This is a genomic window from Pseudoxanthomonas sp. CCNWLW251, from assembly GCF_037402255.1.
Classification (GTDB): Bacteria; Pseudomonadota; Gammaproteobacteria; order Xanthomonadales; family Xanthomonadaceae; genus Pseudoxanthomonas_A.
In genome coordinates, this window is the sequence record NZ_JBBEGA010000001.1 from 284794 (window position 1) to 400136 (window position 115343).

Annotated in this window: 104 protein-coding genes and 3 tRNA genes (2 of these 107 only partly in view); 45 read left to right on the forward strand and 62 right to left on the reverse strand. The window is 66.0% G+C overall.

What is annotated here, in order from left to right:
* Together WBN46_RS01285 and yeiP are read left to right on the forward strand one after the other, a co-directional pair.
* Positions 1-314, forward strand: the 3' portion of a protein-coding gene (locus tag WBN46_RS01285; protein WP_337729990.1) for an SDR family NAD(P)-dependent oxidoreductase. It extends 457 nt beyond the left edge of the window; only the last 314 of its 771 coding nucleotides appear in the window; its start codon lies off the left edge, out of view; the stop codon is at positions 312-314.
* Between the two features lie 102 nt (positions 315-416).
* A complete protein-coding gene (gene yeiP / locus WBN46_RS01290; RefSeq protein WP_337729991.1) occupies positions 417-983 on the forward strand; it encodes an elongation factor P-like protein YeiP in 567 nt (188 codons plus the stop codon).
* A gap of 9 nt (positions 984-992) precedes the next feature.
* Here yeiP and WBN46_RS01295 read toward each other — a convergent pair whose 3' ends face one another.
* From WBN46_RS01295 to WBN46_RS01305, 3 genes are all read right to left on the reverse strand, one after another.
* Positions 993-2816, reverse strand: coding sequence for a DUF4105 domain-containing protein (locus WBN46_RS01295; RefSeq protein ID WP_337729992.1), 1824 nt, complete (start codon positions 2814-2816; stop codon positions 993-995).
* Entirely contained in the window at positions 2816-3115 is a 300-nt protein-coding gene (locus WBN46_RS01300; protein WP_337729993.1) for a DUF2388 domain-containing protein, read from the reverse strand. Before WBN46_RS01300 ends, WBN46_RS01295 begins: the two co-directional genes overlap by 1 nt.
* 86 nt (positions 3116-3201) lie before the next feature.
* Positions 3202-4590, reverse strand: coding sequence for an FAD-binding oxidoreductase (locus tag WBN46_RS01305; protein ID WP_337729994.1), 1389 nt, complete (start codon positions 4588-4590; stop codon positions 3202-3204).
* Positions 4591-4783: 193 nt separating this feature from the next.
* Here WBN46_RS01305 and serA point away from each other — a divergent pair, with 193 nt between their 5' ends.
* A complete protein-coding gene (gene serA / locus WBN46_RS01310; protein WP_192200946.1) occupies positions 4784-6025 on the forward strand; it encodes a phosphoglycerate dehydrogenase in 1242 nt (413 codons plus the stop codon).
* Between the two features lie 30 nt (positions 6026-6055).
* Here the strand turns inward: serA and WBN46_RS01315 are convergent, their stop codons facing one another.
* Complete coding sequence (locus WBN46_RS01315) at positions 6056-6571, reverse strand: NUDIX hydrolase (RefSeq protein ID WP_337730854.1); 516 nt, start codon at positions 6569-6571, stop codon at positions 6056-6058.
* A 221-nt stretch (positions 6572-6792) separates the two neighbouring features.
* On the opposite strand from WBN46_RS01315, the gene WBN46_RS01320 reads away from it, so the two are divergent.
* From WBN46_RS01320 to WBN46_RS01345, 6 genes are all read left to right on the forward strand, one after another.
* Positions 6793-8283: an amino acid permease gene (locus WBN46_RS01320; RefSeq protein WP_337729995.1), complete on the forward strand. Its 1491-nt coding sequence runs from the start codon at positions 6793-6795 to the stop codon at positions 8281-8283.
* A 75-nt stretch (positions 8284-8358) separates the two neighbouring features.
* Entirely contained in the window at positions 8359-9789 is a 1431-nt protein-coding gene (locus tag WBN46_RS01325) for an amino acid permease (RefSeq protein ID WP_192200943.1), read from the forward strand.
* A gap of 33 nt (positions 9790-9822) precedes the next feature.
* Positions 9823-10470 (forward strand): methylthioribulose 1-phosphate dehydratase, encoded by a 648-nt coding sequence (locus WBN46_RS01330; RefSeq protein WP_337729996.1) that lies wholly within the window; start codon positions 9823-9825, stop codon positions 10468-10470.
* 97 nt (positions 10471-10567) lie between these two features.
* Complete coding sequence (locus WBN46_RS01335; RefSeq protein ID WP_192200941.1) at positions 10568-11125, forward strand: acireductone dioxygenase; 558 nt, start codon at positions 10568-10570, stop codon at positions 11123-11125.
* Positions 11126-11282: 157 nt separating this feature from the next.
* Positions 11283-11987, forward strand: a complete 705-nt coding sequence (mtnC, locus tag WBN46_RS01340) for an acireductone synthase (protein WP_337729997.1) — start codon at positions 11283-11285, stop codon at positions 11985-11987.
* Positions 11984-12865, forward strand: coding sequence for an EamA family transporter (locus WBN46_RS01345; protein ID WP_337729998.1), 882 nt, complete (start codon positions 11984-11986; stop codon positions 12863-12865). Before mtnC ends, WBN46_RS01345 begins: the two co-directional genes overlap by 4 nt.
* 162 nt (positions 12866-13027) lie before the next feature.
* Here WBN46_RS01345 and WBN46_RS01350 read toward each other — a convergent pair whose 3' ends face one another.
* The 11 genes from WBN46_RS01350 to WBN46_RS01400 form a co-directional block, all read right to left on the reverse strand.
* Positions 13028-13597 (reverse strand): YdeI/OmpD-associated family protein, encoded by a 570-nt coding sequence (locus tag WBN46_RS01350; protein ID WP_337729999.1) that lies wholly within the window; start codon positions 13595-13597, stop codon positions 13028-13030.
* A gap of 8 nt (positions 13598-13605) precedes the next feature.
* Complete coding sequence (locus WBN46_RS01355; protein ID WP_337730000.1) at positions 13606-15189, reverse strand: calcineurin-like phosphoesterase family protein; 1584 nt, start codon at positions 15187-15189, stop codon at positions 13606-13608.
* A gap of 186 nt (positions 15190-15375) precedes the next feature.
* Positions 15376-15987 (reverse strand): bifunctional phosphoribosyl-AMP cyclohydrolase/phosphoribosyl-ATP diphosphatase HisIE, encoded by a 612-nt coding sequence (gene hisIE / locus WBN46_RS01360; protein ID WP_337730001.1) that lies wholly within the window; start codon positions 15985-15987, stop codon positions 15376-15378.
* A gap of 4 nt (positions 15988-15991) precedes the next feature.
* A complete protein-coding gene (gene hisF / locus WBN46_RS01365) occupies positions 15992-16768 on the reverse strand; it encodes an imidazole glycerol phosphate synthase subunit HisF (protein ID WP_337730002.1) in 777 nt (258 codons plus the stop codon).
* Positions 16762-17499, reverse strand: coding sequence for a 1-(5-phosphoribosyl)-5-[(5-phosphoribosylamino)methylideneamino]imidazole-4-carboxamide isomerase (gene hisA / locus WBN46_RS01370; RefSeq protein ID WP_337730003.1), 738 nt, complete (start codon positions 17497-17499; stop codon positions 16762-16764). The genes hisF and hisA overlap by 7 nt, the downstream gene beginning before the upstream one ends.
* Positions 17496-18098 (reverse strand): imidazole glycerol phosphate synthase subunit HisH, encoded by a 603-nt coding sequence (gene hisH / locus WBN46_RS01375; RefSeq protein WP_337730004.1) that lies wholly within the window; start codon positions 18096-18098, stop codon positions 17496-17498. The genes hisA and hisH overlap by 4 nt, the downstream gene beginning before the upstream one ends.
* Positions 18095-19168 (reverse strand): bifunctional histidinol-phosphatase/imidazoleglycerol-phosphate dehydratase HisB, encoded by a 1074-nt coding sequence (gene hisB / locus WBN46_RS01380; RefSeq protein ID WP_337730005.1) that lies wholly within the window; start codon positions 19166-19168, stop codon positions 18095-18097. The genes hisH and hisB overlap by 4 nt, the downstream gene beginning before the upstream one ends.
* 187 nt (positions 19169-19355) lie before the next feature.
* Positions 19356-20438: a histidinol-phosphate transaminase gene (gene hisC, locus WBN46_RS01385; RefSeq protein WP_337730006.1), complete on the reverse strand. Its 1083-nt coding sequence runs from the start codon at positions 20436-20438 to the stop codon at positions 19356-19358.
* Positions 20435-21748, reverse strand: coding sequence for a histidinol dehydrogenase (gene hisD, locus WBN46_RS01390; RefSeq protein ID WP_337730007.1), 1314 nt, complete (start codon positions 21746-21748; stop codon positions 20435-20437). Before hisD ends, hisC begins: the two co-directional genes overlap by 4 nt.
* Positions 21745-22659 (reverse strand): ATP phosphoribosyltransferase, encoded by a 915-nt coding sequence (gene hisG / locus WBN46_RS01395; protein WP_337730008.1) that lies wholly within the window; start codon positions 22657-22659, stop codon positions 21745-21747. Before hisG ends, hisD begins: the two co-directional genes overlap by 4 nt.
* 9 nt (positions 22660-22668) lie before the next feature.
* Positions 22669-22995, reverse strand: a complete 327-nt coding sequence (locus tag WBN46_RS01400) for a YerC/YecD family TrpR-related protein (protein ID WP_337730009.1) — start codon at positions 22993-22995, stop codon at positions 22669-22671.
* 258 nt (positions 22996-23253) lie between these two features.
* On the opposite strand from WBN46_RS01400, the gene WBN46_RS01405 reads away from it, so the two are divergent.
* The gene (locus tag WBN46_RS01405; protein ID WP_337730010.1) at positions 23254-25080 is read left to right on the forward strand and encodes a diguanylate cyclase; all 1827 of its coding nucleotides are present in this window, start codon (positions 23254-23256) and stop codon (positions 25078-25080) included.
* A 174-nt stretch (positions 25081-25254) separates the two neighbouring features.
* On the opposite strand, the gene WBN46_RS01410 is transcribed toward WBN46_RS01405, so the two are convergent.
* Entirely contained in the window at positions 25255-27144 is a 1890-nt protein-coding gene (locus WBN46_RS01410) for an aromatic amino acid ammonia-lyase (RefSeq protein ID WP_337730011.1), read from the reverse strand.
* A gap of 1 nt (position 27145) precedes the next feature.
* Positions 27146-28528 (reverse strand): histidine--tRNA ligase, encoded by a 1383-nt coding sequence (gene hisS / locus WBN46_RS01415; RefSeq protein WP_337730012.1) that lies wholly within the window; start codon positions 28526-28528, stop codon positions 27146-27148.
* 149 nt (positions 28529-28677) lie between these two features.
* Between hisS and WBN46_RS01420 the strand changes: the two genes are divergently transcribed.
* From WBN46_RS01420 to WBN46_RS01450, 7 genes are all read left to right on the forward strand, one after another.
* Positions 28678-28754, forward strand: a tRNA-Pro gene (locus tag WBN46_RS01420).
* 664 nt (positions 28755-29418) lie between these two features.
* Positions 29419-31158 (forward strand): ATP-binding cassette domain-containing protein, encoded by a 1740-nt coding sequence (locus WBN46_RS01425; protein ID WP_337730013.1) that lies wholly within the window; start codon positions 29419-29421, stop codon positions 31156-31158.
* Entirely contained in the window at positions 31133-32533 is a 1401-nt protein-coding gene (locus tag WBN46_RS01430) for a DUF87 domain-containing protein (RefSeq protein WP_337730014.1), read from the forward strand. Before WBN46_RS01425 ends, WBN46_RS01430 begins: the two co-directional genes overlap by 26 nt.
* Entirely contained in the window at positions 32511-33698 is a 1188-nt protein-coding gene (locus WBN46_RS01435; protein WP_337730015.1) for a hypothetical protein, read from the forward strand. Before WBN46_RS01430 ends, WBN46_RS01435 begins: the two co-directional genes overlap by 23 nt.
* Positions 33699-33701: 3 nt before the next feature.
* On the forward strand, positions 33702-34583 hold the full coding sequence (locus WBN46_RS01440) for a hypothetical protein (protein ID WP_337730016.1): 882 nt from the start codon (positions 33702-33704) through the stop codon (positions 34581-34583).
* Between the two features lie 3 nt (positions 34584-34586).
* Positions 34587-35738: a hypothetical protein gene (locus tag WBN46_RS01445; protein ID WP_337730017.1), complete on the forward strand. Its 1152-nt coding sequence runs from the start codon at positions 34587-34589 to the stop codon at positions 35736-35738.
* Positions 35739-35891: 153 nt separating this feature from the next.
* Positions 35892-37382 carry a hypothetical protein gene (locus tag WBN46_RS01450; protein ID WP_337730018.1) on the forward strand — a complete coding sequence of 497 codons (1491 nt, stop codon included), beginning with the start codon at positions 35892-35894 and terminating at the stop codon, positions 37380-37382.
* A 351-nt stretch (positions 37383-37733) separates the two neighbouring features.
* On the opposite strand, the gene WBN46_RS01455 is transcribed toward WBN46_RS01450, so the two are convergent.
* The 14 genes from WBN46_RS01455 to WBN46_RS01520 all read right to left on the reverse strand — a co-directional run bounded on the left by WBN46_RS01455 (position 37734) and on the right by WBN46_RS01520 (position 51773).
* Complete coding sequence (locus WBN46_RS01455; protein ID WP_337730019.1) at positions 37734-38660, reverse strand: hypothetical protein; 927 nt, start codon at positions 38658-38660, stop codon at positions 37734-37736.
* Positions 38660-40006, reverse strand: coding sequence for a glycosyltransferase (locus tag WBN46_RS01460; protein ID WP_337730020.1), 1347 nt, complete (start codon positions 40004-40006; stop codon positions 38660-38662). Before WBN46_RS01460 ends, WBN46_RS01455 begins: the two co-directional genes overlap by 1 nt.
* 193 nt (positions 40007-40199) lie before the next feature.
* Positions 40200-41480, reverse strand: coding sequence for a glutamate-5-semialdehyde dehydrogenase (locus tag WBN46_RS01465; protein WP_337730021.1), 1281 nt, complete (start codon positions 41478-41480; stop codon positions 40200-40202).
* A gap of 34 nt (positions 41481-41514) precedes the next feature.
* Positions 41515-42663, reverse strand: a complete 1149-nt coding sequence (gene proB / locus WBN46_RS01470; RefSeq protein WP_337730022.1) for a glutamate 5-kinase — start codon at positions 42661-42663, stop codon at positions 41515-41517.
* Between the two features lie 9 nt (positions 42664-42672).
* Complete coding sequence (locus WBN46_RS01475; RefSeq protein WP_192201287.1) at positions 42673-42912, reverse strand: YciI family protein; 240 nt, start codon at positions 42910-42912, stop codon at positions 42673-42675.
* Positions 42913-42926: 14 nt separating this feature from the next.
* The gene (argH, locus tag WBN46_RS01480; RefSeq protein ID WP_337730023.1) at positions 42927-44219 is read right to left on the reverse strand and encodes an argininosuccinate lyase; all 1293 of its coding nucleotides are present in this window, start codon (positions 44217-44219) and stop codon (positions 42927-42929) included.
* Entirely contained in the window at positions 44216-45178 is a 963-nt protein-coding gene (gene argC / locus WBN46_RS01485; protein WP_337730024.1) for an N-acetyl-gamma-glutamyl-phosphate reductase, read from the reverse strand. The genes argH and argC overlap by 4 nt, the downstream gene beginning before the upstream one ends.
* Entirely contained in the window at positions 45175-45798 is a 624-nt protein-coding gene (locus tag WBN46_RS01490) for a GNAT family N-acetyltransferase (RefSeq protein ID WP_337730025.1), read from the reverse strand. The genes argC and WBN46_RS01490 overlap by 4 nt, the downstream gene beginning before the upstream one ends.
* Before the next feature lies 1 nt (position 45799).
* On the reverse strand, positions 45800-47119 hold the full coding sequence (locus WBN46_RS01495) for an acetylglutamate kinase (RefSeq protein WP_337730026.1): 1320 nt from the start codon (positions 47117-47119) through the stop codon (positions 45800-45802).
* Positions 47120-47195: 76 nt separating this feature from the next.
* Positions 47196-48284 (reverse strand): acetylornithine deacetylase, encoded by a 1089-nt coding sequence (locus WBN46_RS01500; protein WP_337730027.1) that lies wholly within the window; start codon positions 48282-48284, stop codon positions 47196-47198.
* On the reverse strand, positions 48281-48721 hold the full coding sequence (locus tag WBN46_RS01505) for a GNAT family N-acetyltransferase (RefSeq protein WP_337730028.1): 441 nt from the start codon (positions 48719-48721) through the stop codon (positions 48281-48283). The genes WBN46_RS01500 and WBN46_RS01505 overlap by 4 nt, the downstream gene beginning before the upstream one ends.
* Before the next feature lie 13 nt (positions 48722-48734).
* Positions 48735-49940, reverse strand: coding sequence for an argininosuccinate synthase (locus WBN46_RS01510; protein ID WP_337730029.1), 1206 nt, complete (start codon positions 49938-49940; stop codon positions 48735-48737).
* Positions 49941-50014: 74 nt separating this feature from the next.
* The gene (locus WBN46_RS01515; RefSeq protein WP_337730030.1) at positions 50015-51016 is read right to left on the reverse strand and encodes an N-acetylornithine carbamoyltransferase; all 1002 of its coding nucleotides are present in this window, start codon (positions 51014-51016) and stop codon (positions 50015-50017) included.
* Between the two features lie 259 nt (positions 51017-51275).
* A complete protein-coding gene (locus WBN46_RS01520) occupies positions 51276-51773 on the reverse strand; it encodes a hypothetical protein (RefSeq protein WP_337730031.1) in 498 nt (165 codons plus the stop codon).
* Positions 51774-51914: 141 nt separating this feature from the next.
* On the opposite strand from WBN46_RS01520, the gene cysS reads away from it, so the two are divergent.
* The 3 genes from cysS to WBN46_RS01535 all read left to right on the forward strand — a co-directional run bounded on the left by cysS (position 51915) and on the right by WBN46_RS01535 (position 55328).
* Positions 51915-53495 (forward strand): cysteine--tRNA ligase, encoded by a 1581-nt coding sequence (cysS, locus tag WBN46_RS01525; RefSeq protein WP_337730032.1) that lies wholly within the window; start codon positions 51915-51917, stop codon positions 53493-53495.
* 157 nt (positions 53496-53652) lie between these two features.
* Positions 53653-54090 (forward strand): SufE family protein, encoded by a 438-nt coding sequence (locus WBN46_RS01530; RefSeq protein WP_192200909.1) that lies wholly within the window; start codon positions 53653-53655, stop codon positions 54088-54090.
* Positions 54087-55328, forward strand: a complete 1242-nt coding sequence (locus WBN46_RS01535) for an MFS transporter (RefSeq protein WP_337730033.1) — start codon at positions 54087-54089, stop codon at positions 55326-55328. The genes WBN46_RS01530 and WBN46_RS01535 overlap by 4 nt, the downstream gene beginning before the upstream one ends.
* Positions 55329-55398: 70 nt before the next feature.
* Here the strand turns inward: WBN46_RS01535 and dksA are convergent, their stop codons facing one another.
* On the reverse strand, positions 55399-56505 hold the full coding sequence (dksA, locus tag WBN46_RS01540) for an RNA polymerase-binding protein DksA (protein WP_337730855.1): 1107 nt from the start codon (positions 56503-56505) through the stop codon (positions 55399-55401).
* 95 nt (positions 56506-56600) lie between these two features.
* Here dksA and yidD point away from each other — a divergent pair, with 95 nt between their 5' ends.
* From yidD to WBN46_RS01555, 3 genes are read left to right on the forward strand one after another with little or no spacing between them, the layout of a single operon-like run.
* Complete coding sequence (gene yidD / locus WBN46_RS01545; protein WP_337730034.1) at positions 56601-56858, forward strand: membrane protein insertion efficiency factor YidD; 258 nt, start codon at positions 56601-56603, stop codon at positions 56856-56858.
* Complete coding sequence (locus WBN46_RS01550; RefSeq protein WP_337730035.1) at positions 56858-58204, forward strand: dihydroorotase; 1347 nt, start codon at positions 56858-56860, stop codon at positions 58202-58204. The genes yidD and WBN46_RS01550 overlap by 1 nt, the downstream gene beginning before the upstream one ends.
* Positions 58205-58248: 44 nt before the next feature.
* Positions 58249-59055: a M23 family metallopeptidase gene (locus WBN46_RS01555; protein WP_337730856.1), complete on the forward strand. Its 807-nt coding sequence runs from the start codon at positions 58249-58251 to the stop codon at positions 59053-59055.
* A gap of 240 nt (positions 59056-59295) precedes the next feature.
* Here WBN46_RS01555 and WBN46_RS01560 read toward each other — a convergent pair whose 3' ends face one another.
* From WBN46_RS01560 to efp, 9 genes are all read right to left on the reverse strand, one after another.
* Complete coding sequence (locus WBN46_RS01560; RefSeq protein WP_337730036.1) at positions 59296-60210, reverse strand: hypothetical protein; 915 nt, start codon at positions 60208-60210, stop codon at positions 59296-59298.
* Entirely contained in the window at positions 60211-61887 is a 1677-nt protein-coding gene (locus WBN46_RS01565) for a diguanylate cyclase (RefSeq protein WP_337730037.1), read from the reverse strand.
* 81 nt (positions 61888-61968) lie between these two features.
* Positions 61969-62907: a GTP cyclohydrolase FolE2 gene (gene folE2 / locus WBN46_RS01570; protein WP_337730038.1), complete on the reverse strand. Its 939-nt coding sequence runs from the start codon at positions 62905-62907 to the stop codon at positions 61969-61971.
* Positions 62908-63014: 107 nt separating this feature from the next.
* Positions 63015-63722, reverse strand: a complete 708-nt coding sequence (locus WBN46_RS01575; RefSeq protein WP_337730039.1) for a phytoene/squalene synthase family protein — start codon at positions 63720-63722, stop codon at positions 63015-63017.
* Positions 63723-63820: 98 nt separating this feature from the next.
* Positions 63821-64516 (reverse strand): phosphoglycolate phosphatase, encoded by a 696-nt coding sequence (locus WBN46_RS01580; protein ID WP_337730040.1) that lies wholly within the window; start codon positions 64514-64516, stop codon positions 63821-63823.
* Positions 64513-65232, reverse strand: coding sequence for a bifunctional 2-polyprenyl-6-hydroxyphenol methylase/3-demethylubiquinol 3-O-methyltransferase UbiG (gene ubiG, locus WBN46_RS01585; protein WP_337730041.1), 720 nt, complete (start codon positions 65230-65232; stop codon positions 64513-64515). The genes WBN46_RS01580 and ubiG overlap by 4 nt, the downstream gene beginning before the upstream one ends.
* A 149-nt stretch (positions 65233-65381) precedes the next feature.
* Positions 65382-66722: a TRZ/ATZ family hydrolase gene (locus WBN46_RS01590; protein WP_337730042.1), complete on the reverse strand. Its 1341-nt coding sequence runs from the start codon at positions 66720-66722 to the stop codon at positions 65382-65384.
* Positions 66723-66733: 11 nt separating this feature from the next.
* Positions 66734-66943: a hypothetical protein gene (locus WBN46_RS01595; protein WP_142125174.1), complete on the reverse strand. Its 210-nt coding sequence runs from the start codon at positions 66941-66943 to the stop codon at positions 66734-66736.
* Complete coding sequence (gene efp / locus WBN46_RS01600; protein WP_192200898.1) at positions 66943-67509, reverse strand: elongation factor P; 567 nt, start codon at positions 67507-67509, stop codon at positions 66943-66945. The genes WBN46_RS01595 and efp overlap by 1 nt, the downstream gene beginning before the upstream one ends.
* Positions 67510-67610: 101 nt before the next feature.
* Here efp and epmB point away from each other — a divergent pair, with 101 nt between their 5' ends.
* Positions 67611-68630, forward strand: coding sequence for an EF-P beta-lysylation protein EpmB (gene epmB / locus WBN46_RS01605; RefSeq protein ID WP_337730043.1), 1020 nt, complete (start codon positions 67611-67613; stop codon positions 68628-68630).
* A gap of 97 nt (positions 68631-68727) precedes the next feature.
* On the forward strand, positions 68728-70803 hold the full coding sequence (locus tag WBN46_RS01610; protein ID WP_337730044.1) for an EAL domain-containing protein: 2076 nt from the start codon (positions 68728-68730) through the stop codon (positions 70801-70803).
* Positions 70804-71122: 319 nt separating this feature from the next.
* Here the strand turns inward: WBN46_RS01610 and htpX are convergent, their stop codons facing one another.
* A complete protein-coding gene (gene htpX / locus WBN46_RS01615) occupies positions 71123-72004 on the reverse strand; it encodes a protease HtpX (RefSeq protein ID WP_337730045.1) in 882 nt (293 codons plus the stop codon).
* 121 nt (positions 72005-72125) lie between these two features.
* Between htpX and gluQRS the strand changes: the two genes are divergently transcribed.
* From gluQRS to WBN46_RS01645, 6 genes are all read left to right on the forward strand, one after another.
* The gene (gene gluQRS / locus WBN46_RS01620) at positions 72126-73046 is read left to right on the forward strand and encodes a tRNA glutamyl-Q(34) synthetase GluQRS (protein ID WP_337730046.1); all 921 of its coding nucleotides are present in this window, start codon (positions 72126-72128) and stop codon (positions 73044-73046) included.
* 45 nt (positions 73047-73091) lie between these two features.
* Complete coding sequence (phbB, locus tag WBN46_RS01625; protein ID WP_192200893.1) at positions 73092-73832, forward strand: acetoacetyl-CoA reductase; 741 nt, start codon at positions 73092-73094, stop codon at positions 73830-73832.
* A gap of 183 nt (positions 73833-74015) precedes the next feature.
* Positions 74016-74519: a polyhydroxyalkanoate synthesis repressor PhaR gene (gene phaR, locus WBN46_RS01630; RefSeq protein ID WP_142125167.1), complete on the forward strand. Its 504-nt coding sequence runs from the start codon at positions 74016-74018 to the stop codon at positions 74517-74519.
* Positions 74520-74594: 75 nt separating this feature from the next.
* Positions 74595-75335: an acetoacetyl-CoA reductase gene (phbB, locus tag WBN46_RS01635; RefSeq protein ID WP_192200892.1), complete on the forward strand. Its 741-nt coding sequence runs from the start codon at positions 74595-74597 to the stop codon at positions 75333-75335.
* Between the two features lie 68 nt (positions 75336-75403).
* Positions 75404-75574: a hypothetical protein gene (locus WBN46_RS01640; RefSeq protein WP_337730047.1), complete on the forward strand. Its 171-nt coding sequence runs from the start codon at positions 75404-75406 to the stop codon at positions 75572-75574.
* A gap of 43 nt (positions 75575-75617) precedes the next feature.
* Positions 75618-75833, forward strand: a complete 216-nt coding sequence (locus WBN46_RS01645; protein WP_337730048.1) for a hypothetical protein — start codon at positions 75618-75620, stop codon at positions 75831-75833.
* Between the two features lie 3 nt (positions 75834-75836).
* Here the strand turns inward: WBN46_RS01645 and WBN46_RS01650 are convergent, their stop codons facing one another.
* From WBN46_RS01650 to WBN46_RS01675, 6 genes are all read right to left on the reverse strand, one after another.
* Positions 75837-76280 (reverse strand): phage tail protein, encoded by a 444-nt coding sequence (locus WBN46_RS01650; RefSeq protein ID WP_337730049.1) that lies wholly within the window; start codon positions 76278-76280, stop codon positions 75837-75839.
* A gap of 269 nt (positions 76281-76549) precedes the next feature.
* The gene (locus WBN46_RS01655) at positions 76550-76921 is read right to left on the reverse strand and encodes a VOC family protein (RefSeq protein ID WP_337730050.1); all 372 of its coding nucleotides are present in this window, start codon (positions 76919-76921) and stop codon (positions 76550-76552) included.
* A 139-nt stretch (positions 76922-77060) separates the two neighbouring features.
* Positions 77061-77309, reverse strand: coding sequence for a hypothetical protein (locus WBN46_RS01660; protein WP_337730051.1), 249 nt, complete (start codon positions 77307-77309; stop codon positions 77061-77063).
* Between the two features lie 34 nt (positions 77310-77343).
* On the reverse strand, positions 77344-77886 hold the full coding sequence (locus WBN46_RS01665; protein WP_337730052.1) for an SRPBCC domain-containing protein: 543 nt from the start codon (positions 77884-77886) through the stop codon (positions 77344-77346).
* Positions 77883-78794, reverse strand: coding sequence for a M48 family metallopeptidase (locus WBN46_RS01670; RefSeq protein WP_192200883.1), 912 nt, complete (start codon positions 78792-78794; stop codon positions 77883-77885). The genes WBN46_RS01665 and WBN46_RS01670 overlap by 4 nt, the downstream gene beginning before the upstream one ends.
* 17 nt (positions 78795-78811) lie before the next feature.
* Positions 78812-80542, reverse strand: coding sequence for a formylglycine-generating enzyme family protein (locus tag WBN46_RS01675; protein ID WP_337730857.1), 1731 nt, complete (start codon positions 80540-80542; stop codon positions 78812-78814).
* A gap of 243 nt (positions 80543-80785) precedes the next feature.
* Between WBN46_RS01675 and rnd the strand changes: the two genes are divergently transcribed.
* The 3 genes from rnd (at position 80786) to WBN46_RS01690 (ending at position 83390) form a co-directional block, all read left to right on the forward strand.
* Positions 80786-81895 carry a ribonuclease D gene (rnd, locus tag WBN46_RS01680; protein WP_337730053.1) on the forward strand — a complete coding sequence of 370 codons (1110 nt, stop codon included), beginning with the start codon at positions 80786-80788 and terminating at the stop codon, positions 81893-81895.
* 17 nt (positions 81896-81912) lie between these two features.
* A tRNA-Ala gene (locus WBN46_RS01685) sits at positions 81913-81988 on the forward strand.
* 340 nt (positions 81989-82328) lie between these two features.
* On the forward strand, positions 82329-83390 hold the full coding sequence (locus tag WBN46_RS01690; protein WP_337730054.1) for a DUF4238 domain-containing protein: 1062 nt from the start codon (positions 82329-82331) through the stop codon (positions 83388-83390).
* 423 nt (positions 83391-83813) lie between these two features.
* Here WBN46_RS01690 and WBN46_RS01695 read toward each other — a convergent pair whose 3' ends face one another.
* The 3 genes from WBN46_RS01695 to WBN46_RS01705 all read right to left on the reverse strand — a co-directional run bounded on the left by WBN46_RS01695 (position 83814) and on the right by WBN46_RS01705 (position 89461).
* Entirely contained in the window at positions 83814-86582 is a 2769-nt protein-coding gene (locus tag WBN46_RS01695; RefSeq protein WP_337730055.1) for a TonB-dependent receptor, read from the reverse strand.
* Positions 86583-86900: 318 nt separating this feature from the next.
* A complete protein-coding gene (locus WBN46_RS01700; protein WP_337730056.1) occupies positions 86901-87827 on the reverse strand; it encodes an alpha/beta hydrolase-fold protein in 927 nt (308 codons plus the stop codon).
* A gap of 17 nt (positions 87828-87844) precedes the next feature.
* Entirely contained in the window at positions 87845-89461 is a 1617-nt protein-coding gene (locus tag WBN46_RS01705) for an alpha-glucosidase family protein (protein WP_337730057.1), read from the reverse strand.
* 374 nt (positions 89462-89835) lie between these two features.
* Here WBN46_RS01705 and WBN46_RS01710 point away from each other — a divergent pair, with 374 nt between their 5' ends.
* Positions 89836-91221, forward strand: coding sequence for an MFS transporter (locus WBN46_RS01710; protein ID WP_337730058.1), 1386 nt, complete (start codon positions 89836-89838; stop codon positions 91219-91221).
* The gene (locus WBN46_RS01715; protein WP_337730059.1) at positions 91221-92897 is read left to right on the forward strand and encodes an alpha-amylase family glycosyl hydrolase; all 1677 of its coding nucleotides are present in this window, start codon (positions 91221-91223) and stop codon (positions 92895-92897) included. The genes WBN46_RS01710 and WBN46_RS01715 overlap by 1 nt, the downstream gene beginning before the upstream one ends.
* 171 nt (positions 92898-93068) lie before the next feature.
* Here the strand turns inward: WBN46_RS01715 and WBN46_RS01720 are convergent, their stop codons facing one another.
* From WBN46_RS01720 to WBN46_RS01735, 4 genes are all read right to left on the reverse strand, one after another.
* A complete protein-coding gene (locus WBN46_RS01720) occupies positions 93069-94103 on the reverse strand; it encodes a LacI family DNA-binding transcriptional regulator (protein WP_337730858.1) in 1035 nt (344 codons plus the stop codon).
* Between the two features lie 142 nt (positions 94104-94245).
* Positions 94246-94728 (reverse strand): OsmC family protein, encoded by a 483-nt coding sequence (locus WBN46_RS01725; protein ID WP_337730060.1) that lies wholly within the window; start codon positions 94726-94728, stop codon positions 94246-94248.
* 40 nt (positions 94729-94768) lie between these two features.
* Positions 94769-95290: a rhodanese family protein gene (locus tag WBN46_RS01730; RefSeq protein WP_337730061.1), complete on the reverse strand. Its 522-nt coding sequence runs from the start codon at positions 95288-95290 to the stop codon at positions 94769-94771.
* A gap of 10 nt (positions 95291-95300) precedes the next feature.
* Positions 95301-95612, reverse strand: a complete 312-nt coding sequence (locus WBN46_RS01735; RefSeq protein WP_337730062.1) for a metalloregulator ArsR/SmtB family transcription factor — start codon at positions 95610-95612, stop codon at positions 95301-95303.
* 75 nt (positions 95613-95687) lie between these two features.
* On the opposite strand from WBN46_RS01735, the gene WBN46_RS01740 reads away from it, so the two are divergent.
* Positions 95688-96548 carry an MBL fold metallo-hydrolase gene (locus WBN46_RS01740; RefSeq protein WP_337730063.1) on the forward strand — a complete coding sequence of 287 codons (861 nt, stop codon included), beginning with the start codon at positions 95688-95690 and terminating at the stop codon, positions 96546-96548.
* A 6-nt stretch (positions 96549-96554) separates the two neighbouring features.
* Here WBN46_RS01740 and WBN46_RS01745 read toward each other — a convergent pair whose 3' ends face one another.
* The 5 genes from WBN46_RS01745 to thrA form a co-directional block, all read right to left on the reverse strand.
* On the reverse strand, positions 96555-97292 hold the full coding sequence (locus WBN46_RS01745; RefSeq protein WP_337730064.1) for a murein L,D-transpeptidase catalytic domain family protein: 738 nt from the start codon (positions 97290-97292) through the stop codon (positions 96555-96557).
* Between the two features lie 55 nt (positions 97293-97347).
* Positions 97348-98388 (reverse strand): L,D-transpeptidase, encoded by a 1041-nt coding sequence (locus tag WBN46_RS01750; protein WP_337730065.1) that lies wholly within the window; start codon positions 98386-98388, stop codon positions 97348-97350.
* A 168-nt stretch (positions 98389-98556) separates the two neighbouring features.
* Positions 98557-99846 (reverse strand): threonine synthase, encoded by a 1290-nt coding sequence (thrC, locus tag WBN46_RS01755; RefSeq protein ID WP_337730066.1) that lies wholly within the window; start codon positions 99844-99846, stop codon positions 98557-98559.
* Between the two features lie 61 nt (positions 99847-99907).
* Positions 99908-100837 carry a homoserine kinase gene (locus WBN46_RS01760; RefSeq protein ID WP_337730067.1) on the reverse strand — a complete coding sequence of 310 codons (930 nt, stop codon included), beginning with the start codon at positions 100835-100837 and terminating at the stop codon, positions 99908-99910.
* Between the two features lie 37 nt (positions 100838-100874).
* Positions 100875-103367, reverse strand: coding sequence for a bifunctional aspartate kinase/homoserine dehydrogenase I (thrA, locus tag WBN46_RS01765; protein WP_337730068.1), 2493 nt, complete (start codon positions 103365-103367; stop codon positions 100875-100877).
* A 520-nt stretch (positions 103368-103887) separates the two neighbouring features.
* On the opposite strand from thrA, the gene WBN46_RS01770 reads away from it, so the two are divergent.
* The 6 genes from WBN46_RS01770 to WBN46_RS01795 all read left to right on the forward strand — a co-directional run bounded on the left by WBN46_RS01770 (position 103888) and on the right by WBN46_RS01795 (position 109589).
* A tRNA-Arg gene (locus WBN46_RS01770) sits at positions 103888-103964 on the forward strand.
* 256 nt (positions 103965-104220) lie between these two features.
* Positions 104221-105753 carry an aldehyde dehydrogenase family protein gene (locus WBN46_RS01775; RefSeq protein WP_337730069.1) on the forward strand — a complete coding sequence of 511 codons (1533 nt, stop codon included), beginning with the start codon at positions 104221-104223 and terminating at the stop codon, positions 105751-105753.
* A 310-nt stretch (positions 105754-106063) separates the two neighbouring features.
* Positions 106064-106342, forward strand: a complete 279-nt coding sequence (locus tag WBN46_RS01780; protein ID WP_337730070.1) for a DUF4190 domain-containing protein — start codon at positions 106064-106066, stop codon at positions 106340-106342.
* Positions 106343-106356: 14 nt separating this feature from the next.
* A complete protein-coding gene (locus WBN46_RS01785; protein ID WP_337730071.1) occupies positions 106357-107412 on the forward strand; it encodes a quinone-dependent dihydroorotate dehydrogenase in 1056 nt (351 codons plus the stop codon).
* Complete coding sequence (gene murB / locus WBN46_RS01790) at positions 107409-108449, forward strand: UDP-N-acetylmuramate dehydrogenase (RefSeq protein WP_337730072.1); 1041 nt, start codon at positions 107409-107411, stop codon at positions 108447-108449. Before WBN46_RS01785 ends, murB begins: the two co-directional genes overlap by 4 nt.
* Before the next feature lie 231 nt (positions 108450-108680).
* Positions 108681-109589: a DMT family transporter gene (locus WBN46_RS01795; protein ID WP_192200864.1), complete on the forward strand. Its 909-nt coding sequence runs from the start codon at positions 108681-108683 to the stop codon at positions 109587-109589.
* A gap of 12 nt (positions 109590-109601) precedes the next feature.
* Here WBN46_RS01795 and WBN46_RS01800 read toward each other — a convergent pair whose 3' ends face one another.
* Complete coding sequence (locus WBN46_RS01800; RefSeq protein WP_337730073.1) at positions 109602-112322, reverse strand: serine/threonine-protein kinase; 2721 nt, start codon at positions 112320-112322, stop codon at positions 109602-109604.
* A 95-nt stretch (positions 112323-112417) separates the two neighbouring features.
* Here WBN46_RS01800 and WBN46_RS01805 point away from each other — a divergent pair, with 95 nt between their 5' ends.
* The gene (locus tag WBN46_RS01805) at positions 112418-113314 is read left to right on the forward strand and encodes a GGDEF domain-containing protein (RefSeq protein ID WP_192200862.1); all 897 of its coding nucleotides are present in this window, start codon (positions 112418-112420) and stop codon (positions 113312-113314) included.
* 10 nt (positions 113315-113324) lie between these two features.
* Here WBN46_RS01805 and WBN46_RS01810 read toward each other — a convergent pair whose 3' ends face one another.
* Complete coding sequence (locus WBN46_RS01810; RefSeq protein ID WP_337730859.1) at positions 113325-114266, reverse strand: DedA family protein/thiosulfate sulfurtransferase GlpE; 942 nt, start codon at positions 114264-114266, stop codon at positions 113325-113327.
* Between the two features lie 379 nt (positions 114267-114645).
* Between WBN46_RS01810 and WBN46_RS01815 the strand changes: the two genes are divergently transcribed.
* A protein-coding gene (locus WBN46_RS01815; RefSeq protein WP_192200861.1) for a pectin acetylesterase-family hydrolase crosses the window boundary here: on the forward strand, positions 114646-115343 show its 5' end (the start). The gene runs 718 nt beyond the window's last position; only the first 698 of its 1416 coding nucleotides appear in the window; the start codon lies at positions 114646-114648; the stop codon falls past the right edge of the window.

Genomic DNA, 115343 nt, shown 5'->3' on the forward strand with positions numbered 1-115343 from the left:
ACGAAGGCCAGATCGGCCAGGCGGCGTACTCGGCATCGAAGGGCGGCGTGGTCGCCATGACGCTGCCGATGGCGCGCGAACTGTCCCGCTTCGGCATCCGCGTGATGACCGTGGCGCCCGGCATCTTCTGGACGCCGATGGTCGATGGCATGCCCGAAGCCGTGCAGCAGTCGCTCAGCGCCTCTATCCCCTTCCCGTCCCGCCTCGGCAAGCCCGGGGAGTTCGCCGACCTGGTCGCCTATATCCTGGGCAATACGTATCTCAACGGCGAGACCATCCGGCTGGATGGCGCCGTGCGCCTCGCACCGAAATAGGGCCGTGATTCGTCATTCGCGAGTGGTGATCCGCAAGAGCCGCCTTCCCGGATGATCACGCCGCCCCACCCCATCACCCATCACCAATTACAAATCACCACCATGAAAGCTTTCGACATCAAGAAGGGCAACGTCGTCGAACACAACGGCGGCGTATACCAGATCCGCGACATCGAGCGCAGCTCGCCGCAAGGGCGCGGCGGCAACGTGCGCTTCCGTTTCATCATGTACAGCGTGCCGGGCGGCAACAAGCTGGATGCCAGCTTCGACGCCGACGACAACCTGCCGGAAGTCGAACTGCTGCGCCGGCAGGCGACATTCTCGTACATGGATGGCGATGCGTTCGTCTTCCTCGACGATGAGGACTACACGCCCTACACGCTGGACGCCAGCGTCATCGGCGATGACGCCGGCTACATCACCGAAGGCCTCGCCGGCTGCTACGTGCAGGTCATCGACGAACTGCCGGTCGCGCTGCAGCTGCCGCAGCACGTGACGCTGGAAGTGGTGGAAACGCCGCCGGAACTGAAGGGCGGCACCGCGACCAAGCGCCCCAAGCCGGCCAAGCTCAACACCGGCATCGAGATCATGGTGCCGGAGTACATCACCAACGGCGAGCGCATCCTCGTCAACACGACGACGGGCGAGTTCGGCGGTCGCGCCGACTGAGGTCTTCTGTCACGACGCGCCTGCCGCATCCAGTGCGCGCAGGCGCGCGCCGATCGTTTCCAGGTTTGCTTCGATGCCCTGCAGGACCTCGCGCCGGTCGGCAGGCAGCCAGCGCTCCAGTTCGCCACGAAGCACACCATCCTGCTCACGCAAGCGCGCCACGCGGGCTCCTGCTTCCTCCACAACGCGCGCGCGCTCATCGGCCTGCGGAAGTCCGTAGCCCTCCGGCAGCAGTTCCGAGGGGCGACTGGCGAAACCGGTATCGCCCAGCCACGTGCGCAAGGCCTGCAGCGCCCGCGCGACATCGGCGGGCGCATTGCGGCCCAGGTAGCGTCGCTTCAGTTCGTCGCGCAACAGCAGTTGCTGGCGACGGAGCGCCGCATTCTCCAGCACCAGCAGCGCCGCGCTCGCACGCAGGTCGGCCCGTGGCAGCCAGATGGCGCGCTCCGCAGGCGACAGCGCCAGCCAGGCGTGCAGGTCCTGCTGCGGCAGCGCGAGCGCCTCGCGCGCCACGGCGAACAGCGCGTCGTAGCGCGCGCTCATCGGCTCGAAGTAGTAACCGAGTCGTCGCGCCTGCCCTGCGTCGTCGAGCACGCGGGCATCGGCGATGCCACGACGCTCCAGCTTCTTCAGCAGTCCGGTGGGCGTGATGCTGGCGAGCGGCTCCCCGGCCAGTCGTGGCACACCGTCGTGCAGCAGCTTCCAGGTCTCCACCGCGCAGTTGTTGCTGATGAAGTAGTAGCGTCCGTCATAGCTCCAGTGAAGCTGCGCGGCCCGCTCGACCATGGACGCGATTTCACCCTGCTCCAGTTGCAGGGGAATGGACTGCAGGCCGCGTAGTTCCACCCGGGTGTACTCCTCGATCACCTGGTCCAGCGGCAACAGGAACAGGCGCGACGGGTACGAGCCGGTCAGGCCGCGCCACCCTGAGATCTGCACGTCGCCCACGAACGCGCGGAACGACAGCACGCGGTGATGGGCCAGGTCGAAGCGGCAGTCGGGCCCCGGTGCGCGACTGGGCGCGCAGACCACCAGCCGCAGCATGCTGTGGCCCCAGCGACTCATCGCCTGCGTGTTGCCTTCCGCCAGCAGATAGTCGACCGCGTAGATGCGCGCCGGGTCCAGCGCGAGCAGCGAGGCAGCGCCCGCTTCGGCATCCACGTCCAGGAAAGGCAACCCGGGCGCGCACGCCTCCGGCTTCGCCAGCACCTGGAAGTGCGCCGCGAAATGGCGGTGCAACGCCGGGCGCCGGCAGCCGTAGGCCGGGTCGAGTACGAAATGCTCGAGGTTCACCGCCACGAATTCGGAAGGACGCTCCCGCTCGTACGGATCGGGCGTCCGCGCGACGAAATCGTTGCGCGAACGGCGCCCCGCGATGGCAAACACGCTGCGCTGCCATCCCGCGAGATCGCGCAGGCCCGGATCGCGCGACAGCACATCGCGTCGTGCACGATCGTAACTGTGCGCAAGTTCGTGCACCAGCGCATGACGGACGGCGCGCAACGAAGCATCGTCCGCAGGCACGCCATCGCGCGCCTGCCATGCCTGCAGCAGATGGCGCGGCAGCAGGATGCGATCACCAACCCGTCGGCCGGCGACATGCGCCGGAAGATCGTCGCGCCATTGCAGGACGAGATCGGGCGGCAGCCCATCGCGCCATGCCTGCGGCAGGCGCGGCAGGACATCGTCGAGCAGCGCCTGCGTCGCGACGATGTCATCCGAGCCGAGGCCCGTCGGATCGATGTCGAGCGCGGCCGCCGTGACGGCCGGCCCCAGCCATGCCCATGCGAGCAGCGCGACGAAGCGCCGGCCGCGGGGCCGACGCGGTGGCATCAGCGGGCCAGGATGGCCTGCGCCAGCTGCATGTCGCTGGCCTTGCGAGCGGCTTCATCCTTCTCGCGCAGGTGACGCAGCGCGGCTTCCAGTTGGGCGCCACGGATACGGCCGTCGCTGGCGACAAAGCTGGCGGCGTCCTCGCGCGCCTGCACGACGATCTTGTCGTCGCCGGATGAGCTGTCGGACGAGGCGGACGAGCCGGCGGACGACGCACCGGCCGAACTGCCGGCGAAGCTGCCGGCCAGTGCCGGGATAGAGAACGCCAGCAGGACGCCAGCCAGGAGAATTCGGGACATGGACACTTCCAGGGAATGAACGGATACCGCGCGCATCGCGGCGCGCCAAGACTACCTGCAATCAGCGATGGCTGGATGAATCCGCGTCACGCGTCGAACAGCTTGCCCGGGTTCATCAGGCCATTCGGATCCAGCACGCGCTTGATGCCGCGCATCACCGCGATCTCGTCGGCGCTGCGCGTGCTTTCCAGATAGCCCTTCTTCACCAGGCCGATGCCGTGTTCGGCGGAAATGCTGCCGTGGTGGTGGCGCAGCGAGTCGGCCAGCAGCTTGGTGACCTGCTCGCACTGGGTGACGAACTCCGCGTTCTCCATACCGTCGGGCTTCAGCACGTTGATATGCAGGTTGCCGTCACCGATATGGCCGAACCACACCACTTCGAAGTGCGGGTACGCCTCGCCCAGCAACGCCTGCGTCTCGGCAAGGAACGCCGGCATGGCGGAAATGCGCACGGACACGTCGTTCTTGTACGGCACATAGCGCGCCAGCGCCTCGGTGATGCCCTCGCGCAGGCGCCACAGCTGCGCGGCCTGGGCATCGGACTGGCTGATCACGCCATCGCTGACCCAGCCCTGCTCCATACAGGCCTCGAAGGCCGCCATTGCCGCAGCTTCCCTCGCCTCGTCGCCGATCGCGAACTCGGTGACCACGTAGTACGGATGGATTTCCTCGAACGGCTTCTGTGCGCCATGCGCCAGCACATGGTGCAGCGCGCGGTCGGTGAAGAATTCGAAGGCCTCCAGCTGCAGGCGCTCGCGGAACGCGGCGAACACCTGCATCAGCACATCGAACGACGGCAGTGCCAGCAGCATGACATTGGTCGGCGGCGGCGGATCGGTCAGCCTCACGGTGGCTTCCACCACGATGCCCAACGTCCCTTCCGAGCCGATCCAGAGATGGCGCAGGTCGTAGCCGCTGGAGTTCTTGATCAGCGCCTTGTTGAGCTCCAGCACGTCGCCGGCACCGGTGACGACTTTCAGACCGGCGATCCATTCGCGCGTGTTGCCGTAGCGGATCACCCGGATGCCGCCGGCGTTGGTGGCGATGTTGCCGCCGATGGCGCAGGAACCGCGTGCTGCGAAATCGACCGGATAGACCAGTCCGTGCTCACGCGCCGCGTTATGTACTGCCTCCAGCGGCATACCGGCCTGCACGGTCAGCGTGCGGTCCACGGCATTGAAGTCGAGCGTCTGGTTCATGCGCTCAAGGCTGAGCACCAGTTCGCCATTCGCGGCCACGGCGCCACCGGACAGGCCGGTGCGCCCGCCCGAGGGCACCACGGCCACGTGATGCTCGTTCGCCCAACGCACGACGGCCTGCACTTCCTCGACCGTGGCCGGCAATGCGATCGCCAGCGGTGCCGGTGTCCAGCGCCGGGTCCAGTCGCGGCCGTAGTGCTCGAGATCGGCAGGATCGGTCTTCAGGCGCAGCGCCGGGACGGCGTGCAGCAGGGCTTCCAGGCGCGGATCGCTCATTGCGGAGGGCAGGCTTTCGGGGACGCCCAGCGTGCCAGCGATGCTGCGCTGCGTCCAGCGAGCGATGCGCTTGGTTGCAAGGGCAACAAAGCCTGGAAAACGGCAACCGAGCTTTTCATTCCGCGCCGCACCATCGACGGCGTGCATCTGGCATAGTGACGCCCCTTCCCCCTCCGCTGCGACCTTTCCGGCAATGTCGATCAAGAAGACCTCGTACCCGAAGCAGGACATCCGCGTGCTGTTGCTGGAAGGGGTCAGCCAGACCGCCGTGGAGACGTTCCGCGCGGCGGGCTATACGCAGATCGAATACCACGAGAAGTCGCTGCCGGAAGACGAGCTGAAGCGCCGCATCGCCGAGGCGCACATCGTCGGCATCCGCTCGCGCAGCCACCTGACCGACGATGTGCTGTCGCAGGCACGCCGGCTGATCGCGGTGGGCTGCTTCTGCATCGGCACCAACCAGGTGGACCTGGACGCGGCCGAACTGGCCGGCATTCCGGTCTTCAACGCCCCGTATTCCAATACCCGCAGCGTGGCGGAACTGGTGGTCGCCCAGGCCATCCTGCTGATGCGTGGCATCCCCCAGAAGAACGCCGAGTGCCACCGGGGCGGCTGGAGCAAGTCCGCTGCCGGCAGTCATGAGGTGCGTGGCAAGACCCTGGGCATCATCGGCTACGGCCATATCGGCACCCAGGTGGGCGTGCTGGCCGAGTCGCTGGGCATGCAGGTGCTCTTCCACGACATCGAGACCAAGCTGTCGCTGGGCAACGCTCGCGCCGCCGTCAGCCTGGACGACCTGCTGGAACTCAGCGACGTGGTCACGCTGCACGTGCCGGAGACGGCCGCGACGAAAGACATGTTCGGCGCGGCGCAGATCGCCCGGATGAAGCCCGGCGCACACCTGATCAACGCCTCGCGCGGCACCGTGGTGGACATCGATGCACTGGCGGAAGCACTGAAGTCCGGCAAGGTCGGCGGTGCCGCGGTGGACGTGTTCCCGGTGGAACCCAAGGGCAATGCGGATGCCTTCGAGTCGCCGTTGCGCGGGTTGGACAACGTGATCCTGACCCCGCATGTCGGTGGCAGCACGCTGGAGGCGCAGGACAACATCGGCGTGGAAGTGGCGGCCAAGCTGGTGCGCTACAGCGACAACGGCAGCACGCTGTCGGCGGTGAACTTCCCCGAAGTCACCCTGCCCGGCCACGAAGGCAGCCGACGCATCCTGCATATCCATCGCAACGTGCCGGGCGTGCTGTCGCAGATCAACGACATCTTCCGCGACCGCGGCATCAACATCGACGGCCAGTTCCTGCGTACCGACCCGAAAGTCGGCTACGTGGTCATCGATGTGACTGCCGATGAAGAACAGACGGCCAGCCTGCGCGACGCGATGGCGGCGATCGACGGCACGCTGCGGGTGCGCGTCCTGTATTGATATCCGCAGTGCGGTGGGCCAAGGCCCACCCTACGCCGTGTTGCGCGCCAGCCACTTGCGGGCCATGCGGCTGAGGGATTCATCCGGCTCGGCGGCGATCGGTCCGATATCGCGCCAGGCCAGGTCGAGCGACTCCTCGCTGACCACGTAGTCCTCGCCGCCGTTGGCACGCACCACATAGCGTATGTCGTAGTGCCAGTGGCCCGGCACGTCCTTGCGTTCGGGTATCCAGTGGCGATCCAGATCGAAGATGCCGCCTTCCACGGACAGATCGGACAGGCCGGATTCCTCCTCGGCTTCCTTCAGTGCCACGCGCGCCATGTCCTCGTCACCATCGGCATGGCCTCCCAGCTGCAGCCACCGGCCCAGCTTGCGGTGGTGGGTCAGCAACGTGCGCCGGCCATCGGCACTGACCAGCCAGGCGCCACCCGTGAGATGCCCTTCCAGCCGCTCGCGGAGCAGCGGGTTGGCCGGATCGTCCAGCAGCTCGAGAAACTGCGCGACCACCGCCTGTTCGTCGGGCCAGCGGTGTCCGTAATCGGCCAGATGTGCGCGAAGGGCAGTGTAAGCGGCTGACACGGCGTGGTTTTTCCTTGCGGGCAGGTCGGTGGTGTCGTGATTATCGCCCGGCATGCTGCAACCGCGCTTGTGATCCCCCGCCCGCTTTGGCAAGGTACGGCCTTCCGTGGGGGCGCCTTCCCCATGACAGTTGCCACCGCCTGGCGGATCTTTCCGCCGGCATCCAGTCTTGCAAGGGGACGCTGCGAATGCTCAAAGCTCTGTTCAGGGTCAAGCCGGTTGCACCGGCGGGACATATCGATGCCGGTGAACCTTTCGAAGGCAGCCTGGACGGCGAAAGCAGTCTGAAGCGAACCCTGACCGCCAAACACCTCGTGCTGCTGGGCGTGGGCGCGGTCATCGGTGCGGGCATCTTCGTGCTGACCGGCCAGGCCGCGGCCAACCACGCCGGCCCCGCGATCATGTTGAGCTTCGTGATTGCCGGCTTCGCCTGCGCCATGGCCGGCCTCTGCTACGCCGAGTTCGCCTCGATGATGCCGGTGTCCGGCAGCGCGTATTCGTACTCCTACGCCACCTTGGGCGAGGCCGTGGCCTGGTTCATCGGCTGGTGCCTGGTGCTGGAATACCTGTTCGCATCGTCCACCGTCGCGGTGGGCTGGTCTGGCTACCTGGTGAGCTTCCTCACCGGCACGCTGGGCGTGCCCTTCCCCGAGCAGTTGGCGACAGCGCCGATCACATGGGCCGATGGCGGATTCGTCGCCACCGCGGGCATCATCAACCTACCTGCGGTGCTGATCGTCGCTGCGGTCAGCGGCCTGTGCTATGTCGGCATCACCCAGTCGGCCTTCGTCAACTCGATCATCGTCGCGATCAAGGTAGTCGTGATCGCGGCCTTCCTCGGCTTTGGCATCCAGTACGTCGATCCGGCGAACTGGACTCCCTTCATTCCCGAGAACACCGGCCCCGGCCAGTTCGGCATGGATGGCGTGTTCCGCGCGGCGACCATCGTGTTCTTCGCTTACATCGGCTTCGACGCGGTCTCCACCGCCGCAGGCGAGGCCAAGAACCCGCAGCGCGACATGCCCAAGGGCATCCTCGGCTCGCTGGCCATCTGCACCGTCATCTACATCGCCGTCTGTGCGGTGCTGACCGGCATGACCCACTACACGCTGCTGGGCACCGCCAAGCCGGTGGCCACGGCGCTGGAAGAGGTCCTCAAGGCCGATCCCGGCGCCAGCGTGGGCTGGCTCAAGACCGCGGTGGAAATCGGCGCCATTGCGGGCCTGTCGTCGGTGATCCTGGTCATGCTGATGGCACAGCCACGCATTTTCTACAGCATGGCCAAGGACGGGCTGATGCCGAAGATCTTCGGCAAGGTGCATCCGAAGTTCCATACGCCCTATGTCGGCACGATCATCGTCGGCGTGCTGGCCTGCCTGCTCGCCGGCTTCATGCCGCTCAGCGTGCTAGGCGAACTGGTTTCGATGGGGACGCTGCTGGCCTTCGCCACGGTGTGCCTCGGCGTGCTGGTGCTGCGCTTCACCCGTCCTGACCTCAACCGGCCGTTCCGCGTGCCGATGTTCTGGCTGATCTGCCCGGTGGGCGTGCTCGCCTGCCTGTTCCTGTTCCTGCAGTCGTTCATGGAGCACTGGCAGATCTTCGTGGCCTGGACCGTGCTGGGCCAGCTGATCTACTTCGCGTACGGCTTCCGGAACAGCAAACTCAGGCAGAAGGCCTGATCCTCTTCAAGGCCGGCGGGCGCACCGCCGGCCTTTTTGGTTGCCCTCATCGAACCCGTTCCAGGAACACGCACGATGCTCCGACAGCTCCTCGCCACCAAGCACCCCCATGCCGCCCATGAAGAGGCCGAAGGGCTCAGCCTGCGCCGCACGCTCGGCCCCTGGGGGCTGACCGCACTCGGCATCGGTGCGGTGATCGGTGGCGGCATCTTCGTGATCACCGGCCAGGCGGCGGCCAACCATGCCGGTCCGGCCATCATGCTGTCGTTCGTGCTGGCGGCGATCTGCTGCACGTTCTGTGCGCTGGCGTACGCGGAATTCGCCGCGATGGTGCCGGTGTCCGGCAGCGCCTACACCTATACCTACGCCACGCTGGGCGAACTCACCGCGTGGTTCATCGGCTGGATGCTTGTGCTGGAATACGGCGTATCGGCGTCCGCGGTCGCAGTCAGCTGGACCGGCTATTTCCTGAGCCTGCTCGAGCACTTCGACATCTTCCTGCCCAAGGCGCTCGTCAGCGCGCCACTGGATGCGCAGCTTCGACCGACCGGCGCCATCGCCAACGTCCCGGCCGCCGTCATCGTGCTGCTGCTGACCTGGTTGTGCTACGTGGGCATCCGCAAGTCGTCGGCCATGAACATGGCGATGGTCGTGCTGAAGACCGGCCTGATCGTGCTGGTCATCATCGCTGGCTGGCAGTACGTCGACCCCTCCAACTGGCAGCCCTTCATTCCTGCCAACGAAGGCCCCGGCAAGTTCGGCTGGGATGGCGTGTTGCGCGGCGCGGCGATGGTGTTCTTCGCCTACATCGGTTTCGAGGCGGTCTCGGTGGCGGCGCAGGAATCGCATCGCCCGCAGAAGGATCTCCCCGTGGGCATGCTGGCCTCGCTGGCGATCTGCACCGTGTTGTACATCGCCATGGCGGCGGTGATGACGGGCCTGGTGCCGTACACCGCCTTGGGCACGGCCGAACCGGTCGTGACCGCGGTAGCGGCTCATCCCGAACTGGGTTGGCTGCGGGTCACGGTGGAGATCGGCGCGCTGATCGGCCTGTCCTCGGTGGTGCTGGTGATGATCATCGGCCAACCGCGCATTTTCATGATCATGGCCCGCGACGGCCTGCTGCCGCCGGTGTTCACCCGGATCCATCCGGAGTACCGCACGCCGCACATCAATACCGTGATCACGGGTATCGGCATCGCCCTGCTGGCGGCGCTGTTCCCGCTTGATGTCCTGGGCGAACTGACCTCGATGGGGACCCTGATCGCCTTCGCCTCGGTCTGCGTTGGCGTGCTGGTCCTGCGCCGCACCCAGCCCGACCTGCCGCGTCCGTTCCGCATCCCCGCCGCGTGGCTGATCTGCACCCTGGGCGTGCTGAGCTGCCTGGCGCTGCTGTCGGCGATGACCGCCCACAACTGGATGCTGATGGCCGTGTGGACGGCCGTGGGTTTCCTCATCTATTTCCTGTACGGATATCGCCACAGCCGCATGCGCGCGCAGCGCTGAGCTCCACCTCCGGGCAGGCGGTAGAATGGCGGCATGAACGCCACGCCCCTGCCCTATCACGCCGACCAGCTGCGCGACCGCGCGCAGTCCATCATCTCCAACGTGCGCGAGCTGTCGCAGCTGGGCTGGACACCGGCCACCAGCAGCAATTTCTCGCAGCGACTGGATGACCGGCACGCGGCCATCACGGTCTCCGGCCGCGACAAGGGCCGGCTGGTGGAGGCGGACATCATGGTGGTGGACTTCGACGGCAAGGCCGTCGGCAGCGACCATCGCCCGTCCGCCGAAACGCTGCTGCATACCCAGCTGTATCGGCGCTATCCCGAGATCGGGTGCGTACTGCACACCCATTCGCTGGTGCAGACGGTGGCATCGCGGCTGTTCGCCGGTGCCGGCCATGTGCGCCTGGAAGGCTTCGAATTGCTGAAGGCATTCCACGGCAACAGCACGCACGAGATGGCGATCGACGTGCCCGTGTTCGCCAACACCCAGGACATGCCCACGCTCGCCGCGCAGGTGGACGCGCTGCTCGACAACCAGCCGCTGTGGGGCTACCTGATCGACGGCCACGGCCTGTACGCGTGGGGCCGCACGATGGCCGAGGCCCGCCGCCACCTGGAGGCCTTCGAGTTCCTGTTCGCGGCCGAACTGGAGCTGCGCAAGCTGGGCTGCCGCCGCTGATAACCGGCGGTTATCCGGGCGTTCCGTTTCCCCACCAGGCCGCGCGGACCGGTCTGGTACCCTAACGGCCCCCTCTGTCGCCTCACGCCATACCGCCATGAGCCGCCTGCGCATCTTCAGCGAATCCGACCCGGCCACGCCGGAGTTCGCCAGTTACGATCCCGACTTCATCGCCACCGAGCTGAAGAAGCTCGGCGTGACCTTCGAGCGCTGGAAGGCGACCAAGGCCATCGAGCCCGGCGCGCCGCCGGAGGATGTGATCGACGCCTATCGCGCCGACATCGACCGTCTGGTCGCCGAACGCGGCTTCAAGACCGTCGATGTGGTCAGCATCGCGCCCGACAACCCGCAGCGCGAGGCCATGCGCGCGAAGTTCCTCGATGAGCATTACCACAAGGAAGACGAAGTGCGTTTCTTCGTCGCCGGCTCCGGCCTGTTCACGCTGCACGTGGGCGACAAGGTCTATGAGGTGGAGTGCGTGCAGGACGACCTGATCGGCGTGCCAGACAGCACCTTGCACTGGTTCGACATGGGGCCGGAACCGAGCTTCGTCGCCATCCGCTTCTTCACCGAGCCGGACGGCTGGGTGGGCCACTTCACGGGTACCACGCTGGCGCAGCAGTTCCCGCGCTACGAAGGCCTGACCGAACGCTGACGCCCCTCTCCCGTCGGGAGAGGGGTTGGGGTGAGGGTCCGGCGAAACGAGGGGGATGAACCGTCGCGCCAAGGATCGGCTCCTGCTGCCCTCCCTTTGCTCCCCATGAAAAGCGTAGCGGAGCAAGCTCCGCTCTACCGCGAACCAGAAGAACCACATGCCCGTTTCCGCCATCCTCACCGACATCGAAGGCACCACCAGCAGCATTTCATTCGTGAAGGACGTGCTGTTCCCGTACGCGCGCCGCGCCCTGCCCTTCTTCGTCCGCGAGCATGGGCAGGAACCCGAGGTGCGGCGCTGGCTCGACGTGGTCGCCACGGAGCACGGCAGTATCTGCAGCGATGACGTCATCGTGGAGACGCTGCAGGGCTGGATCGACCAGGACCGCAAGCACACCGCACTGAAAGCGCTGCAAGGCCTGATATGGGAAGCCGGCTACCGCGATGCGGATTTCACCGCGCACATCTATCCCGACGCCGCGCCGGCATTGCGCAAGTGGTACGCGCAGGGCTATCCGCTGTATGTGTATTCCTCCGGTTCCGTACCGGCGCAGAAACTGTTCTTCGGCCACAGTGACGCCGGCGACCTGTCGCCGATGTTCTCGGGCTGGTTCGATACCGAAGTCGGCGGCAAGCGCGAAGCAGCCAGTTACCGGACGATCGCCGACCGCATCGGTGTGGACCCGGGGGACATCCTGTTCCTGTCCGACGTGGTGGAAGAACTGGATGCCGCGCGCGACGCAGGCCTGCAGACGCGCCTGATCGACCGGCTGGACGACTACCCTGCGCCGCGCGAAGGCGACGCGGCGCATGGCCACGTGCGCGTCGACTCCTTCGCTGACATCGCGCTGCCCACCGCGTGAGCGATGCCATTTCGCAGCGCCGTGCCACCCTGGTGGGGCTGGTCGCGATCCTGCTGTGGGCGTCGCTGGCGCTGCTGACGACGGCGACGGGCGACCTGCCGCCCTTCCAGGTGCTGGCGATCGGTTTCGGCATCGCGGCGGCACTGGGGCTTTTGCGCGCAGGAGTGCGCGGCCGCGCCGGCTGGGGCGAACTGCGCCAGCCGCTGCCCGCGTTCGCCCTGTCGACGCTGGCGCTGTTCGGCTACCACGCGCTGTACTTCATCGCGCTGAAGCGTGCACCGGCCGTGGAAGCCAACTTGCTCAACTACCTGTGGCCACTGTTGATCGTGGTGTTCGCGGGCATCTTCGGCGGCGTCTCCGTGCGCCCCGGGCAGTGGCTGGGCACCGGACTGGGCCTGGTCGCGGCGATACTGCTGGTGACGCGCGGCCGCAGCTTGCAGGTCGAGCCATCGCATGTACCCGGCTATCTCGCCGCGCTGGGCGCGGCCCTGATCTGGTCCATGTATTCGGTGCTCAACCGACGCCATGCCGACGTGCCCAGCGCGGCGATCACCGTGGCCTGCGCGGGCGTCGCGGTGCTGGGCACCCTCGCGCACCTGCTGGGCGAGGACACGGTCGCTCCCACCGCAAACCAGTGGGTCGTGCTGGTGCTCATGGGTATCGGCCCGGTAGGTGCCGCATTCTGGCTGTGGGACCACGGCACCAAGCGCGGCGATATCGCGCTGCTGGGCAGCCTGTCCTATCTGGCGCCGTTGTTGTCGACCCTGCTGCTGGTGGCGTCGGGGCGCGCGCAGGCGCATTGGATACAGGGCGTCGCCATCGTATTGCTGCTGGCCGGGGCCTGGCTCAGCGTCCGTGCGAGCCGCGCCCAGCGATGAGAGCGATTCGCGTTTCTACATGCCGGGGCGTGTTTCCCTAGACTGCGCGCACGTCGCAAGCCAGCCCAACGCCAGCCAGCCACGCATGCCTCGCCCGCCAGCCTCCGCTCGCCCGCAAGGACATAGAACGCCTCCCATCGGGAGGCGTTTCCGTTCATGGCTTCAGGTGTGGATCTTCTCGCCGCGCGACAGCATGGCGACCAGCTTCTCCACCCGCGCCCGTTTCGTTTCGAGCTTCACCGCGGTCTGCACGCGCCAACACACGGCGTAACGGTTGGTCCTGTCGAGCGCCTCGAAGAAGTCCCTTGCCTTCCGGTTCTTCGCCAGTGCCTGCGCGAGCTCGGGGGGTACCTCCATGGAGCGCGCGCCATCGTAGGCGGCATCCCAGCGGCCATCGGCCTTCGCCTGTTCGATCTCGCGCAATCCGGCGGGCCGCATCCGCCCCGCCGCGACCAGCGCGTCGACCTTGCCGACATTGATCTTCGACCAGGTGCTGCGCGGGCGACGCGGCGTGAAGCGCTGCAGGAAGCACTGCGCATCGAACCCCTTCTTCTGCCCGTCGATCCAGCCGTGGCACAGCGCGACGTCGAGCGCATCGGCATAGCTGACCGACGCGAGGCCCGAATCCTTCTTCGCGATTTTCAGCCACACGCCATCGGACGCGGGGTGGCGCTCCAGCCAGCGTTCCCAGGCGGCGGCGTCCACGAAGTGTTCGATGGGAAGTTCCGTCATGGCCATGATCAGGGCTCCGCGAGCTGCAGGCGATACGACGTGCGAGCCGATCGTTCGCCGCGCCAGCGGTCGAACGCGCGCACCTCCACCGCATGTTCGCCTTCGGGCAGGTCCGTCGGCAAGGCGCCCCGCCAGAGGTGCGGGGAAGCTTCGGCCTCCGGCGAGCGGTCGTAGCCGCGCAACGCATCGGCCACGTCGTCGCGCATGTTCTCCACCAGCAGGCGCGGATCGGGCTGTTCGACGCGCTTCATCGGCTTCCATTCGCCGCCATCGATCCGGTACTCGACACGGGTGTCCGCATCCCCCATGTAGACATTGGCGAACACGCCCCATGCCGGATACGCCCCCTTCCGCAACACGCGCGGCACATGCAACCCGATGCCGCTGTCGTCCGTGCCGCGCGCCGGGTGCCACGACAGCGCGTACTCGCCACCCGCGCGCACGCGCAGCCGCGCGTAGCCATTGGGCGTGCCGTCGGCCATCGTCGTGTCGGGGATGCCCTCCGCATCCTTCACGCCCGACCAGTAGGCACCGCAGGCGGCACCGACGTTGTACTCGTGCAACGGCTGCGGTCCGTGCCAACCAGTGGAAGCGTCGTGGTACCAGTGCCGCTGCGTATGGGTGTGCCCACTGAGCAGCAGCACGTGCGGGAAATCCTCCAGCATGGCGAACAGGCGCTCGCGGTCTGCCGGACGGAAACCGCGAGCACCCGGCTCGTAGACCGGGATATGCACACCGATCACCAGCAGCCGGTCCTTGCGCACCGTCGGCAGGTAGGCCTGCAGGAAGGCGAACTGGTCCTCGCGCAGCCCGCCGAAGTACGACGGTGTCTGGCCTGGCTGGTAGATCACGTCATCCAGGCCGATGAACGTCGCCGCCTCTTCTTCCCAGGCGAACGTGTCCGGGCCCAAGTGATGGCGGAACGTACGCAGCGAGTCTTCATCTCCCGCGGCGTCGAAATCCAGGTCGTGATTGCCGGGGATGAACAGCCACGGCACCTGCAGGCTCATCGTCGTGCGCAGGATCTCCGGGTACAGCGACAGGTCGTCGTTGGTGACATCGCCCAGGGTCAGGCCCAGCGCCGCCCCGTGTTTCCCGACCAGGGGCTGCACGATGTCGCGCCAGTAATAGTCCACGTCCTTGACAGACGAAGTCTGGCTGTCGGCGAACAACAGCACATCGAGTTCGCCCTTCGTTGCGGCTGCCGCCTGCGGTCGAAGGCCGAAGTGCGTGCAGTCGGGCTGGCGTTGCGGGATGCCGCCATGCTTCAGCGCAGGACCGGCGTGGTACTGCAGGTTGCGCCAGCGGGCCGGCAGGCCGTCCGGCCGCGCCGCGAGGTCGTAGCCGGCCGGCTTGATGATGAAGAGGGTGCGGCCGTCCACGTAATCGAGGCTGTATTCGCCCTGCGCATCGGTGACCGCGATGTCGATACCGTTGGACATCTTGATACCCGGCAGGCCCGGCTCACCCGCATCGCGGGTCGCGTTGCCGTTGCGGTCCTCATACACCTGTCCCCCGCTGCACGGAGGCGGCAGCGCATGCGCGGGGACCGCCAACAGCGCCAGGACGAGAGCGATCAACGAAGCGCGCATGGCGACTCCAGCCGGAAAGACCGGAGGATTATGGCGCAGGCAACGGCATCGCCGGTGTAGAACGACGTGGGTCGCGACGGTCATCCGGCCGGGGGGAGATGTCGTGATGTCTGAAGGAAGAAGCGCGCGACTCACGTCGCTCCCACGCCCGGCGGGCCACCCGGAACCTGCAGGAACAGGCGTGCCCTACGTGGACGCGTGGCGTTGGCGCAACACATCGACGGCATCGGCCAGCGACAGGCCGCGTGCCCGCAGCAGGACCGTCAGGTGGTACAGCAGATCGGCGCTCTCGCCGAGCAGTGCGGTCTCGTCCTGCGCGACTGCGGCCAATGCGGTTTCCACGCCCTCCTCGCCCACCTTCTGCGCGATGCGGCGCACGCCGGCGTCGAACAGGCGCGTCGTGTAGCTGTCGACGGGGCGCTCGCGGTCGCGCTGCGCCACCAGGGCATCCAGGTCCGACAGGAACGCCGACGGCGCCGAAGGGAAGCAACTGGGCCGCTGCAGGTGACAGGTTGGTCCCTGCGGGTGCGCGCGGACCAGCAGCGTATCGTTGTCGCAATCGGCCTCCACCGAGACCAGTTCCAGCACATGGCCCGAGCTCTCGCCCTTGGTCCACAGACGCTGCTTGCTGCGGCTGAAGAAGGTCACGCGCCGGCTCGCCAGGGTGGCGTCCAGCGCCTCCCGGTTCATGTAGCCCAGCATCAGCACGCGCAGGTTTCCTGCATCCTGCACGATGACGGGCAGCAGGCCATCGCCCTTGGTCCAGTCCAGCGCCGAGGGGGCGATGTCGGTCTTCATCGTTTCAGTCGCCACGCCGCACCTCGATGCCCTGTTCTGCCAACACCCGCTTCAACGCCGGGATCGCGATATGCCCGCTGTGGAACACGCTGGCGGCCAGCGCGCCATCCACGTCCGCCTGCTGGAACACATCGACGAAATGCTGCACCTCGCCCGCACCACCGGAGGCGATCAAGGGCACGCCACACACCGCGCGCACGGCCTGCAATTGCGTGATGTCGTAACCACGCCGTACGCCGTCCTGGTCCATGCAGTTCAACACGATCTCGCCGGCACCCAGTCGCTGCGCCTGCACCACCCAATCCAGCGTACGCAAGCCGGCGCCCTGCATCTTCGCAGGATCACCGGTGTAGCGGCGCACACGCCACTCGCCGTCCGCTTCCCGAATGGAATCCACGCCAACCACGACGCACTGCACGCCGAAGGCCTCGGCGAGTTCGCTGATGAGACCGGGGCGCTCCAGCGCAGGTGTGTTCACCGACACCTTGTCGGCACCGCTGTGCAGCACCCGCCGTGCCGTATCGACGTCGCGGATGCCGCCCGCCACGCAGAACGGAATGTCGAGCAGCCGTGACACGCGCTCGATCCAGGCGTAGTCCACGGAGCGTCCCTCCGGACTCGCGCTGATGTCGTAGAACACCAGTTCGTCCGCGCCTTCGTCCCGGTATCGCAACGCCAGTTCGGCGATGTCGCCCATGTCGACATGGTCGCGGAACTTCACGCCCTTGACCACGCGGCCTTCGCGCACATCCAGGCAGGGAATGATGCGACGGCTCAGCATGCCAGCGCCTCGGGCAGTTCGAACCTGCCTTCCAGCAATGCCCGCCCGAGCACGATCCCGGCGCAACCGGCGGCACGTGCCCCGGTGACATCGACCACGGCGCTGACGCCACCGGACGCCTGCACCTGCAACGACGGCACGACCTGTCGCAGGTGCGCATAGAGGTCCAGGTTCGGTCCCGTCAGCATGCCGTCGCGGGCGATGTCGGTGCACAGCAGGTGCCGCAGGCCACCCTCGGCGTAGCGCGACGCGAGTTCATCCAGTGTTTCCGATGCGGTTTCCGTCCAGCCATGCACCGGCAGGCGCCAGACCCCGTCATCGTCGCGGCGCGTGTCGAGCGCGACCGTGATGCGGTCGCTGCCGAACTCGGCCAGCCAGGCCAGGACGGTATCGGGTTGGCGCACGGCCAGCGAGCCGACCACGACGCGCTGCGCGCCCGCCGCCAGCATGCGCGCCACGTCATCGCACTGGCGTACGCCTCCCCCGGTCTGCACCTTCAGTGACGTATGTTGCGCGAGTTCGCCCAGCAGCGGTGCGAGGGTGTAGCCACCCGCCCGCGCCGCATCCAGGTCGACGAGGTGCAGCCATTCCGCACCTTGCGCGGCGTAGCGCATCGCGACATCCAGCGGCGTGCCGTCATAGCGTGTCTCGCGCGCATAGTCGCCCTGGGCCAGCCGGACCACGCGACCTTCGCGCACATCGATGGCGGGATAAACCGTGAATCCGCTCATTGCACACCGTACTTCAGGAAATTCTCCAGCAGACGCGCGCCGACATCCGCCGATCGCTCGGGATGGAACTGGGCCCCCCCCACGTTGCCACGCTGCACGATGGCGGCGAACGGCACCCCATGTTCACTCGACGCCACGCAATCGGCCGTGACAGGCGCGGCGTAACTGTGGACGAAGTACGCGTGGCGGCCGTCGGCGATGTCGCGGGTCAACAGGCTTTCACGCCGCGACGCGAGCGTGTTCCAGCCCATGTGCGGCACGCGGATGCCGGGCGTGGCGGGCAGCTTGGCCACGCGGCCCGGCAGCAGGCCCAGGCAGGGCGTGTCGTCCTCTTCGGAATGCTCGAACAGAATCTGCATGCCCACGCAGACACCCAGCAAGGGTTTTTCCAGCGTCCGCAGCACATCCACCAGCGCCGATGCGCGCAAGCCGCCCATCACCTGCGCAGCCGTGCTGACGCCGGGCAGGATCACCCGGTCCGCTGCACGGATGACGTCCGCATCGGTGGTCAGCTCGGGCTCCACGCCCAGGCGGTCCAGGGCGTAGCGCACCGACCCCAGGTTCGCACCGCCGGCATCGATCAGGGCGACACGCATCACAGGGCACCCTTGGTGGACGGCAGTTCCGCCCCTTCGCGCTTGACGGCCTGGCGCAACGCGCGCGCCAGCGCCTTGAACGAGGCTTCCACCTTGTGGTGGTCGTTGTCGCCCTGCACGCTCAGGTTGAGGTTCAACCCGGAGGCATCGCAGAGCGAGCGGAAGAAGTGCGGCACCAGTTCGGTCGGCAGGTCGCCGACACGTTCGCGCCTGAATTCACCGTTGAAGACGAAGTACGGCCGGCCACTGAAATCCAGCGCCGCGCTGGCCAGCGTCTCGTCCATCGGCAGCGTGAAGCCGTAGCGGCCGATGCCGCGCTTGTCGCCCAGTGCTTCCTTCAGGGCCTGCCCCAGCGCCAGGCCGGTGTCTTCCACCGTGTGGTGCTCATCGATGTGCAGGTCGCCCTCAGCACGCACGTCCAGCGCGAAACCGCCATGCTTGCCTATCTGTTCCAGCATGTGGTCGAAGAACGGCAGGCCGGTCTTCGCGACGGGCTCCGCGACGCGGTCGAGATCCACTTCGACGCGGATCCTGGTTTCCCTGGTGTTCCGCTGGACGACCGCACGACGTGGTGCGTCCGCCAACTCATGCGCGATGCCGGCCCAGTCCCACTCGCCCCCGAACTGCGCCGTCTTCAACTGGAACCCGCGGATCTTCAGATTGTCGGCGAACTGGATGTCGGTCGGCCGGTCGCCGACCATGCCCGACCGCGACCAGTCGATGCCACGGTCCTGCAGGTAAGGAACCATCAGGCCGATGCCGGGCTTGCGGGTGGGCTTGTTCTCGTGCGGCCAGCTTTCATCGATCAGCACGTCGCGGAAGCGGATGCCCTGGCTTTCGAACACCTGCATCATCAACGCCTGCGGACCGTCGAAGCTGGCGCGCGGATACTGCTCGCTGCCCAGTCCGTCCTGGTTGCTGACGATGACGAACTGGTAGCCGGCGTCGCGCAGCTTCAGCAGCGCGGGAATGACACCGGCGACGAAGCGGACCTTCTCGTACGCATCGATCTGGAAGTCTTCCGGCTCTTCGATGAGGGTGCCATCGCGGTCGATGAAAAGGATCGGCGTCATGGCACGGCCTCTGCAGGAGGGGCTTCAGCCCGCGCCCCGATAGCGCTGCCATACTCAGGACGATAAACGCCCCGCAGCGCGCCCATATCCGAAACAGCCAGATTGTTGACTGTCCCTGCGGGCAATTCGATCGAGGCCGAAGCACCCCTAACAGGGACGGCCCGGGGGGCAGTGACAGACGGAAAAATCATGCGGCCACCTCCTGCATGTTCAACGCCGACAGCACGCGATCGTTCTGCTCCGGGGAACCGATGGTGATGCGCAACGCATCGCCGAGTTGCGGGGCCGCGCGCTGGTCGCGCACCACGACCCCCGCAGCCAGCAAGGTGCGGAATGCGCCCTCGGCATCGCTGAAGCGCGCCAGCAGGTAATTGCCCTGCGAGGGATAGACATGGCGCACGCCGGGTATCCGGGCCAGCGCGTACAGCAGCCGCTCGCGCTCACGACGCACGACGGCGACCCGTTCCCGCGTCTGCGCGACCGCCGCATCGGACAGTCCCTCCAGCGCCAGATCGGCACAGGGGGTCGGCACGGGATACGGCGCCTGGCAGCGCTGCAGCACGGTGATCAGCTCCGCACCGCCGATCACCACTCCGATGCGTGCAGCCGCCAGTGCATGCGCTTTCGACAGCGTCCGCAGTACGGCGACGTTGGCATGCGCGTCCAGCAGCGTGGTCGCGGACGCGCCGTCGGCGAACTCGGCGTAGGCCTCGTCCACCACCACCAGCGCTCGCCCATCCAGCGCACGCGCCAATGCCGCGACGCCCTCCAGCGGAATGACCGAGCCCGCCGGGTTCGACGGCGAGCACAGGAACACCAGCTTCGCGCCCTGCGCCAGCGCCGCATCGCGGATCGCGTCTAGGTCGGCAGCGAGGCCGGCCTCGTGGTCGACCAGTGGAATCTCGACGATGCGCGCCCCTTGCAGGCGTGCGCAGACCACATACATGCCGAACACCGGCGGCGTCACCACGATGGCGTCCTGCCCCGGCACGCACAGTGCCCGCACCAGCAGGTCGATGGCTTCATCGCTGCCGCGCCCGACCAGCAATTGTTCCGGCGCCACGCCATAGAGCTGCGCAAGCCGCGCACGCAGGGCCGGGGGCTGCGGCTCCGGATACCGGCGGCTGCGACCCTCTCCGTCCGCAGGGTTTGCCCATGCGGACTCGTTGGCGTTCAACCATATGTCGCCGCGCACGGATTCACTGCGCGCAGACTTGTAGCCGGCGAACCCGCGCAGGTCTGGACGCACCAGGGAACCGACGCCGCTCATGCGGCCGCCCTGCGCAGACGGATCGCGACGGCATGGGCGTGCGCGTCCAGCCCTTCCGCGCGCGCGAGCGTCAACGCGCAGTCGCCGATGGCGGCGATGCCGGCACGGCTGGCAGACTGCACGCTGACGAAGTTCTGGAAGCTGGCGACGCTGACGCCGCTGTAGGCCCGTGCCGCGCCCGCAGTGGGCAGCACATGGTTGGTGCCGCTGCAGTAGTCGCCCAGTGCCTCCGGCGTGTAGTCGCCGAGGAACACGGAGCCCGCAGCCTCGACCTGGTCCAGCCAGGCACGCGGCTCGCGCAGCGCCACGATCAGGTGTTCCGGTGCGTAGCGATTGCTGATGGCGAAGGCATCCTCCAGCGAGGACACCTTCACCAGCCGCGACGACGACAGCGCCTGCCGCGCGATGTCGGCGCGATCCAGCATCACGAGTTGCGATTCCAGCTCCGCCTGCACACGCTCGATCAAGCCATCGTCATCGGACAGCAGCAGCACCTGCGAATCCGGACCGTGTTCCGCCTGCGACAGCAGGTCGGCGGCGACGAAGGCCGCATCGGCGCCTGCATCGGCGATCACCAGCACTTCGGACGGCCCCGCAGGCATGTCGATGGCGGCTGCACCGCCCTGCGCGACCTGTTGCTTCGCCTCGGTGACATAGCTGTTGCCGGGGCCGAACAGCTTGTCGCACTTGGGCACACTGCCCGTGCCGAATGCCATCGCGGCGATCGCCTGCGCGCCACCAAGCTTGAAGACGCGGCGCACGCCGGTCAGCTGCGCAGCCACCAGCACCGCCGGATCAGCGGTGCCGTCCCTGCGCGGCGGCGTGCACAGCACCACGTCACGGCAGCCGGCCAGACGCGATGGAACGCCCAGCATCAGCGCCGTGGAAGGCAAGGGTGCGCTGCCCGCCGGGACATACAGGCCGACCCGGGGAATCGGGCGGATCACCCGCTCGCAGACCACGCCCGGTGCGGTTTCGACAGCGTACGGCTGCGCCATGCCGGCACGGTGGAAAGCTTCGATGCGGCCGGCCGCATCCTGCATTGCCTCGCGCAGGTCGGCGGGCACGGCAGTGTGCGCGGCGGCGAACTCCTCTTCGCTGACGTCGAATGCCGTGAGCTCCACGCCATCGAAGCGCAGGGTCACTTCGCGCAACGCCACGTCGCCGCGCGCCTGCACGTCGGCCAGCAGGCCGGCGACCGCATCGCGCGTGCGCTGGGCCACGGCCTGAGCCGGGCGCGCCAGCAATGCGGCGCGGGAGGTTTCGTCCAGTGCATCCCAATCGTAGCGGGTGGCAAGCGACGCACTCATGCCAGCGACCTCTCGACCGACAGCACCATCAGGCCCTGTGCGCCCGCACGTTGCAGCTCCTCCAGCCGCTGCCAGGTCACTGCGCCGTGGCACATCGCCTGCAGCGATACAGGTCCCTCCTCGCCGCCGGGTAGCGTGACCAGGCCCTCGCTGTCGGTCAGCAGGCGCGACAGGGCCGGCACCGTTTCGCGCTCGGCGCGGAACATCAGCAGCTTGCTGTCCTTGAGCTTCAGGACACCATCGAGCCGGCGCAACAGCATGTCGGCCAGGCCCGCGCGGGCATCGTCGAACTCGCGCGCAGGGCCGGCAAGTACGGCTTCGCTCTCGAGCAGGGTCTCCACCGGCTTGAGCTGGTTCGCCGCCAGAGTGGCGCCGCTTGAAACCAGGTCGCAGATCAGGTCCGCGGTGCCCAGCTTCGGTGCGATCTCGACCGAACCGGAAAGCTCCACCACGGCCGCGTCGATGCCGCGCGCCTGCAACCACTGGCGCAGGATGGATGGATAGCTGGTGGCGATGCGCAGGCCCTGCAGTTGCTGCGGGCCCGCCCATTCCCAGCTGTCGGGTATCGCCAGCATCAGGCGGCAACTGCCGAAGCCGAGCGGGCGCAGTTCGCGATAGGCCTGCGGCATGCCGTTCAACGCGCGCTCGCCGGCCTGTTCGTCGAGCTCGTTGCGCCCGACGATGCCGAAGTCGCACACGCCGTCGGCGATCAGCCCGGGAATGTCGTCGTCTCGGACCAGCAGCAGGTCCACGGGCAGCGACTCGCCGTAGCAGAAGAGCTTGTCGCGGCTTTCGCGCCAGCTCAGGCCGCAGGCGGCCAGCAGCGTACGCGCGGGCTCGGCCAGCCGCCCGCTCTTCTGGATGGCGATGCGCAGGCGCTCACGCGTCGCGGGAGTGAGGGAGGGACTCATTCTGGAAACTCAGTGGGAGGCGGCTGCCGTCCCGCTCTGCTGGCGCTGCATGGCGGCGGCGTAACCGCCGGCACCCCGCTCCAGCGTGCGGGCGACGCGGCCGATGGTGGTCACGCTGACCTGGGTGAGATCGTGGATTTCCCGGTACGGCACGCCCTTGAGCAGCAGCGGCACCACCCGCCAGCGGTCGGACATGGCCTCCAGCTCGGCCGGGGTGCAGAGGTCCTCCAGGAACGCACGCACTTCTCCGGCCTGGCTCAAGGCAGCCAAGGCCTCGGAAAGCGCCTGCAACGGCGCATCGTCCGGGGATTCTTCGTGGGGGGAGCGGCGCTTCATGGGGCGGGCGGTACCGGTGGACGTGGAAAGGATGCTGAGCTGATGTATTAACGCGCTAATACATTAACGCGCGAAGTCAGTCGCCGTCAACCGGGGCCTGTCTGGAACGTCCCCCGCTTTCCGTTGGGATAGGCATCGCCGCATCGAGAGGCCCGGAATGGACTGGAGCGGACAGGGACGATGAGTACACTGCCAAGGACGCCGGACGGCTGCCGCGGGAAGAGCGACGGCACTGAGGGCACCCGGGGGGGAACGGGCATGCGGGCACCAGGGAACACGATTGCATCGCGCTGCCGGCTGGCGATATGCGCGCTGCTGCTCGCGTGCTGGCCGATCGTCACGGCCGCTTCGGCGCCCGCACGCATCGGCCCGGACAGCACCTACCTCCCGCTCGCCCCGCAGACCACCTACCTGCACGATGCCAGCGGTACCGCAACCGTCGACGATGCGTTGTTGCAGGCCGCCGCAGGCGGTTTCGCCCCACTCCCGAATGGTGATGCCTCGTTCGGCTTCCAGACCGGCGCCTTCTGGTTCCGGGTGAACGTCGAGAACACCAACCCGCGCGAACAGCGCTGGCTGCTGGTGCAGCAGTACGCGCTGAGCGACCGCATCGATGTGTATGCGCGCTATCCCGACGGGCGCACCGTGCACCACATCGGCGGCGACACCTTCCCGTTCGAGCAACGCAGCATCCGCTACCGCCATCCCAACTTCTGGCTCGACCTGCCCACCGGGCAGCAGGTCGACCTGCTCGTCCGCGTGCAGAGCCAGAGCTCGATGCAGGTCCCGCTGTTCCTCTACACGCCTGCCGCCTTCGCCGAACTGTCGCGCGACGGGCAACTGGGCATCGGCATCTACTACGGCATCCTGCTGGCGTTGTTCTTCTACAACCTGGTGTTGTGGCTGGTACTGCGCGACGGCAGTTACTTCTGGTACCTCTTCCACATCAGCGCGTTCGGCCTGGTGCTGTTCACCCTCAACGGACTGGGCTTCGAATACCTGTGGCCCCATTCCACGTGGCTGGCCGACAAGTCGGTGCCACTCTCGGTGTGCCTGGCGCAGATCGGCATGCAGCAGTTCTCGCGCACCTTCCTCGACCTCAATACGCGATGGCGGCTGGGCGACCGCATCAGCAAGGCGATCATCGCCTTCTTCGTGCTGCTCGGCATCGCCGCCACCCAGCTTCCCTACCACGTGGCGACACCGATCGCGTCCGCAGCGGTGTTCCCCAGCATCGTATGGATCGCGGTGATCACGCTGGTGGTGGTGCGCAGTGGCTACCGGCCCGCCAAGGTGTTCCTGCTCGCATGGGCGATGTTCCTGCTGGGCACGGGCATCTTCGTGGCCCTCGCCTTCGGCCTGCTGCCGAAGCGGTTCATCACCGAGTACGGGGTGCAGATCGGCTCGGCGCTGGAAATGCTGCTGCTCTCGGTTGCCCTGGGCTATCGGTACGCCGCCCTGCGCAACGAGAACGAGCGCATCGTGCGGGACGCGAAGAACTCGCTGGAAGAACAGGTGGTATCGCGTACCGCCGAGCTCCGCCAGACGATGTCCGAACTCGAGACCGCCCATCACCGACTGCGCGAATCCAGCCGGCTCGACGGCCTGACCGACCTCTACAACCGCACCCATTTCCGCGAGGCGTTCGAGCACCTGCTGTCGCAGTCGCGCAACTCGCAGCGCCCCATCTCGCTGCTGATGATCGACCTGGACTACTTCAAGCGCATCAACGACACGTACGGCCATCTGGTCGGCGACGACTGCCTGCGCTGCACATCGAACACCCTGGCCGAAACCCTGCGCCCGCATGGCGCGCTGCTGGCCCGTTTCGGCGGCGAGGAGTTCATCGCCGCCCTGCCCGGCATGGGCCTGGGGGAAGCCAGCGTGGTGGCGGAGGAACTGCGCCAGGCGTTGCGAGCGCAGCCGTGCCGCAGCGGCGACCTGGAAATCGCCGTTTCCGCCAGCATCGGCGTGCATTGCGTGGACCTGGAAGCGCGCGACAGCCTGGAGTCGGCACTGCAGGTCGCAGACCAGGCGCTGTACGCGGCGAAGGCCGAGGGGCGGGACTGCGTGCGGACGTTGTGAGATAGCCGCTCCACCGTGTAGGAGCGACGTGAGTCGCGACCATGGCCCCCAAGAGCACGGGCACGGCATTGGACCGTTGAAACAGAGCGCCTTACGCGCATCTGCTGCCCTGTCATCAGGGCAGCATCATTCGTACGGTCGCGACTTACGTCGCTCCTACAACACGGGAACCGTTCAGCGGTTCCGCATCGCCGCCAGGATCTCTCCGGACTCCACCAGGCGCACGGCAGTGGCCACTTCGCCATCGAGTGCACGGTCGCGCTCGAGGAACGGGATCTTCGCGCGGATCGCCGCGTGCGCGGCTGCGACGGCATGGCCTGGATGGAACGCGTCGCTGGCCGCCAGCGCGGCGCGCAGGGCATCGACTTCGGCCAGGAAGGCATCGCGCCCTTCGGCGCCCGCCTGCGGGCCGCCCGACACCTTCATCGCCAGCCCCTCGGCATCGGTGCGATCCGACAACGCGCGAGCCGCATTGATCATGTCACGGCGCAGATCCAGCGCCTGCGCGGCGGTGTACAGCTCCAGCGCCAGCACCTTGCCCAGGTCCTGCACCATGGCCAGCACGTGGCGCGCCTCGTTGGCGCCCATCGATACATGGTCCTCGGCATTCGCACTGGTGGGCACGGAAAACACGCTGGCCGGATGCGCGCGGCTGGCCAGGTCGTTGACGATGGCCGCAGCGGTGTACTGCACGATCATGTGGCCCGATTCGGTGCCGTCCTCGTTGCCGATCAGGAACGCCGGCAACCCATCATTGGTGGCCGGATCGACCAGCTTGTTGAGCCGTCGTTCGGAGATGGACGCGAGCGTCGGGATCGCCGCCTTCACATAGCTCATCGCCAGCGCCAGCGGCATGCCATGGAAGTGGCCGGCGGAGATCACCTGTTCCTCCACGTGGTCGGCTTCCCTGTCGGGGAACACCAGCGGGTTGTCGGTGACCGCGTTGAGCTCGATCTCCAGCACGCGCTTGGCCTGCTCGACGGCATCACGCACGGCGCCATGCACCTGCGGGATGCAGCGCAGCGAATAGCTGTCCTGGGGCTGGTGCTTCTTACCGCCGCGGAATGGCATGAAACGCCGATAGAACTTCTCGCGACCATGGCGCTGGTCGGTCGGCACCCAGTCCCAGCCGATGTCGAAACGCAGCGCCTGCGCCTCTTCGGTATCCCAGCTGCGCGGAAGCCACGGACGGAACTTCGGTACTAGGTGATAGGGAATGTCGGCCAGCGTCGAGCCCTCGAGCAGATCGCGCAGGCGGGCGGCCACATGCACCTGGCCCGGATGCGGACGCAGCGCATGGACCTCTGCGGCGAACGCGCCGAGCCGGCCCGCGAAGGCATCGATCGTCATGGCTGCAGCCAGATCGGCGGTGTCCAGCAGGTTGTCCAGGCGATAGGTCGCCAGCACGCCCATCGCCAGCATCTGCGCGGTGCCGTTGTTCAGCGCCAGACCTTCCTTGTACGACAGCGAGACCGGCGACAGCCCGGCGCGCCTCAATGCATCCGCACCCGCGATGCGCTCGCCCTCGTAGAACGCCTCGCCACCGCCCAGCAGCACGATGGCCAGATGCGACAGCGGCGCCAGGTCGCCGGACGCGCCGACCGAACCCAGCGATGGCACCACCGGCACGATGCCGGCATTGAGCATCGCGGCAAGCGCCTGCAGCGTCTCGACGCGGATGCCGGAATGGCCTTTCAACAACGTGTTGATGCGGATGCCGAGCATGGCGCGGACGATCTCCGGCGCCATCGGTTCGCCCACGCACACGGCATGGGTGACGATCAGGTTGTACTGCAGTTCTTCGTGCAGCGAGCGCCCGGACTTCACCGCGCCCGGCAGTTCGTCGCGCAGCGGATGCGCTCCGAGCAGCTTGTCGGCGTTGCTGCCGAAGCCGGTCGATACGCCGTAGATCGGCTCTTCGCGGCGGACCTGTTCGGCCAGGAAGTCGGCCGCGCGCGCGACGTCCTTCAATGCCCCCTTGTCCAACTCGACACTGGCACCGAACGCGATCTCGACCAGCCGGTCGCGGGTGAGTGATTTGCCATCCAGCAGGATCGGCTTCATGTCAGCGCCCCGCCAATACGCGTGCCTGCTCAAGCTCCACCTTGAGGCTGCTGGCAAGCTCTTCGCGCTTCACTTCGAACTGCTGCTCGCGCAACAGGTCCTTGACGGTCACCGCGCCACGCGTCAGTTCGTCCTCGCCGGCCAGCACCACGAAGCGGATGCCCGCGCGCGAGGCGTACTGGAACTGCTTGGCCAGCTTGCGGCCCTCCATCTGCACTTCGGTGTTGATGCCGGCCGCGCGCAGGCGGCGGGCAATATCGAGCGACTCGGCCAGCTGCCCATCGTCCATCAGCGCGACCATGGCCTGCACGCTGCTCTCGTCGCTGCCGGCGATCAGGCCGGCCTCGCGCAGCTGCCAGAACAGGCGGGTCAGGCCGATCGAGATGCCCACGCCGGGCAGCTTCGACTTGGTGTAGTGGCTGGCCAGGTCTTCGTAGCGGCCACCCGAGCAGATCGAGCCGATCTGCGGATAGCCGTCCAGCTGGGTCTCGTAGACCGTGCCGGTGTAGTAGTCCAGGCCGCGCGCGATGGAGAAGTTCAGGCAGTACGCCTCTTCCGGCACGCCGAGCGCCCTGACCAGTTCCAGCACCTCGCGCAATTCAGCGATGCCCTGGTTGAAGGTGTCGCTGCCCTGCCCCAACGCGTCCAGGCGCGCCAGCGCGTCGGCGTGGCCGGTGCTACGCACGGCGACGAAGTCGAGGATGCGGTCCACGCCCTCGGCCGACATGCCGAAGCCTTCGCCGGTCAGCGTCTCGCGCACGTAGTCGGCGCCGCGCTTGTCCAGTTTGTCGACTTCGCGCAGCACCAGTGCCTGCTGCTCGCTGTCGGTGACGCCCTGCGCCTCGAAGAAGCCGCGCATCAGCTTGCGGTTGTTCAGCTGGATGGTGAAGTCGCCGATGCCCAGTTCGCTGAAGACGGCGTGGATCATCGCCAGTATCTCGGCGTCGAAGCGCACGCTCAGCGCGTCCTTGCCGATCACGTCGATATCGCACTGGTAGAACTCGCGGAAGCGGCCGCGCTGCTGGCGTTCGCCGCGGTAGACGCGCTGGATCTGGTAGCGGCGGAACGGGAAGGTCAGTTCGTGCTCGTGTTCGGCCACGTAGCGCGCCAGCGGCACGGTCAGGTCGAAGCGCAGGGCCAGTTCGGGCAGGCCCTCGCCTTCCTTCGCCAGCGCACCGGTCGACTGCACGAAGTACACCTGGCGCTCGGTCTCGCCGCCGGACTTGGTCAGCAGCGTCTCGGACAGCTCGAATACCGGCGTTTCCACGGGCAGGAAGCCGAAGCGCTCGTAGTTGCGGCGGATGGTGTCCAGCATGCGCTGGAAGGCGATCTGTTCGCGCGGGAGCAGTTCCATCACTCCGGGCGGCGTACGGGGCTTGATCAAGCGGGCAACTCCGACATGCGTAGACCGGGCATTTTACGGGTCCGGCGCCATCGGCCGCAGCCTTCCGGCTGTGCGGGCCCGGCCGGGGTGGAAAGTCGGCTCCGGGTCTTGCCGGGACCGGGGTCGTTCACTACAATGGCGCGCTCAGTCGGGGTGTAGCTCAGTCTGGTAGAGCGCTACGTTCGGGACGTAGAGGTCGCAGGTTCGAATCCTGTCTCCCCGACCAGTGTTTTCAATGAGTTAGCAAAAAGCCGCCCTCGGGCGGCTTTTTGTTTGTCAGCACCTTGCCAGCAAAAAGCGCTCCGGCTTCAATCAGCTTCACGTGGCCAATTAAGCGACCCTTGACCGTCGCAGCAGTCAACACTCGAGGCCCATGGTGCCTACGGCAGCAAGCGGGGCGCGTCAAACATTGCCTACTCGAGCAGTCGTGGATCAAAACCCCGACAGAGTCCCGGATCCACCCCCGGACTTGCCTCACCTGCGCCCCCCTCCGCCTCAACAACCGCAGAACCGACTAGGGCCCCCTAGCCTGAAGCATCGACCTCGGTGCCTCCTAGCGTGCCGGCCTAGCGCGTGGTGAGGGTCCGACAACGTAGAATCCGTTCTAGGGGTGCGATCGGAGGGGACTAGAGAACCAAGCTGCCGACCTCGCTCTACGGAGCTGACAGCTAGGCCCAGCCTCCAGCGCAGTCAACGATCGGCATCCAACTCTCGGTCGCCACGAAACTACGACGCTTCACCAGAATGTCTTTTGCGCTGCTGAGAAGGCAGCAAATGTGGGTTTGAAAATGACTCAGGTTAAATCTGTCCGAGTAGCAGAACACAAGAAAATTGTATTGCTGTCATCCGCCCTCAAAAGGAGCGAGATTACGCTGCCAAGATTCGCGCCGGTGCTGGCCAACGACGAACTTATCGTCACAGGAAATACGAATCAGAGGATTTCATTGGCTGAGGCGGATTCAGACAAGGGCCTAATCCCGATAGTGCCAACATTCTCAATGAGTGAGCGGCTATCCATCGGGAACAAGATCGCAACTGTTCACTACTCGGAGATCGACACGCCAGAAAAATATGCTGCGTACCAGATGCTTGAGCGCTTCCACTATCGCTCAAGTCCGCACTTGCTCGAGCAGGAAGAGTCCAACGAAGCCTTGGGTGGCGGGCGCAAAGCGGTGCTTCTGGTGAGCACCAATTTTGGTACTAGGACAGAGTACCTTGGATACATCGAACTCGGCATGCCCCTAATGATGGTTGGGCCAAGGCACCGGGCATTCTCCCGACCATTCAAGCACTCGACTCGCGACGTCCAGTGGACCGAATGGAATCAGCACAGCCTAAAGCAATACCTAAACCTCATAGTCCGAATTTCGAGAGTAGTTACTCACCCTACATTTCGAGGAATCGGGCTGGCCAAGAGGCTGGTCCTCGCAGCCGAACAATTCGCGAAGGACAGATGGCACGTTCAACGTCGCCGCCCACTGTTCATCGAAATTTCTGCCGAGATGTTGAATCATTTCGACTTCGTGTCTGGCGCCGGATACACATACTGCGGGCATTCGGACGGGAACCAATCCCGTGTCGCTAAAGACATGCGATCGATGCATCGAGGTCAAAAAATTACGTCTGGAATAATGTCTCTGCAAAATAAGTACTTCTCAGTAGTCTCAGAGTTTGCCGAAATGAGTGGCATGACCATCGATGCCGCAATCGGTGCGATAGAAGAGCTCGCACTCAGCAAATCTCCAGAGAAGCTCGTCGACGATAGATCATGGATCCTTCTGCGAAAAATCTTCCGAGATCCCCGGCCGTACTATGTCAAGGGACTCGATGACGACGCTGAAAAGTACGTGCGCGGAATTATCGTTCCGCGCAAGACCATTCATGAAGACCTAACGCAGACACATTTCGAGTCCCGCATCGAAATACGTAAGCTCCAAGTTTCGGCCAACATCACTCTGCCCACCTCGATCAACGTGAAAGCGATCAAAGATGCTTTCGGCTTAGTGGGCGACACAGTCAAGCAAAGATTGCTCGACGTCTCCGATTTTTCGGCTAATAGCGGCAACATCTTTCTTTTGGCAGGCGCGTCAGGAACTGGCAAATCAATTTTCTTAGACATACTAGGAATGGGCGACTACGGAATACACCCAAATATTAGCGTCTCCCATGACCGATTTCTTGTTCCAGCGACTTCAAAGCTTGCAGCAATTGGCGCCGAAGAGATTCTCATTGACTACTTCGCGGAGAAGTACGGCCTGTCGACTTCGATAAGAGCACTTGCGACCGTTGGCCTCTCCGAAGCGATCCCCATGGTGAAGCCGTTCTGGATGTTGAGCAAGGGCCAAAAATACCGCGCATTGCTGGCAGACTTAATTCTCCAACAGAAGCGCGTTTGGTTGCTTGATGAATTTGGTGCAGACTTGGATCCGGTCACAGCCGGGGTGATTGCAGCCAAGCTGCGGTCCCTTGCTGACCGAATGGGCGTCATCATATTTATTGCGGCCGCAAACAACGGACACTTCTTTAAGGCGTTGCGCCCTACCCGCGTCATTAATTTCGACCTTGGCTCAGAGCCCAGGATCCTGAAAACCCAGGAGTATTCGGATGAGCTTTTCGAAAAGTTTGACTGAAGTGTTTGGCCGGATATTTGACACTTCACCGTTCACGATCGAAGACCCAATCGTCAAGGTTGAATATGTATCGCGAGGCTCCAACATCGTGGTGGGGCGCAGCTTGAAAGAAGAGGACTACAGTGAGCTATTCTTTCTCGGGAAGGTAAGCGAGCAATGCAGCGCCGGCAAGTCCTATCTCAACTCCGACGTGTATCTGGACACAACCTTCCCGCACGTGATCTACATAACAGGCACGCGCGGTAGCGGAAAAAGCTTCGATTTGGGAGTGATCATCGAAGGGATAAGCCCACTAGCTAATCCATCAAGCATTCAAAACGAAGTTACGCCAATTACATCTATCGTAATTGATACGCAAAGCCAGTTCTGGACCCTTGGATATGAGCCGAACGGAGACATTCCGGAGAACGCCGTCCAATTGGAACAGCTCAAGAAATGGAACTTGAAACCTAATCGACTCGCCAACCTGAAGATCTTCGTGCCCCCAGGTACGGAAAAGTTTCTTGGTGTCGAACAAGAGATAACAATTAGGCCTCGCGACGTCTTGCCCGAAGAATGGTGCTCGCTTTTCGGACAGGATCTCTACGGCCCCCAAGGCCATATCATCTCGACATCCATCGAGGCCCTGCAAGATAAGAACTTTGGTATCGACGATCTAATTGCTCACATTGAAACGGACGCCAATTGGCCGAATACTTCCCAGTCATCGCGTAGCGCCCTTCTATACAAGCTCGAAGACTACCGACGAACAAGGCTGTTTGACCAAAACGGGGTAGGAATAGAGCAATTACTCACGAAGGAACACTGCCACCTCCTCATGCTTCGCGACCTCCGAAACGAAGACAAAGCACTTGTCACAGCAATCATCGCGAGGCAGCTGTTCTCTGTAATGGGCAAGATGCATAGCAAGAAGAAGGTAGCAACATTCTTCAATAAACCTTATGACGGCCCCGATTTACCGAACAAGGTTTGGTTGATAATTGACGAGGCACACGTCGTTGCACCCTGTGACGCCCCAAGTCCTGCACGTAATGCGTTGATTGAATACGTGAAGCGAGGCCGGGACGCAGGCTTGTCGCTCGTACTTGCCACTCAACAGCCATCTGCGATCGACGATCGAATACTGAGTCAAGTAAATTTGACAATAAACCACCGTCTAACATTTCAAGCCGATATCAATTCCGCAACCAACCGCATTCCAAGCAAACCTGTGCAGCGCATGAAAGTGTCGGGCCAAAGCTACACCGATTTTGGAGACATGATCCGCCTCTTAGGGCCTGGAAACTCGTTCGTGAGCGACCATGGCACGAGTCGCGCCTTGATGGTTCAAATTCGACCGAGAGTTACTGCACATGGTGGATATAGTCCAATCTAACGAGACCAAGCTACTGATCAGAAAGATCGGTTACTCGGTCGGCCTAGAGTCGACGCTCTCCCGCTTCAAGCTGCTAATCGACGTCTATGTTGACCATGGCCAACTTTCAGACCCGTTGTGGCAGAGCCTCGTCAAGAACGGGTTCAATCGAGAGATTCAATCTCGCAAGCACTTCGAAAATGTGTTCGGGGTCCTCGGCATCTTCTCGGTAGACAATGGCCGCCCAGTACCGCATGCCCTGCTAGATGTTGGTGCGCTGCTTAAGCGGCACTACTCTAGCGACCCGTCTGCGTTCGATCGAGCACTACGAGCCGTTCTACTTTATGCAATTACCTTGGCAGATGGGGAGCTGTTCGGCACTTTGCTCGCCACCTGCTTCGACAAGCGTCAGTATGAGAGACGACTCGCGGAGTTTCGCCAAGAAAAGCTCTCCTTATTCTACGAGCGATACAAGAATAAGTTCGATCGCGAGAAGCTCCATCAAGTTATCGACTTTCAGGAGGTGCCGTCCGGCCCCGAAGGCAAAGGCGCTCAACGGGCAACTCTGGGGCCGTTCGCGCAAGCGCGAAGCGCAGCAAGAAACCGAGACATTGATGATTTTTCGGTATCGCTTTCAGACGACTGGTACAAAAAGGTGCCTGCCAGACGTGAAGCGTGGGCTCAAGACTTAGGACTATTCACGAACGGAGCACAAACAGACTCTGGACAGCGTTACGTTCATGCAATGCGCTCCCTTGTGGCTCCAAATCGACCGCCAAACGCACCGATAGTTCTAATGCCACTGGATACAGAGATGCGGCCCCGGCACGTAACTTGGGCACTTGACGACACTCTCATTGTCGATCACGACCAGTTCTTGAAAGCAATTGGCAATACCTATGCTTCTAAGGGGTCCACCCAAGACTATTTGCAAGCAATCGATATTGAGCAGCTCGCAAGCTACGCACTTGAGCAGTTCATGAGAGCGGACACTCGGTTCCAAATGCTGCGTAGAGAGCTACCTTACATAGTGTTCTCACTCTTCGTTCTTGGAATATGCGTTTCGGAAGACCTAGCTATTGGCAGTCTGAAATCCGACCTAGAGGCGATAGCGAAGGAGAAGCGAAACATGCTTCTGCGGCCTTCAAGAGTGAGTGTTTATGGAATCTCGTTCTCAAGGGCCTAACTCATGAAGTCGGTACTGTTGCATCGGCTATTTGTTGAAGACATTCTTGGAAATGGTGACGCGTCATTCGCCAAACGAATTCTAAGTCACGTTTTCGCAGAGGCGGACGGAAGCGCCAATAACAAGGACGATCACCGCTTTCAGAACGTGAACAATGCATGGATTCGTTACGCTAGCAGAGGGCGTACTGCTTTCAGAATCATCTATATTCTTAAAGACGGAAAAACCGTGTTCTACCGATGCGGGGTACATTCAGTTGAAAATGAGATTTCTGAGCCCCGACTGGATTCTGATGAACTGGTTGAACTGGAAGTCAATGAGGACGAAGTTGAGATTATGACTAGGCCCCTTAGCATACTGTCCTCGCATAGGGCGCCTTACATATACAGCGCGCTGCTAGGCAGGCGCCTCATTCCGAACAAGGCAGTCTACCTCGTGAGCCCATTCATCGACCCGACTATACTGGTGCGTGGCAGCCGGATTGGTCAGACATTGGACTCCATACGAGGCGATGGGGCTGAGGTAATTGTTATCACCTGCGCTGACCAGGTGTTGCAGTTTGGCGACCTCCATAAGGACCTCGATGCTCGTGGGATTGACCTAGTGTTTCTCCCACGTCTTCACTCCAAGATCTACCTATTCATGACCGACACGGATCGTCAGCATTCCACCGCTGATACACCAAGCCTAGGGATTGTTGGCTCCTCCAACCTTACGGCGATGGGCGTTCCAGCAACGCCCGACGCGGGCAACCTCGAGACAAATTACTCGGTTGCACCGTCATCGATTAAAGAGCTGGAAAATACTGTTGTAGACTTCTACTCGCGTGCAAAAGACTACCGAACGACTTTGGTCAATAACAATCGAAAGCTTAGGACAAGGTGATTTATGAGCATGACTCCAGCAGATTATTATGCGGCCGCGAATCTACGTGAGAACCCGTTCATGGAGAACCCTGCGGTCGCCTCGCACGAGCGAGCCTCCCTTTGGGTAGGGTACGAGAAAGAGCGGGAGCGACTCATGCGAGTGCTCACTCAGGCGCGCTCCGACCAACTAGGAAGCACCCGCTTCTTTCTGATGTACGGTGGCTTCGGAACCGGAAAGTCCCATGCCCTACTCTGGGCGCAGAATTACATTCTTCATCAGAAACGCGAAGAGTTTAACTCCTGCGCGTACTTTATGCGTTCTCTGAAGACTCAGGGCGGCAAGTTCTCTTTCCACCGGGCGTTTCAAGAGTTCGTTATCAATCAGTCTGATCTGCTTGCGGATCTTGAGAAGTTCTCCAATTTCCTAAAAGACAAGATTAGCTTGTACAAACGAGAGCATGAGATCCCTAGCGACGAGGACCCTAAGAAGGTGATCACTAAGATCTTCGCAGCTCCGGAGCTCACTAATCTAGCGATCAAGTTCTACCAAGCCAACACCAAGCAAGAGCTAGCCGCTGCCATCCAAGTCAACGATGACTTCGACTCAGTGCTGAGATTCACGAGCCTCGTCAAGCTGTTCACATTCAATATTCCTTCCACATCTATCTCAGATAATAGATTCCGTCGTGCTGTCTACCTGTTCATCGACGAACTAGACGACCTGATGGGCGCCACTTCCAAGGAAGGTCGGGCTGTCAATGATCACCTTCGCCACCTTTATGACAGCTGCCAAGGTTGCTTTGGGCTCGGCGTCGCTATCTCTGCAGAACTCAGTGAGCTATCGGCGTACTTCATGGACTATGTGCTGACGCGTATTGATCGGCAGATCGAACTGTCGCTTTTGGACAAAAAGCAAGCGATAGAGTTCATTAAGGGAATGCTGTCGACTAGACGCCTCACGGCCGCAGACGATTTTTATCCGTTTACCGAGGAAACCATCAGCTACCTCGTCGACCAGATTGTGCAACTCACGCCGCGCAAGCTGGTTAAGGCAATGTATGAAACTATTGAGCAGCTGCGCCTCGGCGGATACCAGCCAAGTGCAAGCAACCTCGTGACGCTCCAAGTTATTGAGGATTTCGACATCATGGAAGAGGTAATCGAGTGTCTGTAAGACGCCGGCTGCATTCCGCTCATACAGAAAAGTAGTACCGCCCATGCTTTCCTTGAGGGCTTCTTCCGCGGGCGCCAACAGGTAGTGCGGGTTCCTCTTCCAACCGGCACCACTCGACATTGCGTACCCTTAACCGGGCGACGCAGTGTTGCGTTGCTATCGTGGTTAGTTCGTCAAGATCTACTTTGCGACTTCGCATTCCGTCTTGGCGAATGGCTATCCACTACGGATCAGCCAGAGCACGAGCATGATATTGATGGTCATCTGGATGACATTTACGCCAGTCAAGACACTATTGATATTGGTGGGCGAGAGATTGATGTAGAGAAGCTGGCGGATCATCTCTGTCAGCTCCACGGGGCCTTACTTTCGACCGATGGCGAAGGTGAATTGTTGGAGCCACTGTGGATCGCGGAGTCGCTGAGCTCTTGGTCGGCGACCGAGCAAGCCAGACTGACTACGGAGACGGGCGAGTTCTTTTCCTCGAACTGGAAGTTCGACAGAAGCATGAGGGCTGACGTGAATCCAATGCTGGCGCTGGTGGCGCACGTTCGCGAGCCTCAGCTCTGTCCGGATTGGTTGACCTACGCACAACTACTGATCGCGCTAGATGATTCCATCGTTGGAACGACATCTATTGATGTCGTAGCGCGACGCCTATCTCAGCACGGGATCGCGATTACCGCCCCGCTTCTTACATCGATACTTCGCAATGACTATCGCTATCTCCTTGTTCACTCGGAGACAGGGCTGTGCGCGTGCAAGAGTGTTGACGTGTTCGTCGCGTGGCCACTTGCCACAGCCCTATTCGAACCCTCTGAGTACCTGAAAAGCACCGGTTTAGGGTTCGATGGCAGAGCATACTGGGACACGTCGTACCGTACAAACTTCACACCTCTGAAGGCATTCTTCGACTTTCACCAGCGCGATATCGATTGGACCCGATTCGACACGCTAGAAGTTTGCCTAAAGCTGGCCCAAGCCCATGTTAACTCCGCAGGGTTCACGCAGGGGATCCCGTCCGCAGTCCATAAATTCATCATCAACTGGATCTTAACCAACCAGCGAGTGTGGCGAATCCAGGACTCCGACAGGACGCTGGGGCACACATTTAGCTTTGACCCTGAGGATGTGTCTCCAGGTCGACTAATGGTCTATGGCAGCTCCACTGCTGGACGAATCGGCAGCGGCGCCCTTGTGGTACGTGAAATGGTGTCACGAGATAGACAACTACCAGGATTGATCCATAGCTCACGAGTACTCACGCCATTTGAAGACATTGTCGTAGATACCGACACGCCTGAAGTAGAGTCTTTGTTGCTGTCACAGGCTGGGTTCAAGGCTTGGGGAATAGCGCATATCGATGATCTAGCCGAGCAGCTGTTGCGGAAACGTGGCCACGCTTCGTTGCCCTACACACTAAAGTTGGCGCGTTTGGCATGCACTAAAGCTCTCCCAGCCACACTACTTCAAGTGGGTCGGGGACTTCTGCTTGCACAACACTTCGATCAAGTCGTAGAGATAGGCGACGTCAGCGACAAGCGTCGCAAACAGATTGTCGATCATCTGTTGGCTTATGGCGTCAGCAGACGTCAGATCCCTGAGCAGTTATCGGGCCGAGTGACCATCGCATTGCTTGGTTAGCGCGACTCCGAGCCGCCTCATCGAGGGAACGAGCTTTCCCCCGGCGCAAGTCGGGTGGGCACAGTAGTTTCCCCGGCTGCAGCATGTATCTGTAGGCCTGTGCCTTGCGTCTATCTGTAGGCCTGTGCCTTGCGTCGGCTAACGACTCATTGCCTGTACCGCAAGTGCAGCGTAGGGAGGATTCTGATGCTCTGCGACTCGGCGGGCGATGTCGGGCGACGCAGCGTGGACGACCACTACGAAACGGCCGCCCCCCCTCCACTGCAGCCCAACGTGACTTTTTTAGGCGTGCATGCTGCTCCTTGGAAAGGCTTCGTGGACATTTAGAAGCCTGAGGCTGTCGCAGCCAAACTAGAAAGCCACAAACGCCTGCAACCGCAGATACCGGTACGAATAGCTGTCCGTCCCCGTATCCGTCAGCACCGGCGTATCCGTGTACCCCGCATCAAGCCGCAGCCACGCATCCTTCCAGCGCGGCGTCTCCACACCCACTTCCAGCATGCGCGCCCGCTTGGACGTATCGCCCGCGCTGCGTTGCCGGCCCAGGCCCGCGCGCGCCGTGTACTGGTAACCGCCCACATGCCGGCGCCAGCCCACCACGCCCAGCGCCTCGCCATACCAGCGCGGCGAATAGTAGTCCGCCTCGCGCGGCTCGCTGTTGCGGTAGTAGCGCGTGCGCAGCTGCAGACTGACGCCCTGCTCCGGCGCCAGCGCGAACACCACGTTGCCGCGCAGATGCGTGCGCAGGTTGTCGCCCACACCGAAGTCCTGCAGACCGGCCACTCCGCTGGCCGACCACCGCTCGCCCATCGGCACATCGATGCCCGCGCCCGCGAAGGTCTGCACCCAGCCCTGCGCGACGCCGTTGCGCGTCTCCAGCACATCGCGTTCGATGAAGAACTCCTTGCGGTACGCATCGCGGCTGTGGATCGAGGCACGGCCGATCAGGTCGTCCCCGTTCGTGCCCACATCACCATCCCACCGCCACCGCTCGCCCGCATCGCCCGCGCCACTGACGAACACGCGGTCCTGGTCGTCGCGCCAGCCACGCCCGGAAAAGCGCGCGTGCTCCACCTTCACGCCCCACCAGTGCTCGATGTCGCGGTGGTCCACGTCCCAACCCACCGCCAGCTTGCGGGCCTCGTTGCCGTCCGCATCCGAACCCACCCACAGATCGGTGCGCACGGCCTGCTTGCCACCTTCGGCTTCCGACTGCGCCAGCGCAGCGGGCGCCGTGGCTGCCAGCGCCAGCGCGGCGCTCAGGAGATAGGGCTTCATCACTTGGTCCCCCAGGTCTTGCGCAGGCGCAGCAGTTCGGCGGCGTAGCCCATCACGCACACGGGCTGCAGGATCATGGTGTAGGCCAGTGTGTAGAACACGAAGCCGGAGATGTTCCGCCGCACCCGCAGGTCCTGGCTTTTGAACATGCGCGACTGCACGCGGAAGATGACGATGTTCCAGAGCGCCGCCAGCGGCAGCACCAGCAGCGTCATGATGCCGGCGATCCAGTAGTAGCCGAAGAAGGCCAGCACGATGCCCGGAATGAAGGCGAACGTGTACACCAGGTCCAGCGGCAGGAACAGCAGGTTCCACCAGATGAACAGCGTGGTCATACGCGGCTTCACCAGCAGGCGGCCGTGGCGCGCGAACGCTTCCATCAGGCCGCGCGACCAGCGCTGCCGCTGGCGCGCGAACTGCCCCACCTTCGTCGGCACCTTGGTGAACAGGCAGGCTTCCTCGCAGTAGCCGATGCGCGCGCCGGTCTCCAGCAGCGCCCACGACACCACGATGTCTTCGCCGACGCATTCGGGCCAGCCACCCACGCCTTCCAGCGATTCGCGGGTGTAGAGCGAAAACGCGCCCTGCGCCACCAGCGTGCCGTGGTACATGCTCTGCATGCGCTTCACCGCAGCGATGCCGTGGAAGTAGTCCCACTCCTGGCTGCGGGTCAGCCAGTTCTCGCGCGAATTGCGCACCAGCACCGCGCCGGCCACGGCCACCGTGCCGGGCGGATCGGACAGGAAACGCTCGACCAGCTTGCGCAGCGCATCGGCGCGCAGGTAGGAGTCGCCGTCCACGGTCACCACCAGCGCCTGGCGGGTCTCTGCGAGACCCCGGTTCAGCGCCTTGGACTTGCCGCCGTTCTTCGGCTGCGCCAGCACGCGGATCTGCAACCCGGGGCGACCGAGCTGCGCAGCCATCGCGCGGGCGATGGCGAGGCTGTCGTCGGTCGAGCCGTCATCGATCACCACCACTTCCATGTTGCCGGGATAGTCCTGGCGGGCGAGGCTGGTGAGCGTATCGGCGATGTTCTCGCTCTCGTTGTAGCTGGCGACCAGCACGCAGACGTCCGGCAGGCGGTCGTACTTGCGCAGCATCGGGCGGCGGTCGGACAGGATGGAGCCGATCAGGAAGGCATTCATGAAGCCCGGGACGTACGCGATGAACGCGATCACGAACAGGGCCAGCCCGAAGCCCAGCGGTTTGGAGAGTTCTGACAGCCAGGGCTGGGACAACTTCACCGACACCGCCGCCCAGGCTAGCGACACCAGCAGGATGAGGGTGTACTTGAACCGGATCGGCACATAGAAGCGCCGCCGCGCAGGCGCGGTGCTTGCCGGCATCCACTGCTCCGGGACGGGTTCCGGGAGGGACGTGTCCGGGGGCGGGAGGGAAGTCTTGACGTCGTACATGGGGGGGGCTGCATCGACAGGAGGCTCCCCCATGACGCAATTGTCGTGCCACATGTCACGTTACTGGATAACGGGCCTTTAACTCACTTTTGAGGCGCACATCACATTTTTATGACGTTTCGCGTCACTTTTTGCCCTGCGCCGCGACAAGCAGGTCCGGGTGCCGGACCTGGCCCTCGCCCTTCACCACGAAACGTTCGATGGTGAGCGCTTCCAGCCCCATGGGCCCATAGGAATGCAGGCGGGTGGTCGAGATGCCGATCTCCGCGCCCAGCCCGAGTTCGCCCCCATCGGAGAAGCGCGACGAGGCATTGACCATCACCACGGCCGAACGCAGTGCATTGACGAAGATCTCCGCGTGCGCCGGGTCGCGGGTCACGATCACCTCGGTGTGGTCGGAGGTGTAGCGACGCACGTGGGCAATGGCGGCATCCAGGTCCTCCACCACGCCGATCGCCAGTACCAGGTCCAGGAACTCGGCGGCGAAATCCTCATCGGTCGCTGCAGCGGCATCCGGCACGAAAGCCCTGCCCGCCTCGTCCACGCGCACCTCGACGCCGCGCGCGCGCAGTGCAGCCACAGCGCGCGGCAGGAAGCCCGGTGCCATGTCGCGATGGACCAGCAGCGTCTCCAGCGAATTGCAGGCCGACGGGCGGGACACCTTGCCATCCAGCAGCAGGTCCAGCGCCAGATCCTCGTCCGCGCCGGCATCCACGTACTGGTGGCAGACCCCCTTGTAGTGCTTGATCACCGGTACGCGCGCGTGTTCGGCGACGAAGCGGATCAACCCCTCGCCCCCGCGCGGAATCACCAGGTCGACGATGTCGTTCAACTGGATCAGTTCCAGGATGGTCTCCCGGCGCAGGTCTTCGACCAGGGTCAGTACGGCCTCGGGCAACCCGGCCTCGCGCAGTGCGCGTTTGAGCGCCGCCGCAATGGCGGTGTTCGAGTGGATGGCTTCCGATCCGCCACGCAGGATCACGGCGTTACCCGCCTTCAGGCATAAAGCGGCGGCATCGGCGGTGACGTTCGGACGTGCCTCGTAGATCATCGCGATTACGCCCAGCGGCACGCGTACGCGTTCGACATGGATGCCGTTCGGCCGCTCGTAAGCACGGGTGACCTGCCCGACCGGATCCGGCAGTCCGGCCACGTCGCGCACGGCAGAGGCGATTCCGTGCAGGCGTTGCGCATCCAGGCGCAAGCGGTCGAGCATGGCACTGCCGACGCCCTTCGCTTCCGCCGCCGCGATGTCGCGCGCATTGGCGGCCAGGATGGTCGCCTCGTCTGCCAGCAGCGCATCCGCCATCGCGTGCAGCAAGGCGTTCCTGGACGCGGAGGACAACGTGGCGATGGCCTGCGACGCATCGCGGCATTGCATGGCCAGGGTCTTGATGTCGGTCATGCGACCTCCTTGCAGGCTCTTCGACGCATACGCTTCACAGCAGCACCAGATCGTCGCGATGCACGACGTTCTCGCCATAGGTATAGCCGAGTATGGCCTCGATATCGCGCGAGTGGCGGCGCGCGATGCGGCGCACATCCACGGCGGAATACTGGCTGACGCCACGCGCGATGCGCCGGTCGCCATCATCGCCGCGCAGGACGAGCTCGACCATGTCGCCTCGCCGGAAATCACCCTCGGCGGTAGCCACGCCTCCCGGCAGCAGCGACGCGCCTTTCTGCACCATTGCGTTGGCCGCGCCTGCATCGACCACGATGGCGCCCGCCTCCACCGGCACATTGCGCAGCCAGTACTTGCGTGCAGCCAGCCGATTCTGCGCGGGTCGGAAGCGCGTACCGACCAGTGCACCGCGTTCCAACGCCGCCACGGTACCGGCCTGCGTGCCGTTGAACAGGAACGTCTCGATGCCCGCCGCCGCCGCCTTGGCCGCAGCCTCCAGTTTGGTATGCATGCCGCCGGTGCCCACGCCGCTGCCGGCCCCTCCCGCCATGGCGAAGAAGTCGGGGGTCAACGCCTCGACGTCGAGAATCGGGCGCGCTTCAGCGTGGGTGCGGGGGTTCGCGGTATAGAAGCCATCGATGTCGGTGGCGATGAACAGCGCATCCGCATCGATCAGGGCGGCGACGACGGCCGCCAGGTTGTCGTTGTCGCCAAGCTTCAGTTCGTCCACCGATACGGTGTCGTTCTCGTTGATCACCGGCAGCGCGCCCAGCGCCAGCAATTCCTGCAGCGTGGCGCGTGCGTTGAGATAACGGCGACGATTGCGCAGGTCGTCGTGGGTCAGCAGTACCTGCGCCACCGGCCTGTCGAAGAAGCGCTGCCACAAGGCGATCAACCGCGCCTGCCCCAGCGCCGCCAGCGCCTGCCGCTCGGCCATCGCAGCGCCTGCGCGCGGCTTGCGGTTCAGCAACCCGCGTCCGGCGGCGACCGCTCCCGATGACACGATCACCACTTCCCTGCCCGCCGCGATGCTCGACGACACGAACTGCGCCAGGCTGAGCGCGTGACGCGGGCTGAGCCCTTCGCCTTCCGCGGCCAGCAGACTGCTGCCGACCTTGAGCACGGCGCGCCGCCAGGCCGGCAACGGTTGTTCTGCGAACGGAAGCGGCGTGGCGTGGTTCATCGTGTCAGCTCAGCGTGTATTCCATTCGTGGACGGTGAGATCGGACGTGCCGGTCAGCGCCAGGGGATCGCGTGCGGCGATCGCGCGCGCATCCTCCAGCGACGCCACGTTCACCAGCACGTACGCCCCGCCGGTCCTGTCGCTGAACCCGCCCGTCATCTCCAGCTGTCCTGCAGCGCGCAGCGCGTCCAGGAACGCGAGATGCGGCGCGATGACGGATTCGTCGAAGGATGGCCGCCGCATGGCCATGACGAGATAGCGCGTCACAGCGCGTTCCAGCGCGCGAGCAGTTCGCCAAGACGCAGGTCCGCGCCCGCGCCCGGCGACACGCGTGCGGCAAGGCTGCCCTCAGGCGTACGCCCCTGCCCTGCACTGTCCGCCGATGCAGCAGCGGCCTTGTAGGCATCGCGGAATGGAACGCCCGCGACCGCCGCCTCGACCGCCACGTCGGTGGCGTACATGCCGGAGTCGATCGCGGCACGCAGCCGGTCCTCGCGCCACTCCAGGTTGGCCAGCAGTGCCGGCAACAGCTCCAGCGCCGGCAGGCCGCGTCCGAAGCCGTGGAAGATCGCGCCCTTGCTGGCCTGCAGGTCACGGTGGTAGCCCGACGGCAAGGACAGAAGCTGCTCGATCTCCGTGCGTGCCGCCGCGACGCTGGCATGCGTGGCGCGCATCAGCTCGATGACATCGGGATTGCGCTTGTTCGGCATGATCGAACTGCCCGTCGTGTACTGCGCCGGCAGCGCGACGAAACCGAACTCGGCGCTGGTGAACAGCGACAGGTCCCAGGCGATGCGGCGCAGGTCGAGCGTCGCCGCACCCAGCGCCTCCAGTGCCGCCATCTCGAACTTTCCGCGCGAAAGCTGCGCATAGATGGGGCTGATCTGCATGCGCGCGAAACCCAGGGCGGCCGTGGTGTGCTCGCGGTCCAGTTTCAGGTTGACGCCATATCCTGCGGCGGTGCCAAGCGGATTGGCGTCGACCAGCTTCAACGTGTCGCGCGCGCGCGTCGTGTTGTCGATGAAGGCTTCCGCCCATCCCGCCCACCACATGCCGGCCGAGGAGACGACGGCTCGCTGGATGTGCGTGTAGCCCGGGATCGGCAGGTCGCGCTCGACCTGCGCGCGGTCCAGCGCCACCTTGGCGATCTCGCGCGACAGCACGGCCACGCGGGCCAGCTTCTCCTTCAGCCACAGCCGCGTGGCCACCAGGATCTGGTCGTTGCGGCTGCGGCCGGTATGGATCTTGCGGCCGGCATCCCCCAGGCGCTCCGTCAGCCTCGCCTCGATGGCGGAGTGACCGTCCTCGAAACGCTCGTCCAGCACGAAGCGTCCGGCGCGGAAGTCATCCGCCAGCACCGCGAGTTCGCGCTTCAGCCCCGCCAGTTCGTCGCCCGAGAGGATGCCGATGCGCTGCAGGCCTTCCGCATGCGCAGTGCTCGCCTGGATGTCGTGCAGGAAGAACTCGCGATCCAGCACCACGTCGTCGCCGGCCAGGAAGCGCTGGATCTCGGCATCCACCGCCACGCCGGGCTTCTGCCACAACAGCTCGCTCATGCCATCGTCTCCTGCGGAATGCTTTCCAATTCTCCGAACCCGAACGCGAGGTTGAGGTTCTGCATCGCCTGCGTTGCCGCACCCTTGAGCAGGTTGTCGAGCGTCGCCACCACGACCAGGCGCTTGCCGCCGGGTGCCAGGGTGAATCCACCGATCTCCACGCCATGCTTGCCGGCAATGCGGCTGACCCACGGCGCGTCGTCCAGGACATGGATCAGCGGTTCGTGTGCATAGCGTTCGCGATAGAGCGCGCGAATGTCTTCCACCTTCGCCGCTTGCTGCAGCCACAGGTTGACCGTCATGGTGATGCCGCGGAAATGCGGCGCCACGTGCGGCATGAACTCGACCGGCACGCCGAGCTGGCGGCTGACCTCGCGTTCGTGCATGTGGTCGGTGAGTGCGTACGGCATCAGGTTGTCGCGAAGCAGGTCGGTGTTGTTCTTGTCCGATGGCGTGGTGCCCGCGCCGGAGTAACCGGACACGCCGAAGCACTGCGGCGGTCCGGCCAGCCGGTCCCGCAGCGGCGCGATCGCCAGCTGCATGGCGGTGGCGTAGCAGCCGGGATTGCTGATGCGCTTCTGGCCGGCGTACTTCTGCCGGGTCAGTTCCGGCAGGCCGTAGTACCAGCGCTCGTCGAAGCGGAAATCCGCCGACAGGTCGACCACGACGGTGTCGGGCGCCTGCGCATCGATGGCCGCGACCAGCTCGGCCGCCTTGCCGTTGGGCAGCGCCAGGATCACGGCGTCGGCACCCTTCGCGCCGACCTGCTCATGGCTCAGGCTCTCGTAGCGCAACTCGCCGGTGAACCCTTCGATATGGTCGCTGACCTTCTGCCCGTCGAGCTCGCGCGAGGACACGAACACCAGTTCGAGGTGCGGATGGCGCGCAATCAGGCGGATCAACTCGGCGCCGGTGTGGCCGCGGGCGCCGACGATGCCGACGGTCTTGGGGGTACTCATGGGGAATCCTGTTCGTGCCGGGCCAGCTTGGCCAGCAGGTTGCGTTTCACCGCCGGCCATTCGCCATCGATGATCGAGAAGACGACAGTGTCGCGCGGCGAGCCGTCGGTGTGGCGCTTGTGGTTGCGGAGCACGCCGTCCTGCTTCGCGCCCAGCCGGGCGATCGCGGTGCGCGAACGGTGGTTGAACCAGCTGGTCTCGAACACCACGCTGATGCAGCCCAACGTCTCGAACGCGTGCGTGAGCAGCAGCAGCTTGGCTTCCGTGTTCACGCCGGTGCGTTGAACATCAGGCGTATACCAGGTGTAGCCGATGCTGAGCTTGGGAACGTCGGCTTCCAACCCGTAGAAGCGCGTGCTGCCGACGACGCGCCCGCCCGCATCCCGCACCACGAAGGGCAGCACGCGGCCGTCGGCCTGCGCCGCCAGCACCGTGTCGACGTAGGCCGCCGCGTCCGCCGCCTTGGGCACCTGCGTGAACCACAGCGCGGCCAGGGCATCGCCCGACAATGCAGCACGCAGGCCATCGACGTGATCACGCGACATCGGCTCAAGACGCGCATGGCGCCCCATCAGGACGGGGACCTGCTGCCACGCGGCGGGAAGAGAGGCGTTCGCCATGTCAATCCTTCAGCGTCGGCAGTCGCGTGCGGCAATGGACCACACAACGCTCGATGTCGCCGAAATCCTCGATGCCGTACCAGAACACCTTCCACTTCTCCTGCTTGTAGCAGCCATCGGACTCGGCGTAATAGAAGATGTTGACCGCATTGTTATGGCGCGAACGCCAGAACAGCTGCGGATTCTCTTCGCGCATCACGTGCCAGACAGCCCGGCCCAGCCCCTCGCCCTGCGCGTCATCGAGCACGGCGAACTTGTCCAGGTAGGCGAAGCCCTCCTCCTGCGTCAGGATCAGGGCAGTGCGATAGTTCTCGCTGACATACACGCGGTATGGCGTGGTGCGTTCGAAATAGTCGGCCAGCAGGGTGCGGCCGAAGCTGGATTCGATCAGCGTGCGCAGGCGCGGCAAATCCACGCCATCCCATGAGCCTTCGAAGCGCAGCACGCGCTCGCCACGGCGGACCAGCGTGCCTGAACCCTTGTGGGTGAACAGCTCCTTGGCCAGTTCCGCCGGCTTGGTGATCGACACCGACGAGGTCAGCGGCAGACGGTCCAGCAGATCCTTGATCTGTTCGATCTTCACCCGCATGCCGCCGTTGATCCACGGCTGCGCCATCAGCTCGTCGTACTCGGTGGACAGGTTGATCGAATCAATCACCCGGCCCTCCGCATCCAGCAGGCCACCGGTTCCGGTGAGGAAGATGATCTTGTACGGCTGCAACACCTGCACCAGCTCGTTGGCGGCGAAGTCGGCATTGATGTTGAGGATCTGCCCGCCCATGGTCTCGCCCATGCTGGCGATCACCGGAATGGAGCCGGCCTTCAGGCTGGCCTCGATGGGCGCCTGGTTGATGCGGGTGACGTCGCCGACCAGGCCGTAGGTGGCCTGGTCCTTGTACTCGGCCTCGAACACGCCGGAGACAATCGACGTGGCGCGCGCGCCGACCTGCTGCAACGCCTCGACCAGCGCCAGGTTCTGCTGCAGGAACACCTTGCGCACGATGGCGAGCACCTCCGGCGTGGTGACGCGCAGACCGTTGACGGTCTGCTTGGTGATGCCGGCAGCGTTCATCTCCTCGTCCAGCTGAGGGCCGGCGCCGTGCACGACGATCGGCGTCAGGCCGACTTCCTGCAGGAACGTCAGCGACGATGTCAGCGCCTCGAGGTCGTCCCGCAGCACGGCGCCGCCGACCTTGACCACGGCGAAGCGCTTGGCATCCAGCTGAGAGAAACGCTTGACGTACTGCGAGATCTCCTTCGCGCTGGCCATGCTGGACAGCAGGCGGATGATGGTCTGGCGGGTTTGTTTGTTGGATTCCATGTCTCTTGCTTTCGTAGGGTGGGCCTTGGCCCACCGTCGTTGACGATCTATGGCGGGCCTGGGCCCGCCCTACGCGTTACTGGAGGATCCTGATGATGCTGTCGGCATACCGCTGCAATTGCTCCAGCGAGACCCACTCGTCCGCCGTGTGCGCCTGGGCGATATCGCCGGGGCCATAGACGAAGGCGGTCAGACCGGCGGCGGAAAACAGCGACGCCTCCGTCCAGAAGTCGACCGCGTTGCCGATCGGCAGGCCGAGTTCATCGGCAAGATCCCGTGCAGCCAGGCGACGTTCCTCTGCACGGGCGACATCGCCGGACGGCAACGACGGACCACGGAAGGTCTCTTCGTATTCGGCCAGCGCATCGGCATTGGCGAAGCTGCGGAAGGTCGCATGCAATTCGTCCATGTCCTGCGACGGCAGCGGGCGGAAGCCGAAGCGCACCTCCGCACTGGGCGCGATCATGTTGGCCTTGATGCCGCCTTCGACCCGGCCGATGTTGAAGCGCAGGCCGGTCAGCCCGCCGAAACGCAGGTGGTGCTGGTCCTGCACGAAATCCAGTGCCGTGGTACCCCAGCGCATGGCGTTGTGCAGGGCGCTGAGCGAAAGCGCGTTCTCTGCGGACGCATGCCCGGCCTGGCCCTTGAATGCCATGCGGACGGCACTGATGCCACGATGCGCCAGCACGGCCTCGCAGCGCGTCGGCTCCGCGATGATCGCCTCGCCGAAGCCATGGTCGCGCGCGAGGAAGGCGGCGATGCAACGCGCATCGTTCGCTTCCTCGTCCGTCGTGAACAGGAACGCGGCGTCGCCCTTTGTCACCTGCGCGGCAGCGACCAGTGCCGCGGCAGCACCCTTGATGTCGCAGGCGCCCAGGCCAATCGCGCGATCTCCCTCGATGCGCAGCACGTGCGGGCTCGCACTCCACGCGGGCGAGGACGGCACCGTGTCCAGGTGCACGTTGAACACGCGCTTCGGCTGTCCGCGCACGGCGAAGAACGACACCGCGCCAGCGCCGTGATCGGTCACCTCGATGAGGAAGTCCGGCAGTTGCGCACGCAGGTAGTCGAAGATCCCGTCCGTACCGATGTCGCGCGGGGGATTGCGGGTATCGAACGACACCAGCGCTTCCAGGTGCTTGAGCGTGGTTGCAAGCAAAGTCATGCGGTCTTCGTCTCGGCGTAGATATTCGGGTGCAACACTTCCATCAGCGTCTGCGGCTTGGCCGGCGCCACGAAGCCGTACGGCGCGTACAGACCGTGCGCGTCGGAGGTCGCCAGCATGAACCGGCGCAGCCCCTGCAGGTGCGGGTGCGCCATGATCTCGGCGACCAGCTGCTTGCTGTAGCCGCGACCACGATGTTCCGGCAGCACGAATACGTCGGCCAGGTAGGCGAACGTCGCGAAGTCGGAAACGACCCGCGCAAACGCCACCTGCCCGACGCCTTCAACGTGACCGCCGAAGCACAGCGAGCCTGCGACAGCGCGCGCCACCGTTTCCTCCGGGATGCCCTGGCTCCAGTAAGCCTGGGTCGAGAGGAAACGATGGATCAACGGCAGGTCCAGTTCCGCCTTGTCCGTGCTGACGCGCATGGCGCTCATCGACACGTTCCGGTCAGCGGTTGATCTCGGCCCACAGGGTCGAGCTCATACCGAACAGCTTGATGAAGCCTTCGGCCTCCTCGACGCCCCAGTCCGCCGACTGCGCATAGGTCGCGCCCTTGGCGTTGAGGATGTGCGGGGACTTCACCGCCACCGCGTCCACACGACCACCGCGGGTTTCCAGCACGACCTCCCCGTTGACGGTGGCCTGCGAGGACTGCAGGAACGCTTCCAGATCGGCCTTCAACGGGTCGTGGTAGAAGCCTTCGTACACCAGTTCCACCCACTTGCGCGCGATCTCGGGCTTGAAGCGGTTCTGCTGCTTGGTCAGCACGGTCTCTTCCAGCGCGCGGTGCGCGGCCAGCAACGAGATCAAGCCCGGGGCTTCGAACACGATGCGGCCCTTCAGCCCGATCACGGTGTCGCCGGTGTACACGCCACGGCCCACGCCATACGGCGCGAACAGCGCGTTCAACTTCGCCAGCAATGCGGCGCCGCCGATGGCCTGCCCGTCGAGGCTGACCGCTTCACCGTTCTTGAAGCCGACCGTGACACGCAACGGTTCCACCGGCCACTCGGCGCGCGGCGCGCACCAGCCGCGGGCACCCTCACCGGGGGCCTCCCACTTATCGATCTCGCCACCGGACATGGTCAGGCCCAGCAGGTTCTCGTTGATGGTGTAGCTCTTCTGCTTGGCGCGCACGCCGAAGCCGCGCTCTTCCAGATAGGCCTGTTCGTAGGCGCGGGTCTGGGTGTGTTCCTTCTGGATCTCGCGGATTGGCGCCACGATGCGGTAGTCGCCGCTGGCCTTCACCGCGAGGTCGAAGCGCACCTGGTCGTTGCCCATGCCGGTGCAGCCGTGCGCGATCGCGTTGGTGCCCAACTCGGCAGCGCGCTTCAGCGCCGCATCGACGATCAGGTAGCGGTCTGACACCAGCAGCGGGTACTGGCCCTGATAACCCTCGCCCGCCCACACGAACGGCTTGACGAAGCCCTCCCAGATCGCCGGGCCGCCATCGACGGTGACGTGGCTGGCCACGCCCAGGTCGGCGGCGCGCTGTTCGATGTAGGCGCGCTCTTCGGCATCCACGCCGCCGGTGTCGGCGAACACGGTATGCACGTTCCAGCCGCGCTCCTTCAGGTAAGGCACGCAGAAGCTGGTGTCGAGGCCGCCGGAAAAGGCGAGGACGATGTCTTTGGATTCGTGGGGGGTCGTCATCTTGAAGTCTCGTAGGGTGGGTCTTGGCCCACCGGGTTGGTGTGTCGTGTCGGAGCGGCGGGCCGAGGCCGGCCCTATTTGATCAACGCGGCCATGATGGCCTTCTGCACATGCAGGCGGTTTTCGGCCTCATTGATGGCGATGCACCGCGGCGAGTCCATCACGCCGTCGGTGGCCTTCACGTTGCGGCGCAACGGCAGGCAGTGACTGAAGACGCCGTTGTTGGTCAGCGCCATCTTCCGCTCGTCCACCATGAAGTGCTTGTACTGGTCGCGGATCGGCTTTTCGGGCTCCCAGTTGCCGAAGAACGGCAGCGCGCCCCAGCTCTTGGCGTACACGACATCGGCGCCTGCATAGGCGCTGTCGATATCGTGGCTGACGGTCAGCGAACCGCCGCTTTCGGCCACGTTCTGCTCGGCCCAACCCATGTAGCGCTCATCGAGCACGTAGTCCGGCGTCGGGCACAGCAGGGTGACGTCCATGCCCAGGCGCGTGGCGATGGTCAGCGCCGAGTTGGCCACGGCGGTGTTCAACGGCTTGGGGTGGTAGGTCCAGGTGAGCACGTACTTCTTGCCGCGGAGATCCGACGTGCCGAAGTGTTCCTGCAGCGCCAGCGCATGGGCCAGTTCCTGGCAGGGGTGGGTGATCGTTTCCATGTTGATCACCGGCACCGGCGAGTACTTGGCGAAGGACTTCAGCACGATGTCCTCGCGGTCGTAGGCCCAGTCGACGAACTTCGGGAACGCGCGCACCCCGATCAGGTCCACGTAGCGGCCCAGCACCTTGGCCACCTCTGCAATGTGCTCCTCGGTGTCGCCGTCCATCACCGTGCCTAGGTTGAACTCGATGGGCCATGCGTCCTTGCCCGGCTGCAGCACCACGGCATGGCCACCCAGCTGGAACGCGCCCAGCTCGAAGCTGGTGCGGGTACGCATGGACGGATTGAAGAACACCAGCGCGATCGACTTGCCCTTCAGCGCGTCGCCCAGCTTGTGCTGCTTGTACAGCGCGGCCTGCGTCAGCAGTGCGTCCAGCTCGGTGCGACTCCAGTCCTGCGTGTTCAAGAAGTGCTTCATTACGGCATCCTGGTTTCGGGAATGTGGCAAAACGGGTTTCAGAAACGAAAAAACCCAGCCTCTGGCTGGGTTCCGGTGAACAGGCGAAAACGTCCGGGGGACCCAGCTAGATGCAGGATTCCGGTCGACGCGCACGCGACGTCATGCTCGAGGCCTGGCGGGCCGCGCTGTCAGCATGGGCGTGTGCGTTCATCTTCATGGGCGCGAATGCTCGCATGTGCTGCGGCGCGGCGCAAGACTTCTTTCGGCGGGTGCAGGATCAGGGCGTGCTGGCCGATGACTGCAGCGGTGACGTGTAAGGCGCCACGGAAACCCGGATGCGCAGGCGATTGCCAGGATCCTCGGCCAGCCGCGAACGGTACTTCACGCCCTTGTAGATGTAGTCCACATCGTAGGCGATGGGCCGCTGGAACTCGCGCTCGACGGGCACCATGCGGCAGTTGACCTTCACCGTCGGGACCGGCGGCGCCACCGGCGGCTCCGCGGCCTCATCACCGCCGAACCACCCGCGCACGGAGCTGACCACCCTGGACCAGCGACTGTCTTCCTCGACCGGTTGCTCGGGCTTCGGCGCCGGCACTTCGTCACACCGCTGCTCGGTGCGGCTGGCCCGCAGGGTCTGGTACACCGGCTCCACGCTCAATACCTGCGCATAGTCCAGGCGAACGTTCTCCGCCGGGATTACCCGCTCCTGCGCCATGGCGGACATGGCGAACAGCAGGCAGGACAGGAAAAGGGCGGAGCGGAGGCGGTGCATGTGGCCTGAAAGTGGTATCCCGGTGTCACAGTTTAGGGGCCGCGCCTTGAGTGGGGCTGAACATCGGCGCCAAGCAGCCTCACCGACCCCCCATCCCGGCACAGAAGGTAGAATCGACCGGCTCTCCCCTGCCCCGCTTCCATGACCCTGCGCCTGCACAACAACCTCACCCGCCGGGTCGAGGAATTCGAACCTCTCGGCCCCGTCCCCACGATGTACGTGTGCGGGCCCACCGTCTACAACTACGTCCATATCGGCAACGCCCGCGGGCCGGTTGTGTTCGGTGTGCTGGCCGCGCTGCTGCGCCGGCGCTATGGCGCGCTGCGCTACGCGCGGAACATCACCGACGTGGACGACAAGATCAATGCGGCGGCGAAGGAACTCGGCGTGGCGATCTCGGCCATTACCGACCGCTACGCCGATGCCTACCGCCAGGACATGGCGGGCCTGGGCGTGACGGGTGAATTCAGCCCGGACATCGAGCCGGCTGCCACGGCGCACATCCCGCACATCATCGCGATGATCGAACAGCTGATCGCGGGTGGTCATGCCTACGCTGCGGAAGGCCACGTGCTGTTCTCGGTCGGCAGCTTCCCGGAGTACGGCAAGCTCTCGCGGCGCGATCCGGAAGAGATGCTGGCTGGCGCGCGCGTGGAAGTGGCGCCGTACAAGCGCGACCCCGGTGATTTCGTGCTGTGGAAACCGTCCACCCCGGATCTGCCGGGCTGGGAATCGCCGTGGGGTATCGGTCGCCCCGGCTGGCATATCGAGTGCTCGGCGATGGCTGCCGCCCACTTGGGCGAGACCATCGACATCCATGCCGGCGGGGTGGACCTGCAATTCCCGCACCACGAGAACGAAGTGGCCCAGAGCGAGTGCGCGCACAAGCACGCCGACGGTTCGCACAAGACGTTCGCGCGTTTCTGGCTGCACAACGGCATGCTCAACTTCGGCGGCGCCAAGATGAGCAAGTCGCTGGGCAACATCGAGAAGGTGCACGACCTGTTGCAGCAGCATCCGCCGGAGGCGCTGCGGTACGCATTGCTGTCGGCACACTACCGGCAGCCGCTGGATTGGTCCGAGGCGCTGGTGGAGCAGTCGAAGAACACGCTGGACCGGCTGTATGGGACGCTGCGGGATCTGGTCCATGTCGATGCTGTTGCGGTGACGCCGCAGGTCATCGAGGATGCACTCGACGATGACCTCAATACACCACTCGCGCTCGCCGAGATCGCACATATCGCTTCAGAAGCTCGCCGTCACTTGGAACTTGTCAGCCAAGTCAACAGAGTCCGGATCGGAATCACCCCTGATCGACGGATCTCGGTTGCTGACGTGGAAGCTCACGCTACCCTCTTGAAGTTCATAGGCATTGCCTTGCCAGAGACCGGCAGTAAAGGGATGGTCGACGCCGCTGCGTTGGGGCAGGTGCTTGATAGTTGGATTAGCGAAAACGCCACGCCTCAAAAGTTGGGCCAACTGAAAGCCGAACTGCTCGGCGCCGGCCACGTCCTGGGCCTACTCCAGCAGGATCCGGCCGAATGGTTCGCCCGCGGCACTTCGTCCGACGACGACGCCCGCATCCAGGCGCTGATCGACGAGCGCGCGGCCGCCAAGAAGTCCCGCGACTTCGCCCGCTCCGATGCCATCCGCGACCAGCTGGCGGCCGAAGGCATCCTGCTGGAAGACACGCCGCAGGGCGTGCGCTGGAAGCGGGCGTGAACTGCTGTTCCCTTCTCCCGACGGGAGAAGGTGGCGCGAAGCGCCGGATGAGGGTCCGGCGACGTCAGGACGCCGGCACCTAACGGACGCCGCCGCGCCCTCACCCCAACCCTTCTCCCGATGGGAGAGGGGCTTCTGAACCAGGCTCCCCATCTCCATGACCAACACGATCTTCCCCCTCGAACCCACCGCCGCCGAGGCGCAGGCCGCCATCAAGGACGAATTCGCCTTCTTCGGCGACTGGTCCGAACGCTACCAGTACCTGATCGACCTGGGCCGCAAGCTGCCTGCGTTCCCGGATGAGTGGAAGCGGGAGGAACACCGCCTGCTCGGCTGCCAGTCGATGGTGTGGATCGTGCCCGAGGGCGACGCGGCGAAGCTCGATTTCCATGCCGTCAGTGATTCGGCCATCGTGTCCGGACTGATCTTCCTGGCCTTGCGCGTGTATTCGGGGCGGTCGGCCGACGAAATCCTGGCCGCCACGCCCGATTACATCGCCGACATCGGCCTGGCCAAGCATCTCTCGCCCACGCGCAGCAACGGCCTGGCGTCGTTGCTGGCCTTCATCCGCGAGACGGCCGCCAACGCAAAGTGAGCGAAGCCGGGTCCCGCTCCGCCTTTTCGCTGCTGCGCAACCGCGGCTACTCCGCGGTACTGGCCTACCGCATCTGCGCATTGTTGTCGTACCAGATCGTTGCGGTCACGGTCGGCTGGCATATCTACGAACTGACCCGCGATCCATTCTCGCTGGGCCTGGTCGGGCTGGCCGAAGTCCTGCCGTTCTTCTGCGTGGCGCCGTTCGCCGGTTATCTGGTCGACCACCTGCCACGACGACGGATCGGCATGGTCGCCTGCGGCGCACTGGCGACCACGGCGGTGATCCTGGTGGCAGTCTCTGCGGGTTGGCTGCCCTTCCAGGGGACGTGGCCCATCTACGCGGCCATCGCGCTGACCGGCATGGCGCGTTCGTTCCTCAGTCCGGTCTACAACGCCCTGTTCGCCAAAGTGCTGCCGCGCGAGGACTTCGTGCGTGCCGCAGGTTTGGGCAGCGTGATCTTCCAGGCCGCGCTGGTCACCGGCCCCGCGCTGGGCGGGCTGCTGGTCGGTTTTGGCGGCAAGACGCTGTCGTACGCGATGGCGGTGGTGTTCGCGCTGATGGCGGCCACGGTGCTCGCGCGGTTGCGCGTGGAAGAACCGGGGCCGCCGGCGGTCAGCCTGCCCGTGTTCGCCAGCATCGCGCAGGGCGGGCGCTTCGTACTCGGCAACCAGATCATGCTGGGGGCCATGGCGCTGGACATGTTTTCAGTGCTGCTGGGTGGCGTGGTGGCCATGCTGCCGGCTTTCATCCACGACATCCTCCACTACGGACCCGAGGGCCTGGGCATCCTGCGCGCGATGCCGGCGGCGGGCTCGGTCTGTGTCGGCCTGTGGCTGGCGCGCCATCCGCTGCAGAAGCACGCGGGGCGGGTGCTGCTGTTCGCGGTGGCCGGCTTCGGCCTGAGCGTCATCGCCTTCGGCCTGTCGCGCAGCTTCTGGCTGTCGGCGGGGATCCTGCTGTTCTACGGCATGTGCGACGGCGTTTCCGTGGTGGTCCGCTCGACCATCCTGCAACTGTCCACGCCGGACGAGATGCGCGGGCGGGTGTCGTCGATCAATGGCATCTTCGTCAGTTCGTCGAATGAACTGGGCGCGTTCTACGCCGGCACGATGGCAAGAGTGCTGGGGCTGGTGCCTGCCGTGATCGTGGGCGGTTTCGCGATCCTGTCCGTCGCCGGGTTCACCGCGTGGAAGGCGCCGAGGCTGCGGCGGCTGGACCTGCGCGACCTGCAGTAGCCGGCAGCGTTTCCGCCGGCCACAAAAACCCCGCCGAAGCGGGGTTTTCAGTATGCGGACGAAGCCGGGCTCAGTCGCCCTGCTGCTTCTGCATGTGTTCCCAGCGTTCCTGGGCATCGATGGTGCGCTCGGCGGTCAGACGAGCTTCCAGGCGATCCAGGCCGATTTCTTCGCCGGTATCGACGCAGTAGCCGTAGTCGCCACCCTCGAGCCGCTTGAGCGTGCTGTCGATCTTGCCGATCAGCTTGCGGTAGCGGTCACGGGTACGCAGTTCCAGCGAGTTTTCGGTCTCGCGGGTCGCGCGCTCGGCCTCATCGCCGATGTCGCGGACTTCATCCTTGAGGTTCTCGATGGTCTGCTTGGATTCCTCGACCAGGTCGGCACGCCACTGCAGAAGACGTTGGCGGAAGTACTCCAACTGCAGCGTGCTCATGTACTCCTCGTCAGGCGAGGGCTTGTAGCCGGTCGGCACGATCGGGCGACCGGTGGCTTCATCGGTCTTGTAGGGCACTTCTTTCACCTTGCCGCGCACGACCGGCGCCGCAGGCCGGGCAGCCACGGCCACCGCAACCTTGCCCACGGGACGGGTGGCGGCGGGACGGGGACTCACGGGGGCTTCGACGGAGGTAGAGGCTTTGGCGTTCTTGGTAGTCGGTTTCGGGACTGGCACAGGCTTCGGGGGGGACGGAACCTTGGCGGCGGGCGCCGGGGCCGGGGCAGCCGCCTTGGGGGCGGGAACCGGCACGGGAGTCTTGGTCGCAGCCGCGGTGGGGGCGGACTTTGCCGGAGCCGGCTTCGGTGCGGGCTTCGGTGCGGGTTTGGGAGCGGGCTTCGCGGCCTTGGCCGGCGCCTTCACTGGAGCCGCCTTGGCGACGGGCGCCTTGGTGACCGGTGCGGGCGCAGGCTTCCTGGCAACTGCGGGCTTGGTTGCCTTGGCAACCGCTTTCTTGACCGGTGCCGCCTTCTTGGCCACCGGCTTGGCGGCCGGTTTCTTCGCCGGCGCCACTTTCTTGGCGACTGGCTTCTTGGCAGCAGGCTTCGGCGCCGCCTTCTTGGCCACCGGCTTGGGGGCCGGTTTCTTGGCGACAGCCTTCTTCACGACAGGCTTCTTGGCGACGGTCTGAGCGGGTTTCTTGGCGGCCTTGGCGGCCTTCTTCGCAGGTTTCTTTGCAGCCACGAACAGCGCTTCCTTGTTCTTCCCGAGCATCGGGAAAGCGCGCTTTTATAGCCTACCCGGGAGGCAGCGGCAACCCGACGCGGTATCATCGGGCCATGCTCGCCCGCCTGCTCATCCTGCTGCTGAAGGGCTACAAGCGCTTCATCAGTCCGCTGCTGGGGCCTCGCTGCCGCTTCGTGCCCTCCTGTTCGGAGTACGCCATGGAGGCCATCGGCCGCTTCGGCCCGCTGAAGGGCGGCTGGCTGGCGGTGCGCCGAATCGGCCGCTGCCACCCCCTCCACCCCGGTGGCTATGACCCGGTCCCTGCCCGGGACAGCGCCGACCTCCCCCACTCCTGCACAGGAAACCACTGATGCCCGCCACCGTCATCGTCAACGCCCGCCTGGTCAACGAAGGCCGCGTCACCGAGGGTGACCTGCGCTTCGAGAATGGCCGCATCGCCCGCATCGCCGCCGAGATCGTGCCCCAGGGCGGCGATACCGTCATCGATGCCGCCGGCCGCTGGCTGTTGCCGGGGATGATCGATGACCAGGTGCATTTCCGCGAACCCGGCATGCCGCACAAGGGCGACATGGCCACCGAATCGGCAGCGGCCGTGGCGGGAGGCCTGACCACGTTCATGGACATGCCCAACACCAGCCCGCCGACGCTGGACGCCGCGGCGCTGGAGGACAAGTACCAGCGCGCCAAGGGCCGCGCCTGGGGCAATTACGGCTTCTACATGGGTGCCAGCAACGACAATCTGGACGCGATCCGCACCCTGGACCCGAAGACCGCGCCCGGCATCAAGGTGTTCATGGGCGCCTCCACGGGCAACATGCTGGTCGACAACCCCGACACACTGGACGCGATCTTCCGCGAGGCGCCCACGCCGATCATCACCCACTGCGAGGACACGCCGACCATCGACGCCAACCTGGCCGCGTTCCAGGCCAGGTACGGCGATGCCCTGTCGGCCGAGCACCACCCGGACATCCGCAGCCGCGAGGCCTGCATCAAGTCGACCCGCCTGGCGATGTCGCTGGCACGCAAGCACGGCACCCGCCTGCACGTGCTGCACATCTCCACCGCCGACGAACTGGCGTTGTTCACGCCCGGCCCGCTGGTGCATGCGGACGGCGCGCGCAAGCGCATCACCGCCGAAACCTGCATCCATTTCCTGCGCTTCGACCGCGCCGACTATGCGGCGCTGGGCAACCTGATCAAGTGCAATCCCGCCATCAAGGACGCCAGCGACCGCGAGGCGCTGATCAAGGCACTGGTGGACGATGTCATCGACGTGCTGGCCACCGACCACGCGCCGCACACGCTGGAAGAAAAGGAAAAGCCGTACGCGCAGGCACCGTCCGGCCTGCCGCTGGTGCAGTACGCGCTGGTCGCCGCGCTGGAACTGGTGCACGAAGGCCGCATGGATGTCGCACGTGTGGTGCAGAAGTTCGCGCATGCGCCCGCGCAATTGTTCGACGTCAAGGAGCGCGGCTATCTGCGCGAGGGTTACTTCGCCGACCTCGTGCTGATCGATGACGAGCCGTTCACCGTGAAGCGTGAGGACGTATTGTCCAAGGTCGGCTGGTCGCCGTTCGAAGGCCGCACGTTCCGTTCCCGCGTCGGCGCCACGTGGGTCAATGGCCGCATGGTCTGGAACGGTGAGCACCTGGTGGGCACACCCGTAGGCCAGCGCCTCGAGTTCGCGCGTTGAAGCTGGCGGTCGCGGCGCTGCTCGCCGCTGTCTGTGCCGGCTGGATTCCCCTGGTCGCAGCGCAGGATGCAGCGCCCGCCGCTCCCGTGTCGCAGGAAGAGCGTGTGGTGTTCCCGGCCAGCGTGTCGCAGGGTTCCCTGGTGTTCGGCAAAGTCCCGCCGGGCAGCCAGGTGCGGTATCGCGACCGTCTGCTGCGCACGACGGGCTATGGCACCGTGGTGCTTGGCGTGGGCCGCGATGAAGCCGGCCCGCTGCAGGTCTCGGTCACCACGCCCTCCGGCCGGAGCGAATCGGTCGACATCACCGTGACCCGGCGTGACTGGCCGGTGGAGAACGTCAACGGCGTGCCGCCCAAGACGGTCAATCCCCCGCCGGAGATCGCCGCGCGCATCCAGCGCGAACAGGCACTGGTCACCGCGGCGCGCGCACGCGACGACGAGCGCGCCGACTTCGCCCTGCCCTTCCAGTGGCCGGTGCAGGGCCGCATCAGCGGTCGTTTCGGCAATGCCCGCGTCTACAACGGCCAACCCGGCGCAGGGCACTCCGGCATGGATATCGCCGCCCCCAACGGCACGCCCGTGAAGGCGCCCGCCGGCGGCGTGGTGACCTTCGCCGCCCCCGACCTCTACCTGACCGGCGGCACGCTGTTGCTGGACCATGGCCATGGCATCAGCTCCAACTTCCTGCATCTGTCGCGCATCGACGTGAAGGTGGGGGATCGTGTGGAACCGGGCCAGGTGATCGGTGCCGTCGGTGCGACCGGGCGCGCGACGGGGCCGCATCTGCATTGGGGGATGAACTGGTTCGACATCCGCATCGATCCCCTGCTCGTCCTCGAGCGCGGAAAGTAGACGCCAACGTTCACCACCCGGGCGCGTTGCGACGCGTCACGACCGGCGGTCGCCCTCTGTTTCAGGAGGCGCGGTTCGACATCCGCATCGATCCCCTGCTCGTCCTCGAGCGCGGAAAGTAAACGCCAACGTTCACCACCCGGGCGCGTTGCGACGCGCCACGACCGGCGGTCGCCCTCTGTTTCAGGGGGCGCGGTTCGACATCCGCATCGATCCCCGGCTCGTCCTCGCGCGAGGCGGCTAGAGTCGACCGAGGAAACGACTGGCAGGACTGTCCGCCAGATCACGCGGGCGGACCAGCTTGGGATTCGGCCGGCCGACATCGGGCCAGGCGGCCTCAAGCAGCGCGTCAGACGCCTTGAACGTGTCCGCGCCGGCATGCGTCAAGCCCAGTTGCGAACGCAGGGCGGCGATGGATGCATCCAACGCCGGATCGTCCAGTTCCAATGCATCGACCGTATCCCAGACCGGCAACGCCCCGACGACAGTCTCGGCGCCGACTGCATTCTGCTCCAGCGTCTTGTGCTTGGGCTTGAGCATTTCCCGTACTTCTTCCTGCAGTTTTCCATAGTCGACATCGGGGAACGGCAGGTCGCTGGGCTCGCCAGGCACGATGGGGCGTGCGAGGCGGCCCGCCGGCAGCGCATCGCAGTCGGCAAAGGCCCGGTACGCGAACTCGCTGCACAACATCCTGCCGGAATCGGCGCGGATCGCATGTTCGGTGGCCTCCCGGATGAGCCAGCGCAACCAGACCGGCAGGTGCCGCGGCTTGCCTCGCAGCGCAACCAGCAAACCGATCGTCACCAGGTCGTCCTGCGCGAACGTCGTGCCAATCAACGAGCGCGCGTGGCGGAGGACCGTCGCGCGATCTTCCACGCCCAACGGCGTGCCGTCGGCGGCCAAGGACCGATAGGCGTCGACGAAGACCACCGGCCCCCCGGGCGACAGTCGGGCGGCCAATGGACTTTCCTGGACTGCCGGACGGATGCCCTCGATCAGCAGGCCGTTGTCCGATACCAGCGACACATGGCTGTATGGACTGTCCCCGAACCACGCGATCAGCTTGGAAAGCTGGCTCTTGCCCAGCATCAGCAGCAGATCGCCGATCTGCAGTTGCTCCACGGGAAAACGTACGGCGGCGGCTTCCTGGTTCACTCAAGCATCTCCGGGTTGCGGGGAAAGGTCGCCTGTCACGCGATCACGGCCTGCGGACTTGCTGGAGTACAGCGCCGTGTCCACGCGCTCCAGCAGGCGTTCAAAGGTTTCGCCAACGCCCAACTGCGCCACGCCCAGGCTGAGGCTGGTATCGATCACGCGACCGTCGATGGTCAACGGCCGGTTGTTCACTGCTTCGCGCAGGTGTTCGGCCACGATCAGCGCGTCATCAAGTGCGGTGCCGGGCAGGATCACCAGCATTTCATCGCCGCCGTAGCGCCCGAGGAAATCATGCTTGCGCAGCTTCCCGCGGGTACGGGTAGCCACGAGCCGCAGGCTCTGGTCGCCCACCGGATGGCCGTGCTCGTCGTTGATCCGCTTGAAGTGGTCGATATCGAAGAACACCACCGACAGCGGCGTGCCACGCACGTGTGCGAGCTCCACTTCGCGCTGCAGTTGCTCGATGATCGCGGTGCGCGACAGCACGCCCGTCAGCATGTCCACGGCGGCGATGCGACTGGCGCGGTCACGGTCGCGGCGCAACTGCTGCATCTTGTCGGCCAGGCCGACCGTCAGTACCAGACCGGCCAGCGCGAAGCCGAGCGGGAACGCATGTATCAGCCAGGCGGGCCCCACCCACCAGCCGAGCAGTTCGCCCACGCGCGCGGCGGTAAGCGAGATCATCGGGAGCCATGACAGCAGCAGGAAGAACGCCGGGCGCTCGTTGCGCAACGCACCCCGGACGCAGGCCAGCAGTACGCAGGCTGTCGCCACCAGCAATATGAGATTGCCCGCGCGGGGAACCAGCAGGCTGGTACTCGCCAGGGAAGCGAGCATCAGGCCGCCCAGCAGCACGTTGCATGCGCGCAGCACGCGCGCGAGAACGGGGCTCCAATGCGCCAGATCCAGATAGAAGGCGAGGAAGGTATTGCTGGCGATCACCGACAGCATGCCGGCTATACGGGACATCCGCGGGTCCGCACCCAACGCATGGCCGAAGACCTCGATGCTGCGCAGTTCGCCGCCCGCAAGCGCGAGGAACAATGCCTGCGAAAGCAGGGTCAGCGCCAGGAATCCGTAGCTGCGCTCCCCCAGCCCGATGCAGAACCCCAACGCCAGCACCGAGAGTACGCACATCGCACCCAGGACCATCGCCCGCCATGCCACGTGTTCCAGGTCCTGTCGATGGACATCACGCAAGGGCTGGATCGACAGCGGCATCGGCGTGCCCCCCACCGAGATCACCCGCAGGTAGAGGGGCTGGCCGGCCCGGACACCTTCCGGCAGCGGGAACGCCAGCGCACGCGCCGAGAACGCGAGGTCGGCGTCTGCGCCGAACAACGCGCGCACGACCGGCGGGCCTTCACTGGTCCAGAGTTCCATCCGATTCTGGTACGGCGCGCGCACCACCAGGTGCGGTTGCAGGCCTGCATCCACGTCCACGGGGCTGACGACGCGCCACCAACGGGGCGACGTCTGGGATTCGAAGATCACGCCATCGCGGGCGGCGGCGGCAAACTGCGCATCCACTTTGCCGGACACGACATCGCGCGCCGGCGGATCGGCGTCGAGCCGGGCCAGCGAAAGCGTTTGCGCGGTGGCGGGCATCGCCCACCCGATCAGGCAGAACCAGAGCAACCAGTCTCTGGCCAGGCGCCGTGGATTCCCCATATCCATTCCGCCGAGCGGTCAGCGACCGAGCTTAGCGCGGATCAGGCCATAAATGTGAAGTGGCGCCGGCCTTGCCGACTGGCGGCCTCAGTCGTTGCTGCCGCTCACGCGGGCCACCGCGTCGTGCGGGTGCAGACTCTCGTAGTGCGCCACGGTGGCATCGTAACGGGCAATGCGGGCGTCACCTGACAGCACCGACGCCACGCGACGCGCGGCGTCTTCGCAGAACATGAGGTTCTCGGCATTGAGGCGTGCAAAGGCCTGCTCATCCACGCGCTTGACTGCGGTCTGCACCGGGGTGCCGAGCGCGGCTTCGATGGCGTCGATCAGGGCGACAAGGGGCAGCTCGTCGAACTGCGGGCGCAATTCCACCCGCATGCTGGCCCGGCTGCGCTGCGCGTGCGGCGTGGCGGCCAAGCCGCGCTCGGAGGCCAGCCAGTCGTGCACCACATTGACCGACAACGGATGCGCAGCGGCGAAATCTCCCGCAAAACGCTCCGCGTTGGCCTGCCGCGACAGCGCCGCCGAAGCCGGACAGGTGCTGGAATACTCGACGGCAAACGACAACGCCAGCACCAGATGGCCGTCGGCCAGCGTGGCTTCGATTTCGACCGGGTAGCGCTTCCAGCCGGCATAGTCGCTTTCCAGCGCCTTCCGCTGCAGTAGTGCTTCGTAACGGATCTTCAGGCGGGCGCTGGTTGCCAGGCCGGCCTGCGACGCCACGCTGTCCTGCAGCAGATGTCGCAGGCCCGCAGGCGTGATCGTTTCACGCGCCAGTCCGTCCTGCAGTTGCAGGTAGAGGCGCGACATGTGGATGCCGCGCGCATCCGCGTTGGCCAGGTTCACCGACAGGTCGATGCTGGCGGCCACCTGCAGCTGCCCACCCTGACCGTCCGCGATGCGGACCGGCAATGCGATGTTCTCCATGCCCACCCAGTCCAGCGGGCGGGCCAGGGGCACGCGCTGGTGAGCGACATCGGGAAGGTCGGCGCGGGGCGCCTGGGGAAGCGAGGAAGACATCGTCATGCACGGGGGGACTGGATGCCGCGCATTGTACCCCCTGCCCTGAATCCCCAGATGAAACAGTCCGTTACGACCGTTTCCTGCGTCTATCGCCACGATATGCGATGCCTTCAATCGCCGCGTGCCGCACGCCAGCCGGTGAGCAGGAGCACGGGGCGCGAAGGCAACGGGGCGGGCGCGCCCAGTCGGGACAGACGTTCCAACCTGCCCCGCGCATACGCAGCGAAAACGCGGCGCTCGCGGGCACCCGCCCGCCCGCCCTGCCAACGTCGCAGGACCTCCGCGGCCCACCCTCGCACGGCAGCGGTGTCTTCTTCCCGCCGGAACGCCATCGGCACGGCCGCGACGCCCCCATCGGCCAGGCTCATGGCCAGCACCTGCGCAACGACCGCTTGCACGTCCGGCGCACGCCCCAGCACGTCGGCCTCCACCGCCGCCACGGCTGCGCCGTAGCCTGCCAGCGCCGCGAATGCCTCTTCGCTCCCAGCCTGCGCCCCACGTGCCGCCGGCAGCGCGGGCAAGGCATCGGCCAATGAAGACCATGCGGCCCGCACAGGCTCCAGCCTGCGGCCAAGCGGATGCCGCGAACGTTGTCCGCTCCAGCCGCGCAGTTCTTCGCCCCACCATGCCAGCTTCGCGTCTGCGGGCAGCGGATCGCCACTGACATTAAGTGCATCGTCGAATTCCTGCAGCAGCGCGAACCACGCCACCGCCGTCTCGCGGCAGGCGGGCGCCACGAAGATCTCGCCCACCGACCACTCGGGCCAACGCGTGCGCCATTTTTCAAGGAAGCTGTCGAGGGCGGCGGAGTCGGACATCGCGGATACGGTGTGGGAGCGACGTCAGTCGCGATGAAGTTGCAGGGAAAGGCCAGGCAACCGCGCCCGGATGAACGCCATCATCGGCCGCTCGCGACTTACGTCGCTCCCACCAGGCGATGGAAGAAGGGCCATGCGGCCGGCTTGAGGAGGTCCGCCGGCTGTTCCAGCATCACATCCGCCCCCCACGCCGCCGGCACCTCGTGCGCCTGGCGATAGCCCCACAGCGCCGCGATCGACGGCATGCCCGCCGCGCGCGAGGCCTGGATGTCGCGCTCGTCGTCGCCCACGTAAACGCAGTCGGCGATCGCGATGCCGATGCGCTCGGCGGCTACCTGCAAAGGCAGGGGATGCGGCTTCTTTTCCGCCAGCGTGTCGCCTCCGATCAGCACGGCACACCGCGTCTCCCAGCCCAGCTGCGGCAGGATGTCGCGGGCCAGGTACTCGGGTTTGTTGGTCACGATGCCCCACACGCTGCCGGCCTGCTCCAGCGCTCCAAGCATGTCGGCGACACCATCGAAGAGGAGACTGTGGCGACCGAGCTCTTCCTGGTAGATCGCCAGGAATTCAGGCACCAGCGCCTCGCGCGGACCCTGCTCCATGGCGGGGAAGGCAGCGGCCAACATCGCGCGCGCACCCTTGGATACGTGCGGCCGCAGGGTATCCAGTGTCATCGCATCGACACCGCGCGATGCGCGCATCCGGTTCGCGGTGGCCAGCATGTCCGGCGCGCTGTCCAGCAGCGTGCCGTCCAGGTCGAACAGCGCGGCGCGCGGGAATCCCCGCGCCGTCACGGCTTCACCGCACTGGCTAGGTAGTTCACGTCGGTGCGCGAGGTCAGCCGTGCGCGCTGTCTCCATGGTTCATAGGCCAGGCCGGTGACGTCCTGCAGCTGGAAGCCCGCATCGCGCAACCAGCGTGCCAGTTCTGCCGGGCGGATGAATTCCTTGTAGTGATGCGTGCCTTTCGGCAGCAGCCGTGCGATGTACTCGGCGCCGACGATCGCCAGTGCGAAGGCGGCCGGCGTGCGGTTCAGCGTGGACAGGAACAGGTGTCCGCCGGGCTTCAGCAGCGTGTGGCAGGCGCGGATGATGGAAGCCGGATCCGGCACGTGCTCCAGCATTTCCATGCAGGTGACCACGTCGAAACTGCCGGGACGCTCTTCGGCCAGCGATTCGACGGAACGCAGCTGATAGTCCACCTGCACGCCCGATTCCAGCTTGTGCAGGCGCCCCACCTTCACCAGCTCGGGTGCCAGGTCGATCGCGGTGACATGCGCGCCCTCGCGCGCCAGCGCTTCGCTCAGCAATCCCCCGCCACAGCCGACATCCAGTCCGGTGGCGCCCGGCAGACGCGCACGGTCACGCACGTACTGCAGGCGGACCGGGTTCAACGCGTGCAGCGCCTTCTGCGGACCATCGGGGTCCCACCAGCGGTTGGCCAGCGCGCCGAACTTGTCGAGTTCGGCCTGGCTGAAATTGTCGTCGAGGGGCGAAGTCGTGGTTGTCATGCCGCCATTGTAGAGCGGGCTGACCCCGCGAGGCGCCAATTCCGTCGTCCCAGCGAACGCCGGGACCCATCTTGCTCTTGCTTGGAGCAGCATCGGGAACAGCAAACACAACGTCCGCATGGATCCCAGCGTTCGCTGGGATGACCCTTTCAAGACAGCCGGATACCCGCGATCCGTTCACGCCACTGGCGCGCGTTGGCGATGACGCCGTCGATGTCCATCTCGACCAGCACGCGCTGCCGCAGCTTCGCCTTGCCGGCGATCCACACATCGCTGACCTGCTGGCGGCCGGTGGCATAGATCAGCTGCGACACCACGTGGTGCAGCGGCTGCGTCTCCAGCGCGGACAGATCCACGCAGACCAGGTCGGCCTCCTTGCCCGGTTCGATCGAGCCGATGCGGTCGTCGAACCCGATCGCCTTCGCGCCGCCCAGCGTGGCCGCGCGCAATGCACTGAACGCGTCCAGTGCCGCGGCATCCTGCGCCACCGCCTTGGCCAGCAGCGCTGCCGTGCGGGTCTCACTGAACATGTCCAGATCGTTGTTGCTCGCGCAGCCGTCGGTGCCGACCGCCAAGGTCACGCCTGCACGCTCCAGGGCGCAGGCCGGACAGAAACCGGAGGCGAGCTTGAGGTTGGATTCCGGGCAGTGCACGACGCTGACGCCACGCTCGGCACAGAGGTGGATCTCGGCCTCGGTGAGCTGGGTCATGTGGATGGCGATCAGGCGGTCGTTGACCAGCCCCAGCCGGTCCAGCCGCGCGATCGGGCGCTGGCCGTGCTTTTCGATCGACTGCTCCACTTCCTGCGCGGTCTCGTGCAGATGCAGGTGGACCGGCACGTCGAGCTGATCGGACAGCATGCGTACACGCTCGAAATTCGCGTCGTTGACCGTGTACGGCGCATGCGGGGCGAACGCGGTCGCGATCAGCGCATCGTCCCGCCACTGGTCGTGCACTTCGCCGGCCTTCTCGAAGTACTCGTCGTCGGATGCCGCCCATGCCGTGGGGAAATCGATCACCGGCAAGCCGACACGGGCACGGAAGCCATGGCGCTTGTACGTCGCGGCCTGCACATCGGGGAAGAAGTAGTTCTCGTTGACGCAGGTCGTGCCGCCGCGGAGCATCTCGGCGATCGCCAGGGTGATGCCGTCGGCAACGAAATCCGGGCCGATCACTGCACCCTCGATGGGCCAGATGTGCTGCTGCAGCCAGACCTTCAGCGGCAGGTCGTCGGCGACGCCGCGCAACAGCGTCATCGGGTTGTGGGTGTGCGCATTGACCATGCCCGGGATCAACGCGGCATCAGGTCGCGCTACCGTCTCGCGCGGCGCGAAGCGGGTGCGCGCTTCGGCGAGCGGGAGGATCGCGACGATGCGGCCGGCGGTGACGGCGACCGCGTGGTCTTCCAGCACGACCCCGTGCGGGACGACCGGCACCACGAAGCCGGCTTCGATCAACAGGTCGCAGGCTTCGGGGGTGCGGTCGCTCATGGGGCCTCGGCTCAGAATCCCAGCGTGTAGGTCAGGCCGATGGCGCCGGCGCCGAACAGCAGCCAGCACAGCAGCATCAGCGCCAACGCGCGCCCGTAGTTCAGCCGCGGCACGCTGGGGAACAGCCGCGGCAGGGTCACGTTCCAGCAGAGCATCACGCCCAGCGCGGCGATCAGCACGCCGACGGCCCAGACGCCCAGGTAAAGCGCCAGCTGTTCCATCACTTCACGCGGCTGACGTATTCACCGGTACGGGTATCGACCTTGATGATCTCTTCCTGTCCGACGAACAGCGGCACGCGCACGACAGCACCGGTTTCCAGCGTGGCCGGCTTGCCGCCCGTACCGGCGGTATCGCCCTTCACGCCCGGGTCGGTCTCGGTGATCTGCAGCTCGACGAAATTCGGCGGGGTCACCTGGATCGGGTTGCCGTTCCACAGGGTCACCACGCAGTCTTCCTCACCCTTCAGCCACTTTTCGGCGCCGCCCATGCCGGCTTTGTCGGCCTGCACCTGCTCGAAGGTTTCCTGCTGCATGAAGTGCCAGTATTCGCCGTCGGAGTACAGGTACTGCATGTCGGTATCCACCACGTCGGCCGCTTCCACCGAGTCGGTGCTCTTCATGGTGATTTCCTGCACGCGGCCGCTCTTGATCAGGCGGTACTTCACGCGGGTGAACGCCTGGCCCTTGCCCGGCTTGACGTATTCCGTGTCGTTGATGATCGCCGGTTCGTTGTTGATCAGGATCTTCATCCCGTTCTTGACGTCGTTCATGCCATAACTGGCCATGCATGTGCTCCTGGGGTAAGGCGTACCCGCCGCGCAGGGCGGCCGGCCGGATAGAATGGGAGACCCGCCGGACCCGGCGGGTGCTTGTTTTCTGGCCCGACATGATAACCGCAGCCCCCGAACCCCGACAGCCCGTCCCGAGGCCCGCACCCCGCTGGCAACAGGCCTGGCGCGATGCCGTGCGCGACCCGCGCGAGCTGCTGTCGTCGCTGGGGTTGGATGCACTGGCCGGCCGCGTCTCGGACGACGCGACCGCGCAGTTCCCGCTGCGCGTGCCGCGCGGTTTCGTGGCCCGCATGCGCCATGGCGATCCGCACGACCCGCTGCTCCGCCAGGTATTGCCGCTGGACGACGAAATGCGTCCGGCCACCGGCTATGGCCTGGATGCCGTGGGCGATGGCGCGGCCAGAACGGGGACCGGCGTGATCCAGAAATACCGCGGCAGGGCGCTGCTCGTGGCGACCGGCAGTTGTGCGATCAATTGCCGGTACTGCTTCCGCCGCCACTTCCCCTATTCGGACGAGACCGCGGCACGCGAAGGATGGCGGGAAGCCGTGGCGCTGATCCGCGCCGACACGGGCGTGGAAGAAGTACTGCTGTCCGGCGGCGACCCGTTGTCGCTGTCGAACGCCAGACTGGCCGAGCTCACCGACGCGCTGGCGGAGATTCCCCACCTGCGTCGCCTGCGCATCCACAGCCGTCTGCCGGTGGTGCTGCCCGAACGCATCGACGATGGCCTGCGGGCCTGGCTGGCTGGCTTGCCGTGGCCAGTGACCCTGGTCGTCCATGCCAACCATGCCAACGAGTTCGACGACAGCGTCGACGCAGCACTCGGGCGCCTGCGCGGCGCCGGTGTGCACCTGCTGAACCAGGCGGTTTTGCTGCGTGGCGTGAATGACGATGTCGAGGCGTTGGCGGACCTCAGCGAGCGCGGCTTCGCGGCGGGCGTGCTGCCCTACTACCTGCACCAGCTGGACCGGGTGGCCGGCGCGGCGCATTTCGAGGTCGACGACGCGCGGGCAAAGGCGCTGCATGCGGCACTGGCCGCCCGGCTGTCCGGGTACCTGGTGCCGAGGCTGGTACGGGAAGTCGCCGGCGATACCGGCAAGCGCCCGCTGTGACCCACCGACGGCAGGCCATGTCCGCATCTGCGACGCCTGCATTGGACTCACCTGCCGCGTTCAGGTATTAAACGCGCACCCCTCGCGGACACGCTGCATGCAGATCGGCAAAGACACCACACTACGACTGACCCTGGTGGACGACAGCGCGGAGGACGCGGAAGCCATCGTCTCCACGCTGCGCAATGGCGGCATCGCCGTGCGCCCCCTGCGACCGCTCGACGCAGCGGAACTGGGCCAGATGGTGACGGCACAGCCCATGGACCTGCTGCTGGCCTCGCGCACGGCCAAGGGCATCCCGCTGGCCACCGTGCTGGGCCAGGTGGATGCCAGCGGCAAGGACATCCCGGTCATCGTGCTGGCCGACGCGATCAGCGAAGCCGAGTTGCTGGCCGACCAGGCCGCCGGCGCGCGCGCGATCGCGCTGCGCGGGCGCCCGGAACACGTGCTGACAGTGCTGCGCCGCGAATGGGCCGACCTGGACGCACGCCGTTCGCAGCGCCGGCTCGAAGGCCAGATGCGCGAGACCGAGCGTCGCTGCGACGCCTTGATCTCGTCCTCGCGCGACCCGATCGCCTACATCCACGAAGGGATGCACATCCGGGCCAACGACGCCTACCTGGAAATGTTCGGCTTCGAGTCCTTCGAGGATGTCGAAGGCCTGTCGCTGCTGGACCTGGTGGCCCCGCAGTACGTCAACGACTTCAAGGCCCTGCTGAAGAAACTCAGCAAGGGCGAGCCGCCGCCGGCCCGCTTCGAACTGGAGGCGCGCAGCATCGATGGCGACAGCTTCCCGGCCACGTTGGAGTTCGCCACCGCCACCTACGAGAGCGAACCCTGTGTGCAGGTGGTGTTCCGTCGGCGCGAGGAGTTCGACCCGGAACTCGCGCGCGAAGTCGAAGACCTGCGCCAGCGCGACATGGTCACCGGACTGATGAACCGTCCCACCTTCCTGCGCGAGCTGGAGAATGCCGTGGCCCAGGTGGCCCGCGGCGAAGACCAGTACGCGCTGCTGCTGGTCGAACCGGACCACTACCAGCGCCTCCTGCAGGACATCGGCATCGATTCGGCCGACGACCTTGCGGCCGCGCTCGCGGCGCGCCTGGCGGAAAAACTCGACGACCAGTGCACCGCCGCACGCTTCGGCGAGCGCACCTTCGCCGTGCTGCTGCGGGGCAACCACGCCCACTCCGCCGCGCTGGCCGACAAGCTGCGCGCTTCGTACGCCTCGCACGTGTTCAACGTGGGCGAGCGTTCTGCCTCGGTCACCGCCAGCATCGGCGGCGTGCAGATCGGCGAGAAGATCGCCAGCATCGGCCAGGTGCTCACGCGCGCCACCGACTGCCTGCAGACCGCCACCAACCTGGGCGGCAACCGTTTCGAGATCTTCGACCCCGGCGCCGTCGACCGTGCCGAGGAAGAGCGCGTGCAGAACTGGATCAAGCGCCTGCAGGAAGCCCTGCAGGACGGCAGTTTCCGCCTGCACTTCCAACCGGTGGTGAGCCTGCAGGGCGAACCCGGCGAAGTCTACGAGGCGCTGCTGCGCCTGGAGTCCAATGGCGAAACGGTGCTCCCGCAATCCTTCATCGGGATCGCCGAGGACAACGGCCTGCTCGATGCCATCGACCGCTGGGTGGTGAACCGTGCCATCGAGGTGCTGGCCGAGCGCAAGCGTGCTGGCCACGACACCCGCCTGGTGGTGAAGGTCAGCCCGGCCTCATTTGCCGACAACCGCCTGCTCGACCTCATCGCCCGGGAACTGGCCGCACATGACGTGCCCGGCAGCCGGCTGTGGCTGCAGACGCCCGAGGCCAAGGTCTTCACCCACCTCCGCCAGGCGCAGGCGTTCCAGTCGGCGGCGGCCAAGCTGGGCTGCCAGGTGGGCCTGGAACATTTCGGCGCGGGCCTGGATTCGTTCCAGTTGCTGTCGCACTTCCAGCCGACCTTCCTCAAGATCGACCGCGTCTTCAGCGAAGACCTGGGCAAGAACACCGAGCACCAGCAGAAGATCCGCGAGATCGCCGAGCGCGCACAGGCGCTGGGCATCCTGACGGTGGCGGAACACGTGCAGGACGCCGCCACCATGGCCTTCCTGTTCACCGCCAGCCTGGACTACGTGGAAGGCAACTTCCTCGCAGCGCCCGGTCCGGCGATGAATTACGACTTCAGCTGACATGGCTCCTCCCTCTCCCCGCAAGTGGGGAGAGGGTGACTGCCTCGCCGTGCGTGTGCCTTGAAGAAAACGACGCGCTTGTATCCTTCTCCCCGCCTGCGGGGAGAAGGTGCCCGAAGGGCGGATGAGGGGCGCTCTTGGCGCCGATCCTTCCGAAGCGCAGCGACCGCAGGTTGATCGAATACTGGATGTCCACGGACAACTTCCTCCTCCTGCTGCGCCTGAATCAAGCCAGTTGCTCCCCTGCCGTGCAGGAAGAAGCAAACAAAAAAACCCGCCAGAAGGCGGGTTTTTTGTTCAAGGTTCACTCCCTGGTCGCTCAGGCCATCGTGCCCTGCTGTGCGCGCAGGGCGGCGATGCGCTGCTCCAGCGGAGGGTGGCTGAGGAACAGCTTCTTCATGCCCTGGCCGATGCCACCGGCGATGCCGAAAGCCTCCACCTGCGCCGGCAGCGTGCTCGGACTGTGCTGCCGGCCCAGGCGCTCCAGCGCAGCGATCATCTTCTGGCGGCCGGCCAGCGTGGCGCCACCATGGTCCGCACGGAATTCGCGGCGGCGCGAGAACCACATCGCGATCATCGTCGCGAACAGGCCGAACACCACTTCCAGCACCATCACGATGATGTAATAGCCGAAGCCGCGTCCACCGCCCTCGCGGTTGCCCGACAGGAAGCCATCGACGATGCCGCCCACCACGCGGGCCAGCACGATGACGAAGGTGTTCAACACGCCCTGCAGCAACGCCATGGTCACCATGTCGCCGTTGGCGACGTGGGAGATCTCGTGGCCCAGCACCGCTTCGGCTTCGTCCTGGTTCATCGAACGCAGCAGTCCCGTGGACACCGCCACCAGCGCATTGTTGCGGTTGGCACCGGTGGCGAAGGCGTTGATTTCCGGTGCGTCATAGACCGCGACTTCCGGCATCCCGATGCCGGCGGCCTGCGCCTGGCGCCTCACGGTGGCCACCAGCCAGCGCTCCAGGTCGTTGCGCGGCTGTTCGATCACCTGCGCGCCGGTCGCGCGCTTGGCCATCCACTTCGAGGTGAGCAGCGAGATCAGCGAACCACCGAAGCCGAACACGGCCGCCATCACCAGCAGGCCGCCCATCTGGTTGGGATTGACGCCCAGCAGGGACATCACGAAGCCCGCCAGCACCAGCACGGCCAGGTTGGTGGCCAGGAACAATGCAACACGCGTGAACAAGGTTTGTATCTCCGGGGGACGTGCACAGACAGACGCTAACGTCGCAGAATTGTGGCTGCCGCCCCGCGAATTCAAGCGGCTGGCTGACTGTGCGGTTCAGTTTTCCTCCCTCTTCCGACGAATGACCACGACCGATCCCTCCCCCGTGTACCGCGGGCGCTTCGCGCCTTCGCCCACCGGCCGCCTCCACTTCGGTTCGCTGGTGGCTGCGCTGGGCAGCTGGCTACTGGCCCGCCACCATGGCGGCGAGTGGCTGGTACGCGTGGAAGACCTCGATCCGCCGCGTGAAGTGGCCGGTGCCGCGCAGGCGCAACTGGACACGCTGGCCGCGTTCGGCATGGCATCCGATGCGCCCGTGGTCTGGCAAAGCACGCGTCACGACCTGTATGCCCAGGCCCTGTCGCGCCTGGTCGCAGAGGGCCTGGCCTTCGAATGCCGCTGCAGCCGGAGCGCGCTGGCCGACGCGGGTGGCATCCATCGCGCCTGCGTGGCGAACGACGCCCATCGCATGCCGGCCGTGAGGTTGCGGGTGCCCGATGGCGCCCATGTCGCGTTCGAAGACGGCTTGCAGGGCACGGTACAGCAGGCGGTCGATCGCGAGGTCGGCGATGTCGTCCTGCGCCGCGCCGATGGCTTCTGGGCCTACCAGTTGGCCGTGGTCGTGGACGACGCCGACCAGGGCATCACCGACATCGTGCGCGGGGCGGACCTGCTGGACTCCACCCCGCGCCAGATCCTGTTGCAGCGCGCGCTGGGTCTGCCCACGCCGCGCTACCTGCACCTGCCGCTGATCGTCGATGCGCAGGGACAGAAGCTGTCCAAGTCGATGGCGTCGTTGCCCATCGACGATGACGACCCGCTGCCCGCGTTGCTGGCCGCCTGGCAAGCGCTGGGCCAGCCGGTGGAGACGCTGGCGGGCATCGGCAACATCACCGGCGCGATGCAGGCCGCCAGCCGCGGATTCCGCCCCGAACGCCTGCCGAAAGTGACATGCATGACCTTCGCTGCATCGCACAACAAGCCTGTCGCGGGCGCTGTCTAGAATCGGGTGGCCGTCGGCTTGCGGCGGTACAAGGAGATTCCCCACATGACATCGCGCGTCGTCCTGGTCACCGGCGGCACCGGAGGTATCGGTACCGCCATCTGCAAGAAGCTGGCGGACATGGGCCACAAGGTCGCCACCAATTACCGCAATGAAGAAAAGGCCCTCGCCTGGCAGGCGCAGATGAAGGCCGATGGCTACGAGATGACGCTGGTCAAGGGTGACGTGACCTCGCCCGACGAAGCACAGGCGATGGTGAAGGAGCTCGAACAGACGCTCGGCCCGGTCGAAGTGCTGATCAACAACGCCGGCATCACCCGCGACGGCACCTTCCACAAGATGTCCTCGTCGCAGTGGGGCGATGTCATCAACACCAACCTCAACTCGGTGTTCAACGTCACCCGCCCGGTGATCGAGGGCATGCGCGACCGCAAGTGGGGCCGCATCATCCAGATCAGTTCGATCAACGGCCTGAAGGGCCAGTACGGCCAGGCCAATTACGCCGCCGCCAAGGCCGGCATGCACGGCTTCACCATTTCGCTGGCGCGCGAGAACGCCAAGCTCGGCATCACCGTCAACACGGTGTCGCCCGGCTACGTGGCCACCGACATGGTGATGGCCGTGCCGGAGGAAGTCCGCGCGAAGATCGCCGCCGACATTCCCACCGGCCGCCTCGGCAAGCCCGAGGAAATCGCCTACGCGGTAGCCTTCCTGGTGGACGAACAGGCCAGCTGGATCACCGGCTCCAACCTGGACATCAACGGCGGCCACCACATGGGCTGGTGAGACCGGGGCGGTGCCATCGGCGCCGCCCTGCCCGCTCCACGCGGCCCGCGCCGCGCGTCCAACCCGCCGCATGTTGCGCAGCATTTTTTCCTTGGCTGAACAGGGGCTCCCTGCCTTGTGGCCTGTTGCAAGGGCTGCTGCGCTGCGTCATGCTGACTCATACGCGTTTAGAGTGAATGCTCAATGGCTGCGATCCGCATCATCAAGAAGTACCCCAACCGCCGTCTGTACGACACCGAGATCTCCAGCTACATCACCATCGAGGACGTGCGCCAGCTGATCGTCGATGGCGAGGATTTCGAAGTCCGCGACGCCAAGAGCGGCGACGACCTGACCCGCACCGTGCTGCTGCAGATCATCAGCGAGCAGGAACAGGACGGCGAACCGGTACTGTCCACCCAGCTGCTCAGCCAGATCATCCGGTTCTACGGCGATTCGCTGCAGGGCTTCATGGGCAACTACCTGGAGCGCAGCATGCAGTTGTTCATGGAACAGCAGCAGCAGTTCCGCAGCCAGATGGGCAGCATGCTGGGCCAGACGCCGTGGACCATGATGAACCAGCTGACCGAGCGCAACATGGAGTTGTGGCAGGAGTTCCAGCGCAACCTCAGCGGCGGCATGGGCCGCCCGACGACGGTCAAGCCGAAGGATCCGCCGCGCGAAACGCCGAAGACGCGCGCGCGCTGAACCACTCCGTAGTGAAACCCGGCCCGCGCCCCGTTGCGCGGGCCTTTTTTTGACCTCGCGACACAGGGATTCCGCATGACGCAACGCATCGCCGTGGTAACCGGCGGCCTGGGGGGCTTGGGCCTGGCGATCTGCCAGGCACTGGCGCGCACCGGCCGCAGAGTGGTCGCCGCCGACCTGCCCGCCTCCGGCGAACAGCTCGACCGTTTCCACGCGCAGACCGCCGGGCTCGATGTCGAAACCGCCACCGTCGACGTGGCCGACTTCGATGCCTGCGCCGCACTCGTGCGCGATGTCGAAGCCCGCCACGGCGCGCTCGACATCCTGGTCAACAACGCCGGCATCACCCGCGACGCCACCCTGCGCAAGATGGACAAGGCGCAGTGGGATGCCGTGATCGGGGTGAACCTGGACAGCGTGTTCAACCTCTGCCGCCATGCCGTGGACGGCATGCAGGCGCGCGGGTTCGGTCGCATCGTCAACATCAGTTCTGTCAGCGGCCAGACCGGCAATTTCGGCCAGGTGAACTACGCGGCGGCGAAGGCCGGCCTGCACGGCTTCTCGATGTCGCTGGCGCGCGAAGTGGCGCGCAAGGGCGTTACCGTCAACAGCGTCTCGCCCGGCTACGTGGAAACGCCGATGACCAGGGCGATGCCCGATGACGTCCGCGACCGCACCGTCGCCGCAGTGCCGGTGGGTCGCATCGGCCAGCCGGACGACATCGCGCGCGCGGTCGCCTTCCTCACCGCCGACGATGCCGGCTACATCACCGGCGCCAACCTGCCCGTCAACGGCGGCCTGTTCATGAGCTTCTGAACAGGAAGCCGCGTCCCCGTCTTCCCGCTCCCTGCGAATCAACACGCACCTTCGACAAGGAATCCCGCATGAAACTGACCCCTCCCACCTTCGGCGTCTGGCTGATCGCCCTGCTGCTGGGCACCGGCGGCATCGCCGCCAAGTTCGGCTATGTGCCGGTGCTGGCCCCGCATGCGTTCTGGCTGGTGGTGGCCGGGTTCGCGCTGCTGGTGCTCTCCACGTTGTTTGCCAAGCTCTGAGCAACCGGGCCATGCTCCCGACGTCGCTCGTCGGGAGCCGTCCGTGGAACTGATCGCGTGGTTGCTGGGTGAGGCGTGGGCAAAGCCCCGCCTGCTGGTTTCCCTCCTGCTCGGGATCGGCGCCGGCGCGGGCCTGTACCACCTGACCGGCAAGCAGCCTTCGTCCGCCGCGATGGCCGCGGGCTGCGCGCTGCTGGGCCTGCTCATCGGCTTCGTGCTGGAATACCTGCGCGAGCCCCCACGCGATACGACGGACTGACTGCTACTCCATCTCGAAGCGGTCGAACGCGATCTCCAGCGTCTCGAACAATGTATCCGCCACGGTCGCATCCATCGGCGAGGTACGGTAGGCCGCGGGGCGCGCACGCACGAAGCGCCAGCGCAATACCGGGTTGCCTTGCTCGTCCAGCAGCGTCACGCTGATATCGCGCCGGGCGTCGCCGCCGTTGCGCGCTTCGTTCCACCACTGGTACCACGACAACGAACCGGTCACGCCACGACGCAGCACGAGATCGTCGTAGTGCGTCAATGTGGAAAGCTTCATCGATTCGCTGGTCTTGTCGTTCCCGCTGCGGTACTCGTTGAGCTGCAGCCGCGCATCGGGGAACACCACTTCGGCCACGCCACTGCCGGGACCGTCGTCACCGGTGCCGAGGTCGACGAGGAAGTTCATTCCGGGATAGGGGCGATCACGTACGTTGGGCATGGCAAGGGTTCCCAGGGTGAGAGGAATGCCGGCCACCGGACAGGAACCGGCGCCGCTCCCTTGGGCAACGTGCGGACGTGCCGCCAGCGGTCAGCGGCAGGCCACCGGAGATCGCATGCCGATGCCGGTATCCGGACGTTCATCGCTCGAAGCCCACCCCCCGGGCCATTCCCTCACGCAGGCAGGCATCGCCCGCCGCCGCGCAAGCCTCGGGGGGGGCGCAGGTTCCGGAGCCGCGCATGCCACCTCCGCACGCTCGCGCTCCGGGCTCAGGCGCCGCCGGCCCCGCCCGCCTGCGCGATCCAAAGCCGGTTGCCGTCCGGATTGTGGATGCGGAACTCGCGTATGCCGCAGAACGGGGTGCCCCGGTCGGGGATGTCCAGGCCGTTCGCACGCGCCTGCGCATGGAAGGTTTCGATGTCGCGGGGGTAGAGATAGAGCACCGCGTTGCGCGGCGTATCCGGGGTCACGCCGATCGACTGGTTCAGCATCACCCGGCAGTCGCCCCAGCGCAGCTTCGCCCTGCCCCCGTCGTCGCGGCGGTCTTCGACGGCGAAGCCCAGCTTCTCGTAGAACGCGATCGCCTGCGCAGATGGCGGACGGGTTGCATGGGGATGATGCGGGGCGACATGGGGAGTCACTCCCGAGAAGGAGGTGGCGATCGGACAACGCTCACCCCCGCAGGATGGGTTGAGCCGAAGGCGATACCCGCCGCGCATGCCCGTCAACGAAGACCAGAGATGGGTATCGCCTTCGGCTCAACCCGTCCTACGGAATGCACTACTCGCCTTGCTCCGCTGCCCACACCACGTCGACGCCATCGGATTCACCCACCGCCGTGCGCAGCAGCGCGACGAAACCAGCGCTGGCACCGAGGCTTTCCAGTGCATCGATGGCGGTGTGTTCCACGTAGTAGTCCTGGTCCCTGGATGACTCTTCTTCCATGTGGTCGACCAGCAGCTGGAAATCTTCCTGCGAGATGCTGCCCAGCGTGCGGCCACTGTCCTTTTCCGACAAACGAATGCTCATGCGGTCTTCCCTTCCTCGAACGTTGGAGTGAATGTCAGCGTGGGGCGCCGTCGGTGCCGTTGCGCAGGAAGGTGGCCAGGCCACCCAGCTGCAGGCCCTGCACCTTGTCCACGACGGGCGCGAACTTGGTCATGTCATCCGGCGTGTAGCCGCCGACGCGATACCACAAGGTGATGCGGGTGCCGCCGTTCTCTTCGACGAAGCGCCATTCCAGTGCGCCGTGCAGGCCCATGCCCTGCAACGGACCGAGGCCGCCGGTCATGCGCAGCAGCTTGCCGGGATCGGTGAAGGTGACCGTCATGTGCCACGCCTGCTGCGCGCCGTTGATCTCGCAGAAGCAGCCGCCGGCCTTGTCGCTGATGGACAGCCTGGACGCATCGCCCCACCAGGTATGGTCGGCGGGCCACCAGCGGCCGACATCGTTCACCAGCGCGGTGTAGGCCGCCTGCGGGGCGACAGGCACCCACTCCGCGTTTTCGAGGGTGAAGCCGTCCGGCTGCGCGTCCTTGATCGCGGCCTGCGCGGGCGCGGCAACGCACAGCGCCACCAGCAACAGCGCTGACGGGAGCGACGTCATGGCGCGGCGCCTTCCTTGCAGAAGCGCTGGCGGTATTCCATCGCCTTGGGCATCAGCGCGGTGAGGTTCTGGATGCGCGTGCCGGGATTGGGATGGGTGGAGGAAAACTCCGGCGGTGCCTGCCCGCCGCTGGCCTCGCTCATGCGCTGCCACAGCGGCACGGCTTCCTGCGGATTGAAGCAGGCGGCGGCAGCCAGCATCAGGCCCACTTCGTCGGCCTGCGTCTCGTGCTCACGTGCATACGGCAGCAGGTAGCCGTACCCCATCGCGGCCATCACCATCTGCTGCTGTTGCGGGTCCATGCCACTCATCGCGCCGGCCATCTGGCCGATCTGGGTGAGCTTCTGCTGCGACATGCGCTGCGCGCCATGGCGCAGCAGCGCATGGGCGATCTCGTGGCCCATCACCACCGCTACCGCATCGGCGTTCTTCGCCACCGGGATCAGGCCGGTGTAGACGGCCATCTTGCCGCCCGGCAGGCAGAAGGCATTCGCCTGGTCGGACTGGATGACATTGACGTCCCACTCGAAGGTCTTCCAGTTGCCGCTGGCCTGGGTGCCCTTCTCCTGCGCGATGGCGGCTTCGACTTCCGGGATCTTCGCAATCAGGCGTTGCGCGATTGTGCGTACCTGCTGCGCGATCTGCGAATTCGGATCGACCGGCTGCTCCTGCGACAGTATCTCCTGGTAGGCCTGCAGGCCGAGCGCCTTCTCTTCTTCCACGCCGATGGAACCGTCGATCAGCACCTTCTCGCCGGTGTAGGGATCGACCACGCGATTGTTGAGGTAGTAGCACCCGCCATAGACCAGGAAGCCCAGCAGGATCAGCCAGCGGATGTTGCCCAGTCCGCCGCCGCGCCGCCCGCCGCCCTGCCCGTACTGCGAGCGTCCGTTTGGATCTTGCCTCATCACCCTCTCCCTGGCGGCTAGATGCCGCGAACGACGCGGAAGCCCACCCGCGCATTAGTCATATCCGAATCCGAGGACGAACGCCACGCGGCACGTGCCTGCGCCGGCGAACTGGCCCAGGACCCGCCGCGCACCACCCGTGACCGGCAGCCGGGATTGAACCACGCCGCCCCATCCGCCGGGGCGCGCCGGTAGCTGGCATGCCAGCAGTCCGCGACCCATTCGCTGGTGTTGCCATCTAGGTCCTTCAGGCCGAAGGCGTTGGTACGGAAGCGCCCGACTGGCGCCGGGCCCCAGTAACCGTCGCCGTAACCGACGAAGGCGTTGTTCCAGGTGCGCCCGCTCGGCGAGCGGTCGTTGCCCCCGGTCAGGTTGGCCACGCCGCGCGGGGGCTGTCCGCTGCCCCAGGGATAGCGGCCCTGCCGGCCGGCACGCAGGGCGTATTCGTACTCGGCCTCGCTGGGCAGCCGGTAGCCGTGCCCGGTCTGCCCGGCCAGCCATTCGGCGTAGGCCTCGGCGTCGTACACGCTGACGTGCAGCACCGGCATGTCGTCGCTGGCGGGCTGTCCGGTGTAGTCCGAGCGCCAGTCCACGCCGCTGCGACGCACGAAATTGCCGCTGCGTTCGTCGTAGACGATGGAATGGCCGCGGCGCGTGGCGCGTGGACGGTACTGGGTGGCTTCCACGAAGCGGCGGAATTCGCCCACCGTCACCGGGTGCCGCGCCATCGCGAACCCGCGATCGAAACGCACGTAGTGGGCGGGCTTCTCGGCATCGGCGGCATCTTTTTCGTCCTCGCCCGCGCCCATGCTGAAGCCACCGTGCGGCACCACCACCATCGCGGGCCCCCGGCCACCATGGTGCAGCGCGTCGGTGAACGCCTGGCCCGGACGGAACAGGCCGTAGTGCGTGGCCAGGTCGATGCGCTGGCGGAAATCGGCCGCCACGCGGTTGCCGGGCTCGGCGATGCGCAACACCTCGGCCAGCTTGACGCGTGCCTCCTTCAGCCCGAGCGGCGTCGCCATGTCGCGCACGCCGGCATCGCGCAGTTCGGCGATGCGCGCCATGCGGATGGCTTCCACGCGCACGCGCGCATCGGCCACGGTCTGCGCGTCCTCGCGGACCTTGGCGGCGTGGTCCAGCCAGAGGCGCGTGGTGTCGAAGTCGCTGGCCAGCGCGGCTTCTTCCGCGCGGCGGATCATGGCGCTCTCCACGGCGGCCAGCCCCTGCATGGCGCGCGGCTGGCCCGGCTTCCACTTCAGCACTTCGCGGAAACCCGCCAGTGCGCCGCCGCCGTTCTCGCCCAGCGTGCCTTCGCGCAGGGCGCGTTCGCTGGCCACGTTCAGGCGGGTGAGCTGATCGGCCTCGTCCACCCGCGCGAGATAGGCAACGACCGCCGGATCGGCCGGGGCCACGGTACGCGCCACGGCGGCGATCTGCCGTGCGCGACGGAGGGCCTCGGTGCGGTCCTCGGCATGGCGCATCACCCGCGCGCCCTGGTCCAGCAGGCGATCCAGGCTGCGGCCGAGGCCGGTCTTCGCGCGCGCATCGCCGGCATCGAGCCGTTGTAGTGCGAGGTACAGCGGGATCGCGTCGTCCGGCCCATCGAACAGGCGGCCTTCGGACAACGCACGCGCCGCACGCCGGTGTGCGTCAGCGGCATCGCCGGGCACCAGGGCCACGGCGGGCGGGCGCCAGTTCAGTTCGTCCACGCCGCTGTCATCGCCCGTCACCGTCACGCTGGGCATGCGTACGGCATCGGCGGCGGCACCCGCTTCGTCCGGCGTCGCCGCATCGCGCGAACACGCGGCGAGCCACGGCAGCGAGATCAACAAGGCGGCAAGGATCGCGCGCAAACACCCTCCGTGATGGGAGCCAGCAGCCCCCGTGAGAGAATGCCGGCAGACACTACCGGCAGACGATACGGGCTGAGCCCGGACCTTAGGTTATTGTCCCCTGACTGAGCAAACCACGCATCACGCGGAGATTTCGTGCCCCACTGGATCGACACCCCCACCGCGCTGGACGCGCAGCTGCAACGCCGGCCCACGCGGATCGGCCTGGATACCGAGTTCGTGCGTGAACGCACCTATTGGCCGCAGCTGGCGCTGGTGCAGATCGCCATCGACGACGACGTGCTGCTCGTCGACCCCCTGGTGCCGGGCATGACCGATGCGCTGAGGCCGTGGCTGCTGGACACCACGATCACCAAGGTCATGCACAGCGCCAGTGAAGACCTGGTCGCGTTCAAGTTCGCCTGCAATGCGTTGCCCACGCCGTTGTTCGATACGCAGATCGCCGCTGCCATCGGCGGGGTGGCCGCCGGTCTGGGCTACCAGAAGCTGGTGGAACGCATCACCGGCGTCGTGCTGCCCAAGGGCGAGACCCGTTCGGACTGGCTGCGCCGCCCGTTGAGCGAGTCGCAACTCCACTACGCCGCCGACGATGTGCGCTATCTGTTCGCGGTGCACGACGCGCTCCGGACCGGACTGGCATCCAGTGGCCGCCTTGCGTGGCTGGAAGAAGACTGTGCCCGCTTCGTGGAGAACGCGGCGCACGACGAGGGCGAACGCTGGCCGCACCTGTCCATGCGCAGCGCGCAGTTCCTCGATGCCGACGCGCAGCGGCGGCTGGTGCGCCTGCTGCGCTGGCGCGAAACGCAGGCCCGCGCCAGCGACAAGCCGCGCAGCTGGATCCTGGACAACGAGCTCGCGGTGGGCCTCGCCCGTACGCCGCCGGTGGACAAGGCGGCGCTGCTGCGCCTGTTCGACACCCAGCCCAAGGCGCCCCGCAAACTGGCCGACGCCATCTGGCAGACGCTGTCCACGCCGCTGGACGACGAAGCCGGCATGCCGCTGGCGCGCAACGCCACCGATGGCGACAAGGCACAGGTCAAGCGCCTGCAGGATGCGGTGTCCGCCCGCAGCGCCGAACTCGGCCTGCCGGACGGCGTTCTGGCCTCGCGCCGGTATCTGGAGGCGCTGCAGGAATCGGGCCAGTGGCCCGCCGCCCTGTCGGGCTGGCGGCGCGGCGAACTGGAGCCCACGCTGGCGCCCATCCTGGCCCGCTCGGGCTTGGCACAGGAAGCGGCCGCGGGCTAGAATGGCGCCGCTCTTGTGGGGCCATAGCTCAGCTGGGAGAGCGCGTCGTTCGCAATGACGAGGTCGGGAGTTCGATCCTCCCTGGCTCCACCAACATTCAAAGCCCCGCTTCGGCGGGGCTTTCTGTTTCAAGGACTCAACCGATCCGACAGTGGGTGCGGACGGCCCTCGTGCAAGCACCGATACGCAGCCCCACCTATGTTTTGGCTTAAGCCGAACTTATGGAAAACGAGCCGCAAACATCCGTGTCCAGCTGACCAAGAAGATCGCCGCAACAACCCTACCCAAGGATCGCCCCTACGAAGTCAGGGACGCGCTGGTGCGTGGTTTGCTGCTTCGGGTGCAGCCCGCTGGACACAAGGTCTTGGATCGTCACCTAGACCCACGGAAAGCGTCGTACGCTGGGGTCCGTTCATAAGCTCGGATGGAACTCATGTCCGGCCGCAAACATCACTACCTACCCCAGCTCATCCAACGCCCGTTTGCCTACCGCCAGAAGGGCAAGGAGTTCTATGTCCATGCACACCATCGGACCAGAGGGCGATTCACACCTAACACCAGCGGGCTAGGCAAGGAGCTGGATTTTTACGGCGACCCGAACGACACGAGCCTGGACGACGCCATTACCCAAGGCGAGGGAGCGCTGGCCGCAACCGTGCAGGCCATCAACCGGGGGGACGCCGTGCCCCCCATGGACTTGGCGACCCTCATCTGTGCACTGTCGTTCCGCACGAAGTCCATGCGTGAAGCGCTGGCGGGGCTGTTCCCTGCGCTTCTTGAAGCGCTGCGCTTGAAGCTGCTCGATCCCATGCGCATTCGTCGTGATCTTATGGCCAGCCTCACGGACCCCAAGGAGCAAAAGCGCCTCATCAACGCAGAGGTGAACAAGCGCTTCGGCCATGCGCATCGAGAGCAGCGTACCAAGATCTATGGCTTCATCAGCTCGCAGTGGAAGTCCTATGTCGCGACCAACGAGGCTCAACTGGTTGCCGAAGCTTGGGGAATGGTGCATGCATTTCTGTCCAGAGCCCGCACTGAAGCAAACACCATCGCTGACGACGCGTACTTGAAAGCGCTAGCTAAGGATCCGGCAATGCCCATACGTGCTAACCGTATGGCCACCGACATGGTGTTTGACCTAGTAGACACCCAGTCTGACGAGTTCTTCATCCTAGGCGATTGCGGCCCCGTTGCAATGTTCTCTGACGGAAAGCCCAGGCTAGTGCTGGGCGCGATCTCCAATGATGTGGCAACGGAGGCAGTGTATCTCCCTGTCTCGCCAACAAGATGCATCATCGCCAGGCTGCCAACTTCAACGACGCACCTAAGCGTGGAAGACATCAACCGCATTAGCGCATCCCTGTCATTAGAGTTCTTCATCAGCGACCGCGACACAGGGTGCGGGCTGAATGAACTTCGGGCAGCCATCGGCTCGCTGGTCCCCATCGAAACCGAGGAAGAAATCATCCTAGCCCTGAGCCAACCGAACGACTGAGCTTCCCTTGCGCCCTGCTGATCCTCTGCTAGCCTGATTTCGTCGGTCAGACAACGACATTCCTTCTGATGGACCCGAAGCACTGATAAACAGGCATCAACCGCCACCCATCAGCATCCCAGGACCATTAGCTCAGAGGACCAGGCGATTGGCTCTCCGGCCCCTTACACATGGGCGCAAGGCGCGAGAACTTCGGGCATCCAGATGATCCAAAAGGACTTAACCCCGTACGACTGAATGGTTAGGCGTCATTCGCAATGACGAAGCCGGGCGTTCGATCCTCCCTGACCCACCAAAACACCCGAAAGGCCAGGCGTACGCTTGCCCTTTCTTGTTGCCAATCCTGCAGCGCCGGCCTTGCCCCCAAAGAAAAAGCCCGCCGGCACGGGGCCGACGGGCTGGGAGAGCAAAGTATCGCGTGAATCAGAACTTGTAGCTGACGCCCAGCAGGTAGCTGCGGCCCCACTCGACGTATTCCAGCGGACGGTCCTTGGTGCCGGCGTAGGTCTGGTAGGCCTCGTCGGTCAGGTTGCTGGCCTGGAACAGCACGCTCAGGCCGCTGAGCGCATGCCCGTCCGGGAACGAGTAGCTGACCTGCGCGTCGGTAATGTTCTCGCCGACCACGTAGCGCAGCGTGCGGTTGCCGTTGAAGTTGCCGATCTCACCGATGAAGTCCGAACGCCGACGCTGGTTGATGCGCGCCTCGAAGCCATTCTTCTCGAAGTACACCGTCAGGTTGTAGACCCGCTTGGACAGGCCCGGCAGATCGATATCGCCTGCACCCACGCTGGACGCACTCTCCGGGTCGCGGATCTGGATGTTGCTGTCGTTGAACGTGGCACTGGCCACCGCACCGAAGCCCTGCAACGCATCGCTGAACATGTCGAACGGCAGCGATGCCGACAGCTCCAGGCCCTGCAGCGTGCCACCCTCGCCGTTCACCGGCCGCGAGTAACTGCCCGTCGGGTTGACACCTACGCCCGGGAAGTTCGGGTGCGGCGGGATGTCGGACGTGTAAGCGGACAGGTCGTAGAACGGATCGGTCTGCGTGTAGATGTAGGTCTGCAGATCCTTGTAGAAATACGCCGCGGCCACGTACGCCTTGGTGCCGAAGTACTTCTCGTACGACACGTCGAACGCATACGCCCGCCACGGATCCAGCATCGGATTGCCGCCGCTGGCGAAGCTGTTGCGCAGGCCGGTGCCGTTGTTCTGGTCCGGGCCGTCGGACGCCGTCACTTCCAGCGAGGCGCGCAGCTGGTCCACGCGCGGGCGCGCCACCTGTTTGGCCAGCGCGACACGCAGGGTCTGGTCGTTATCGAAACCAAACGCCAGGTTCATGCTCGGCAGCACGTCGGTGAAGGTCTTGCCCATGTGGATGGGCTGCGGATTGCTGCCGCCACTGAGCCTGATCGCATCGGAAGCCTGGTCGACGTGCTGGACCTGCACGCCGGCATTGCCGCGCACGCTGACGCCGCCCCACTCGGTGTCGATGTTGCCGCGGATGTAAGCGGAGCTGGTCTTCTCCCTGACATCCCACGACTTCGCGACGAGATACGGAGCGATCGCGTTCGGGCTGAAGATCATGTAGCGGGCAACTGCTTCCGGAACGTTCCAGGAGGGGATATAGCCGATACCGGCGAAGCCGAGGTCGACCGGACGGTACTGCAGGTCCGACGCAATGGTCGTGTCGCCCTGCGGGCCGCGGTCGATGTTGCCTTCGGGCTGACGCTTGTTCTTCTCGCGGTCGGCATAGTTCAGACCGACATCGATGTCCGTGAAGAAGGCTGGCGCGGGAAATGAGGCCGCCAGCTTCGCCGTCCGAAGCTCGTCGACCACCTTGGGAGCCTTGCCGTAACCAGATCCGTAAATCGTGTTGGTCAGGTAAAGCGAATTCGGATCGGAGTAGTCGCGGCCCGGATTGATCTGCGAGAAGCCGTTGTTGCGGATCTGCAGCTGCAGGGTGTCGAACTGCGGGAACGGCAGCATCTGCGTATTGTTCTCGAGATTGAGTTCGTCGCGCTTGGCACGCGACCAGCCTACGTCGGCGATGATGCGCACCTGGCCCGTCGTGAACTCGTTGTTCCATCCAAAGGCATTGATCTCGTCTTCGCGACGGTTGTACATGCCGCGCACCAGCGGATACACGTTGCCGACCGTGCCCCCGGTAAAGGTGTTATTGCCGTTGATGCTCGGATTGGTGACGATCAGTCGGATCTTGTTCGGATCATTCGTGCCGTTGTAGTCGCCGATATGGACTTCGAACTGATTGGCTGTATCGACCTGCTCGGCTTCCGAATGAAACAGGTCCAGCGTGCTCGTCCACGCATTCGACGGACGGAACTGCACCGTGGCCATCACGCCATCACGCTTGGTTTCGCCGGTACGGCGCAGCGCCTTGATGCCGTCGGAATAGAACGTGCCGGCCGGCACGCCCGGGCGCCAGTTGTCGCCGATGGCCTGCCACGGCTCATACAGGCCCACCTGGTTTTCCTGGATCGGCGTGGTGGTGTGCGAATACCCGATCGAGAAGCCGAACGTGCGCGCTTCATTCTGGGTGATGTAGCTGGCATTGATGCGCTCGCCGTAGGCGGACGCATCGGCCGCCGCGCCGAGCGAATTGCGCTGGCCGCGCACGCCGACGGTGCCTACCGGCGCATCGAAGCTCAACGGGCGCACGGTCTGCATGTCGATGGTGCCCGACAGGCCCTGGCCGATGAGGCCGGCATCGGGCGTCTTGTACACCGTCACGCCACCGACCAGCTCGGACGGATACTGGTCGAACTCGACGCTGCGGTTGTCGCCGGTGCTGACCATCTCGCGGCCGTTGAGCAGCGTGGTGGAGAAGTCGGGCGACAGGCCGCGCACGCTGATCACCTGCGCGCGACCCGCGACGCGTTGCGCGGCCAAGCCGGGCAGACGGCCGATGGATTCGCCGATGCTGACATCCGGCAGCTTGCCGATGTCTTCGGCGGATACCGCCTCGACGATGGAGGTGGAATCGCGCTTGACCGAAATGGCGCTCTCGATGCCGCGGCGGATGCCCGTCACCACCACGGTGTCCAGTTCGGTGGCCTCGGCTTGCTGGTTCTGTTCTGCGGCGGTTTCGGCGGTCTGGGCCTGTACGCCCGTCGCGGTGAGCGCGATGGCGGACGCCAACGCCGCGCTCAGCAGGTTGCGCTTGAGTTGCATGTTCCCCTCTCCAAGGACGTTGTATGCGATGAACCGGGTGCGTCGCACGATGCGATCGCCCGGGTCTGCCACGCCAGGGGCAGGTGCCCCGAAACGTGCGGCAATGGTAGTGGCGCACGCAGCTGCACAATCCGCGCTGCATACGTATTCATGCATATTCCACGCCGTGATGTAACACGCGTTCCGCGCGCACGGTCGACCGCGCACATGCACGATGCAAGGCATCGCCGCAGTCGTTCAGGCAACAGGTCTCCGCATGCGCAACGCGGTCATGGGGGTGCGCGTGAAAGGCGCGAGGGACGTGGATGTCCGCTGCTGTCAGGGCCGCAGCAGGAAACCCAGCGGCACTTCGATGCGGTCGCGCCAGGCGGCCTCGTTGTGGGTGGCGCCCAGGTAACGGTGGCTCAGCAGATCCGTGCCGGGACGATACCCACGCGCCCGCATCACACTGTCGACACGCTGCTGGTAGGGCTCGTACATCGCGTCGATGGCTTCGGTGCCATAGTCGAAGTAGAAGCGGTTGCCGCCGGGCGCAGGCAGGTGCTGCGCCAGATAGCCTTCGACGATGCCACCGGCGATCGGCCAGTGCGTGGATACGCACCCTGCCCCGCCGAACACCCGCGGGTACTCCAGCACCGCATACGCGGAAATCAGACCGCCCATGCTGGACCCCATCGCGAACGTGTCCGCCGGGCCGGTGAGCGTGCGGTACTGCGCATCGATGAACGGCTTCAGCTCGGTGACGAGGAAGGCGAGATAGTCGTCGGCGATGATCTCGGCCGTCGGAAACGGCGGATCGCCTGGCGTGGGAATGAACGTCTCGCCGTGGATGGCCTTGCGCGGCATGTATTCCTGCAGGCGCTTGGGCGTGTTCCATACGGCGACAACGATGGCCGCGCGCGCATGTCCGTTGGCGATCAGGCGCGTCATCGCCTCGTCCACGCCCCAGTCCACGCGGGTGTAGGACGTCGACGGGTCGAATACGTTCTGCCCATCGTGCATGTAGAGCACGGGATAGCGTGTGCCATCCGCTTCCGTGTAGCCCGGTGGCAGCCAGACGTCCACGTTCCTCGCCGCGACATGGCGGGAAGGGAACTGCGCGTGGCGCAGCAGCGTGCCGGTGACGCCCTCGCCCGTCACCGCCTGCGCGGCGGCGATGGAGGCTGCGCGCTCCTGCGCCTGCGCGATGAACGACGCGGCCAGCAGCAACAGCGCGATCCCGATCCTGCCCAGGCATATGCCCATCGCCGCGTCCCGTTGATTCAGTCGATGAGGGCGTAGTACACGCCGCGGGGCGGGAGCATGAGCCCGCCATCCTGCAGGGTGCCGGACGGCAGGCCGTGGCTGTCCACCGCACGCGGCACGATGCCCCCCGGCAATGCCCACGAGGCCTCCTGCGACGACAGGTTGAACACCACCAGCATCGCCGCGCCCCCGGTCTCGCGCACGAAGGCAAGCACCGGCTCGGGGGCATCCAGGAAGCGGATGCTGCCCACCCGCAATGCAGGCTGGCTGCGTCGCCACGCGAGGAAGCGCCGCACCTGGTTGAGGATGGAGCCGGCATCGGCTTCCTGCGCGGCGACGTTGATCGCGCGGTGTTCCGCGGGGATCGGCAACCACGGATTGCCGTGGCTGAAGCCGGCCTGCTCGCCACCGTTCCACGGCATCGGCGTACGGCAACCATCGCGGCCCTTGAAGTTCGGCCAGAACGTCTTGCCGTAGGGATCCTGCAATGCTTCGTAGGGCACATCAGCTTCGGGGAGCCCGAGTTCTTCGCCCTGGTACAGGCAGACCGAGCCGCGCAACGAACACACCAGGGCGACCAGCTGCGCCGCCAGGGCCGGCGACGCATCACCGTTGCCCCAGCGCGTGACCGCACGCTGGACGTCGTGGTTGGAGACCGCCCAGCAGGGCCAGCCTTCGACCATCGCGGCTTCCAGCCGCTCGACCGTGTCGCGGATGTAGGCGGCGCTGCCGTCATCGGTCAGCAGTTCGAAGCTGTAGCCCATGTGCAGGCGCTGGTCGCTGACGTACTCGGCGGTGGTGGCCAGCGAGTCCTCCGACGAGATTTCACCCAGCGCGGCCGCGTCCGGATAGCGGTCCAGCAGGCCGCGCAAACGCTCCAGGAACGGGATGTTCTCCGGCTGCGTGTTGTTGAAATAGTGGTACTGGTACGCGTACGGATTGTCGGGGCTGAAGCCGCGCCCCACCCGCTTTTCCTTCGGCTTGGGTGGGTTGTCGCGCAGTTGCGCATCGTGGAAGCAGAAGTTGATCGCGTCCAGCCGCAGGCCGTCCACGCCCTTGTCGAGCCAGAACTGCACATTGTCCAGCGTGGCCTGCTGCACCGCCGGATTGTGGAAGTTCAGATCGGGCTGGCTGGCGAGGAAGTTGTGCAGGTAGTACTGCTCGCGGCGCGGCTCCCAGCGCCAGGCCACGCCACCGAACAGCGACATCCAGTTGTTGGGCGGTGTGCCGTCTTCCTTCGGATCGGCCCACACGTACCAGTCGGCCTTGGGGTTGGTGCGGTTCTCGCGGCTCTCCTTGAACCACGCGTGGTCCACCGAACAGTGACTCAGCACCTGGTCGATCATCACCTTGACGCCCAGTGAGTGCGCCTTGGCGAGCAGGCGATCGAAATCGGCCAATGTGCCGAACAGCGGATCCACATCGCGGTAGTCGGCGATGTCGTAGCCGAAGTCCGCCATCGGCGACTTGAAGAACGGCGAGATCCAGATCGCGTCCACGCCCAAGCCGGCGATGTAGTCGAGCTTCTCGACGATGCCCGGCAGGTCGCCCACGCCATCCCCGTTGGTGTCCAGGAAGCTGCGGGGGTAGATCTGGTAGATCACCGCGCCACGCCACCAGTTGTTCTTCGTCATCGATGCACCCGTCCGCAATGCGCGGCACACCCCTCCGGTGCGCTCGGCGGGCGCCACTATTCCACGAGCCACCGGCATGTGTGAGCGGAGGTCGTCATGGGTGTGCATGAATACGTATGCAGATGACATGACGCGTGCGCCATGCAGTGCGCGCGTCCGATCACCGGCGAAGGTCGCATGCTGCCCTGAAAGCCATGTGGCACAAGGACTTTTGCGTTGGGCACGCGCGAAAGAGCGGAGCAGACGTTCGGTGTCGCGCATGCGCGCATTGTTTGCGGTGCAGCATGGAATCGTCCGCGCTTGCCTGCAAGATGCCGCCACGCCCGCCACCTCGCGTGCCCACTTCCGACCGCATCGCACTGCCAGGGACCCCGATGACCGCCAAGCCCCGCCTGTCCTTCTGGCAGATATGGAACATGTCGTTCGGCTTCCTGGGCATCCAGTTCGGTTTCGCGCTGCAGGGCGGCTTCATGTCGCGGATCTTCCAGACCCTGGGTGCGGAGAAGGACGCGTTGCCGCTGCTGTGGATCGCAGCGCCGCTCACGGGCCTGCTGGTGCAGCCGGTCATCGGCTATTTCAGCGACCGCACCTGGCATCCCCGACTGGGACGGCGGCGCCCCTACTTCCTCGCGGGCGCGATCCTCAGTTCGATCGCGCTGGTCTTCATGCCGCACTCGCCCACGTTGTGGATCGCGGCCGGCCTGTTGTGGGTCTTGGACGCGAGCATCAACATCAGCATGGAACCCTTCCGTGCGCTCGTGGCCGACAAGCTGCCGGAGAGCCAGCGCTCCTACGGTTTCGTGCTGCAGACCCTGATCATCGGCATCGGCACGTGGGTCGCCAGCAACCTGCCGTGGTTCATCACGCAACTCGGGGTGTCCAACGAGGCGGGCCCGGGCGTGGTGCCCCCGTCGGTGAAGATCGCCTTCGCGATCGGCGCCTTCGTCTTCATGGCCAGCATCCTGGTCACCATCCTGACCACGCGCGAGTATCCGCCGGACGATCTGGAGCGCTTCCACGCCGACAAGCGTGCGCAGGGCAACGTGGCCAGCGAGATCGCCCGGCATGTCGCGCACATGCCGGCGCAGATGCGGCGCCTGGGCATGGTGCAGTTCTTCAGCTGGCTGGCGTTCTTCGCGATGTGGAGCATGGCCACGCCGGGCCTGACGGAACATGTCTTCAACGCGCCGGCACCGGATCCAGCGGCATTCGACACGGCGGTGCCTGCACAGGCAGCGGCCTTCCAGTCGGCCAATGCGGCGTTCCAGGATGCTGCCGACCTCGTGGGCTCGTACATGGGCTACTACGGCCTGTCGTCGATGCTGGTGGCGCTGCTGCTCAGCTTCTATGCCGCTCGCTTCCCGCTCAATCGCAAGGCCGTGCATGCGGGCTCGCTGGTCCTCGGCGGCGTGGGCTTCCTGTCGATGTGGTGGGTGCCGCACCCGGCCTGGCTGATCGCCTCGTTCGCGCTGGTGGGCGTGGCGTGGGCCAGTATCCTGTCGATGCCGTACGCGCTGCTGTCCAGCCATGTGCCGGCGGAGAAGATGGGCATCTACATGGGCATCTTCAACATGTTCATCGTGGTCCCGCAGATCGTCGCGGCCACGCTGCTGGGCCCGGCACTGCGCGCATTCTTCGCCAATGAAGCGATCTTCGCGCTGGTCATCAGCGGCGTCAGCCTGCTGCTGGCCGCCCTGGCCCTGGCCCGCGTGCACGAAACCCCGGACGCCGCCGCCCCCATTTCCTCGCAGGCCCACTGATGAAGTACACCCACCGTTCGCTCGCCGCCGCACTGGCGGTCCTGCTGTACGCGCCATGCACCGTGCTGGCCGCCGACGAGTTCTACGGCACCACCGAGCCCTTCGCGAAGGAAGCCGTGTACTTCGTGCTGACCGACCGCTTCGTCAACGGTGATCCGTCGAACGACCATCGCGACCAGGGCGGCAAGAACCCGACCTTCGACCGCGCCACCCCCGGTGCGCCCGAAGGCCAGACCGACAACGTCGGTTACCTGGGCGGCGACTTCAAGGGCGTACTCGACAACGCGGGCTATATCCGCGACTTGGGCTTCACCTCGGTGTGGATCACGCCGATCATCGACAACCCGGACGAAGCCTTCACCGGCGGCGAAGAAGTGAAGTGGGCCGGCATGTTCACCGACTGCGGCAAGACCGGCTACCACGGCTACTGGGGCATCAACTTCTACAGGCTGGACGAGCACCTGCCCAGCGAAGGACTGGATTTCGCCGGCTTCACGAAGGCGATGAAGGAGCAGAAGCTCGACGTGGTACTCGACATCGTCGGCAATCACGGCTCGCCCGCGTATTCGATGCCGAAGATGCAGCCGCAGTACGGCAAGATCTGGGACAAGGACGGCAAGCTGATCGCCGACCATCAGAACCTCGACCCGGACAGACTGGACCCGCGCCGCAAACCGATGCACGCGTTCTACAACACCGGCGGCGGACTGGCGCAGCTCTCGGACTTCAACGAGAACAATCCGGCGGTGATGGAGTACCTGGTCGGCGCCTACGAGCAGTGGATCGACCAGGGCGCGGCCGCGTTCCGCGTGGACACCATCGCCTGGATGCCGCACGCGTTCTGGAAGGAATTCGCCGACCGCATGCGTGCGAAGAAGCCGGGCTTCTTCATGTTCGGCGAGAACTTCAACTACGACGCCGCCAGCATCGCCGGCCACACCTGGGCCCGCAATGGCAGCTACAGCGTGCTGGATTTCCCGCTGAAGGGAAAACTGGCCGAAACCTTCGAGAAGCCGGGCACCAGATACGAGGAGATCGGCAAGGCGCTGTACCTGGAAGACGGCCCGTACGCGAACCCGTACGACCTGATGACCTTCTACGACAACCACGACATGGCGCGCATGAACGCCACGGACGCGGGGTTCATCGATGCCCACAACTGGTTGTTCACCGCGCGCGGCATCCCGGTGATCTACTACGGGTCGGAAACCGGCTTCGAGCGTGGCCGCGCGGAACATGCCGGAAATCGCAACTACTTCGGCCAGGATCGCATCGACGCTGCGCCGCAGAGCCCGATCTTCGCCCCCTTGAAGCGCATCGCCCAACTGCGCCGCGACACACCCGCACTGCAACGCGGCCTCCAGCTCAACGTGCGCATGAAGGGAGACCAGGCGATCTTCTACCGCGTGCTGCAGCACGGAGGCGTCAACCAGACCGCGCTGGTGCTGCTGAACAAGGCGGATGCACCGGCGAAGCTGTCGGTATCCGACCACCTGCAGGCCGGCACCTGGCGCGATGCGTTCACCGGCAAGACCCAACGCGTGCGCAACCGCCTGCAAGCGGAGGTGCCTGCGCACGGCGTGCGCGTGTTCCTGCTGGACGCGCCGATCACGCGCGCCGATACGCGCGCACGCCTGGCCGAGCTGATGGCACGCAAGGCGCCCAAGGCGGATTGAAGGCGGCGCCTTCTGTACTGTAGGAGCGACGTAAGTCGCGACCACCCACCCTGGGTCCGCATCGGCGCAGGATCGCGCGAGAACCTGCAGGTGCCGCAAGCTGGCGTTATCGGGATTTCCTGACGCGTGTGGGCCGCGGTCGCGACTTACGTCGCTCCTACAACGGCGCCCTCACTTTGCAGCCGTCGACCCGCGCAGCGCCAGCCTGACCGGGATGGTCTGGCTCTCCGCCGGTTCTCCGTTGATCAGGGCCAGCAGGGTTTCCACCAGCAGGGCGCCGGCGCGTTTGGTGTCCTGCTGCACCGTGGACAGGCCGGGGTTGACGAAGCTGGCCAGCGGAATGTCATCGAAACCCGCCACGGCGACGTCCTCCGGCACGCGCAGGCCGCGTTCGAGCAAGGCCTTCATCGCGCCCGCCGCGATCAGGTCGCTGGCTGCGAAGATCGCATCGAAAGGCACGCCACGCGCGAGCAGTTCGCAGGCGGCTTCATGGCCGGACTGCTCGGTGGTGATGGCATCCACCTGCAGGGCGGTGTCCGCTTCCACGCCTGCGGATTCCAGGGCCTGCCGGTGCCCGAGGTAGCGCTCGAAGAACTCCGGATAGTGGTTCGATGCATGTCCGAGGAAGGCGATGCGCTGCCGCCCCTGCGCAATCAGGTGGGCGGTGATGTCGTGCCCGCCCTGGGTGTTGTCGCAGCCGATCGACACACCCGGCGTATCCGGCTGCACGGCGCCCCAGCGCACGAAATGGGTGCCCTGCTCCACCAGCCGCTCCAGCCGGCCGCGTGACTCCAGGTAGTCTCCGTAACCGAGCAGGATGATGCCGTCGGCCTTCTTGCTGTCTTCGTAATCGGCCTGCCAGTCGTTGGACAGCTGCTGGAACGAGATCAGCAGGTCGTAACCGCGCAGCGCGCAGGCACGGGTGATGCTGCCCAGCATGGACAGGAAGAACGGGTTGATGGACGACTCATCCGGGGTGGGGTCTTCGAAGAACAGCAGCGCCAGGGTGCCGGAATGCTGGCGACGCAGGTTGGAGGCGTTCTTGTCGACCTTGTAGTTCAGTTGCTCGGCGATGGCCAGGATGCGCTTGCGTGTCTCCTCGTTGACCATCGGGCTGCCGCGCAGCGCGCGCGACACGGTGGGCTGGGACACGCCGGCCAGGTGGGCGATGTCCAGCGATGTGGCTTTCCCCTTGATGGGCGCGATCACGGACGGCTTCGGATACGGACTGCGGAGGACCGGATCATGCCACGCCCGAACGCTGGCGGCGATCCGGGAGCGCGAGGCGTGCGCGGCCCTTCCCCTCCCTTGCGTCGCTCCCACAAGGGCAGCCCGCCCCACCCGCAACTCAGGACTCGCCGTGATCCGCCCGCGCGGTGCCATGCAGCTGGACGCCGTCGGCATCGGTGATGCTGACGGAGACATCGATGCCGTGACGCACGCTTTCGGTCACCACGCAGAAGTTCTCGAACTGGGCCAGGATGCGCTCGAGCGACGCATGCGCCGTGCCGGCTTCCGCAAGCCGGATGTCGGCATGGATGTGTCCCACGCGCAGCCGCCCCTGTTCGTTGCGAACCAGTTCGGCCGTCGCATGCGTCACCAGCTTGCCTGGTGAATTCTTGAACTTGCGCAGCGCGAACAGCAGGCTGGCCGACAGGCAGTTGGCCACGGCCGACATCAGTAGCCGCGTCGGGTTCGGACCCTCTCCCTTGCCCAGCGGCTCGGGTTCATCGGTCATCAGCTCGGCGATGGTGGTGTCGTCGAAGCGGATGCGGAAGGCGTAGTCGTCTTCCTGCTCGAGGGTGATGCTGACCGTCTGGGATTCGCTCATGGGAGACTCCGTTGGAAAGGGGAATGGTCGATGGCCCGGATCATGCAGTCGCGCGGCGATTCCAGGGCATCCATGCCAGCACGCGTGCCATGCCGCAGAATCCGCTGACACCCGCGAACACCAGCCCCGCCCCCACGAATCCGGACAGCAGCAGCCAGTACGGCGATGCCAACACAGAAAGCAGAACGCCCGCCAGCACCAGCGCCCCGGCCGCGATCTGCACCTGGCGCATCAGCTCGATCGGCTGGGTGCGATCCGCGCGCACGGGCAAGCCTGCCTGCTTCCACGCTTCCAGCCCGCCCTCCAGCAGGAAGGCATCGCCTCCGGCGGCCGCTGCGAGTCGTACCGCATTGGCCTGTGTGCGCGCACCGGAGCGGCAGTGGAACACGACCGCTGCGGCCGTGCCCTTCTGCAAGGGTATGCCCGTGCGCGAGACCGGCCAGAGGATGGCGCCGGGAATATGTTCGCGCGCGTGTTCGTCGGGATTGCGGATATCCACCAGCACGGCACCCATGGCACGCATCTCGTGCGCTTGCTGCGGGGAAATCGAAGGAATCGTCACCGTGTTGCCCTCAGGGACAGTAGAGATCTTTCAGCACCGTGATCAGGCGCACCAGGCGCGGATCGGCGATGCGGTAGTACACCGTCTGCGCTTCGCGCCGGCTCTCCACCAGCCCGTCGTCGCGCAGCCGCGCCAGGTGTTGCGAAAGCGCCGACGGGCTGAGCCCGACCTCCTGCGCCAGCGCGCCGGCACTGCACTCGCCCCGCGCGACCAGCGTGCACAGGACCAGCAAGCGGCCGTCGTGGGCCAGCGCACGCATCAGCGCGGCGGCTTCTGCGGCGCTGGCACGCATCTGGTCCAGTTCACGTTGTCTGAAAGGCATCGGGCACGCTTTACTTTAGTGTTTTCTTAATTTAGTCTAATCTAAATTAAAAAACAACCCCGCCAGGGAGGACACATGCAGATTCCCGTCACGCACGCCCAGTTCGATGAAGCCACCAACACCGTCAGCTACGTGGTGTGGGACCCTGCCACCCGGCAGGCGGCCATCATCGACCCGGTGCTGGACTACGACCACCGTTCGGGCCACGCCTCGCACCGTTCCGCCGATGCCCTGCTCGCCTTTGTTGCGGAACAGGGATTGACGGTTGCGTGGATCCTGGAGACGCACGCGCACGCCGACCACCTCAGTGCGGCGCCCTGGCTGAAAGAGAAGACCGGGGCACCGATCGGCATCGGCGAACACATCCGCGATGTGCAGCGCACGTTCGCGCCCGTGTTCGGGCTGGCCGACGTCAGCGGCGATGGACGGGAATTCGACCGGTTGTTCCGCGATGGCGAGACGTTCCCGCTCGGCGGGCTGGAGGTCCGCGTCATGCATACCCCCGGCCATACGCCGGCCTGCGTGTCCTATCGGATCGGCGACGCGGTGTTTGTCGGTGACACGCTGTTCATGCCCGACTACGGCACCGCGCGCGCCGACTTTCCCGGCGGCGATGCCCGCACCCTGTACCGTTCCATCCACGCACTGCTGTCGCTGCCGGACGACACGCGCCTGTTCCTGTGCCACGACTACAAGGCACCGGGTCGGGACCACTACGCGTGGGAAACCACCGTCGCCGACGAGAAGGCACGCAACGTGCACATCGGCGGCGGCGTGACCGAAGAGGATTACGTGAAGATGCGCGAAGCGCGCGACGCAACGCTGGCGGCACCTGTGTTGCTGCTGCCATCGCTGCAGGTCAACATCCGGGCCGGACAATTGCCCGAGCCCGAAGCGAGCGGGCGGCGTTACCTGAAGATCCCGCTGGATATCTGAGGCGCGTCAGCCGCCCGCGCCCGACGGGGCGGGATGCGCGGCCACGCCCTGGCCGCAGTCCGCGCCCAGCAGGCGCGACTGCTTCAGCCAGGCGGGATCCGGGTAGTACGCGAACACGAACGAGCCGCCGCGGATGCTGTCGATCAACGGCCGCGCCACTGCCGCACGCACGGCCGGACAGCCGAGGCTGCGTCCCAGGCGCCCCTGGGCGCGGATCAGGGCATCGCTGACATAGGGTGCGCCATGGATGACGATGGCGCGTTCGCGCGCGTTGTCGTTGAAGCCGGGCTCCAGCCCCTGCAGCCGCAGCGAGTAGCCGTTGGCACCGCTGTAGGACTCCTGGGTGACGAACGAGCCCAGGCTCGACATGTAGCTGCCGTTGGCGTTGGAGAACCGGGTGGCCAGGTTCTCGCCGGTATTGCGCCCATGCGCCACCCACTCCTCGAACAGCAGGCGCTGGCGCTCGAGATCGAACACCCACATGCGCGGCTGGGTGGAGGGACGCGAATAGTCGATCACGCTGAGCCGGTGCGCGGGGACAGGTTCACCGCGCCGGATCGAACACGTCATCGCCCGGGCTGCCATCGAGAGCACCTTCCGGTCGAGCGCCGGCGCGGCGCGGTGCAGCGCGTCGACCAGGTGTTCGGCAGACCCCGGCGACGGTGGCCCGGCGGTGGCCGTGCCCGCCAGCGAGAGACCCGGCACGACAATGCAGCAGGACAGAAGGCGACGGAACGGGGTCATGACGGACATCCGGCGGGGGAAGAAAACGCCGGCATCCCGATTCCGTCCGCAAGGCTCAGCGTACGACCGGTGTGGGGCCGGCTTCATCGGATTCCAAGACCGGCACCGTCCCCTGTTCGGCTGGCGTTGCGCGCACGCCCGGCAGGTCCGACAGCAACACCGTCGTGCCCGGTGTCAGGATGCCGTACAGCCGGCGTGCGAAAGCCTGGGGAATCCAGAACGCATCGCCCAACGAGCGCAGCGGCGGCATAGGCGCACCTTCTTCGCCGAGCACGCGATGGGCGACCCAGCGGTACTCCTTCTGCTCGGGATCCAGCAGGCTGGGAATGTCTTCCTTCTCCGTGGTCATCACCAGCAGGACCGTGCCGTTGAGGGCGAAATCGGCCACCTTCTGCAACGGCGCCGCACCGATCAGCACGCCGTTGCGCAGCACGGACACGCGCTGGTCGTGCAGGCTGACCAGGATGCTGACCGGGCCCTCCGGCGATGCCGCTTCATTCCAGTAGACCTCGTAGGCCGACAGTTCCGGATGCGCCGCCTCGCCACCCGAGGTGACCGGTGCAAGCACCGCCGGGTGCACCACGCTGGCCGGTGATGCCTTCGCGTTCGCCACCACCACTGAGTCGCCGAAGTGCGTGATGCCGAACAGCTTCTCGGCGAAGGCCTGCGGCAGGCGCACGCACCCATGCGAAGCGGGATAGCCGGGCAGATGGCCTCCGTGCAGCGCGATGCCGTCCCACGTCAGCCGCTGCATGTACGGCATCGGTGCGTTGTTGTAGAGGTTGGAACGGTGGTCCTTGTTCTTCTGCAGGATGGTGAACACGCCGGTCGGCGTGTCCTTGCCCGCCTTGCCCGAACTGATCGTCGACACCCCGATCGCGATGCCGTTGCGATACACGTAGGCACGCTGTTCGTCCAGGCTGACGACCAGCACCACGGGGCCCTCGGGCGCGATCTGCGGATACCAGAGGAACTCCCCCGGCTTCAGCGCGCGGACATCGGGCGGCGAGACGGCGGATTGCGCGCGCGCCAGGGGGGGAACGGCACCAACGAGCAGCGCGACCCACAGGAAAGCGGGCAGGAAGTATCGTGTCATCGGATGAGCTTAGCGCAGGACGGTGCACCCTCGTGCGATGTTCGCGACGCTCTTCGGCGGGCAGGTGACCTGAGTGACGCGACCTCGGGTTGTAGGGACGACGCAATTCGCGAACGACCAGGCGGCGATACGTCGCGAATCACATCGCTCCCACAACGGCGATCTGGACTACTGCAGCAGGCGCTCGAGCAACGCGCCGTAGTCAGCGGAGATCGGATCGGCATGCGCCGGACGCGCCAGCAGCTCGGCCAGCGCCGGTGGCACGTCGACGGTCCGCCCGATCAGCGGCTCCACCACGCTCTCGAACTTGGCCGGGTGCGCCGTGGCCGCCACCGCCCAGTCGCCTTGCTCGCCGTGTGCACGCAGGTCCTCCAGCACTTTGATCGCCGTGGCGGTGTGCGGGCAATGCACCTCACCGTGGTCGCGGTAGCGCCGCGCGATCACTTCGCGGATGGTGGCGTCGTCGACATGGGCCGCCGTGAAGGCGGCGCGCAATGCAGCATCGTCGTCGCCGAACAGCCAGCGCAACCGCTCGAAGTTGCTGGGCGCGCCCACGTCCATCGCGTTGGCCAGGGTCGCAATGCTTGAGGCCGGCGCGTAGTCGCCGCCGCCGAAGAAATCCGGCAGCACGCGATTGGCGTTGGTCGCCAATGCAATGCGCCCGAGCGGCACGCCCAGCGCACGCGCCAGGATCGCGGCCAGGGCATTGCCCAGGTTGCCGGTGGGAATCACGAGGTTCAGTACCCGCCCGGTCGCCGCACGATGCGTCAACGCCGCATGCGCGTAGTAGCTCATCTGCGGCAGCAGGCGCCCCAGACTGATGCTGTTGGCGGAACTGAGCGGCGCCTGTGCCTGCAGGTCGGCATCGTTGAGGGCGCGCTTCACCAGGGCCTGGCAGTCGTCGAACGAACCGTCCACCCGCAGCGCCGTGATGTTGTCGCCGAAGCATCCCAACTGGTGCGCCTGCCGTGGCGACACCCGACCATCGGGATACAGCACCACCACGCGCAACCCGGGCTGGCGATGGAAGGCGGCGGCCACCGCCGCGCCGGTATCGCCCGAGGTGGCCACCAGGATGGTCAGCGGCTTGGCTTCATGCCGGCGCAGGCGTGCCATCGCGGCGGCTAGGAAGCGTGCGCCGAAATCCTTGAACGCCGCCGTGGGCCCGTGGAACAGCTCCAGCACGTAATCGTCCGGCGTCCCGAGCGAGATCAGTGGCGCGGGAAAATCGAATGCCTCCCGGCAGATCGCCGGCAGTTCAGCCGCCAGTGCATCGCCTTGGAAGAAGGGCGCGAGCAGGGCGGCGGCCGTATCCGCGACATCGCTTCCCGGCGACAGGTCGCGAGGTGGCGGCAGCGCTTCTGGCACGTACAGCCCGCCATCGGGCGCCAACCCGGCGGCGATGGCCTGGCTGAGCGTGGCAACGGGCGCGGCGTGTCGAGTGGAAATGAAGTTCATCTGGAAAGTGACCTGTAGGGGAGCCGCCCTGCCAGGCGGCTCGACCGGAAATGGAGAAGGCTCAGTGCGCGGACAGCAGTTCGGCACCGGTCGCGTTGATCGGCGACACCCAGGCCTGGCTGTCGAAGCCGGCCGCTGCGAACGCCGCCTGCACGAGAGGCACTGCCGCTTCCGCCTCGCCACGCGACTCGAACCACGCGAACACGCTGGGACCGGCGCCTGAAATGCTGGCGCCCATCGCACCGGCTTCCAGCGCGGCGCTTTTCGCCGCGTCGAAGCCGACGATCAGCGGTGCACGGCGGGGTTCGACCAGCACGTCACGCAACCCTGCACGCACGAGCGCAGCATCGCCTGCATGGCAACCCGCGAGCACCAGCGCCAGGTTCGCGCTCTGCGCCACGAAGTCCTTCAGCTCGTAGTTTCCCTGCAGGGCAGCGCGCGCGCGCCGGGTTTCCAGGATGGCGTCCGGATGCACCAGCACGCTGTGCCAGTGCTCCGGCACGGGAACGCGTACCAGGTGTTCGGATGTCGACAGCACCAGGCCGCCCAGCAGCATCGGACCGAGGTTGTCGCCGTGCCTGCCACCGCTGGCCACCGCCTCGCCTACCAGCGCATGCGGATACAGCTGCTCCCGGCTCAGCGGCGTTTCAAGCAGGGCATTGGCTGCCACCAGTGCCGCGACGCAGGAGGCTGCAGACCCGCCCATGCCCGAGCCGAGCGGAATGCCCTTCTCGATCTCCACCTCGAAGCCGAACGGCAGCGCCAGCGCCTCGCGCAGCGAGATGAGCGCCGCGCCTGCGGTATTGCCCGGCGCATCCAGCGGCAGGTCCACGGTCGCGCCGCGGATGGCGGCGATACGCACCTCCGGCGCATCGATGCGGCGCACGGCCACCGTATCGCCGACCCCTTCGATCACGTGACCGAGGATATCGAACCCGACGCCCACGTTGCCCACCGACGCGGGCGAAAACGCACTTGCCTGCTCCCTCATGCCCACGGCTCTCCTGCTTGCATCCTCGAATCCGGCATCACAGCTTCGCCCCCTGCCCGGCCGCCACGCGCAACACGTCGGCGAACACACCGGCCGCCGTCACTTCCGGACCTGCACCCGGGCCCTGCACGATCAGCGGATTGTCGCAGTAACGGCGCGTGGTGAACTGCACGATGTTGTCGGTCAGGCGCAGATTGCCGAACGCATGCGCAGCAGGCAGTTCCACCAGGCCCACGCTGGCACGGCCTTCCGCATCCAGTTTGGCCACGTAGCGCAGCACGTTGCCTGCGGCCCGCGCCTTCGCGAGCTGCGCGTCGAAACCGGCATCCACCTCGCCCAGCCGTGCCATGAAGTCATCGACGCTGGCCTGCCGCAGCGATGCCGGCACCAGGCTTTCCACCTGCACGTCTTCCAGCGCCAGCTCGCGCCCCGCTTCACGCGCCAGGATCACCAGCTTGCGCGCCACGTCGGTGCCGGACAGGTCATCGCGCGGATCGGGTTCGGTATAGCCCAGGCCACGCGCTTCCGCGACCAGTTGCGAGAACGGCACGCTGCCGTCGTACTTGTTGAACAGCCAGGCCAGGGTGCCGGAGAAGATGCCCTCCACCGACACCACCGCGTCGCCGGTGTCCAGCAGGTCACGCAGGGTGGAGATCACCGGCAGGCCGGCGCCCACCGTGGCCTCGTAGCGGAAACGTGCGCCGCTGGCGGACGCCGCCTCGCGGATCGCGTGGTAGCGCGGCAGCGGGCCGGCGCCAGCCTGCTTGTTCGGCGTGACCACGTGGATGCCGGCCGCCAGCCACTCGGCATACCGGTCCGCGACCAACGGGCTGGCACTGCAATCCACGATCACCGCATGCGGCATGTGCGCCGACAGCAGGTGCTGGGTGAAGCGATCCAGGTCGGCCGGTTGCGGGCTTGCTTCGAAGCGTGCGCGCCAGTCGGCGCCGATGCTGCGCTCGTCCAGCAGCATGCGCTTGCTGGAGGCGATGGCGCGCAGGCGCAGGTCGAGGTTGGCCTTGCCCAGCAGTTGCGGCTGTGCGGCGCGCAGTTGCTCGATCAGCGTGGCGCCCACGTTGCCCGGCCCGATCACGCCCACGGCGAACGTCTGCGGCGACAGCCAGAAACCCGCGTGCGCGGCACGCAGCGCCTTGGTGGCGTCCGCACTGTCGATGGCGACCGAGATGTTGCGTTCGGACGAGCCCTGCGCGATCGCCAGGATGTTGACGCGTGCGCGGCCCAGCGATTCGAACAGGCGCGCGGCCACGCCCGGCTGCCCGGCCATGCCGTCGCCGACGGCGGCCAGCACGCTGACGCCTTCCGTCAATTGCACGCGCTGTACCTGGCCCACCGTGAGCTCGTGTGCGAAGGCGGTGAGCAGCGCGGACTGCGCACGCGCCGCCTCGGCGCGGCGCACCACGCAGCAGATCGAATGTTCCGACGATCCCTGCGAGATCATCACCACCGACACGCGCGCATCGCGCAGGGCGGCGAACACCCGCTCCGCCGTGCCGGGCACGCCGATCAGGCCGGTGCCTTCCAGATTCAGTACCGCCAGGTCGGGGCTCAGCGTCAGTCCCTTCACGGGTCCGCTGACATCGCGCTCGGCGGTGATGCGGGTGCCGGGGTGCTCCGGATGGAAGGTGTTGCGGATGATGATGGGCAGGCCGCGTTCCATCGCCGGCGACATGGTCTGCGGATGCACGACCTTGGCACCGAAGTAGGCCAGTTCGCAGGCTTCGTCGTAGCTCAGCGTGTCCAGCTGCACCGCTTCCGGTACCACGCGCGGGTCGGCCGACAGCACGCCGTCCACGTCGGTCCAGATGTGCAGCTCGGCCGCGTCGTACAGCGCGGCGAAGATCGCGCCGGAGTAGTCGCTGCCATTGCGGCCGAGCGTGGTGATGCGGTCGTTGCGGTCGCGGGCGACGAAGCCGGTGGCGACCACGCGCTGTTGCGGATGGACCTTCCGCCATTCCGCCAGGCGCTGCGCGCTGATCGCCCAGTCGACGTCGACGCCCAGGTCGCTGCGATCCACTACCAGCACGTCGCGGGCGTCGAGTACCGAACAATCCTCGCCCAGCGTGCGCAGGTAGTCGCCCAGCAGGCGCGCGGACAGCACTTCGCCCAGGCCCTGCACGCGATCCAGCACTTCGCGCGGGAGTTCGCCGATCACCCCGAGCGCCGCCAGGATCTGCGCGAGCTGGTCGAAGCGTTCCTCCACCCAGTCCAGCGTGCCGCCGGCGCTCTCACCGAGCAGCGCCACGGCCGCGCCCCGATGCCGCGCACGCAGCTCGTGCCAGCGCTCGCGCCATTCCTCCTGCCCGCGCGACGCGAGTTCGGCCAGTTCGATCAACGCGTCGGTCACGCCCTTCATCGCCGAGACCACGGTGATCTGGAGGTCTTCTTCGCGCGCCAGCAGCAGTTGCGCCACGTGGCGGTAACGTTCGGCATCGGCAACGGACGTGCCGCCGAACTTGTGGACGACGACGCGCGGTTTGGATTGTTCGACTTCGGCGGTGCGGGACGACATGGGTCAGGAACCTCGGGTAGGAGGCCCGGCACGCATCAGGAATCGGGGTTGCCCTGCATCCTGATCCGGGTGCGGGGCCGTGGTCTGCGAATTACGCGAACACAACCAACCGCACCCGACGAGTCAGGGTGGTAATGGTGGTGGTAATGCCGGTACGCCCGGCACAGGCACGCGACGGCGCCGGCTGCGTGGCCGGTGTCGGATTCGTCGTGTGGAGTGCATGGAAGCGCATGCCGGAAGAAAAGCACGGCACCCCGGGGGGCTGTCAAGCGCTGCGTCGCAACAAAGCCAATGATTTCAGTTGGATGCAACTGAAACCAATGCGGCCCCGGGATGTCTTCCGCTGCGCGTGGAGCATCCGCGCATGCATCCGCCATGTCGCGCGACGGGCATGCATGCGGCCCGGCCGATCCACATTGCATGCCGGATTCGCGTGTGGCTTGCGTGCCCTTGCAGCGCGGTCGCGCGGCCGGCGAGCGCGTTCAACCCGTCATCCGTTCGTGCGAGAATCGCCGCCGATGGCCCCGTAGCTCAGCTGGATAGAGCGGTCCCCTCCTAAGGGACAGGTCGTGCGTTCGAATCGCGCCGGGGTCACCATCTTCCATCGCACGCCGTCGCACCAGCCTCACTCCCGCCCCCTCGGCGAATCGCCGAATGCCATCATCCGGAGTCGGCGAACCGAACAAACCCCGGCAGCGGATCAACGGCCGCGCACGCAAGCGGTTGTCGCGCAAGAACCTCTGGAAAAACACGGAGTTACGCGAAGCCGGCACACGTCGCTCTGATAGAATCGTGCCCCCTGCGACGCCGCGGTTTCCGCTGGCGTCCTCCGCATTCGATCCCTGGAGCTTCCATGCCTGCTGACCTTCTCAAGGCCCTTGGCCTCGCCAACACCAACTCGGGTACCTACCTCGGCAGCGGCGAATGGTCCACGACCACCGATGCCGGCCTGCTGCAGTCGATCAACCCGACCACCAACGAAGTGATCGCCGAAGTCCACGCCAGCAGCCAGGCCGACTACGAGAAGATCGTCGAACGTGCCCAGGCCGCCTTCAAGGTGTGGCGCACCACCCCCGCGCCGCGCCGCGGCGAAGCCGTGCGCCTGTGCGGTGACGCGCTGCGCCGGCACAAGGACGCGCTGGGTTCGCTGGTCGCGCTGGAAATGGGCAAGAGCAAGCCCGAGGGCGATGGCGAAGTGCAGGAGATGATCGACATCGCCGACTTCGCCGTGGGCCAGAGCCGCATGCTGTACGGCTACACCATGCACTCCGAGCGTCCCGGCCACCGCATGTACGAGCAGTACCAGCCGCTGGGCCTGGTCGGCATCATCAGCGCGTTCAACTTCCCGGTCGCGGTGTGGGCGTGGAATTCGTTCCTGGCCGCGATCTGCGGCGACATCTGCATCTGGAAGCCGTCCAACAAGACACCGCTCACCGCGATCGCCAGCATGAAGATCTGCAACGACGCGCTGAAGGCCGGCGGCTTCCCGGATATCTTCTTCCTGATCAACGACGCCGGCGTCGAGCTGGCGCAGCAGTTCGTCGACGACAAGCGTATTCCGCTGATCAGCTTCACCGGCTCCACCCAGGTCGGCCGCACCGTCGGCGAGCGCGTCGCGCGCCGCATGGGCCGCAGCCTGCTGGAACTGGGCGGCAACAACGCGATCATCCTGGACGAAACCGCCGACCTGAAGCTGGCCGTGCCGGGCATCGTGTTCGGCGCTGTCGGCACCGCCGGCCAGCGCTGCACCACCACGCGCCGCCTGATCGTGCACGAATCCATCTACGACACCGTGCTGTCCACGCTGATCAAGGCGTACAAGCAGGTGGAAGGCAAGATCGGCGATCCGCTGGACCCGGCCAACCTGATGGGCCCGTTGAACAGCCAGGCCGCCGTGCAGCAGTTCCTGGCCTCCATCGAGAAAGCCAAGGCCAGTGGCGGCACCGTCGAAACCGGCGGCACCGCCATCGACCGCCCGGGCAACTTCGTGTTGCCGGCCATCGTCACCGGCCTGAAGAATTCCGATGAAGTCGTGCAGCACGAGACCTTCGCGCCGATCCTGTACGTGATGAAGTACAAGACGCTGGACGAAGCCATCGACATGCAGAACGCCGTGCCGCAGGGCCTGTCGTCGTCGATCTTCACGCAGAACCTCAAGGCGGCCGAGCAGTTCCTGTCGGCGGCCGGCAGCGATTGCGGCATCGCCAACGTCAACATCGGCACCAGCGGCGCGGAGATCGGCGGCGCGTTCGGCGGCGAGAAGGAAACCGGCGGCGGTCGCGAATCCGGCTCGGATGCGTGGAAGGTCTACATGCGCCGCCAGACCAACACCATCAACTACTCCGACTCGCTGCCGCTGGCGCAGGGCATCAAGTTCGACCTGTAAGGAATGCCGGAACAACTGGCCCCCTTCCTGGTGAACCTGTCGATCCACACTCTCTGCGGTGGGTCGACGGATCAGGACCGTGCTGCTTCGCCGTGAGACGCATGGTTCGACAAGCCCATCTCGAACGGCCGTGAAGGCACGGCGCCTGTCTTGATGGATCTGTCCGGGCTTTCCCACGCCAGAGCCGGGCTGGCATGCCCTGAACGGGCCAGCATCTGGGATAATCGCGCCACTCCATCGGGTGGCGCGATTTTTTTGTGCGCCCGATCCTGCGCCATCGCACCTCCCTGACCCCTGCACGGAGATCCTGATGAACCAAGCCCGCACCACCAGCAGCCTCGCCATCGCCAGCCTCGTGTCCGGCATCCTCGGCTGGACCCTGTTGCCCTTCATCGGCACGCTCGTCGCCATCGTCACCGGACACATGGCGCGCGCGGAGATCCGCCGCAGCCAGGGCCAGCTTGACGGCGACGGCATGGCCATCGGTGGTCTGGTGCTCGGCTGGGTATCGGCCCTGTTGTGGGTGGTCGGCATCGCGGTGATCTTCCTGTTCCTGGGCGGCATGGCCTGGCTGGTGACGCTGAACTGAGCCCGCCCGCCTCCATGTATTCCCTCGCCCGACCTTTCCTCTTCGGCCTTGATGCCGAAACCGCCCACGGCATGGGCCTGAAGGCACTGGACCTGGCCTACCGCACCGGCACCACGCCGCTGGTGGCGCGCCCCATCACGCCGATGCCCACCAAGGTGATGGGCCTGACCTTTCCCAACCCCGTCGGCCTGGCCGCCGGCATGGACAAGAACGGCGCGCACATCGATGCCCTGTTCGCCCTGGGCTTCGGCTTCGTCGAGATCGGCACGGTCACCCCCAAGCCGCAACCCGGCAACCCGAAGCCCCGCATGTTCCGTCTGCCGCAGCACCAGGCCGTGATCAACCGCCTGGGCTTCAACAACGAAGGCGTGGATGCGCTGGTGCGCAATGTCGAAGCCGCGCGTCGCGACCGCGGCCTGCTGGGCATCAACATCGGCAAGAACAAGGACACGTCCAACGAGCGTGCGGCATCGGACTATCTCTACTGCCTGGAACGCGTCTATCCGCTGGCGGACTACATCACCGTCAACATCTCCTCGCCCAATACCGCCGGCCTGCGCGAACTGCAGGAAGAGCAGACGCTGCGCCAGCTCATCGGTACCCTGCGCGAGGCGCAGGAAGATCTTGCCGCCCAGCACGGCAAGCGCGTGCCGATGCTGGTGAAGATCGCGCCGGACCTCTCCGACAGCGACATCGACGCGGTCGCGCGCGTGCTAGGCGACATGCAGGTGGACGGCGTCATCGCCACCAACACCACGGTCTCCCGCCTGAGCGTGCAGGACCACCCGCATGCCCGTGAAACCGGCGGCCTGTCCGGCGCACCGCTGATGGGCCAGGCCACGCTGGTCCTGCGCCGCCTGCGCACGCGGTTGCCGCACAGCATTCCGCTGATCGGCGTGGGCGGCATCCTGTCCGGCGCCGATGCGGTGGCGAAGATGTCGGCAGGCGCCTCGCTGGTGCAGTGCTATACGGGCCTGGTCTATCGCGGACCGGAGCTGGTCCATGAGTGCGTGGAAGCGATCCGCCGCCGCCGCGAAGCGCCCAGCCGTGGTCCGGTAGCCCCGGAATGACCCCCGGTTATCGCCTCACCGCGAACGCGGCATTGCGCGACCGCAACACCTTCGGCGTGCCCGCCACCGCGCCGTGGCTGATCGAAGTGGACGATGTCGCCGCGCTGGAGGAGGTGCTTGCCCTGCCGCAGGTCACCGATGCGGAAACGCTGGTGATCGGTGGCGGCAGCAACCTGTTGTTCGCGGGCGATGCACCGGGCGCGGTGATCAGCCTCGCCACCCGTTCGACCGCCATCGTGTCCGACGATGGCGAGCGCGCACGCGTGCGCGCCGACGCCGGGGTGCCGTGGCATCCGCTGGTAATGTGGTCGCTGGAACAGGGCCTGTGCGGGCTGGAGAACCTGGCGCTGATCCCGGGCACCGCGGGCGCGTCGCCCATCCAGAACATCGGCGCCTACGGCACCGAAGTCGGCGAGTTCATCGATATCGTCGAGGCGTTCGATCGCCACCATGGCGTGCGCGTACGGCTGGACCGCGAAGCCTGCGCCTTTGCCTACCGCGACAGCGTGTTCAAGCACGCGCCGGATCGCTACCTGGTGACGGCGGTCGAATTCCTGCTGCCGCGCACGCCGTCCCTGCGCCTGGACTACGCCGGCATCCGTGAGGAACTCGGCGCGATGGGCATCGCCGCACCGAGCGCACGCGATGTGGGGGAAGCCGTCATCCGCATCCGCCAGCGCAAGCTGCCCGATCCGGCCGTGGTCGGCAATGCCGGCAGCTTCTTCAAGAACCCCATCGTGTCTCAGGCACGGGCGGAAGCGCTGCTGGTCGACTACCCCACCCTGCCCGTGTTCCGTGGCGATGCCTTGCACAACCGCAAGCTGTCGGCGGCCTGGATGATCGAAGCCTGTGGCTGGAAGGGACACCGCGATGGCGATGCCGGCGTGTCCGCCGCGCACGCACTGGTGCTGGTCAACCATGGCGCGGCGACCGGTGCGCAGTTGCTGGCGCTGGCAAGGAAGATCGCCGCGTCCGTGCACGCGCGCTTCGGCGTGGCCATCGAGCCGGAACCGAAGCTCATCGGGGCCACCTGGTAGTCCCGGGATGACGCGCATCAACGGCCCGGATACTTCCCCCTCCCCCGTTCACGCGGGAGGGCCGGGGTGGGGGCCGACCGGAGCCCGTCTCCTCCAGCGTGCGCGACGGACTCGACCGCCACGACTTGTCGTGTCGACAACGATCGGCGGTGGGTTCGACGTCCGTGACTTCGTTCGCCCCCATCCCATCCTTCCCCCGCGTGCGGGGGAAGGGGCCGGTCCCCGCTGCTGATGCCCACCCTGCCCGCCCACTACCGCGCCGCCGTGCTGATGCTGGGCAGCACGGTGTTCTTCGCGCTGATGGTGGTGGCGATCCGCCTGGCCTCGGCCACGCTGCACACCTTCGAGATCGCGTTCTTCCGCAACTTCTTCGGCCTGCTGGCAGCGGCGCCGCTGATCCTGCGCCATGGCCCCGGCTTCCTGAAAACCACCCAGTTCCCGCGCTACCTGTTCCGCTGCGTGATCGGCATCTGCTCGATGCTGGCCGGCTTCTGGGCCATCGGCCACCTGCCGCTCGCGCAGGCGGTGTCGCTGTCCTATTCCACCCCGCTGTTCGTCACCATCGCCGCCGCCGCGATGCTCAACGAGCAGGTGCGCGCGCGTCGCTGGACGGCGGTGGTGCTCGGCTTCATCGGCGTGCTGGTGATCGTGCGGCCGGGCACCTCGGCATTCACGGCGGATGCGCTGATCGCCGTCCTGGCGGCCGTGATGAGCGCGCTGGTGGCGATCCAGATCAAGCAGCTCTCGCACACCGAACCGGCCGACCGCATCGTCATCTACACCACGCTGCTATGGGTGCCGATGTCGTTGCTGCCTGCATTGGCGGTGTGGGAATGGCCGCAGGGCATCACCTGGGTATGGGTGGTCGCGGCGGGCGTACTCGGCACCGGCGGCCACATGCTGTGGACGCGCGCGTTGAAGCTGGGCGAAGTCTCCGCGCTGACACCGATCAGCTTCATGCAGCTGCCGGTCGTCGCGGTGTTCGGCTGGCTGTTGTTCGACGAGACGCTGGATACGTGGACGCTGCTCGGCGCCGGCATCATCTTCGGCGCCAACGCCTACATCGCCCATCGCGAAGCCGTGCTGTCGCGCCGCGCGGCGTCGGAAGCCTCCAGCTCGGCGGCCAAGCCCGGCGAGTGAGGCCGGGCGTTCTCAGGTCTGCTTGCCGGGCCGCTTTCCCTCGCGATAACGGCTGACGAACTCGGCGTCGGCGTCGTCCAGCGTGCCCGGGTCCGCCGCCAGCAACGGCGCGATGTACTGCCGGTGCAGTGCGTCGGCCTCGCCGCCGCGCCCCAGTTCACGGTAGGTGTCGATCAGGTTCCAGGCCGCCGTGCGTGTTTCCACGTGCCGCTCGCCCAGCACCGCACGGCGCAGGTCGAACAGTTTCTGGTACTCCGCCAGCGCGTCCCGCGCGCGCCCGGTGGTGCGCAGCGCCTCGGCGCGGATGACCATCGTCAGCTGCGCCTGCGGGTGCTTGTCGCCCAGCACCTTCAGCGCCAGGGGCTGGACATCGGTGAGCAGGCGCAGCGCGGCCTCGGGTTGCTTTGCGTTGAGCAGCGTGCCGGCGTGGTTGACCAGGATCGACAGCGTGTCCGGGTGCGATGGCCCCAGCACGCGGCTGCGTACGGTGATCACCTGCTCCTCGAGCGGCAACGCGGCGGCGTAGTCCTTCAGGCGCGCATGCGCGGTCGCCAGGTTGAGGCGCGTGCGGACGGTCTGCGGATGATCGCGGCCCAGCACGCGTTCGCGCGCGGCCAGCGCATCCTTCAGCAGGGGCAGCGCCTCATCGGCCTGGCCTGCGTCGACCATCATCGTGGCCAGCGTGCTGCGCGCCTGCAGGGTGACCGGGTGTTCGCTGCCCAGCTTGCGCGTGTAGCGTCCGGTCAGGTCCCGCTGCATCGCGATGGCGGCATCCTTTTCGCGGTTCATGATGCGCAGGACTGCGAGGTTGCCCATCGCCGAAAGCGTTTCCTCGTGGTCCGCGCCCAGCGTGGCCGTGCGCAACCGGACCACTTTCTCCATGTTGGCGCGCGCCTCGGGCAGTTCGCCCAGGTTGCGCTGCACGGCCGCCAGGTCATTGGTGGCTTCCAGGGTCGCCGGGTCGCCCTCGCCCACGCTGGACAGCAGGCGCTCCTGCACCGCCTGCACCACGCCCTTCGCGCGCGGCCGGTCGCCCCGCGCCGAGATCACCTGCGCCTGCGCGAGCTCCAGCTTCACCCGCACGCGGTCGTTGACCGGCAGTGCGAACGCACGCGGCAGCGCCTTCTGCAGCACGGCCTCCGCCTGGTCGATGTGGGCGCCTTCCAGCAACGCCTGCACCTGGTCCCGCCGCGCACGCAGGGTTTCCTGCGCACCTTCGCCCAGCACCGTGCTGCGGTAGTCCGCCACATGCGCGAAGTGCGTCGCCGCCTTGTCATGGCGGCCGATGGCGGCGTACACGTGCCCCACCGACTCGCGCAGGCTGGCCGCCACGTCGGGCTGGTCGGCGAAATCACGGGCGATCGCGTCCTCGGCGTTCGCCAGCAACTGCCGGTCCACCAGGTCGCGCGCCAGATCGCCGGTACTGGTCTTCGCCAGCGTGGCACCGAAGGCATCGGCCGCCGACGGGTCGAGGCTGCCGACCTGCCGGACCAGACCCTCCGCCAGACCCACGCCCATGGTCTCGATATCGATCCCTTCCAGCATCGACTGCTGGAACGCCGCCACCTTCTCCAGTTCCGCGCTGCGGGCCTCCGCGACGCTGCGCTGCGTCTGCGCCTGCTGCAGGCCATACAGCGACAGCCCCAGCCCGCCCAGCAGCGCCACCAGCGCTACGCCGGCCGCGACGGCCGCAGCGCGGTGGCGGCGCAGGAACTTGCGCCACACATAACCACGACTGGCGGGCACCGCGGAGACCACCCTGTCATCCAGGTAACGCTGCAGATCGTCGGCCAGGGCCGCAGCCGAATCGTAGCGGGCGTCGCGCTCGTGCTGCATGGCCTTCAGCACGATCCAGTCCAGGTCGCCGCGCAGCCGATCGCGCATCCGCGCGAGCGAAAGACCGCGCTCCTGCGCCATCTCGCGTGCCTGTTCGGTCGGCAATCCCGCCAGCCGCGACGACGGCGCGACGGCCGTAGGCGTCTCCGCGGACCAGGTCTCGCCCACGGCTTCCGGCCGCACGCCGGTCACCAGTTCGCACAGCACCACGCCGAGCGAATACACATCGCTGCGGGTATCCACTTCGCGTGGATCGCCCTGCGCCTGCTCGGGGCTCATGTACTCCGGGGTACCCGCCCGCTCCAGCACGGCATCGCCGGCCAGCGACGCGGTGGTCGCGATGCCGAAATCGATGATCTTCGGCACCGGCCTGCCGTCCAGCGTGTCCACCAGCAGGTTGCCGGGCTTGAGGTCGCGATGCACCACGCCCTTGTGGTGCGCGTGCTGCACGCCTTCGCACACCCGGATCAGCAATGCGACGCGGGCATCCAGCGGCAGGCGCTGGTCGCGGCAGTAGCGCGTGATGGGGGTGCCTTCGATCAGCTCCATCGCAAAGAACGGGAAGCCTTCGTCGGTCGCACCGGCGTCGTAGATCTGCGCGATCGCCGGATGGCGCATCTGCGCGAGCACCTGCCGCTCCACTTCGAAATACGCCAGGTGGCGCGCCTGCAGGCGTTGCGCGCGCATCAGCTTCAGCGCCACCTCGCGGCGGACCGGTTCCAGCTGCGCGGCGCGGTAGACCTCGCCCATGCCGCCCCGGCCCAGCAGGCCTTCGATGCGGTAACGCCCCAGCCGTGCGCCCGGCGCAAGCGTTCCGTCGGGCGCGGTGGGTGCGTCCTGCAGGCGCGTGGCCAGGCTCTCGGTGGGTGCGAGGTCGTCGTAAGGTTGCGATGTCATGCCACTGTCCCCGGTGCGCCCGGCCATGGTAGCGGAAGCGTGAGTTGACCGACCGATCCGTTACACTCGGACCCGCACCTGCCAGCAGCACACGCATGTCCCGGGATTTCCACGATCCGCCCACCACGCAACGGACCATCCTGAGCGACGGTCCGCGTCCGCACGCGCCGCGTTCGGCGTGCGTGGTGGTGATCCATGGCGAAGGCCTGGGCCGGCGCGCGGACATCGATGTCCAGCCGGTGCGCGTGGGGCGTTCGCAGGAAACCGACCTGCATATCCCGCACAACAGTGTCTCGCGAGTGCACTGCGAGATCTGGCGCGATGGCGATACCTACTGGGTGCGCGATCTAGGCGCCACCAATACCACCCGGCTGAACGACATGCCGGTGACCGAAGCCGCGCTGGTGGACGGCGACCACATCACGCTGGGCGAGAGCATCCTCAAGTTCATCAGCCACAGCAGCGTGGAAGCGCGCTACCACGAGGAGATCTACCAGCTCGCCACCCACGACGCCCTGACGGAGATGTACAACCGCCGCCACTTCATCGAAACGGTGGAGAAGGAGATCGCGCGCGCCATGCGGCATCAGCGCGCGTTGACGATGTGCATCATCGACGTGGACCTGTTCAAGCCGATCAACGACCGCTACGGCCACATCTCCGGCGACCTCGTGCTGAAGCAGATCGCGGCGCTGGTGCGCCGGCATGTGCGCAACGACGATGCCGCGGCGCGGATCGGCGGCGAGGAGTTCGCCGTACTGCTGCCCGAATGCGGGCCCGAGGCCGCCTACGGCTTCGCCGAGCGTCTGCGCGAGGCGGTGGAGGCGGTGGTGTTCCGTCCTGGCGGCGAAGCGCAGCGCATCACCGTGAGTATCGGCATCGCCGCGCTGACGCCCGAGCGCGATACCGTCAGCCGCATGATGGCCGCCGCCGACGCGGCGCTGTACCGGGCCAAGAGCGAAGGCCGCAACCGGGTCTGCATCGAGCACTGATCGGGGAAGGTCAGCCGCCCAGCGGGTCCACGCCGTAGCCCGCCGCGCGCCAGGCATCGATGCCGCCCTTCAGCGGCAGCACGTCGCGGAAGCCCGCCTCGCGCAGCTTCGCCGCCATCCACGCGGCCGACACCTCATCGGGGCAGGCACAGTAGATGACGATCTTCGCCTCGCGTGGATACGAGGCCAGGATGCCGTCGAGGTGGCGCTCGTCCGCGAACATCGCGCCCGGGATGACGTAGGGGTCCACGTCGCGGAAACCGGGTGCGCGGATGTCGAACACCACCGGCGGCTGGCCCGCGCGGACCAGCGCATCCAGTGCCGGCGGATCGATCCGCGCCGCCTCCAGCGACTTCAACAGAGATCGGCGGCGCCACCAGCGCCAGCCCACGTATGCCGCAAGCAGTGTGCCGACGACCACGCCGGCACCCGTGCCCAGCTGCGAGAGCGTATCGATGACGGTTTCGACCTGCCTGGCGAACACCACGCCCAGCCCCAGTCCCAATGTTGCCCACAGTGCCGCGCCGAGCCCGTCGTAGCGCAGGAACGGCGGCAGCCGCACCTGCATGGCGCCCGCCAGCGGCACGGACACCATCGACAGTCCGGGAATGAACTTCGCCACCGACAGGATGCGGATGCCGAAACGGCCGTAGAAGCGCTCGGTGCGCTTCATGCAGGTGTCGCGCGACAGCGACAGCCGGCACAGCGACTGCAGCGTGCGGTTGCCGTAGCGGCGGCCCGCGTAGAACCAGACGCTGTCGCCGATCAGGCTGGCCAGCACCGACACGCCCAGCACGCCGGCCAGCGGCAGCCACAGCGGATCAGCCTGCATGGCCACGCCGGCGCCCACCAGGATCAGGGTGGGCATCGCGGGCACGGGCAGGCCCAGCGACAACGCCAGCACGTTGACGAACACCAGCAGCACGCCGTATCGGTCGACCAGTTCCTGCATTGCCATTCCCGGAGTCCACGCCGCGTTCCGCGACGGGTGTCGGCATGTTCGATCCACGGGCGGCCTGCGGCAAGGCGCCTGCCCGCAACGATCCGTTGCCCGGCCGCGATAGCGCACACCGGTACAACGCCGCACGTGCGTGCTGCGACGCGGGATCGTTCCGTTTACCTAGCTGGTCGCGCGGCATGCGAAGGGGGGTATCGCGGCCAATGTCGGGGGCCACGGCAGCCAAAGCCGACGCCATCACATGGACTTAATCCCGTCACGGGGCGGGCGTCCCACCATCCGCCGCTGTACGGTCGCCGCCCCCACGCGTGCCGCACGCCAAGGCAGTCCATCCCGTTGAACGTCCACCTGACTCTCGCCGGAGGATCCGATCATGGTTGCACCCGTACGACCCGCACGCCTGCCCCTCGTCCTGGCGGCCGCCAGCTTCACCCTGCTGGTGGCCGCGCCACTGAAAGCCGAGGAAGGCGATTACAGCTTCTGGCAGACCCTGGTGAACCTGGTCTCGCCGCCCAAGGCGGACAACAAGGTCACCGCCGCCCAGCGCACCGGCACCTACCCGTTGCTGGCCAATCCGTCGGGTTTCAACGACGGCTTCCAGCCCGGGCGCTATGACGCCTGGCAGACCATCCAGCTCGCGCCGCAGACCGGCGCGGTGTGCGGCGACGGTTCGCCATTCAAGTTCTTCGTCAACCGCGTGGCCGATACGCGCAACACCATCATCTACATGGAAGGCGGTGGCGCCTGCTGGGACTACGCCAGTTGCAGCGGCCAGAGCGGCATCCGCGGTGCGCGCAATCCGAACGGCATCCCCGACGACTACATGGGCCTGCTGAATCCCGGCGCCAGCCTGGTCAGCCCGTTCGTCACCCGCGTCAGCCCGTTCGATGCGGTGAAGACGCAGGGCTGGAACATGGTCTACGTGCCCTACTGCACCGGCGACATCTACAGCGGCGACCGCGTGGCGGTCTACAACGACCCGAGCGGCCAGAACACGCCGCTGGTCTGGCACCACAACGGGGTACGCAATGTGCGCGCGGTGGTCGGCTGGTTGAAGGACAACCTGCCGCG

Bases quoted from the DNA above. Each gene is read 5' to 3' on its own strand.
- yeiP (WP_337729991.1), top strand. From the start codon at position 417: ATGAAAGCTTTCGACATCAAGAAGGGCAACGTCGTCGAACACAACGGC.
- WBN46_RS01295 (WP_337729992.1), bottom strand. From the start codon at position 2,816: ATGCCACCGCGTCGGCCCCGCGGCCGGCGCTTCGTCGCGCTGCTCGCA.
- WBN46_RS01300 (WP_337729993.1), bottom strand. From the start codon at position 3,115: ATGTCCCGAATTCTCCTGGCTGGCGTCCTGCTGGCGTTCTCTATCCCG.
- WBN46_RS01305 (WP_337729994.1), bottom strand. From the start codon at position 4,590: ATGAGCGATCCGCGCCTGGAAGCCCTGCTGCACGCCGTCCCGGCGCTG.
- serA (WP_192200946.1), top strand. From the start codon at position 4,784: ATGTCGATCAAGAAGACCTCGTACCCGAAGCAGGACATCCGCGTGCTG.
- WBN46_RS01320 (WP_337729995.1), top strand. From the start codon at position 6,793: ATGCTCAAAGCTCTGTTCAGGGTCAAGCCGGTTGCACCGGCGGGACAT.
- WBN46_RS01325 (WP_192200943.1), top strand. From the start codon at position 8,359: ATGCTCCGACAGCTCCTCGCCACCAAGCACCCCCATGCCGCCCATGAA.
- WBN46_RS01330 (WP_337729996.1), top strand. From the start codon at position 9,823: ATGAACGCCACGCCCCTGCCCTATCACGCCGACCAGCTGCGCGACCGC.
- WBN46_RS01335 (WP_192200941.1), top strand. From the start codon at position 10,568: ATGAGCCGCCTGCGCATCTTCAGCGAATCCGACCCGGCCACGCCGGAG.
- mtnC (WP_337729997.1), top strand. From the start codon at position 11,283: ATGCCCGTTTCCGCCATCCTCACCGACATCGAAGGCACCACCAGCAGC.
- WBN46_RS01350 (WP_337729999.1), bottom strand. From the start codon at position 13,597: ATGACGGAACTTCCCATCGAACACTTCGTGGACGCCGCCGCCTGGGAA.
- WBN46_RS01355 (WP_337730000.1), bottom strand. From the start codon at position 15,189: ATGCGCGCTTCGTTGATCGCTCTCGTCCTGGCGCTGTTGGCGGTCCCC.
- hisIE (WP_337730001.1), bottom strand. From the start codon at position 15,987: ATGAAGACCGACATCGCCCCCTCGGCGCTGGACTGGACCAAGGGCGAT.
- hisF (WP_337730002.1), bottom strand. From the start codon at position 16,768: ATGCTGAGCCGTCGCATCATTCCCTGCCTGGATGTGCGCGAAGGCCGC.
- hisA (WP_337730003.1), bottom strand. From the start codon at position 17,499: ATGAGCGGATTCACGGTTTATCCCGCCATCGATGTGCGCGAAGGTCGC.
- hisB (WP_337730005.1), bottom strand. From the start codon at position 19,168: ATGACGCCGATCCTTTTCATCGACCGCGATGGCACCCTCATCGAAGAG.
- hisC (WP_337730006.1), bottom strand. From the start codon at position 20,438: ATGAGCGGCGTCGGTTCCCTGGTGCGTCCAGACCTGCGCGGGTTCGCC.
- hisD (WP_337730007.1), bottom strand. From the start codon at position 21,748: ATGAGTGCGTCGCTTGCCACCCGCTACGATTGGGATGCACTGGACGAA.
- hisG (WP_337730008.1), bottom strand. From the start codon at position 22,659: ATGAGTCCCTCCCTCACTCCCGCGACGCGTGAGCGCCTGCGCATCGCC.
- WBN46_RS01400 (WP_337730009.1), bottom strand. From the start codon at position 22,995: ATGAAGCGCCGCTCCCCCCACGAAGAATCCCCGGACGATGCGCCGTTG.
- WBN46_RS01405 (WP_337730010.1), top strand. From the start codon at position 23,254: ATGCGGGCACCAGGGAACACGATTGCATCGCGCTGCCGGCTGGCGATA.
- WBN46_RS01410 (WP_337730011.1), bottom strand. From the start codon at position 27,144: ATGAAGCCGATCCTGCTGGATGGCAAATCACTCACCCGCGACCGGCTG.
- WBN46_RS01430 (WP_337730014.1), top strand. From the start codon at position 31,133: ATGAGCTTTTCGAAAAGTTTGACTGAAGTGTTTGGCCGGATATTTGAC.
- WBN46_RS01435 (WP_337730015.1), top strand. From the start codon at position 32,511: ATGGTGGATATAGTCCAATCTAACGAGACCAAGCTACTGATCAGAAAG.
- WBN46_RS01440 (WP_337730016.1), top strand. From the start codon at position 33,702: ATGAAGTCGGTACTGTTGCATCGGCTATTTGTTGAAGACATTCTTGGA.
- WBN46_RS01445 (WP_337730017.1), top strand. From the start codon at position 34,587: ATGAGCATGACTCCAGCAGATTATTATGCGGCCGCGAATCTACGTGAG.
- WBN46_RS01455 (WP_337730019.1), bottom strand. From the start codon at position 38,660: ATGAAGCCCTATCTCCTGAGCGCCGCGCTGGCGCTGGCAGCCACGGCG.
- WBN46_RS01460 (WP_337730020.1), bottom strand. From the start codon at position 40,006: ATGCCGGCAAGCACCGCGCCTGCGCGGCGGCGCTTCTATGTGCCGATC.
- WBN46_RS01465 (WP_337730021.1), bottom strand. From the start codon at position 41,480: ATGACCGACATCAAGACCCTGGCCATGCAATGCCGCGATGCGTCGCAG.
- proB (WP_337730022.1), bottom strand. From the start codon at position 42,663: ATGAACCACGCCACGCCGCTTCCGTTCGCAGAACAACCGTTGCCGGCC.
- WBN46_RS01475 (WP_192201287.1), bottom strand. From the start codon at position 42,912: ATGGCCATGCGGCGGCCATCCTTCGACGAATCCGTCATCGCGCCGCAT.
- argH (WP_337730023.1), bottom strand. From the start codon at position 44,219: ATGAGCGAGCTGTTGTGGCAGAAGCCCGGCGTGGCGGTGGATGCCGAG.
- argC (WP_337730024.1), bottom strand. From the start codon at position 45,178: ATGAGTACCCCCAAGACCGTCGGCATCGTCGGCGCCCGCGGCCACACC.
- WBN46_RS01490 (WP_337730025.1), bottom strand. From the start codon at position 45,798: ATGGCGAACGCCTCTCTTCCCGCCGCGTGGCAGCAGGTCCCCGTCCTG.
- WBN46_RS01495 (WP_337730026.1), bottom strand. From the start codon at position 47,119: ATGGAATCCAACAAACAAACCCGCCAGACCATCATCCGCCTGCTGTCC.
- WBN46_RS01500 (WP_337730027.1), bottom strand. From the start codon at position 48,284: ATGACTTTGCTTGCAACCACGCTCAAGCACCTGGAAGCGCTGGTGTCG.
- WBN46_RS01505 (WP_337730028.1), bottom strand. From the start codon at position 48,721: ATGAGCGCCATGCGCGTCAGCACGGACAAGGCGGAACTGGACCTGCCG.
- WBN46_RS01510 (WP_337730029.1), bottom strand. From the start codon at position 49,940: ATGACGACCCCCCACGAATCCAAAGACATCGTCCTCGCCTTTTCCGGC.
- WBN46_RS01515 (WP_337730030.1), bottom strand. From the start codon at position 51,016: ATGAAGCACTTCTTGAACACGCAGGACTGGAGTCGCACCGAGCTGGAC.
- WBN46_RS01520 (WP_337730031.1), bottom strand. From the start codon at position 51,773: ATGCACCGCCTCCGCTCCGCCCTTTTCCTGTCCTGCCTGCTGTTCGCC.
- cysS (WP_337730032.1), top strand. From the start codon at position 51,915: ATGACCCTGCGCCTGCACAACAACCTCACCCGCCGGGTCGAGGAATTC.
- WBN46_RS01530 (WP_192200909.1), top strand. From the start codon at position 53,653: ATGACCAACACGATCTTCCCCCTCGAACCCACCGCCGCCGAGGCGCAG.
- yidD (WP_337730034.1), top strand. From the start codon at position 56,601: ATGCTCGCCCGCCTGCTCATCCTGCTGCTGAAGGGCTACAAGCGCTTC.
- WBN46_RS01550 (WP_337730035.1), top strand. From the start codon at position 56,858: ATGCCCGCCACCGTCATCGTCAACGCCCGCCTGGTCAACGAAGGCCGC.
- WBN46_RS01565 (WP_337730037.1), bottom strand. From the start codon at position 61,887: ATGGATATGGGGAATCCACGGCGCCTGGCCAGAGACTGGTTGCTCTGG.
- folE2 (WP_337730038.1), bottom strand. From the start codon at position 62,907: ATGACGATGTCTTCCTCGCTTCCCCAGGCGCCCCGCGCCGACCTTCCC.
- WBN46_RS01575 (WP_337730039.1), bottom strand. From the start codon at position 63,722: ATGTCCGACTCCGCCGCCCTCGACAGCTTCCTTGAAAAATGGCGCACG.
- ubiG (WP_337730041.1), bottom strand. From the start codon at position 65,232: ATGACAACCACGACTTCGCCCCTCGACGACAATTTCAGCCAGGCCGAA.
- WBN46_RS01590 (WP_337730042.1), bottom strand. From the start codon at position 66,722: ATGAGCGACCGCACCCCCGAAGCCTGCGACCTGTTGATCGAAGCCGGC.
- WBN46_RS01595 (WP_142125174.1), bottom strand. From the start codon at position 66,943: ATGGAACAGCTGGCGCTTTACCTGGGCGTCTGGGCCGTCGGCGTGCTG.
- efp (WP_192200898.1), bottom strand. From the start codon at position 67,509: ATGGCCAGTTATGGCATGAACGACGTCAAGAACGGGATGAAGATCCTG.
- epmB (WP_337730043.1), top strand. From the start codon at position 67,611: ATGATAACCGCAGCCCCCGAACCCCGACAGCCCGTCCCGAGGCCCGCA.
- WBN46_RS01610 (WP_337730044.1), top strand. From the start codon at position 68,728: ATGCAGATCGGCAAAGACACCACACTACGACTGACCCTGGTGGACGAC.
- gluQRS (WP_337730046.1), top strand. From the start codon at position 72,126: ATGACCACGACCGATCCCTCCCCCGTGTACCGCGGGCGCTTCGCGCCT.
- phbB (WP_192200893.1), top strand. From the start codon at position 73,092: ATGACATCGCGCGTCGTCCTGGTCACCGGCGGCACCGGAGGTATCGGT.
- phaR (WP_142125167.1), top strand. From the start codon at position 74,016: ATGGCTGCGATCCGCATCATCAAGAAGTACCCCAACCGCCGTCTGTAC.
- phbB (WP_192200892.1), top strand. From the start codon at position 74,595: ATGACGCAACGCATCGCCGTGGTAACCGGCGGCCTGGGGGGCTTGGGC.
- WBN46_RS01640 (WP_337730047.1), top strand. From the start codon at position 75,404: ATGAAACTGACCCCTCCCACCTTCGGCGTCTGGCTGATCGCCCTGCTG.
- WBN46_RS01650 (WP_337730049.1), bottom strand. From the start codon at position 76,280: ATGCCCAACGTACGTGATCGCCCCTATCCCGGAATGAACTTCCTCGTC.
- WBN46_RS01660 (WP_337730051.1), bottom strand. From the start codon at position 77,309: ATGAGCATTCGTTTGTCGGAAAAGGACAGTGGCCGCACGCTGGGCAGC.
- WBN46_RS01665 (WP_337730052.1), bottom strand. From the start codon at position 77,886: ATGACGTCGCTCCCGTCAGCGCTGTTGCTGGTGGCGCTGTGCGTTGCC.
- WBN46_RS01670 (WP_192200883.1), bottom strand. From the start codon at position 78,794: ATGAGGCAAGATCCAAACGGACGCTCGCAGTACGGGCAGGGCGGCGGG.
- WBN46_RS01675 (WP_337730857.1), bottom strand. From the start codon at position 80,542: ATGCCCAGCGTGACGGTGACGGGCGATGACAGCGGCGTGGACGAACTG.
- WBN46_RS01690 (WP_337730054.1), top strand. From the start codon at position 82,329: ATGTCCGGCCGCAAACATCACTACCTACCCCAGCTCATCCAACGCCCG.
- WBN46_RS01695 (WP_337730055.1), bottom strand. From the start codon at position 86,582: ATGCAACTCAAGCGCAACCTGCTGAGCGCGGCGTTGGCGTCCGCCATC.
- WBN46_RS01700 (WP_337730056.1), bottom strand. From the start codon at position 87,827: ATGGGCATATGCCTGGGCAGGATCGGGATCGCGCTGTTGCTGCTGGCC.
- WBN46_RS01705 (WP_337730057.1), bottom strand. From the start codon at position 89,461: ATGACGAAGAACAACTGGTGGCGTGGCGCGGTGATCTACCAGATCTAC.
- WBN46_RS01710 (WP_337730058.1), top strand. From the start codon at position 89,836: ATGACCGCCAAGCCCCGCCTGTCCTTCTGGCAGATATGGAACATGTCG.
- WBN46_RS01715 (WP_337730059.1), top strand. From the start codon at position 91,221: ATGAAGTACACCCACCGTTCGCTCGCCGCCGCACTGGCGGTCCTGCTG.
- WBN46_RS01725 (WP_337730060.1), bottom strand. From the start codon at position 94,728: ATGAGCGAATCCCAGACGGTCAGCATCACCCTCGAGCAGGAAGACGAC.
- WBN46_RS01735 (WP_337730062.1), bottom strand. From the start codon at position 95,612: ATGCCTTTCAGACAACGTGAACTGGACCAGATGCGTGCCAGCGCCGCA.
- WBN46_RS01740 (WP_337730063.1), top strand. From the start codon at position 95,688: ATGCAGATTCCCGTCACGCACGCCCAGTTCGATGAAGCCACCAACACC.
- WBN46_RS01745 (WP_337730064.1), bottom strand. From the start codon at position 97,292: ATGACCCCGTTCCGTCGCCTTCTGTCCTGCTGCATTGTCGTGCCGGGT.
- WBN46_RS01750 (WP_337730065.1), bottom strand. From the start codon at position 98,388: ATGACACGATACTTCCTGCCCGCTTTCCTGTGGGTCGCGCTGCTCGTT.
- thrC (WP_337730066.1), bottom strand. From the start codon at position 99,846: ATGAACTTCATTTCCACTCGACACGCCGCGCCCGTTGCCACGCTCAGC.
- WBN46_RS01760 (WP_337730067.1), bottom strand. From the start codon at position 100,837: ATGAGGGAGCAGGCAAGTGCGTTTTCGCCCGCGTCGGTGGGCAACGTG.
- thrA (WP_337730068.1), bottom strand. From the start codon at position 103,367: ATGTCGTCCCGCACCGCCGAAGTCGAACAATCCAAACCGCGCGTCGTC.
- WBN46_RS01775 (WP_337730069.1), top strand. From the start codon at position 104,221: ATGCCTGCTGACCTTCTCAAGGCCCTTGGCCTCGCCAACACCAACTCG.
- WBN46_RS01780 (WP_337730070.1), top strand. From the start codon at position 106,064: ATGAACCAAGCCCGCACCACCAGCAGCCTCGCCATCGCCAGCCTCGTG.
- WBN46_RS01785 (WP_337730071.1), top strand. From the start codon at position 106,357: ATGTATTCCCTCGCCCGACCTTTCCTCTTCGGCCTTGATGCCGAAACC.
- murB (WP_337730072.1), top strand. From the start codon at position 107,409: ATGACCCCCGGTTATCGCCTCACCGCGAACGCGGCATTGCGCGACCGC.
- WBN46_RS01795 (WP_192200864.1), top strand. From the start codon at position 108,681: ATGCCCACCCTGCCCGCCCACTACCGCGCCGCCGTGCTGATGCTGGGC.
- WBN46_RS01800 (WP_337730073.1), bottom strand. From the start codon at position 112,322: ATGACATCGCAACCTTACGACGACCTCGCACCCACCGAGAGCCTGGCC.
- WBN46_RS01805 (WP_192200862.1), top strand. From the start codon at position 112,418: ATGTCCCGGGATTTCCACGATCCGCCCACCACGCAACGGACCATCCTG.
- WBN46_RS01810 (WP_337730859.1), bottom strand. From the start codon at position 114,266: ATGCAGGAACTGGTCGACCGATACGGCGTGCTGCTGGTGTTCGTCAAC.